107 protein-coding genes (1 of these 107 running past the window's edge) are annotated in these 115,343 nt (G+C 44.1%); 61 read left to right on the plus strand and 46 right to left on the minus strand.

Features of this window, described 5'->3' with window-relative positions:
- Nucleotides 1-150 precede the first annotated feature (150 nt).
- The gene (locus FFR00_RS13365) at nucleotides 151-903 is read right to left on the minus strand and encodes a serine protease (RefSeq protein WP_137673911.1); all 753 of its coding nucleotides are present in this window, start codon (nucleotides 901-903) and stop codon (nucleotides 151-153) included.
- A gap of 120 nt (nucleotides 904-1,023) precedes the next feature.
- Between FFR00_RS13365 and FFR00_RS13370 the strand changes: the two genes are divergently transcribed.
- The 4 genes from FFR00_RS13370 (at nucleotide 1,024) to FFR00_RS13385 (ending at nucleotide 5,439) form a co-directional block, all read left to right on the plus strand.
- Nucleotides 1,024-1,893, plus strand: a complete 870-nt coding sequence (locus FFR00_RS13370) for a ThiF family adenylyltransferase (protein ID WP_137674044.1) — start codon at nucleotides 1,024-1,026, stop codon at nucleotides 1,891-1,893.
- 154 nt (nucleotides 1,894-2,047) lie between these two features.
- A complete protein-coding gene (locus tag FFR00_RS13375) occupies nucleotides 2,048-2,950 on the plus strand; it encodes a THxN family PEP-CTERM protein (protein ID WP_137673912.1) in 903 nt (300 codons plus the stop codon).
- A gap of 453 nt (nucleotides 2,951-3,403) precedes the next feature.
- Nucleotides 3,404-4,324 (plus strand): THxN family PEP-CTERM protein, encoded by a 921-nt coding sequence (locus FFR00_RS13380; protein ID WP_137673913.1) that lies wholly within the window; start codon nucleotides 3,404-3,406, stop codon nucleotides 4,322-4,324.
- 155 nt (nucleotides 4,325-4,479) lie between these two features.
- On the plus strand, nucleotides 4,480-5,439 hold the full coding sequence (locus FFR00_RS13385) for a PEP-CTERM/exosortase system-associated acyltransferase (RefSeq protein ID WP_137673914.1): 960 nt from the start codon (nucleotides 4,480-4,482) through the stop codon (nucleotides 5,437-5,439).
- Between the two features lie 27 nt (nucleotides 5,440-5,466).
- Here the strand turns inward: FFR00_RS13385 and prsT are convergent, their stop codons facing one another.
- Nucleotides 5,467-8,226 carry an XrtA/PEP-CTERM system TPR-repeat protein PrsT gene (prsT, locus tag FFR00_RS13390; RefSeq protein ID WP_137673915.1) on the minus strand — a complete coding sequence of 920 codons (2,760 nt, stop codon included), beginning with the start codon at nucleotides 8,224-8,226 and terminating at the stop codon, nucleotides 5,467-5,469.
- 176 nt (nucleotides 8,227-8,402) lie between these two features.
- Here prsT and tviB point away from each other — a divergent pair, with 176 nt between their 5' ends.
- The 6 genes from tviB (at nucleotide 8,403) to FFR00_RS13420 (ending at nucleotide 15,164) form a co-directional block, all read left to right on the plus strand.
- On the plus strand, nucleotides 8,403-9,671 hold the full coding sequence (gene tviB / locus FFR00_RS13395) for a Vi polysaccharide biosynthesis UDP-N-acetylglucosamine C-6 dehydrogenase TviB (protein ID WP_174235955.1): 1,269 nt from the start codon (nucleotides 8,403-8,405) through the stop codon (nucleotides 9,669-9,671).
- A gap of 13 nt (nucleotides 9,672-9,684) precedes the next feature.
- Nucleotides 9,685-10,707 carry an SDR family oxidoreductase gene (locus tag FFR00_RS13400; protein WP_137673917.1) on the plus strand — a complete coding sequence of 341 codons (1,023 nt, stop codon included), beginning with the start codon at nucleotides 9,685-9,687 and terminating at the stop codon, nucleotides 10,705-10,707.
- A gap of 198 nt (nucleotides 10,708-10,905) precedes the next feature.
- Nucleotides 10,906-11,958: a GNAT family N-acetyltransferase gene (locus FFR00_RS13405; protein WP_137673918.1), complete on the plus strand. Its 1,053-nt coding sequence runs from the start codon at nucleotides 10,906-10,908 to the stop codon at nucleotides 11,956-11,958.
- Nucleotides 11,916-13,325, plus strand: a complete 1,410-nt coding sequence (locus FFR00_RS13410; protein ID WP_235836226.1) for an O-antigen ligase — start codon at nucleotides 11,916-11,918, stop codon at nucleotides 13,323-13,325. The genes FFR00_RS13405 and FFR00_RS13410 overlap by 43 nt, the downstream gene beginning before the upstream one ends.
- Nucleotides 13,326-13,359: 34 nt before the next feature.
- Nucleotides 13,360-14,238, plus strand: a complete 879-nt coding sequence (locus tag FFR00_RS13415; protein ID WP_137673919.1) for a polysaccharide pyruvyl transferase family protein — start codon at nucleotides 13,360-13,362, stop codon at nucleotides 14,236-14,238.
- A 20-nt stretch (nucleotides 14,239-14,258) separates the two neighbouring features.
- Nucleotides 14,259-15,164, plus strand: coding sequence for a glycosyltransferase (locus FFR00_RS13420; RefSeq protein ID WP_137673920.1), 906 nt, complete (start codon nucleotides 14,259-14,261; stop codon nucleotides 15,162-15,164).
- Between the two features lie 7 nt (nucleotides 15,165-15,171).
- Here the strand turns inward: FFR00_RS13420 and FFR00_RS13425 are convergent, their stop codons facing one another.
- Nucleotides 15,172-16,617 (minus strand): oligosaccharide flippase family protein, encoded by a 1,446-nt coding sequence (locus tag FFR00_RS13425; RefSeq protein ID WP_137673921.1) that lies wholly within the window; start codon nucleotides 16,615-16,617, stop codon nucleotides 15,172-15,174.
- A gap of 30 nt (nucleotides 16,618-16,647) precedes the next feature.
- The gene (locus FFR00_RS13430; RefSeq protein ID WP_137673922.1) at nucleotides 16,648-17,850 is read right to left on the minus strand and encodes a hypothetical protein; all 1,203 of its coding nucleotides are present in this window, start codon (nucleotides 17,848-17,850) and stop codon (nucleotides 16,648-16,650) included.
- A 293-nt stretch (nucleotides 17,851-18,143) separates the two neighbouring features.
- Here FFR00_RS13430 and FFR00_RS13435 point away from each other — a divergent pair, with 293 nt between their 5' ends.
- The 9 genes from FFR00_RS13435 to FFR00_RS13475 all read left to right on the plus strand — a co-directional run bounded on the left by FFR00_RS13435 (nucleotide 18,144) and on the right by FFR00_RS13475 (nucleotide 28,065).
- Nucleotides 18,144-19,490, plus strand: coding sequence for a phenylacetate--CoA ligase family protein (locus FFR00_RS13435; protein WP_137673923.1), 1,347 nt, complete (start codon nucleotides 18,144-18,146; stop codon nucleotides 19,488-19,490).
- Nucleotides 19,480-20,607, plus strand: coding sequence for a glycosyltransferase (locus tag FFR00_RS13440; RefSeq protein ID WP_137673924.1), 1,128 nt, complete (start codon nucleotides 19,480-19,482; stop codon nucleotides 20,605-20,607). Before FFR00_RS13435 ends, FFR00_RS13440 begins: the two co-directional genes overlap by 11 nt.
- 156 nt (nucleotides 20,608-20,763) lie before the next feature.
- Nucleotides 20,764-21,339, plus strand: coding sequence for a polysaccharide deacetylase family protein (locus tag FFR00_RS13445; protein WP_235836227.1), 576 nt, complete (start codon nucleotides 20,764-20,766; stop codon nucleotides 21,337-21,339).
- A gap of 6 nt (nucleotides 21,340-21,345) precedes the next feature.
- Nucleotides 21,346-22,551, plus strand: coding sequence for a glycosyltransferase family 4 protein (locus FFR00_RS13450; RefSeq protein ID WP_137673926.1), 1,206 nt, complete (start codon nucleotides 21,346-21,348; stop codon nucleotides 22,549-22,551).
- Entirely contained in the window at nucleotides 22,548-23,075 is a 528-nt protein-coding gene (locus FFR00_RS13455; RefSeq protein WP_235836228.1) for a serine O-acetyltransferase, read from the plus strand. Before FFR00_RS13450 ends, FFR00_RS13455 begins: the two co-directional genes overlap by 4 nt.
- A gap of 2 nt (nucleotides 23,076-23,077) precedes the next feature.
- On the plus strand, nucleotides 23,078-24,250 hold the full coding sequence (locus FFR00_RS13460; RefSeq protein WP_137673927.1) for a glycosyltransferase family 2 protein: 1,173 nt from the start codon (nucleotides 23,078-23,080) through the stop codon (nucleotides 24,248-24,250).
- The gene (locus FFR00_RS13465; protein ID WP_235836229.1) at nucleotides 24,229-25,437 is read left to right on the plus strand and encodes a hypothetical protein; all 1,209 of its coding nucleotides are present in this window, start codon (nucleotides 24,229-24,231) and stop codon (nucleotides 25,435-25,437) included. The genes FFR00_RS13460 and FFR00_RS13465 overlap by 22 nt, the downstream gene beginning before the upstream one ends.
- Complete coding sequence (locus FFR00_RS13470) at nucleotides 25,427-26,434, plus strand: polysaccharide deacetylase family protein (RefSeq protein ID WP_161985168.1); 1,008 nt, start codon at nucleotides 25,427-25,429, stop codon at nucleotides 26,432-26,434. Before FFR00_RS13465 ends, FFR00_RS13470 begins: the two co-directional genes overlap by 11 nt.
- A 92-nt stretch (nucleotides 26,435-26,526) precedes the next feature.
- Nucleotides 26,527-28,065, plus strand: coding sequence for a hypothetical protein (locus tag FFR00_RS13475; RefSeq protein WP_137673929.1), 1,539 nt, complete (start codon nucleotides 26,527-26,529; stop codon nucleotides 28,063-28,065).
- Here FFR00_RS13475 and xrt read toward each other — a convergent pair.
- The gene (gene xrt, locus FFR00_RS13480; protein WP_137673930.1) at nucleotides 28,042-29,478 is read right to left on the minus strand and encodes an exosortase; all 1,437 of its coding nucleotides are present in this window, start codon (nucleotides 29,476-29,478) and stop codon (nucleotides 28,042-28,044) included. The genes FFR00_RS13475 and xrt overlap by 24 nt on opposite strands.
- 3 nt (nucleotides 29,479-29,481) lie before the next feature.
- Nucleotides 29,482-30,885 (minus strand): TIGR03013 family XrtA/PEP-CTERM system glycosyltransferase, encoded by a 1,404-nt coding sequence (locus FFR00_RS13485; protein ID WP_137673931.1) that lies wholly within the window; start codon nucleotides 30,883-30,885, stop codon nucleotides 29,482-29,484.
- A 280-nt stretch (nucleotides 30,886-31,165) separates the two neighbouring features.
- Between FFR00_RS13485 and FFR00_RS13490 the strand changes: the two genes are divergently transcribed.
- From FFR00_RS13490 to FFR00_RS13525, 8 genes are all read left to right on the plus strand, one after another.
- Nucleotides 31,166-31,807 carry an XrtA/PEP-CTERM system exopolysaccharide export protein gene (locus tag FFR00_RS13490; protein ID WP_174235956.1) on the plus strand — a complete coding sequence of 214 codons (642 nt, stop codon included), beginning with the start codon at nucleotides 31,166-31,168 and terminating at the stop codon, nucleotides 31,805-31,807.
- A 17-nt stretch (nucleotides 31,808-31,824) separates the two neighbouring features.
- The gene (locus tag FFR00_RS13495; RefSeq protein ID WP_137673933.1) at nucleotides 31,825-33,387 is read left to right on the plus strand and encodes an XrtA system polysaccharide chain length determinant; all 1,563 of its coding nucleotides are present in this window, start codon (nucleotides 31,825-31,827) and stop codon (nucleotides 33,385-33,387) included.
- Nucleotides 33,384-34,280 (plus strand): XrtA-associated tyrosine autokinase, encoded by an 897-nt coding sequence (locus FFR00_RS13500; protein ID WP_137673934.1) that lies wholly within the window; start codon nucleotides 33,384-33,386, stop codon nucleotides 34,278-34,280. The genes FFR00_RS13495 and FFR00_RS13500 overlap by 4 nt, the downstream gene beginning before the upstream one ends.
- The gene (locus FFR00_RS13505) at nucleotides 34,252-35,721 is read left to right on the plus strand and encodes a TIGR03016 family PEP-CTERM system-associated outer membrane protein (RefSeq protein ID WP_161985169.1); all 1,470 of its coding nucleotides are present in this window, start codon (nucleotides 34,252-34,254) and stop codon (nucleotides 35,719-35,721) included. Before FFR00_RS13500 ends, FFR00_RS13505 begins: the two co-directional genes overlap by 29 nt.
- Before the next feature lie 2 nt (nucleotides 35,722-35,723).
- Nucleotides 35,724-36,794: an XrtA/PEP-CTERM system-associated ATPase gene (locus FFR00_RS13510; protein ID WP_137673936.1), complete on the plus strand. Its 1,071-nt coding sequence runs from the start codon at nucleotides 35,724-35,726 to the stop codon at nucleotides 36,792-36,794.
- 54 nt (nucleotides 36,795-36,848) lie between these two features.
- On the plus strand, nucleotides 36,849-38,888 hold the full coding sequence (gene prsK, locus FFR00_RS13515; RefSeq protein ID WP_161985170.1) for an XrtA/PEP-CTERM system histidine kinase PrsK: 2,040 nt from the start codon (nucleotides 36,849-36,851) through the stop codon (nucleotides 38,886-38,888).
- 41 nt (nucleotides 38,889-38,929) lie between these two features.
- Entirely contained in the window at nucleotides 38,930-40,276 is a 1,347-nt protein-coding gene (gene prsR, locus FFR00_RS13520) for a PEP-CTERM-box response regulator transcription factor (RefSeq protein WP_137673938.1), read from the plus strand.
- Between the two features lie 67 nt (nucleotides 40,277-40,343).
- The gene (locus FFR00_RS13525) at nucleotides 40,344-40,790 is read left to right on the plus strand and encodes an acyl-CoA thioesterase (protein ID WP_137673939.1); all 447 of its coding nucleotides are present in this window, start codon (nucleotides 40,344-40,346) and stop codon (nucleotides 40,788-40,790) included.
- 67 nt (nucleotides 40,791-40,857) lie between these two features.
- Here the strand turns inward: FFR00_RS13525 and FFR00_RS13530 are convergent, their stop codons facing one another.
- The 5 genes from FFR00_RS13530 to FFR00_RS13550 all read right to left on the minus strand — a co-directional run bounded on the left by FFR00_RS13530 (nucleotide 40,858) and on the right by FFR00_RS13550 (nucleotide 47,236).
- Nucleotides 40,858-42,255 carry a TRAP transporter large permease gene (locus FFR00_RS13530; RefSeq protein WP_137673940.1) on the minus strand — a complete coding sequence of 466 codons (1,398 nt, stop codon included), beginning with the start codon at nucleotides 42,253-42,255 and terminating at the stop codon, nucleotides 40,858-40,860.
- Between the two features lie 24 nt (nucleotides 42,256-42,279).
- Nucleotides 42,280-42,816 carry a TRAP transporter small permease gene (locus FFR00_RS13535; protein ID WP_137673941.1) on the minus strand — a complete coding sequence of 179 codons (537 nt, stop codon included), beginning with the start codon at nucleotides 42,814-42,816 and terminating at the stop codon, nucleotides 42,280-42,282.
- A gap of 82 nt (nucleotides 42,817-42,898) precedes the next feature.
- Nucleotides 42,899-43,879: a TRAP transporter substrate-binding protein gene (locus FFR00_RS13540; RefSeq protein WP_174235957.1), complete on the minus strand. Its 981-nt coding sequence runs from the start codon at nucleotides 43,877-43,879 to the stop codon at nucleotides 42,899-42,901.
- A 198-nt stretch (nucleotides 43,880-44,077) separates the two neighbouring features.
- A complete protein-coding gene (locus tag FFR00_RS13545) occupies nucleotides 44,078-45,418 on the minus strand; it encodes a sigma-54 dependent transcriptional regulator (protein ID WP_137673943.1) in 1,341 nt (446 codons plus the stop codon).
- A 9-nt stretch (nucleotides 45,419-45,427) separates the two neighbouring features.
- A complete protein-coding gene (locus FFR00_RS13550; RefSeq protein ID WP_137673944.1) occupies nucleotides 45,428-47,236 on the minus strand; it encodes an ATP-binding protein in 1,809 nt (602 codons plus the stop codon).
- 215 nt (nucleotides 47,237-47,451) lie between these two features.
- Between FFR00_RS13550 and FFR00_RS13555 the strand changes: the two genes are divergently transcribed.
- Genes FFR00_RS13555 through FFR00_RS13565 form a run of 3 tightly spaced genes read left to right on the plus strand, consistent with a single transcriptional unit; the run spans nucleotide 47,452 to nucleotide 51,690 of the window.
- Complete coding sequence (locus FFR00_RS13555; protein WP_137673945.1) at nucleotides 47,452-49,242, plus strand: assimilatory sulfite reductase (NADPH) flavoprotein subunit; 1,791 nt, start codon at nucleotides 47,452-47,454, stop codon at nucleotides 49,240-49,242.
- Nucleotides 49,242-50,945, plus strand: coding sequence for an assimilatory sulfite reductase (NADPH) hemoprotein subunit (cysI, locus tag FFR00_RS13560; RefSeq protein ID WP_137673946.1), 1,704 nt, complete (start codon nucleotides 49,242-49,244; stop codon nucleotides 50,943-50,945). Before FFR00_RS13555 ends, cysI begins: the two co-directional genes overlap by 1 nt.
- A complete protein-coding gene (locus tag FFR00_RS13565; protein WP_137673947.1) occupies nucleotides 50,938-51,690 on the plus strand; it encodes a phosphoadenylyl-sulfate reductase in 753 nt (250 codons plus the stop codon). Before cysI ends, FFR00_RS13565 begins: the two co-directional genes overlap by 8 nt.
- Nucleotides 51,691-51,762: 72 nt before the next feature.
- Here FFR00_RS13565 and FFR00_RS13570 read toward each other — a convergent pair whose 3' ends face one another.
- From FFR00_RS13570 to FFR00_RS13585, 4 genes are all read right to left on the minus strand, one after another.
- A complete protein-coding gene (locus FFR00_RS13570) occupies nucleotides 51,763-52,584 on the minus strand; it encodes a TIGR03899 family protein (RefSeq protein WP_137673948.1) in 822 nt (273 codons plus the stop codon).
- 246 nt (nucleotides 52,585-52,830) lie between these two features.
- Nucleotides 52,831-53,373 carry a YtfJ family protein gene (locus FFR00_RS13575; protein ID WP_137673949.1) on the minus strand — a complete coding sequence of 181 codons (543 nt, stop codon included), beginning with the start codon at nucleotides 53,371-53,373 and terminating at the stop codon, nucleotides 52,831-52,833.
- A 76-nt stretch (nucleotides 53,374-53,449) separates the two neighbouring features.
- Complete coding sequence (locus FFR00_RS13580) at nucleotides 53,450-54,370, minus strand: hypothetical protein (RefSeq protein WP_137673950.1); 921 nt, start codon at nucleotides 54,368-54,370, stop codon at nucleotides 53,450-53,452.
- A gap of 81 nt (nucleotides 54,371-54,451) precedes the next feature.
- A complete protein-coding gene (locus FFR00_RS13585; protein WP_137673951.1) occupies nucleotides 54,452-54,691 on the minus strand; it encodes a hypothetical protein in 240 nt (79 codons plus the stop codon).
- Between the two features lie 49 nt (nucleotides 54,692-54,740).
- Here FFR00_RS13585 and FFR00_RS13590 point away from each other — a divergent pair, with 49 nt between their 5' ends.
- On the plus strand, nucleotides 54,741-55,073 hold the full coding sequence (locus FFR00_RS13590) for a hypothetical protein (RefSeq protein WP_137673952.1): 333 nt from the start codon (nucleotides 54,741-54,743) through the stop codon (nucleotides 55,071-55,073).
- Nucleotides 55,074-55,141: 68 nt separating this feature from the next.
- Entirely contained in the window at nucleotides 55,142-56,491 is a 1,350-nt protein-coding gene (mpl, locus tag FFR00_RS13595) for a UDP-N-acetylmuramate:L-alanyl-gamma-D-glutamyl-meso-diaminopimelate ligase (RefSeq protein ID WP_137673953.1), read from the plus strand.
- A gap of 31 nt (nucleotides 56,492-56,522) precedes the next feature.
- Here the strand turns inward: mpl and FFR00_RS13600 are convergent, their stop codons facing one another.
- Complete coding sequence (locus FFR00_RS13600) at nucleotides 56,523-57,140, minus strand: TetR/AcrR family transcriptional regulator (RefSeq protein ID WP_137673954.1); 618 nt, start codon at nucleotides 57,138-57,140, stop codon at nucleotides 56,523-56,525.
- A gap of 288 nt (nucleotides 57,141-57,428) precedes the next feature.
- Here FFR00_RS13600 and hpt point away from each other — a divergent pair, with 288 nt between their 5' ends.
- From hpt to FFR00_RS13620, 4 genes are read left to right on the plus strand one after another with little or no spacing between them, the layout of a single operon-like run.
- Complete coding sequence (gene hpt, locus FFR00_RS13605; protein WP_137673955.1) at nucleotides 57,429-57,959, plus strand: hypoxanthine phosphoribosyltransferase; 531 nt, start codon at nucleotides 57,429-57,431, stop codon at nucleotides 57,957-57,959.
- A gap of 58 nt (nucleotides 57,960-58,017) precedes the next feature.
- Nucleotides 58,018-58,935, plus strand: a complete 918-nt coding sequence (locus tag FFR00_RS13610; RefSeq protein WP_174235958.1) for an ABC transporter ATP-binding protein — start codon at nucleotides 58,018-58,020, stop codon at nucleotides 58,933-58,935.
- Nucleotides 58,932-59,705 carry an ABC transporter permease gene (locus FFR00_RS13615; protein ID WP_137673956.1) on the plus strand — a complete coding sequence of 258 codons (774 nt, stop codon included), beginning with the start codon at nucleotides 58,932-58,934 and terminating at the stop codon, nucleotides 59,703-59,705. Before FFR00_RS13610 ends, FFR00_RS13615 begins: the two co-directional genes overlap by 4 nt.
- Entirely contained in the window at nucleotides 59,705-60,367 is a 663-nt protein-coding gene (locus FFR00_RS13620) for a tRNA (guanosine(46)-N(7))-methyltransferase TrmB (protein WP_137673957.1), read from the plus strand. The genes FFR00_RS13615 and FFR00_RS13620 overlap by 1 nt, the downstream gene beginning before the upstream one ends.
- A gap of 11 nt (nucleotides 60,368-60,378) precedes the next feature.
- On the opposite strand, the gene FFR00_RS13625 is transcribed toward FFR00_RS13620, so the two are convergent.
- From FFR00_RS13625 to sfsA, 11 genes are all read right to left on the minus strand, one after another.
- Entirely contained in the window at nucleotides 60,379-61,215 is an 837-nt protein-coding gene (locus FFR00_RS13625) for a nitrate- and nitrite sensing domain-containing protein (RefSeq protein WP_137673958.1), read from the minus strand.
- A 1-nt stretch (nucleotide 61,216) separates the two neighbouring features.
- Nucleotides 61,217-62,308 carry a methyl-accepting chemotaxis protein gene (locus tag FFR00_RS13630; RefSeq protein WP_137673959.1) on the minus strand — a complete coding sequence of 364 codons (1,092 nt, stop codon included), beginning with the start codon at nucleotides 62,306-62,308 and terminating at the stop codon, nucleotides 61,217-61,219.
- 89 nt (nucleotides 62,309-62,397) lie between these two features.
- Nucleotides 62,398-62,790: a hypothetical protein gene (locus tag FFR00_RS13635; protein ID WP_137673960.1), complete on the minus strand. Its 393-nt coding sequence runs from the start codon at nucleotides 62,788-62,790 to the stop codon at nucleotides 62,398-62,400.
- Nucleotides 62,791-63,030: 240 nt separating this feature from the next.
- A complete protein-coding gene (gene panD / locus FFR00_RS13640) occupies nucleotides 63,031-63,411 on the minus strand; it encodes an aspartate 1-decarboxylase (protein WP_137673961.1) in 381 nt (126 codons plus the stop codon).
- 25 nt (nucleotides 63,412-63,436) lie between these two features.
- Complete coding sequence (gene panC, locus FFR00_RS13645) at nucleotides 63,437-64,285, minus strand: pantoate--beta-alanine ligase (protein ID WP_137673962.1); 849 nt, start codon at nucleotides 64,283-64,285, stop codon at nucleotides 63,437-63,439.
- The gene (panB, locus tag FFR00_RS13650) at nucleotides 64,285-65,079 is read right to left on the minus strand and encodes a 3-methyl-2-oxobutanoate hydroxymethyltransferase (protein ID WP_137673963.1); all 795 of its coding nucleotides are present in this window, start codon (nucleotides 65,077-65,079) and stop codon (nucleotides 64,285-64,287) included. The genes panC and panB overlap by 1 nt, the downstream gene beginning before the upstream one ends.
- Nucleotides 65,080-65,134: 55 nt before the next feature.
- Nucleotides 65,135-65,635, minus strand: a complete 501-nt coding sequence (folK, locus tag FFR00_RS13655) for a 2-amino-4-hydroxy-6-hydroxymethyldihydropteridine diphosphokinase (protein ID WP_137673964.1) — start codon at nucleotides 65,633-65,635, stop codon at nucleotides 65,135-65,137.
- 2 nt (nucleotides 65,636-65,637) lie between these two features.
- Nucleotides 65,638-66,933 carry a polynucleotide adenylyltransferase PcnB gene (gene pcnB / locus FFR00_RS13660; RefSeq protein WP_235836233.1) on the minus strand — a complete coding sequence of 432 codons (1,296 nt, stop codon included), beginning with the start codon at nucleotides 66,931-66,933 and terminating at the stop codon, nucleotides 65,638-65,640.
- A gap of 163 nt (nucleotides 66,934-67,096) precedes the next feature.
- Nucleotides 67,097-67,972: a tRNA glutamyl-Q(34) synthetase GluQRS gene (gene gluQRS / locus FFR00_RS13665; RefSeq protein ID WP_137673966.1), complete on the minus strand. Its 876-nt coding sequence runs from the start codon at nucleotides 67,970-67,972 to the stop codon at nucleotides 67,097-67,099.
- A 70-nt stretch (nucleotides 67,973-68,042) separates the two neighbouring features.
- Nucleotides 68,043-68,486, minus strand: a complete 444-nt coding sequence (dksA, locus tag FFR00_RS13670) for an RNA polymerase-binding protein DksA (RefSeq protein WP_137673967.1) — start codon at nucleotides 68,484-68,486, stop codon at nucleotides 68,043-68,045.
- Between the two features lie 320 nt (nucleotides 68,487-68,806).
- Nucleotides 68,807-69,508, minus strand: coding sequence for a DNA/RNA nuclease SfsA (gene sfsA / locus FFR00_RS13675; protein WP_137673968.1), 702 nt, complete (start codon nucleotides 69,506-69,508; stop codon nucleotides 68,807-68,809).
- Nucleotides 69,509-69,673: 165 nt separating this feature from the next.
- Here sfsA and hrpB point away from each other — a divergent pair, with 165 nt between their 5' ends.
- The 7 genes from hrpB to FFR00_RS13710 all read left to right on the plus strand — a co-directional run bounded on the left by hrpB (nucleotide 69,674) and on the right by FFR00_RS13710 (nucleotide 78,555).
- Nucleotides 69,674-72,148: an ATP-dependent helicase HrpB gene (gene hrpB / locus FFR00_RS13680; protein WP_137673969.1), complete on the plus strand. Its 2,475-nt coding sequence runs from the start codon at nucleotides 69,674-69,676 to the stop codon at nucleotides 72,146-72,148.
- A 268-nt stretch (nucleotides 72,149-72,416) separates the two neighbouring features.
- Nucleotides 72,417-72,923 carry a porin family protein gene (locus FFR00_RS13685; RefSeq protein WP_137673970.1) on the plus strand — a complete coding sequence of 169 codons (507 nt, stop codon included), beginning with the start codon at nucleotides 72,417-72,419 and terminating at the stop codon, nucleotides 72,921-72,923.
- Nucleotides 72,924-73,050: 127 nt separating this feature from the next.
- A complete protein-coding gene (locus tag FFR00_RS13690; RefSeq protein WP_137673971.1) occupies nucleotides 73,051-74,238 on the plus strand; it encodes a patatin-like phospholipase family protein in 1,188 nt (395 codons plus the stop codon).
- A gap of 203 nt (nucleotides 74,239-74,441) precedes the next feature.
- Nucleotides 74,442-76,841 (plus strand): penicillin-binding protein 1B, encoded by a 2,400-nt coding sequence (gene mrcB, locus FFR00_RS13695; protein ID WP_235836230.1) that lies wholly within the window; start codon nucleotides 74,442-74,444, stop codon nucleotides 76,839-76,841.
- 27 nt (nucleotides 76,842-76,868) lie between these two features.
- Entirely contained in the window at nucleotides 76,869-77,522 is a 654-nt protein-coding gene (locus FFR00_RS13700) for a dUTP diphosphatase (protein ID WP_137673972.1), read from the plus strand.
- A gap of 623 nt (nucleotides 77,523-78,145) precedes the next feature.
- Complete coding sequence (locus FFR00_RS13705) at nucleotides 78,146-78,337, plus strand: hypothetical protein (RefSeq protein WP_137673973.1); 192 nt, start codon at nucleotides 78,146-78,148, stop codon at nucleotides 78,335-78,337.
- 20 nt (nucleotides 78,338-78,357) lie between these two features.
- Nucleotides 78,358-78,555: a hypothetical protein gene (locus FFR00_RS13710; protein WP_235836231.1), complete on the plus strand. Its 198-nt coding sequence runs from the start codon at nucleotides 78,358-78,360 to the stop codon at nucleotides 78,553-78,555.
- A gap of 66 nt (nucleotides 78,556-78,621) precedes the next feature.
- Here the strand turns inward: FFR00_RS13710 and FFR00_RS13715 are convergent, their stop codons facing one another.
- Nucleotides 78,622-78,807, minus strand: coding sequence for a hypothetical protein (locus tag FFR00_RS13715; RefSeq protein WP_137673974.1), 186 nt, complete (start codon nucleotides 78,805-78,807; stop codon nucleotides 78,622-78,624).
- A 212-nt stretch (nucleotides 78,808-79,019) separates the two neighbouring features.
- On the opposite strand from FFR00_RS13715, the gene FFR00_RS13720 reads away from it, so the two are divergent.
- Together FFR00_RS13720 and FFR00_RS13725 are read left to right on the plus strand one after the other, a co-directional pair.
- A complete protein-coding gene (locus tag FFR00_RS13720) occupies nucleotides 79,020-79,391 on the plus strand; it encodes a YbaN family protein (protein WP_137673975.1) in 372 nt (123 codons plus the stop codon).
- A gap of 60 nt (nucleotides 79,392-79,451) precedes the next feature.
- A complete protein-coding gene (locus tag FFR00_RS13725) occupies nucleotides 79,452-79,730 on the plus strand; it encodes a DUF2845 domain-containing protein (RefSeq protein WP_137673976.1) in 279 nt (92 codons plus the stop codon).
- A gap of 32 nt (nucleotides 79,731-79,762) precedes the next feature.
- On the opposite strand, the gene hemL is transcribed toward FFR00_RS13725, so the two are convergent.
- Nucleotides 79,763-81,046, minus strand: coding sequence for a glutamate-1-semialdehyde 2,1-aminomutase (hemL, locus tag FFR00_RS13730; protein ID WP_137673977.1), 1,284 nt, complete (start codon nucleotides 81,044-81,046; stop codon nucleotides 79,763-79,765).
- Between the two features lie 148 nt (nucleotides 81,047-81,194).
- Here hemL and FFR00_RS13735 point away from each other — a divergent pair, with 148 nt between their 5' ends.
- The 6 genes from FFR00_RS13735 (at nucleotide 81,195) to FFR00_RS13760 (ending at nucleotide 87,430) form a co-directional block, all read left to right on the plus strand.
- Nucleotides 81,195-81,854 (plus strand): DUF6776 family protein, encoded by a 660-nt coding sequence (locus FFR00_RS13735; protein WP_137673978.1) that lies wholly within the window; start codon nucleotides 81,195-81,197, stop codon nucleotides 81,852-81,854.
- A 69-nt stretch (nucleotides 81,855-81,923) separates the two neighbouring features.
- Nucleotides 81,924-82,283 (plus strand): iron-sulfur cluster insertion protein ErpA, encoded by a 360-nt coding sequence (gene erpA / locus FFR00_RS13740; protein ID WP_137673979.1) that lies wholly within the window; start codon nucleotides 81,924-81,926, stop codon nucleotides 82,281-82,283.
- Between the two features lie 186 nt (nucleotides 82,284-82,469).
- Nucleotides 82,470-83,573, plus strand: coding sequence for an efflux RND transporter periplasmic adaptor subunit (locus FFR00_RS13745; protein ID WP_137673980.1), 1,104 nt, complete (start codon nucleotides 82,470-82,472; stop codon nucleotides 83,571-83,573).
- A complete protein-coding gene (locus FFR00_RS13750; protein ID WP_137673981.1) occupies nucleotides 83,573-86,701 on the plus strand; it encodes an efflux RND transporter permease subunit in 3,129 nt (1,042 codons plus the stop codon). Before FFR00_RS13745 ends, FFR00_RS13750 begins: the two co-directional genes overlap by 1 nt.
- A gap of 124 nt (nucleotides 86,702-86,825) precedes the next feature.
- Entirely contained in the window at nucleotides 86,826-87,059 is a 234-nt protein-coding gene (locus tag FFR00_RS13755) for a hypothetical protein (RefSeq protein WP_137673982.1), read from the plus strand.
- A 65-nt stretch (nucleotides 87,060-87,124) separates the two neighbouring features.
- Nucleotides 87,125-87,430 carry a DUF1330 domain-containing protein gene (locus FFR00_RS13760; RefSeq protein ID WP_137673983.1) on the plus strand — a complete coding sequence of 102 codons (306 nt, stop codon included), beginning with the start codon at nucleotides 87,125-87,127 and terminating at the stop codon, nucleotides 87,428-87,430.
- Nucleotides 87,431-87,509: 79 nt separating this feature from the next.
- Here FFR00_RS13760 and FFR00_RS13765 read toward each other — a convergent pair whose 3' ends face one another.
- Nucleotides 87,510-87,935 carry a MarR family winged helix-turn-helix transcriptional regulator gene (locus FFR00_RS13765; RefSeq protein WP_137673984.1) on the minus strand — a complete coding sequence of 142 codons (426 nt, stop codon included), beginning with the start codon at nucleotides 87,933-87,935 and terminating at the stop codon, nucleotides 87,510-87,512.
- Between the two features lie 100 nt (nucleotides 87,936-88,035).
- On the opposite strand from FFR00_RS13765, the gene FFR00_RS13770 reads away from it, so the two are divergent.
- From FFR00_RS13770 to FFR00_RS13785, 4 genes are all read left to right on the plus strand, one after another.
- Nucleotides 88,036-88,767, plus strand: a complete 732-nt coding sequence (locus FFR00_RS13770; RefSeq protein WP_137673985.1) for a siderophore-interacting protein — start codon at nucleotides 88,036-88,038, stop codon at nucleotides 88,765-88,767.
- 48 nt (nucleotides 88,768-88,815) lie between these two features.
- The gene (locus tag FFR00_RS13775) at nucleotides 88,816-89,667 is read left to right on the plus strand and encodes an SDR family oxidoreductase (protein ID WP_137673986.1); all 852 of its coding nucleotides are present in this window, start codon (nucleotides 88,816-88,818) and stop codon (nucleotides 89,665-89,667) included.
- Between the two features lie 70 nt (nucleotides 89,668-89,737).
- Nucleotides 89,738-90,262, plus strand: coding sequence for a MarR family winged helix-turn-helix transcriptional regulator (locus FFR00_RS13780; RefSeq protein WP_201798751.1), 525 nt, complete (start codon nucleotides 89,738-89,740; stop codon nucleotides 90,260-90,262).
- A 91-nt stretch (nucleotides 90,263-90,353) separates the two neighbouring features.
- Nucleotides 90,354-91,568 carry a multidrug effflux MFS transporter gene (locus FFR00_RS13785; RefSeq protein WP_137673987.1) on the plus strand — a complete coding sequence of 405 codons (1,215 nt, stop codon included), beginning with the start codon at nucleotides 90,354-90,356 and terminating at the stop codon, nucleotides 91,566-91,568.
- On the opposite strand, the gene FFR00_RS13790 is transcribed toward FFR00_RS13785, so the two are convergent.
- The 10 genes from FFR00_RS13790 to FFR00_RS13835 form a co-directional block, all read right to left on the minus strand.
- Complete coding sequence (locus tag FFR00_RS13790; RefSeq protein ID WP_137673988.1) at nucleotides 91,565-92,671, minus strand: anhydro-N-acetylmuramic acid kinase; 1,107 nt, start codon at nucleotides 92,669-92,671, stop codon at nucleotides 91,565-91,567. The two genes, FFR00_RS13785 and FFR00_RS13790, sit on opposite strands and share 4 nt — an antisense overlap.
- An 8-nt stretch (nucleotides 92,672-92,679) precedes the next feature.
- On the minus strand, nucleotides 92,680-94,329 hold the full coding sequence (locus FFR00_RS13795; RefSeq protein ID WP_137673989.1) for a peptidoglycan DD-metalloendopeptidase family protein: 1,650 nt from the start codon (nucleotides 94,327-94,329) through the stop codon (nucleotides 92,680-92,682).
- 337 nt (nucleotides 94,330-94,666) lie between these two features.
- Nucleotides 94,667-95,506 (minus strand): cobalamin-binding protein, encoded by an 840-nt coding sequence (locus FFR00_RS13800; RefSeq protein ID WP_161985171.1) that lies wholly within the window; start codon nucleotides 95,504-95,506, stop codon nucleotides 94,667-94,669.
- 46 nt (nucleotides 95,507-95,552) lie between these two features.
- Nucleotides 95,553-96,500 carry a cobalamin biosynthesis protein gene (locus FFR00_RS13805; protein WP_137673991.1) on the minus strand — a complete coding sequence of 316 codons (948 nt, stop codon included), beginning with the start codon at nucleotides 96,498-96,500 and terminating at the stop codon, nucleotides 95,553-95,555.
- The gene (gene mtnN, locus FFR00_RS13810; protein ID WP_137673992.1) at nucleotides 96,500-97,198 is read right to left on the minus strand and encodes a 5'-methylthioadenosine/S-adenosylhomocysteine nucleosidase; all 699 of its coding nucleotides are present in this window, start codon (nucleotides 97,196-97,198) and stop codon (nucleotides 96,500-96,502) included. The genes FFR00_RS13805 and mtnN overlap by 1 nt, the downstream gene beginning before the upstream one ends.
- A gap of 63 nt (nucleotides 97,199-97,261) precedes the next feature.
- Nucleotides 97,262-97,690, minus strand: a complete 429-nt coding sequence (locus FFR00_RS13815) for a GNAT family N-acetyltransferase (RefSeq protein ID WP_137673993.1) — start codon at nucleotides 97,688-97,690, stop codon at nucleotides 97,262-97,264.
- A gap of 497 nt (nucleotides 97,691-98,187) precedes the next feature.
- Nucleotides 98,188-99,633, minus strand: a complete 1,446-nt coding sequence (gene aldA / locus FFR00_RS13820; protein WP_137673994.1) for an aldehyde dehydrogenase — start codon at nucleotides 99,631-99,633, stop codon at nucleotides 98,188-98,190.
- A gap of 60 nt (nucleotides 99,634-99,693) precedes the next feature.
- Nucleotides 99,694-101,022, minus strand: coding sequence for an RICIN domain-containing protein (locus tag FFR00_RS13825; protein ID WP_137673995.1), 1,329 nt, complete (start codon nucleotides 101,020-101,022; stop codon nucleotides 99,694-99,696).
- A 225-nt stretch (nucleotides 101,023-101,247) separates the two neighbouring features.
- A complete protein-coding gene (tyrS, locus tag FFR00_RS13830) occupies nucleotides 101,248-102,534 on the minus strand; it encodes a tyrosine--tRNA ligase (protein WP_137673996.1) in 1,287 nt (428 codons plus the stop codon).
- Between the two features lie 122 nt (nucleotides 102,535-102,656).
- Complete coding sequence (locus tag FFR00_RS13835; protein WP_137673997.1) at nucleotides 102,657-103,034, minus strand: DUF2750 domain-containing protein; 378 nt, start codon at nucleotides 103,032-103,034, stop codon at nucleotides 102,657-102,659.
- A gap of 173 nt (nucleotides 103,035-103,207) precedes the next feature.
- Here FFR00_RS13835 and FFR00_RS13840 point away from each other — a divergent pair, with 173 nt between their 5' ends.
- Together FFR00_RS13840 and FFR00_RS13845 are read left to right on the plus strand one after the other, a co-directional pair.
- On the plus strand, nucleotides 103,208-104,113 hold the full coding sequence (locus FFR00_RS13840) for a TIGR01212 family radical SAM protein (protein WP_137673998.1): 906 nt from the start codon (nucleotides 103,208-103,210) through the stop codon (nucleotides 104,111-104,113).
- 110 nt (nucleotides 104,114-104,223) lie between these two features.
- On the plus strand, nucleotides 104,224-106,038 hold the full coding sequence (locus FFR00_RS13845) for a diguanylate cyclase domain-containing protein (protein WP_137673999.1): 1,815 nt from the start codon (nucleotides 104,224-104,226) through the stop codon (nucleotides 106,036-106,038).
- A 58-nt stretch (nucleotides 106,039-106,096) separates the two neighbouring features.
- Here the strand turns inward: FFR00_RS13845 and folE2 are convergent, their stop codons facing one another.
- The gene (folE2, locus tag FFR00_RS13850; RefSeq protein WP_137674000.1) at nucleotides 106,097-107,023 is read right to left on the minus strand and encodes a GTP cyclohydrolase FolE2; all 927 of its coding nucleotides are present in this window, start codon (nucleotides 107,021-107,023) and stop codon (nucleotides 106,097-106,099) included.
- Between the two features lie 176 nt (nucleotides 107,024-107,199).
- Here folE2 and arcB point away from each other — a divergent pair, with 176 nt between their 5' ends.
- Complete coding sequence (arcB, locus tag FFR00_RS13855; protein ID WP_137674001.1) at nucleotides 107,200-109,545, plus strand: aerobic respiration two-component sensor histidine kinase ArcB; 2,346 nt, start codon at nucleotides 107,200-107,202, stop codon at nucleotides 109,543-109,545.
- Nucleotides 109,546-109,586: 41 nt separating this feature from the next.
- Here the strand turns inward: arcB and FFR00_RS13860 are convergent, their stop codons facing one another.
- A complete protein-coding gene (locus FFR00_RS13860; protein WP_137674002.1) occupies nucleotides 109,587-110,495 on the minus strand; it encodes a lysine exporter LysO family protein in 909 nt (302 codons plus the stop codon).
- A 99-nt stretch (nucleotides 110,496-110,594) separates the two neighbouring features.
- Nucleotides 110,595-111,395 carry a sterol desaturase family protein gene (locus FFR00_RS13865; protein ID WP_137674003.1) on the minus strand — a complete coding sequence of 267 codons (801 nt, stop codon included), beginning with the start codon at nucleotides 111,393-111,395 and terminating at the stop codon, nucleotides 110,595-110,597.
- 100 nt (nucleotides 111,396-111,495) lie between these two features.
- Here FFR00_RS13865 and FFR00_RS13870 point away from each other — a divergent pair, with 100 nt between their 5' ends.
- Both FFR00_RS13870 and FFR00_RS13875 read left to right on the plus strand, forming a co-directional pair.
- Nucleotides 111,496-111,918, plus strand: coding sequence for a GAF domain-containing protein (locus FFR00_RS13870; protein WP_137674004.1), 423 nt, complete (start codon nucleotides 111,496-111,498; stop codon nucleotides 111,916-111,918).
- A 161-nt stretch (nucleotides 111,919-112,079) separates the two neighbouring features.
- Entirely contained in the window at nucleotides 112,080-113,273 is a 1,194-nt protein-coding gene (locus FFR00_RS13875; RefSeq protein WP_137674005.1) for an HD-GYP domain-containing protein, read from the plus strand.
- A gap of 35 nt (nucleotides 113,274-113,308) precedes the next feature.
- Here the strand turns inward: FFR00_RS13875 and FFR00_RS13880 are convergent, their stop codons facing one another.
- Genes FFR00_RS13880 through FFR00_RS13890 form a run of 3 tightly spaced genes read right to left on the minus strand, consistent with a single transcriptional unit; the run spans nucleotide 113,309 to nucleotide 114,831 of the window.
- Nucleotides 113,309-113,755 carry a copper chaperone PCu(A)C gene (locus FFR00_RS13880; RefSeq protein ID WP_137674006.1) on the minus strand — a complete coding sequence of 149 codons (447 nt, stop codon included), beginning with the start codon at nucleotides 113,753-113,755 and terminating at the stop codon, nucleotides 113,309-113,311.
- Nucleotides 113,756-113,767: 12 nt separating this feature from the next.
- Nucleotides 113,768-114,379 (minus strand): SCO family protein, encoded by a 612-nt coding sequence (locus FFR00_RS13885; protein ID WP_137674007.1) that lies wholly within the window; start codon nucleotides 114,377-114,379, stop codon nucleotides 113,768-113,770.
- Nucleotides 114,376-114,831, minus strand: a complete 456-nt coding sequence (locus FFR00_RS13890) for a hypothetical protein (RefSeq protein WP_137674008.1) — start codon at nucleotides 114,829-114,831, stop codon at nucleotides 114,376-114,378. Before FFR00_RS13890 ends, FFR00_RS13885 begins: the two co-directional genes overlap by 4 nt.
- 153 nt (nucleotides 114,832-114,984) lie before the next feature.
- Here FFR00_RS13890 and FFR00_RS13895 point away from each other — a divergent pair, with 153 nt between their 5' ends.
- Nucleotides 114,985-115,343 carry the 5' end (the start) of a DUF6279 family lipoprotein gene (locus FFR00_RS13895; RefSeq protein ID WP_137674009.1) on the plus strand. It continues 595 nt past the right edge of the window, so only the first 359 of its 954 coding nucleotides appear in the window; the start codon lies at nucleotides 114,985-114,987; the stop codon falls past the right edge of the window.

A 115,343-nucleotide genomic window follows, 5' to 3' on the forward strand; every position in this document is an offset into this window, starting at 1 on the left:
TAGCGATATACAACACGATGAGACCGCACCTGAGTTTAAATATGGAAACGCCCAATCAGGTGCATAATAGAAAAGGCCAGCTACTGGAGCTGGCCTAAAAATCGTCAACCTATTTTAGGACGGGTCATATAGCTTATTTAGCTGTACTCGCTATTTAAGCGAATTGATTAACTGCTTTAGGTGAGTGACTGGAATGGCATAACTAATAGCACTAGGGTCAGCCAACACGGCCTCTTTAGTCGTTTTCACAAACACCTTGTTAATGATAGCGATTACTGCGCCCGTTTCAGGGTGATATAAAGGACTTCCGCTGTTACCCGGGTAGGCGGTAGCGTCTAATTGATAGATGTTATACGGTGACTTAAGTCTTTTAAGTTGTGCTAAGTTTAGCTCGCTGGCATTTCGGGCGGGTATCACCACTGGCGTTATACTCGAAATAATACCGCGGTGAGTAACGGGGTAAAGTCCCAATACCGCACCAATAGGAAACCCAGTGAAGGCATATAGTTCTCCTTCGCGTACCTTTTTATTAGACAGACTCATCGCTTTTAGGGCTTTACCTTCAATTTTTAGCAGCGCTAAATCATGTTTCTGATTGCTTGCCACCAAACTGGCTATTCGTATTTCGGGTGAACGACCTTGCCCAACAAACACTACGAGTTTTTCATTCTGCTGTTGATTTAGGCTTTTGGGAATGACGTGGGCATTAGTAGCAATTAAATGAGGTCCAACCACAAACCCTGTTCCTCTAAGGTTTGCACGCGGTGAGTTAAGCTTGTTGTAGGTGCCAACGCCAACTACAGAAGGTTTAATTCTTTCTATAGTGTCAGCAAGATCGCTTAACGCGCCAGCGCTAAACATCGATAAAAATGAAGCGATGGCAATAATGAAGGCGAGTTTCATACTATATTCTTCCTTGAGAGATTATTTCATCTTAATTTTTACTCGGTACTAGAGCAAGTTAGTATAAAAGCGACTAGGTTTGTGTAGTGCGTAATACTGTGAAGCGAAAAAGGCCAAATGATGATGAGTTTTAATTACGAAGATGCGTTCTCCAGAAATATTGGCTGGGTTACAGATGCAGAGCAACAGATACTGCGTGGTAAGCGTGTGGCTATGGCTGGGGCCGGGGGCGTGGGTAGTGAACACATAGTGACGTTAGCAAGGTTGGGGGTTGGCAAGTTTCATATCTCTGATTTTGATGAATATGAAGTGCATAACTTTAACCGCCAGGCTGGGGCGTTTATGTCTACGGTGGGCCAAGATAAAGTTAAAGTGATGGAACAAGTTTGCTTGGATATTAATCCAGAAGCGGAAGTGAAGTCTTTCCCTGAAGGGATTTTCGAACATAATGTTGATGAATTTTTAGATGGCGTTGATGTGTATGTAGATAGCTTGGATTTTTTTGCGCTATCGGCACGTAAGTTGGTTTTTCAAAAGTGTTTGGAAAAAAATATACCGCTAGTAACCGCAGCTCCTTTGGGTATGGGCTGCGCATTTCTTTGCTTTATGCCGGGAGGAATGACCTATGAAGAGTATTTTCGCTTTGAGGATGCAAGCAGTGAAAATGAGCAATACATTAAATTCTTGATTGGGCTTTCGCCCGCTATGTTACAGCGACCATACTTAGTTGACCCTAGTAAAGCGGACTTCCACGCTAAAAAAGGCCCGTCGATGCCTATGGCTGTGAAAATGTGTGGGGGAATTGCCGGCACTTATGTGCTCAAAATATTATTGAATAGAGGCGAGTTAATTACAGCACCTTACGGTTTGCACTTTGATGCCTACCGAAATCGCTTCAAAAAAACCTGGCGGCCAATGGGTAACCGCAATCCACTGCAGCGTATTGTATTTGGTGTGGCGAAAAAAATAGTATTGAGTGGCGGTGCTTAACTGTGACTTGGTGTCAGTAAGTTTTACAAAATGTTATTTATATTTGTATTAATATAGTTTAAGTTGTTGTAAGTATATAGTTTTTAATCTTGGCTTACTTATTGCTTTAAGCCCACCGTTATTTATAAACGATTTTACCAAACGGATGGGTTACATGAACAAACTGAAACATGCTTGCTTAGCAGTTAGCTTAGGATTAGCAAGTATTTCTGCAAGTGCGGAACTGATTACTGAATGGAACTACGCAAATGATGCGGGTTTTAAAGAGTGGAGTTCTCGTGCTGGCCAAGTTGGTATAGACACCGACGGTGCAACACTAGACGATTTTGATGTTCTTTTTGGTGGCGAGCTTCCTAAGAGCTTAGCGTGGGGTGACCCATATGGCGCAGTGAATCCTTTATTGCAAAAGAGTTCTCTTGTAATCGATGATGCTCAGTCTGGCCAAGTAAATACTAGCGCGCCAGGTGATGTAGCATCTTTGGATTTTGTAACAGGTACCGGCCTTACTCACGAAAACTGGGGTGTTACAGGTAATACTTTATCGTCAGCGGTTTTGTTTGATGGTTTGTTCTTGCAGCCTCTAGCACCTTTTGTAGGTCCTGCACTTCCTGCGCCAGTACTTGAATTTGATGTACTATTTGAAGAAACCTATAACACACCAACAAATAACGTGTGTAAATACGGTGATACTAAAGTAGGTGAGGCTGGTGTTAATGAAGCCGGTTGTTCAGACCTATTCACTTTAGTGTTGGATGATGGCGTTACTTTTTCTGAAGTTGGTGGAGATATCTACCTTCAAAACAGTTTCATATTACCAATCCCTGGTTTTGATGATTATGTTTATACCTTAACGACTCGCTTGCAGGGCTTAGAAGTATTAGATGGTTTAGATTGTGGGCCTGATGCTACTTGTATTGGTTTCTTGACTGAAGAAAACCAAACCAACCAACTAGAAGCTGCTTTTGCTATCTCTGCTGCAAAAGTAACAGAGCCAGGCACTTTAGCCATCTTTGGTTTGGGCTTATTAGGTTTGGCATCTGTTCGTCGCCGCGCTTAATCACTGCTAGTGTTTAAAGCAACTGCTGCTAAAAGCAGTAGTTGCTTGTTTTCCTTCCAATACCGCTCCTGCAATAAGAAACTGTACCAAGCTATTTGGTTCCCCTTTACTACAAGTCACCTTTTTATCCTCAAGGCTTATCGTACTTTGTTAACGGTTAACTAAACGTTAATGAATTGCTCATGGTTTAACTGACATGCCTGTAAGCAAGCACTTAAAAGCTTTTGGCGAAAACGACGTTAGCCCGTGAAAGTGGCAGTGGAATTAGGGATCCTATGAGTACTTTATTCAATAAATGCTTTAGTTTTTTATGTCAGTAATCTTTACATCAACGTTTTATCAATGGGTTTTGTTTTTGTTAAAAGGTTGTTTTAAAAGGGTTTTTAAAACTGGCACTTAGATTGCTATGTACAGGTTGTATCTTGAATCGTACTAACCAAATGGATGGGTGACATGAACAAATTAAAACTAACATGCTTGGCAGCTAGCTTAAGTTTTGCAAGCGTTGCTGCAAATTCTGCTCTTATTACTGATTGGGACTATTTAAATGATGCTGGTTTTGACCAGTGGACTTCAGATGCCGGTTCTATTGACCCTACCGGAATTGATGCTTCTGGTGCTACTCGTGACGAATTTGATCCAGTTGGTTTGTTTGGTGGTGAATTACCTAAAACGCTTGAATGGGGTGTACCTTACGGTGCTGAAAACCCAGATTTGAAGAAAAGCGCTTTAGCGATTGAAGAAGCTAAAGAAGGTACTGTTACTACTAGTGTTGTCGACGGTGTTGGTGCATTGGTATTCTCTGAAGGTACTGGTCTTGTACATGAAAACTGGGGCGTTACCGGTGATACTTTAGTTGCGGCTACTTTATTTGACGGTTTGTTCCTAGCGCCTACAGCGCCAGTTGCTTTCCCACTAGCGCCAGCACCAGTACTACAATTTGGTGTTATCTTTGAAGAAACCTATAACACTCCTACGAACAACATCTGTAAGTACGAACCTACCCAACTAGTTGGTGCAGTAGGTATTAACCAAGAAGGTTGTTCAGACTTATTCACTTTAGTGCTAGGCCCAGATGTTACCTACACTGAAGTTGGTGATGATATCTACCTTCAAAACAGCTTTGTATTGCCAATCCCTGGCTACGATGACTACGTATACACGCTTACTACTCGCCTTCAAGGTTTAGATGTATTGGGTGATATTGATTGTGGTCCAAATGCTACTTGTATCGGCTTCCTAACAGAAGAAGATAAAACCAATGAATTAAAAGCTGGTTTCGCTATCTCTGCTGCTCAAGTAACAGAGCCAGGCACTTTAGCTATCTTTGGTCTAGGCTTGTTAGGTTTGGCGTCAGTTCGTCGCCGTGCATAATGCTTATTTAAAAGTCGCTAACTATTAGCATTGAATACCCAAAGCGCAGCCTAGTTCTGCGCTTTGTTTTTTTCAAGCCTACTTTATTTCAATTCATTATTTTTCTAAGGCTTAAGTGTTGTAAATAGATAATTAAACAGCTTAGAGAGCCCGTTATGATCCGTAACAAATATGTGAAAAAACTATCCACTGTGCCGGTTTTGGGGGCAGCTGTAAGAGGTGGGATTTCGATGTTGGTGAAGCGTGAAGCTAAACTCATCGCCGAACATTTTGCTGAGTTCCTCCGCCCCGTTGTTGCCTTTAAACCAGATATAGTTAACGAAGCTTTTAAAATTCGTCACGACGTATATTGCGAAGAGCTCAATTTTGAGCCCGTTCGTGATGACGGTATGGAACAAGATGAGTTTGACGATTACTCCCGCTTTTGCCTCATTGAACACAAACCTAGTTCTAACTTCGCCGGTTGTGTGCGAATAGTTTCTCCAACGAGTAAAAGTGAATTGTTACCGATTGAAAAATTTTGTTCTGAAGCGATTAAAAACGCTAAGGTTCATCCCTCCCAGTTTGACCGAAGCGAGATTTGTGAAATTTCTCGTTTGGCTGTTCGCCCTCAATTTCGCCGTCGTAAGGCTGATAACTTTGAGGGTGCCGCTTCTGGTGCTATTAACGAGCAAACCTATTCTGAGGAAGAGTTACGTTGCTTTCCTTTTTTAGCTATTGGTTTGTATTTATCCATTGCAGCTCTAGCTGTGCGAGCAGGCACTCACCATGCCTTTGTTATGATGGAGCCTCGATTAGCTCGCAGTATGAGCTTCTTGGGTATTAAGTTTGAGCAATTAGGCCCAGCTGTTGATTATCATGGCCTACGTGCGCCTTACTATATTAGCACTGGCATGTTAACTCGCAGCTTACCTGTCGGTTTTCAGGTATTAATGAATAACATTGATAAAGAAGTAGAGAAGGGGTGTTTGGCTGCTCGAAACAATGATGACAATGACGAGTACATCAAGAGAATGTATTCATCGTCTTTTTTTGAACAAAAAAAATCTCCCAACATTTCCATGCGGGAGAATTTTAATTGGTCTGAGTCTAGCGGCCTTTATCTTCCGCGCTAGCCGCACTTAGCAGCTACTATTCCTACTTTATTTTAGCTGAGCTTCTAGTTCAGCTTTTTTATCTGTAAGTTCAGGTTCTAGGTTCCTGAGGTTATCCAGTACACCTTTCGCTTTCTTTGTCTGTTGGTCCGCAATGAGTGCTTCTACGTAGTGAAGCGCTATCTCGTTACTGGCTTGCTGTTGATAGCTTTGTTCAAGTGCAACAGTGGCTTGTTGAACTTTGCCCGCTTTTAGCAACATGTAACCGTAGGTATCGGTAACTTGTGGGATGTCGGGCTTTAGAATGTGGGCTTTTTCAGCATACAGTAAAGCTTCACCAGGTTTGCCCATTTCATGATAAACCCAAGCCAAGTTATTTAATGCAATAACGTTCTCTGGTTCTTTTTCAATAATGACGTGATATTGAGCTAACGCTTCGTTTGGCTCAGCTTGCATTTGTAGCTCCGCTAGCTGAAGTTGTAGCGGTTGAGCTGCTTCTTTATGTTGCTCCATAGCTGACTTTATAAAGCTAATTGCCTGACCGATGTTTCCTGCATTTTTATAGGATTTAATCAAAAGGTTAGCGGTTTGAGTGCTAGGGTATTTTTTATAAAGTGCATCAAATGTTTCGATTGCTGCTGGCCAGTTTTCTTGTACTAAGTAGATGTAACCTTGTTGTTGCAAAGCTGCTGGCGTTTCAAGCTGAAAAGGTTCAAGTTGATCGAGCGCATCTTGGCTGGCGACAGCGTCTCCAGCTTTTAGTTGCAGGACTGAATTTACAAAAATAATCTTTTGATTGGTTTTAAACAGCTTCATTGCTTGGGTACTAAGGCTTACCGCTTCTTTCAGTTTTCCCGCTGCTTCTAAAATATTAATATTTTTAACGTAGGCCACTAATGACAATGGTGAATTTTCTAACCATTCTTTAAAAGTCGCTACAGCTTGATCTTGTTGTTCAGCTTGAAGGTATAAATCACCAATTAATTGCCAAACTCTATCGTCTCTTAGCATTGGGTCGATTTTCTCAAAGGTGGTAATTGCCTGGGGAAAATCTTTTTTAAATAAGTAGTAGCGCCCTAGTTGCTCTGTCAGCAAGGTCGACTCGGGAGCAGTGGCTAGCTGTTCATCAATTAAGCTTTTGACTTCTTCAATCTTATCAATCTGCGAAGCGTGGCTCATTAAGAACTCAAAAGCTCTTAAGTTTTCAGGCTGCTCAATTTTTACCTCGTAAACTAATTGATAAGCTTTATCAATTTCACCTTTTTGTACATATACCGATGAACTAAATAGTTTAGCCGCTACATCGTTAGGCTGGTCTTTGAGGATTGCTTGATATGCGCTAAGTGCTTCGTCGTAACGCTCTTGTTGCTCTAAAATAGCGCCTTTGAATAACTTAACGCTTTGATCTGCGGGGTGCTCTACAATCCATTGGTTCAGGGCTTTAAGTACTTCTTCCGTATTGCCTTGTTGGTAGCTATAGGTTTGCAATCCTAAAAATGCTTGAGCGTGGTTAGGTTGCTCAGCGAGTACTTCATTGAGAATTTCTATACCATCGAGATCATTTTGCTTTAACTTAAGTAAACCAAGTTTAGCTTTTTCTGCTAAACCACCAGATTGAGCCGCTTTCTCAGCAATCTGAATGGCTTCCTCTGTTCTGCCTAAGCGGTTTAATTGCAAACTTACCGTGCTTAAAAAGTCGCTATCTTGTGCTGCGGCAATAGAGGGTTGGTTGAGTTGGTTAAACGCGCTATCTAGCTGGCCTATTCGAAACTGAGTTGTTACATATAGTCGTTGCGCTAACGCATTGTTGGGATCTTTGTTGATCACTCTTTCTAATTGAGTGAGGGCTTGTTCATACTTTTGTAATTTATAAGCTGAAATGCCGGCCACAATTTGAGTAGCGGTGTTGTGTGAACCATTTTGTAGCGCTTTGGTTGATAGCTCAAAAGCAGCATCGAAGTCTTCTGCCTGAAAACGAATGTAAGCTTTTAACTGGTTACTTAACATATGGTTAGGCGCAACCTTAAGAATATTATCTAAATAAGGTTCAGCTTCATCAAATTGTTTGTTTTTAACCATTGCTTGGGCTAAGTACAAAGTAAATTGAACCGCTTCTGGTGCCAGTTCGACGGCTTTTTGGTAAGCCAGTACTGCGGTTGCGTTATCATCGGCTAGAGAAGCTAAATGACCTTTAAGTAACCACACATCGGTATTATTGGGTGCTTCTTCACTTAACTGATTAATGGTTTCGTTAGCGCTCGCCAGTTGTTGGTCTGCTGCGGAAATACTGGCTTTCACCATTTTGGAGTAAGTGCCTTCAATGCCTAACTCTTGCGCTTGGCTTAAGGTGGTTCTCGCTTGATCAATTTGTCCGTTTCTAAATAGTGCTAAAGCATGAATAGCCAGTAATTCAGTTTCTGTTTCTAGTTTGAAAGGACGGTTATCTGACAGCAGGCTACCTATTTCATCGGGTTGACCTTGATTTAGGTAAGTTCTGGCCAAAAGCGGAATGACTTGCTCTTTCTCTGCATTGAGTTCTAAAGCGCGATTTAGTTCTTTTTCGGCAGCTAAATAGTTGCCGCGTTCTAAATATATTTCGCCAAGCGTTAAGCGAGCTTGAGACAAGGCAGCATCTTTTTTAATGGCATTTTTTAATTCGATGATAGCGGCGTTTTGATTGTTCTCAGCTAGATAGCCAGACGCCTTAGATAAATGCTGTTCTGCAGAATCCCCACCGCACGCAGTTAATGCCATGGTTAAGGCTGTGGCAGCCAGAATTTTCTTCATTCCAAACCTATGATTGCTCATATTATTCCCTGTTTGTTGGATTGATAAATTACGTTAAAATCATACAGCTTAATTAAGCTTATGTCCTACTTTGTGGGGTGATTTGTTGCTATCTGAAGGAAGGCTCTTACTTTCTGTTTCAATATGCGGTTTAATTAGCATTAGAAAACTGTTTTTCAAATTAAATGGATGTATACATGGACGTAAGTATTGCCGTAATTGGTCTAGGTTATGTTGGCTTGCCTTTAGCGATTGAGTTTGCCAAAAAACGCAGCGTAGTTGGCTTTGATATTAACCAAGGGCGGGTATCTGAGTTACAACAAGGTATTGACCTAACACAAGAAGTTAGCAATGACGAATTGCAAGAAGTTGCAGGTAATATGTCGTACAGCTGTCAAATTGAAGATTTGGCAGCATGTAATGTTTTCATCGTTACGGTACCGACGCCAATCACCGAACATAAACAGCCTGATCTAACGCCCTTAGTGCGTGCTAGCGAAACCGTGGCCAAAGTACTAAAACCTAACGATATTGTTATTTACGAATCTACTGTTTACCCAGGCGCAACTGAAGAGCAGTGTGTACCGGTACTTGAGAAAAATTCAGGCTTGGTATTTAACAAAGATTTCTATGTAGGCTACAGCCCTGAGCGAATTAACCCAGGCGATAAAACCCACCGTGTATCTACCATCAAAAAAATAACTTCAGGTTCTACTCCAGAAATAGCCACCATTGTAGATAACTTGTATGGCGAGATTGTTGTTGTGGGCACCCACAAAGCCAGTAGCATTAAAGTAGCCGAAGCCGCAAAAGTGATTGAAAACACCCAACGTGATGTAAACATTGCCTTAATCAATGAATTAGCACTTATCTTTAATCGTTTAGATATTGATACTGAAGCTGTACTGGAAGCCGCCGGCACTAAATGGAACTTTTTACCATTCCGCCCAGGTTTAGTTGGTGGTCACTGTATTGGCGTCGATCCGTATTACTTAACCCATAAAGCTGAATCAATTGGTTATCGCCCTGAAGTTATTTTAGCGGGACGTCGTATCAACGATAACATGGGCCGTTATGTGGTATCGCAATGTATAAAAGCGATGGTTAAACGCAATATTTCGGTAGTAAACAGCAAAATTCTTATTTTGGGCTTAACGTTCAAAGAAAACTGTCCTGATATTCGTAACACCAAAGTTATCGATATTGTGCATGAGTTTGCAGATTATGGTGTGCAGGTAGACACCTATGACCCATGGGCCGACAAACAAGAATGCCATGACGAATACGGTATTGATTTAGTTGAGTCTCCAGTAGCGGGAAGCTACGACTCGATTATTCTTGCGGTTGCTCATCAGCAGTTTAAAGATATGACAGTTGAAGACATTCGAGCCTTTGGTAAGCCTGAACACGTGCTTTACGATCTTAAATATCTATTACCAGCAGATGCTAGCGATTTACGTTTGTAATTGGAGCTAAACAGTGACACGTTTTCAACAAGTTTGTGAGCAATTAAAGGCGCAACCTAAAGTATGGGCCATTTCTGGTGTAGCGGGTTTTATAGGCTCTAACTTGCTAGAGGCCTTGCTCAAGCTAAACCAAAAAGTTATTGGCTTAGATAATTTTGCTACGGGACACCAACATAACCTTGATGAAGTGAAAGGTTTAGTTAGCGAGCAGCAATGGCAACAGTTTCAATTTATTGAAGGCGATATTCGAAGCCCTGAGACCTGCAAGCAATTTGTTGGTAGTGCCGATTACGTGTTGCATCAAGCTGCATTAGGGTCGGTACCTCGTTCAATCAACGATCCCATTACCACGAATGAAGTGAATATCTCTGGTTACTTAAACATGTTGGTGGCCGCCAAAGAGCAACAGGTGTCAGCCTTTGTTTATGCGGCGTCTAGCTCAACTTATGGCGACCACCCTGATTTGCCTAAAGTGGAAGATAAAATCGGTAATCCTTTATCACCTTACGCGGTGACCAAGTACGTGAATGAGCTATACAGCTCTGTGTTTGAGCGTACTTATGCTTTTCCATCTATTGGTTTGCGTTATTTTAATGTGTTTGGCCCTCGCCAAGATCCTAACGGCGCTTATGCCGCAGTTATTCCTAAGTGGACTGCGGCCTTGATCGATCAAGAACAAGTGTTTATCAATGGTGATGGCGAAACCAGCCGAGATTTTTGTTTCATCGACAACGTTGTGCAAATGAATATTTTGGCTGCAACGGCAGGTTTATCTAGCAGTGAAGTCTTTAATGTAGCTTTAAATGATCAAACTAGTTTGACCCAGTTATACGACTTGCTGAAAGAGAACCTCGCTCAGCACGGTGTACAGCGTGAAGCGAAACCTGAGTATCGTGATTTTAGAGCCGGAGATGTTAGGCATTCGAGGGCAGATATTAGTAAAGCTAATCAACTGCTTGGCTATGATCCTGCTTTTACTATTGGACAAGGTTTAGCACTTGCGATGCCTTGGTACATTAATCAGTCTACCCTCTAAAATTTGATTAGATTGGTGCTGTTGGCTTACAGCCTATGAAAGCGTAAAGAGTTGAAGCAGTACTATGACCCTTTCAAGGAATGAAAGAGCGACCCAAGCAATAAACCAGCGGCAAAATAATCGCTGGTTTTTGTCTTTATTATTTAACGCGTTATGCGTTATTAAAAGTTCAGAAATTGCTCTGCGAGTTAGCCAATAATGAGCGCAGCTAAGCTACGTTGGCAAACCGTGGAAACCTTGGATGAGTTGTTTTCTTTAGAGCAACAATGGAACCAATTAGCATTAACGTGCAGCGCGAGTTTGTTTAGCCAATGCAGTTGGGTGAAACAATGGGCTGAGCAGTTCTGGCATTCAGGATGTTGTTTGAGCTGTTTAGCTGGATTTGATGGTGAGACCTTAGTTGCTCTGGCCCCATTTTACTCTCAAGTTGAAGGGCGCGGGCTAAAATTGCAACGGCTATCAGTAATGGCTCAAGGGGAAGAAGAGCGTGCTGAACTGGCCTCTGAGTATCCAGATATTTTGGTTAACCCTGTATTTAAGGGCATAGCTCAGCCGGCAATATTAGAATGGTTCACACAGCTTAAGGTGGATGTGTTTTATTGCCGAGCCTTGAAACAAAGTAGTGTGTTGTATGAGCTTTTAGCGAGTCAGCCAAAGCTGATTGTGAATAGCGCTAGAGGCTATTCGTTGAGCTCTGAGGGTTGGTCAATCAATCAACTTAGCCGCAACGGGCGTTCGCAATGGCGACGAGCGGATAAGGCCTTAAAGCAACAGAAAGCCGAGTTTACATGGCTTAACAGCGATGAGGTTAACCTGCAGTGGCCAGCATTAATTGCCTTTCACCAAGCTAGATGGAAGCTGAAAGGTAAAGCAGGTGCCTTCGCAGACTCTCGTTTTATTGCTTTCCATGAACAGTTTGCTAAGGGTTGCCCGGAAAATGTAGCAATGAGCGGGGTCTTCATTGCGGGTAAAGCAATAGCCTTAAATTACTACTTACTCGACCAAAATAATTTGTACTTTTATCAATCTGGTTGGGATGAGCAAACTTACTCTCGTTATTCGCCTGGCTTTGCTTTGCATGTTTGGAGCATTATTAACAACCCGGTTACGCGCTATGATTTTATGATGGGTGCACAAAGCGAGAGCTATAAAGCCAAATTTTCATCTGAAGAAACTAGTATGGCTAATCTTTATTTTATCAACTCTCCTTGGAGGATAAGACTATTCAAGCTCGTCAACAAAATCCTTTAGAAGTTAAAAGCTCTCGGCTAGGGAGGAGAGAACTCCCTATTAGGGAAAAAAATGCGCCCTTGGCATTTTTCTTTTTATTCTTATACACCATTGCGGTTTTAGTTAGGCCTCATGAGTTTTCGCTAACGACGGCTGATTTTATAATCATTAAAGTTTTTGCGATTTTGTCGTTTGGGTTGACATTACTCACCCTACGGCCACTGAAACTGTATCCCCAGCACTATTTATTATTGGGCTTAGTGCCATTTATTATGGCTTCAGCGTTTTTGAATGGTTGGGGTACCGGGGGGATTTTCCAGGCTCAACGTTTGTTCGTTAGTTCCATTATTCCATTTTTTCTATACAGTGCTCTAGTTTGTACAGCTGGCAGACAACGAATACTTATGTTTATTTGTATACTCGCCGCATTAACCATGGTTTATAACGGTCACATTCAGCAAGCATCATTTAATGGGAAGTTTGGTATCGGTATTGGTGACAGTATTACCGTTGGTCGTGAAGAGATGCGCATCAGTTACTTAGGCTTTTTTAGTGACCCAAATGACTTAGGTATGTTTTTGGTGATGAATATACCATTTGTGGCTTATTTCTATGGTCGTGGCGGAGGATTAACAAAAATACTGATGCTGGCGATATTTATGGCTTTGGGTTACGGCGTATTTATGACTGGCTCTAGAGGAACGTTGTTGGGTTCTGTCGCAGTAATTGGGATCTATTTCCTTATTAGTAATGCTGGGGCTCGTTTAGTTTTATTCATTTGTTTGAGTGCACCTATTGCAGCAACTTTGCTAGCCTCTTTCGGAGGGATCTCTTCCACTGAGTCTTCGGCAGCGGGGAGGCTAGATGCTTGGTACGATGGAATCCAAATGCTTATTCATAACCCAGTATTCGGGGTAGGGATGGGTAACTTTATGGAGGAGCATGGTAAAGTGGCCCACAATTCCTATGTGCATGTGGCTGGTGAGCTTGGGATACCTGGCTATAGCCTTTGGGGAGGAGCTTTAGTACTTAACATGCTAGTGGGTTATATGATCTTAAAACGTTTTAATCACTACTTAAGCGAAGAAGAGCTTGCAAAAAAAGAAATAGATGAAGAAACCTCTAAATTATACCAAGAAGAAGTTAACTTGAATAAAACCCTTTTTTATTCAATGGTGGGCTTTATGGTCACAGCATTTTTCTTGAGTCGTCAATTTACACTATTAATGTTTATTTTTATGGGAATGCAAACAGCCAGTCATCTAAGGTTAATGAAAATGCGGCCAGATTTGAGCGAAATGTTTGCACCTAAGATGGTATGGCGTTGCATGGGTTATAGTTGGGCAGTAATTTTTGCTGTATATATGACTTTGAAAGTAGGCTTATGACGGTCTACAAAAGCGAATTAATAATTAGGTAAAAATGCAACTATTTTACTACAAGGATGAAGTGGGCAATTTTGGGGATGACTTAAATCCTTGGTTATGGCCACAGTTACTGCCTGATTTTTTTAATGACGATGAATCAGAATTATTGGTTGGAATAGGCACTTTGCTTAACCATCGTTTACCTAACGATAAAACTTTGCACATAGTGGGGTCTGGCGTGGGGTATGGTCAATTACCTGAAGTGACAGATAATTGGAAAGTGCACGCGGTAAGAGGGCCTTACAGCGCCAAAACGCTGAACTTAGATCCAAGTACAGTGGTAACAGATTCAGCTTTATTACTTCGAAATGTAATGGAACCTACTCATAAAGAAAATGGTGATATTGGCTTTATGCCGCATTACCTTAGCTGCCGCAGCGCTAATTGGGAAAGCATTGCCGAAGCCTGTGGGTTTAGGTTTATTTCACCTGAGTGGTCAGTAGATAAAGTATTCGCCGAAATTGCGCAGTGTAAGCTAATGCTTACTGAAGCAATGCACGGGGCGATTGTTGCTGATGCACTACGTTTACCCTGGAAAGCGGTGATATTAGGTGACCATGTAAACCAAGTGAAATGGCAGGACTGGCTATCTACCGTAGAAATGCAGTATCAGCCGGAGTCTGTTCCCAATTATTTTTATAGCCCTGTTAGCGCTATTAAAGATGAACTTAAGCGGCAATTGCAAGGGTTTGGTTTGGGTAAAAACTGGTATAAACCTAAACCGCGCAATTCTAGCGATAAAACGCGTTCTGAGGTATGCAAGGGGTTAACGGCAATTGCCAATAATGCTCAGGGTGAGCTAAGTGGTGAGCTTGTTCAAAACCAACTCATTACTCGCCTTAATCAGTGCTTAGAAGCGCTGCAGTCTCAGTAATAATTGACAAGGCATAACTCATGACAGCAGCTGTTAGCATAATTATTCCCGCTTATAACTCCGCCGCATTTATCGGTAAAGCCATCGACTCGATCCTTGGCCAAAGCTTTAGCGACTACCAAATTATCGTGGTAGATGATGGCTCTAATGATAATACCGTTGAGGTCTTACAAGCTTATGGGGAGACGATTACCATCATCTCACAAGCCAATGGTGGGGCTTCTAAGGCTAGAAATACCGGTATACAAGCTGCCACGGGTGAGTTTGTTGCTTTCCTCGATTCTGACGATTTATGGCGAAGCCAAAAGTTGGAACTGCAAGTGAAAGCGATGCGAGAAAACAACGATTGGGTAGCGTGTTACAGCGAAACCTCATATAAAGCCGATGAAGAACAAGGTCTAACTAAAGATAAGCAAAATGCTACGTTAGTGGCTAAAAATCTTGAGCAAGTTTTCTTACATCCGTATTTAGTGACGTCGTCGTTTATGGTTAAACGAGAAACATTAAGCCAAGTGGGTTTGTTTGATGAACGCTTAGAGACGGCTGAAGACATCGACTTATATTTGCGAGTTGCAGAGCATGGCATCATTGGCCAAGTGCAAAAAAGCTTAGTGTGGAAGGCTGATATAGAAGGAAGCTTGGGAAGTTTGTTATCGTCTTATCAAGATAACCTAACGGTGGTTGATGCGTTTCTTGCTCGACAAAAGGCTAAGCCAGAACGGTGGCGAAGTTTAGCTAAGAAAGTGAAAGCTAAAATTTATTTAGATTGGGGAAAGGATTTGTTGTGGAATAAGCAAATTCTTTCTGCCCTAAATAAGTTATTTAAATCATTGTTATTGAAAGGTGGCTCAACAGTTATTTGGCTGATGGTCAAAGCTTTGTTAAAAGGGGGGATAGAGTTTTTAAAACCTAGAAACAAAAACTAAAGCTGCCTTATTTTTTTTTCTTTAGCATCGTTGCGATTTCTTCTATTGAAGCTCTGTCTAGCAGTAACATTAACCCTAAGTAAGTTATTCCTCCCAACCCTATTTGTATTGTAAGTTTTAGCAATACAGAAGTGTCTAGCATTGACTTGGACACAAACACCACAGCAAACATGCAAGCACCAGATATCATTGGTGCTACTAACAGTTTTAAGAATCGAGATAGGGGAGTAGCAAAAATACGGCTATTACGCCACGCAACAATCAGGTAAGCGAGAGGGAAGCCACCTAGCCATGCCAAAGCTAACCCTATTGCACCATGATTAGCAGCAACTATTATACTAATAAACATGATAACTAGCATAAATGATATGTTTATAAGCGTGTGGTTAACCTTTTTTAAGCTTTTTAGTGCGGGAGTAAATAGCTCTTCACTGAACCTTAACGGCATAATCATTAAGATTATTGTAGTAGGGATAATTGCACCGATCCATTTTTCACCCAATAGTAGCGGTATTACCAAATCAGTCACTGATGCCAGCCCCCAGAAAATAGGTAGCGTAAGACTAATGCATAGGCGCTGGGCTTTTAATACATAACTAGAAATCAATTGCGGCTGATCTTGTATTTGTGAAAATGCTGGAAATGCTACTTGGCGTAGCAACGGCATTATCTTTTTTTGAGGCATTAAGGCTACTTGTAAACCAATAGCATATAGCCCTACCTCTGTTGGCGTCATTATACGTCCAGCAATAGCGACATCCATGTGCATAAATACGTAATAACATACAGCCTGAATCGAAAGCATTCCTCCAAATTTTAGCATAGGAGTGATATCGCTAATTTTAAAACTGGGTAAGAAGTTAATTGGTTTAGCAGCGAAGGTTAAACTGGCTCGCAGGCCTATAAATATAATCTCTCCTATTACTAAAGCCCAAAAACCATATCCCATAAAAGCCATCGCTAGGGTGGATACGGCCGCCACGATGTTCGCAACGGCAGCGATAATTGATACCCGTTTAAACTCCATGTTTTTCGCAAGTAAAGCGGCAGGTATCACCTCTAAAGCTAGAATGATAAAACACCAAGCATTAACCTTGAGGATTTTGCTAACCACTTCAGATTGATAATAGCTACCTGCTACATCAGCTAAAGAATACTGCAGCGCAAAGAATCCGATATGACTAAGTATGATAGCGCCAAACAGCTGCTTAAGACTTTGTTTAGTTAGATTTTTCTCTTGAATGATTGAGGAGGTAAACAAAGACGCCAATAACAGGTTCAAGAAACCGAATAATACGTCTGACATTGCTACTAGGCCATAGTCATCAGGGCTTAGCAGGCGGATTACCCAAAAAGTCATCGCCCAGCGTAATAGTTGGGTGACTATTTTACCCATAGCGACCCATTTTAAGGACGATAAAACCTGACTTTTTAGATTAGTATTATGTGTCATTGAATAAATGCTTTATGTATTCTAGATAGTTTAGCTGTATTGCTTTGGATGATATAAACCCAGTTTGGCGAGAATATATTTAACTGGTTTTTTGAATGTTTTTAGGCTCCACTTTATTGAACGCTTTATTACGATAGTAGCGGAAAAGAAATAGTGTCTAATTGAAAAAGAATGGTTGCGTTGTTTTGCCCAAACGACTATTTCCTTTAGCAAGGGATCATCGCTCACTAACATAGCGCTAATAAATGCGTCTTTGTGCTTAAGATATACCTTTATATTAAAACAGTCTTCATATAAAGAAAGCTTGTTGGCTATCTCAAGGGTTAGGATTGTGCGTAAGCATTTATCACAGTAGGAGCAGTTTTCAGCTTGGTCTCCCTTCACACAAACATCTAACACTTTGTATGACTCTGGATTTTTAGCCACCACTGCAGTTTTTTCAACTCTGGTGTATTCGCTACCTACAGAGTGGCTTTGCAAAGACTCTGTAGATAAAAGCGGTAGACTAAACACATCACTGTAGGCCATGTCGTAACTTGAGCCGACGAACAGATCTTTATAACTATAAGCGGATGAATAGAGAAAATGACCGATGTGTTCCTGTAACAACATTGGAATAGCTGCGTTACGAATGGTATGGGTAAGTTGAAAGTCTAGTGCCCTACCATAAAAATCATTCATGTTTGAATTCACCATGATAAAAGGCAGTTGCCAATTATCAGCCGATTGCTTTAGTTGCGCGTAACGCTCTTTAAACAAACGCTCCTTACCTTTCCCGTGAGAACCAACATTGTTATACAACAAATGTGTCACTTTACGAGCGGCGGGTGTTGATTCAGTAAAGTAGTCGGTAAGAGTGCAAAATGAATCTACGCCCGCAGAAAACCCTGTAATCACACCCTTGGCTCGGCTTGATTGACTAGAGGTTTTCTCGGCGCTAATTTTAATTCTATTTAATTGGGGGATTTGTTGGATCACTAGAGTTTGATAAGCGCCGTTTAGATTAAACAGCAACTGTTCTGAAATAGCGCCTGCAATATGAATATTCTCGTTAGCTAACATTGCAGGTAGCAATAATGAGACTAAGGCAGTATCGGCGCTAGTTGAGAGGCTAAGATTGCCAAAATGACTAACTTCGAACCATAGTTGCTGAGCCTGACCGCGTAGGTCAAAATTAACCTGATAAACAATCGCACCCTCTTTTGAGGCAATTGAAACTGGACTAATGTCCATACAGCGTTTTCCTTAACACGAGAGAATCCCTTATTTGAGACTTAGGCTAACGTATCTATGTTTAAATTAGTAGTAAGCGAAGCGTTTAAATTTTTGCGCTTTAGCGCCAAAATGTCGCCGATGTACAGAGTTGGAGCAACAGAGTTGCACTGTATATAGGGTGCTTGTACGTCGCTTAAATGTTAGGCTAGTGGCCAAACAGCAAGCGATTGATTATGGACATAATAAGCGCCTTTTTGTTTTCGCGTGCTAAATCTTAGCGATTGTTCAACATACGGATATGGAAGTCACTGATGGCCATTTACCCATCTTTTTTACGTAAAATTTTAATGCCCAGCTATGAGGCAATTAAAGGTAAACAATTACTCAATCACCTAAACGGCTATGAACAACGGCTAACATGGTCTAAAGAACAGTTGTTAGCGCATCAATGGCAAGAGTTACAAAAGCTGTTGGCTCATGCTTATCAGCATACTCAATATTACCCAAAAGTGTGGGCTGAAGCGGGCATTAACGATCTTAGAGATATTGCCAGCCTAAGCGATTTTCAGCAGCTGCCGATAGTGACCAAAAACGATATAAAACAGCACTATGCTGAATTTGTATCTGATCTGCATCCTAACAACATCCGCAAATCTACCGGGGGCTCTACCGGTCAGCCGTTTCATTTTGAATTAGACCTGAATAGCAATACACGCCGAGAAGCGGTGATGTGGCGTGGTTATGGTTGGTTAGGCGCAGGTTTGGGACAAAAAACGCTCTATCTTTGGGGAGCTGATTTAGGTCAACCCTCACGCTTTAAGTTAATCAAAAATGCGCTATACCACGGATTTTATAACCGTAAAATGCTTAATTCATTTGCTATGAATAACAATAACAAGCAGCAATATGTAGATGACATTAACGTCTACAAACCTACTGCGATGGTGTCTTATGTAAATCCCTTGTTTGAGTTGGCGCGTTACATTAACGACAACAATATTAAAGTGTGGAAGCCGAGTACTATTTTAACCGGCGCAGAACCATTGCATGATTTTCAGCGCGAAGAAATAGAACGGGCATTTAATACGCGGGTTTATAACACCTTTGGTTGTCGCGAGTTCATGCTAATGGCGGCAGATTGCCAAGAACAGCGTAACTTGCATATTAATGTGGACCACTTGGTAGTGGAAACCATTGATAGCCAAGGGCAGGCGATTACCGGTAGTAGCGGTGATTTACTGGTGACCGATTTATACAATTATGGCATGCCTTTGATTCGCTATGTCAACGGTGACAGAGCTACGCTTGTGGAGGACGCATGTAGTTGTGGCAATCCTTTACCTATTATGGCGAGTATTGATGGCCGCAAGCTCGATATTATTAAGACCCCATCGGGTGGAAGTATTCCCGGGGAATTGTTTCCGCATTTGTTTAAAGAGTTTGCGGGTATTTCGCGCTTCCAAATCATTCAACAGCAGATTGATCAAGTGACCATGAAGATTGTGGCTAACGAACAATTTGGTGATAGCGACAAAGCAATGATTACTGAAGAAATCAATAAATACAGCCACGGTGAGCTGACTTTACACTTCGAGCTAGTGGATGATATTCCGCTTACTGCCAGCGGCAAGCATAGGGTTACTATCTGTGAAGTCTAATCCTGCAATGGTGATCATTACCAACTTGTACCCACTGCCGTGGGAACCCAATCGAGCTAAGTTTAATCATCAACAGTTTGAACTGCTTAAATCCGAATACGCATTAAGCATTTTGGTGCCAGTGGCGTTTCCAGAATGGTTTAAACACCGCAAGCAGATTACTCAAAGTGACGCAGTACGTTACCTACCGTACTTTTATACACCTAAAATAGGCCGCCGCTTTTATAGCGTTATGATGTTTTTGTCGCTGTTAATTCACAGTGGTTTTTGGTTAAAGCGCAAGCAAGCTAAGATTATAATGGCTAGCTGGGCATTTCCTGAGGCGGTGGCAAGCAGTTGGTTGGCTAAGCTGTTTGGCGCGCGTTTTTTCTTTAAGGTTCATGGTAGTGATATAAACCAACTGGCCAAAGACCCTGCTCGAGCCAAACAGATTAAACATGCTAGTCAAAATGCCTTAGGTATATTGTCTGTCTCTCAAGCGCTAGCCAAAGAAATGGCAAGCTTGGGTATTAACCAAGAAAAGGTATCGGTGATTTACAACGGTGTTGACCATCAAAAATTTGGGGTGGATACCAAAAGACCTTTTGCTCAAAATTACTTACTTTATGTGGGTAACTTAAAAGTAGATAAAGGGGTGACCGAGCTTTATCAGGGTTTTACTGAAGTGGCTGAGCAACATCCTGAGTTACAATTAGTCTATGCAGGCACGGGTGCAATGAAAGCCACTATTGAGCAACAGGCCAAGGCCGATGGTTTAGCAGAACGTGTTCACTTTTTGGGTTCCGTGCAACATGCTCTGTTACCTGCCTGGATTAGCCATGCCCAATTGTTAGCGCTGCCTAGTTATGCTGAGGGAGTGCCTAACGTAGTATTAGAAGCAATGGCTTGCGGTACCCCAGTTTTAGCAACGACTGTAGGTGGGATCCCTGAGGTGATGGATGCATCTCAATGCGGGGTGTTGATTCCTCCTAAAGATGCTGCAGCGGTAGCGGCAGGATTAACCAAAATACTTACTAGTGACTGGGACAAACAAGCCATAAAACAGCATGCAAGTCGTTTTTCTTGGCAGGTTAATCAGCAGCTGTTTTTAAGCATGTTGAAAAATGGCGAAGCTTAAAAAGATAAGTTAATGAATTGCTGGGGCTAAGCTGGTATTTTGTTACACTGAACAGCTTGTTTTAACGTGATGTGATTGGCTCAAACGGATTTGTAGTTGATGTTAAGTAAGATCAAATATCTTATACGAGATAAAGTTTTACCAGACCGATGGTTTTTGATAAAAAAAAGCGCGCAACAGCCGGCTTTATATCTCACCTTCGACGATGGTCCTCACCCCGAGTTTACTGGTGAGCTTCTGGAACTGTTAAACGCACATAAAGCAAAAGCAACCTTTTTTTCTATGGGAATCAGGCTCGAGCGTTGTCCTAGTTTGGGATTACGTATTGTTCAAGAGGGTCACGCCCTCGCGAATCACTCCTACAATCATCCACGTTTTGACCATATCTCTATTACTGAACGTAATCAGCAAATTGAAAAAACTAACAGCGCGATTAAGCAGCTAACTAATACTGATTGTCGCTTATTTCGTTCGCCGCAAGGCCGTTGGGATTCTTCTTTACTCGGTTATTTGATTCGCCGTGGTATTACCGCTGTGCATTGGAGCCGTGATTCTCTTGATTATAAAAAAGAACCTACCGAGCAATTGATAAAACGTTTTAACGACCAGCCTGTTACTGCTGGCGATATAATTTTATTTCATGATGACAATAACTTGTGTATAGACGCATTAGCGGTGCTTATTCCGCAATGGCAAGCACAAGGTTTTGAACTTAAAGCACTGGAGAGCTAAGTTAAAATGAATATTTTATTCCACCATCGTACACGTGGCAGAGGTGCCGAAGGCGTACATATTCGTGGGGTGGTAAAAGGGCTGAGAGAGTTAGGCCATAAAGTGAGTATTCTGTCGTTACCCGGTGCTGACCCAGAAGAAGAGCTACCTACCACTCCAGGGCCAAAAGAAGCTTCGGCGCAGTCCAGCAGCGCGGCGAAACCTCCTGTAAAGAAAGGGTTATTTTCTCGTTTAACAGAGTTAACCAAGTATACCCCCGAGTTTGTGTTCGAATTATTTGAGTTGGCTTTTAATCTGCTTGCATGGTGGCGTTTACGTAAAACGGTTAAGCAGCAAAATATCGAACTTATTTACGAGCGTTACTCGTTGTTTATGTTTGCTAGTGTGTGGTGGGCTAAAAGGCACAATATTCCGATCGTGTTGGAGATTAATGACTCTTGTTTGGTACATCGTGTGCGAGAGCTGTTTTTTCAACGCTTTGCCCGCTCGGTAGAACGTTGGATCTTTAGTAATGCGACTGGATTAGTATTTATTTCTAGCCGTTTCCAGCAAGTCGCGCAAGATGCCTACCCTGATATCGCTCCCTCGGTTATTTCGCCGAATGCCGCTGACTTAGACCAGTTTGTAATAGATAAACCCGCTGCCCAACAACTACGCGAAAAGCTTAAGGTAGAAGACAAGGTAGTTGTGGGGTATGTGGGGGCATTTGTGCATTGGCACGGCATTGATTGGTTTGTTGACCTAATAGCAGAGCGCCTTAAAGATTATCCCAATATAGTGCTGTTGCTGGTGGGTGACGGAGCCTGTTACGACAGTATCAAGCAACGCATTGCCAGTGCTGGGGCTGAATCGCAAATTATTATGCCAGGGCGAGTCGCTCATGACCAAGTACCCACGTATTTGTCGGCGATGGATTTTGGTATTTTACCCGACTCAAATGATTATGGCTCGCCCATGAAGTTGTTTGAATTTATGGCTATGGGTAAAGGTATGGTAGCACCAGACTTTACCCCTATTGATGAAGTAGTAGCAGACGGCGAAACCAGTTGGTTATTTAAAGCCAATGACCGTGAAGCTTGTGTTGAGAAAGTATTAGCCTTATCTGCGCAGCCAGATCAACAACAGTTAGTGGGCGAACAAGCGCGCGCCTATATAGAGCGCGAAAGGCAATGGCGCCACAACGCTGAACAACTATTAACATTGGTGAAATGATGGAACGATTGAAAGCTGATTTCCGCCGAAAACAAGAAATTTTTAAGGAAGACGGTGCTGATGTGAGCATGTTGCGAGTAGTGATGGCTGACGGTTCAAGTGCCAATATCCTTTACCGCTGTATGCGCTGGTTTGCCACTCATCGTTTAGGTTTAGTAGCGTACTTTTTTCAATGCTTGAATAAGTTTATCAATGGCTGCGTTATTGGCAGTGGAGCTGAGTTTGGCCCGGGTTTTGTGATTATGCATCCGGTAGGCATTGTGATTAATTCCAAAGTGCAAGGTGAAGTGAACATCACCTTAGAAAGTGGGGTGGTCATTGGTGATGAAAAAGGCAAATCTCCGCGCTTAGGCTCGAACATTTTTGTCGGCGCTGGCGCTAAAATAATTGGTGATTTACGCGTTGCTGATAAGGTGAAAATTGGTGCCAATGCAGTACTCACTAAATCGGCAGAAGAGGGCGCGACCATGCTAGGGATTCCTGCGCGTCGGTATCAGCGAACAACCGAACAAGCGGAGCAATAGTCATGGAGCTAATTTTTTGGATTGCGGTTGCTCTCATCGCTTATAGTTATGTAATTTACCCCTTAGTATTGCTGGTTGTGAGTGGTATTAAACAAGCTATTCGGGATACTCGCTATTTGTGGCGTCGTCATGAACGTCGTTCTGATGAGCCCGAAAACTGGCCTTCAGTATCAATTATTATTGCCGCCTACAACGAAGAGCAATGCCTGCAACAGCGCATCGATAACCTACTGCAGCTTAATTACCCTAAAGATAAACTAACCATTCATATTGGTTCTGATGGTAGTACTGATTCTAGCGCCGACATTTTAACGGCAGTAGACGCTAGCCACTTTAAGGCCCATATTTTTGAGCAAAACCGCGGCAAAATAAATGTGCTTAATGATCTCGTTGAACTGGCCGAAGATTCGATTTTGGTGATGTCTGATGCAAACACACATTTTGAAGCCGATGCGATTGAGAATTTGGTCCGTCATTTCGATAGCGACGATATTGGAGCTGTATGTGGTGAGTTGCATTTAGTCGACTCTGAATCAAAAGATAACAAAGACGGTATATACTGGCGTTATGAGCAAATGCTTAAGTTTCATGAGTCCCGTCTTGGTGCGTTACTTGGAGCGAATGGCGCTATTTATGCGATTGCTAAACCGCTCTATCAAGCCCTGCCAGCCAACACGATTGTTGATGACTTTATGATTGTTATGAACGTATCTAAAGTAGGCAAAAAGGTCTTATATGAGCCAAACGCAGTGGCTTACGAAGAAGTGGCTCCTTCACTTCATGACGAAGAAAAGCGTCGTATTCGAATTGGTACTGGTAACTATCAAGCTTTCACACGTTGTTTATGGGCGCTAAACCCTTTACAAGGTGCACGTTTCTTTTCTTACCTTAGCCATAAGGTGTTGCGCTGGTTTACTCCGCATTTAATGCTAGTGGCGCTTGTCTCTAATGTACTTTTAGTCAAAGAAGCATGGTACGCCGGCCTATTGGCCATTCAAATCGCCGGCTACTTAGTCGCTGCGTGGGGAAATAGCCGGAGTAAGCAGGGAAAAAGCCTACCCGGTAGTATCGCTTTTTTAACTTTTTTTGTATCAATGAACATGGCTTTATTAAAAGGCTTTTACTCATTCTTGTTTAAAAATGTGCAAGGCACATGGCAAAGGACTTCACGGTGATCATCTTTTCTATTTTCTTATTGCTGGCGCTGCTTGGGGCTGCGTTGGTAACCCTTATTATTCGCAAAAAACACATGCATTTGTGGTTGTCTCACTATTTAAAGCAAAAGTTTAGGCCGAAAGCTCATTTTGAAGGGCCAACGCATGTTTTGTTCTGTTTTGTTGACCACTACGAGCCGCAGTGGGGCAAGAATATTAGCTTGGAACAAGAACGAGCTAGGGTTGACCGGTGGTTTAACGAGTACCCAGAAGTTGCGGGCAAACACCAAGATGCAGACGGCTGCTTCCCTAAGCATTCCTTTTTCTACCCAGAAGAAGAATACCGATTTGAACATTTAGCCAAAGTAGCCGATTTATGTGCACGAGGCTTTGGTGAGATTGAAATTCACTTACATCATGACGATGATACCAGTGATAATCTGCGTAAAACCCTAGAAGGTTTCACTGAGTTATTACACGAGAAACATGGGGCTTTTGTCCGTTGTGAAACCACTGGAAAGTTGCAGTATGCCTTTATTCACGGAAATTGGACCTTGGATAACTCTCACCCCGACGGAAAGCTTTGTGGGGTAAATGATGAGCTAATTGTACTAAGAGAAACCGGTTGTTTTGTCGACTACACTTTCCCATCAGCACCGAGTGTTACGCAACCAGCAACGGTTAATGCTATTTATTACGCTAAAGATGACCCACATGCGCCTAAATCTCACAATACCGGCAAAATGGTGAAAGTAGGTGGTGAAACTTGGGGTGATTTGATGTTGATTAATGGCCCCTTAGATTTGAACTGGAAAGCCCGCAAAAAGGGGATCTTCCCACAAATTGAGAATTCCGATATCCGTACCAGCATGATGCCGACCAAAGACCGCGTAGATTTATGGGTCAATGCCAATATCCATGTTGAGGGCCGTCCTGAATGGCGTTTCATCAAGATCCATACTCATGGTACTCAAGAAGCAGACATGCCAACCTTATTAGGTAAACCTTTCGATGATATGTGTAGCTACCTAGAGAGCAAGTATAATGACGGTAGCAACTACGTATTGCATTATGTGTCGGCGAGAGAAATGTACAACATGGCCAAAGCGGCAGAAGCTGGTGAAACAGGTAATCCGCACCTTTATAGGGATTATGTGGTTAAAGCGCCACACTATAAAACCTTAGAAGAGCATGCCGATGCTGAGTAGAGCCAAAATAAGGCAGTTCTTATTTGGTGCTCGTACCGTTTCTGATAAGCGCTGGCAGCAGCGTTCACCAGGGGTGTATGTATTTAATTATCACCGGATTGGCGATGCTCGCTTTAGCGAGTTTGATCCCAATGTTTTTAGCTGCACATCAGAACAGTTTGAGCAGCATTTACGTTTCTACAAACAAGAGTTCACGGTAGTAAATGAATCTGAGTTACTCAGCCTATTAGATTCGAATAAACCGATTACCAAGCCTTATGCATTGATTACTTTTGATGATGGCTATATCGATAGTTACCAGCATGCTTTTCCTTTGCTTAAAAAGCATGATTTAAGCGCTGTGTTTTTTGTGGTGACCGAATATACCGATGGCGGAAGTTTTGCCTGGTGGGATGAAGTTGCCTGGCTGGTTAAGCATTGCCAGCTTAGCCAGTTAAAACTAGAACATTGGCCTGATGCGGTTGATTTAACTGGCAAAAATGAAACTCAAAATATTCGTAAAGTGCTGTATGCCTTTAAAGCTGATCAGCAGTTTTCGATGGATGAAAAGTTAGCTCAACTTAGAGTGATATGCAAAGCGCCCGTTTTGCCCGGCTCCAACAGTTTGTTTGCTAATTGGCAACAGCTTAAGGAGATGGCTGATGCTGGGATGACGATAGGATCGCATACTCAAAGTCATCCAATTTTGGCTCACTTAACGCCGCAGCAACAACGTATAGAGTTGCATGAGTCGCGTATCTTTATTCAAGACCAGTTGAGCAACTCAGTGAGTATGTTAGCGTATCCCGTTGGCAGAACGGATAGCTTTACTGAGCAGACCCAAGAGATGGCTAAGCAATGCGGCTATCGTCTCGCATTTTCTTTTATGAACGGGATTAACACTAAGCTGACAGAGCAAAGTGCGTACTCACTAAAGCGTATTTCAGTTGATGGCAATAAATCCGTAGACTCGCTTAAAGTTCAAGTGATGGCGTTGCATGACAAGTTAGCGCGTTAGCGGGCTAATTTGCCGACTTTCTTGATTTGCACTTTACTTGATGAGCGACCGTTTTTCTTGGCCTCGTTTAGTCATAATCAGGAATGGTAGAAATGTGCAAATCCCTTAATAAATCGATAAGCTACTTTCCAGCCTTGATGCTGTTTTTATTGTTAACGCTAAAAGTCTCGGCAGCAGAAGAGGGTTTAGTTCAAGCAAGCATCTCATCGATACCAAGCAGCAAACCTTACCATTACTTTGTGTTACCGATTCCCAACTTCACTATTTCAAATCAGCTGGGCTTTGAACTCAGCCAATCAGGGAAAACACTCGACTTTAGCGCTTCGGCTCATCTTAGTTGGCCGCAAGTAGGAGGCGCTAAGTTTTATAGAGGCGTACTATTTAAGGTCGAAGGTTTGGATACTGGTGAACTTGAAATTCGCTGGGCAAAAAATCTCACAAAACCAAATGATGGAGTAAAACTAGAAGAAGCCCTATTGGTTGAGGCTAATTTTACTGAAAAATGGTTAAACTCAGCGCTTTACTCACCACTTATCTACAACGCAAACAATATCGATTGGGGTTGGTTTGATAACGCGTATTGGCGTTATGCTGCTTATAGCGGTGATGAGGCTCTTATCGCTGAGCTTAGTAAACCCAAAGACCCAGCGAAGAAAACGACGCTCCCCAGTAATAGCGCAGCGCCATGGCTATATGATAGGCCGTATACTTTCTATCAACTGTATTTTAAAACCGCCGACTCTCGTTGGAAAAAAACGGCTCACCAAAAAGCACAGTTTTTTATCAGTCAGTTAGATTCTAATGGAGACTTTTCCTTGAAGGGCTCAGCAGATCTTAAGTACATGCTAAGTGCTGGGCTGCTAATTGATTATTTGTTTTACCCTAAGCTGTCTACCAAGCTAGCGATTGAGAATATGACGCCGAAAGGGCTTAAGTGGCCAGCAACTTACAGCACCAAACTAGGGTTTTGGACCGAGCGGCACTTGTCGGTAGCGCTCGGTTTGGCACTAAATCAATGGGAGCTCGATAGCACTGCGCAATCGTTAAGCCGGATTGAGCAACTACTGAGTGGAATTAAACAAAATCTATGGGTGCCCGCTCCCGGACAGGGCGGCTGTTTAAAGCATAGCTTGAAGGCACACTCTAATAAAAACAGTCAAGAGATGGTGTGTTCCCCATGGATGAGTGCTTTGGTAGTAGAACAGTTGTGGCGTTATTTTTGGTTAACTAACGATCAGCAAGCGGCTCAATTGATTGTAGATTTTGCAGAAATGCTGCTTCAACAAGGGCTATATACTGTGGAATACAAAGGTAAGACTCTTTATATCCCAGATTATTTAGTGTTCTTTAAAAAATCTATTTTTCAAGACCGTAATTCTTGGACCGAGCGGCAACATGCTTGTGACGTAGTGGGCATGGTTTATAAGGCTGTATATTTGAAGCGTGAACGTGGCGAAGACGAGTTTTTATTAGACTTACTTGGGCAGGAACTGCTAAAAACGTGCGATGGAACGATGAATAAAAAAGGTAAAACCGCTGCTGGCCAACCGGCTTGGGCCTTAAAACCACTAAGAAAATTTAATTGGTGGTTTGCCAGTAACGGTTCGTTAACTTGGATCTTGAAACAATAACTTGGTGTTTTCAAACAAACCTAATTGCTGTTCTAGCGCCGCTCTTTCGCGAGTACAGCTAGCGTCAGCACACAAGACTGAAGCGGCTACAATAGCACTCTTACGCTTGCCTGCTAGTACCTCTGAAAAGCGCTGAGATCTAAGTGCGCCTCTATTGGCCACCAAGCCGTTAGCGCCCGCATAACTATAGGCTAACAGGGCTGGTTGATTAGCTCTTGAGCGAAAGTATACAAAGTTAGTGCGAAGGGTATTCTCAGTTTTTTTCACTCGCATATTCTCAGGCACCACTTCATTTAAATAAAATGATGCTTTGTTGTCTAAGCCAAGGCCACTAAATAAATACACCCATTGCTGTAGCTCTATATCATCTACAGAAAGCGTTTGATGCTCTACCGATTGGTATTGGCTCACTTGGAGAGAGCGATGGTAGAGGACTTCTGATGGTGTCTGCTGGCTGTTTAGCTGATTCGCATCAACCACTGGCCAATCCAATAGGCTTGGAGAGAAAACCAATAGAGCAAGAATGAAGTACGCAAATACTTTTGGTGAAGGCTGGCTTACTTCAACAGGTTTCGCTCGTGGTAAAGGATCTTGAGCGAGTTTACCGCCGACATAAAAAGCAAACAGCAAGTAAGGAATGTATAAATACCAGCCTAGATTATTATGGTCGTGAATTAAGTCACTTTGCATTTGGGTTTCGTGACCAACCAGAATAATAATGATGATACGTACCCAGTTAACCAATAACGCGCCGACCATACACACAACAAAAAAGGTAGCAGCTTTACGTGCGCCTCGAATATTAAAATAGATATACAACAAACATAAAAACAACGAAGTAATAAAGTAGCGCAAGCCACTACAGCCATTCGCTATCTCAAAACGACCTGAAGGAATAGACACCACATTGCCTTCAAAAAAGCTCGGTACGTGGGTATAGGCCATCACCATTTCTACAACATTGGTAGACAGTGTCTGCAGTGGTGGGGATAGAATCCCCCAAATTGGTGTAGCAAATAACATGACTAGAGCGTACACATATAAACTTTTGTGATGTTTAAATACGCTCAATAAGCTAAACAGTAATACGAAAGGGAGTAGGGCGCGCACCGGTAGACTAATTTGGCTCAAATACAGCAGCAGCTCTAAAGCTAGGCAAAGAATCAGAGGGATTAGCCAAAGACTAGGAGCTTGGCGAAACTGTAGTTCTTGTCGACAATCATAAAGCACATAAAGTGCTACTAAAGGAATGAGAAAGGCATGTGAGTAGGTGCCGTCATCAAAACTGTAGCGCCAAACATCCAATAGCACTGGCCAAAATAGCAAAGCAACTGATGCGGTAACCACTAAGACCATTATAGCTTGAAGATTACCGCTATTAGCGTGCCCTTGCTCTACATTATCTGGCTCCAAAAATTAGCGCCCTTTACCAAACAAGATGATCTCTGCGGTTCTTACTAGAATCAATAAATCCAGTAAGAAGCTGCGGTGCTTAATGTAATACAGGTCAAACTTTAACTTTTCTAAGGCATCGGCTTCAGTGCTTCCATATGGATACTTAAGCTGTGCCCAACCGGTTAAGCCAGGTTTTACATTGTGACGTTGATTGTAATAAGGAATCGATAACACTAATTCTTTTACAAACGCTGGGCGTTCCGGACGAGGACCTACAAAGCCCATATCTCCGATCAATACATTGTAAATTTGTGGTAATTCATCAATGCGGTATTTGCGAATGAAGTTACCTACTTTTGTTACGCGAGGGTCTTCTTTCTGAGCCCATTTTGCGCCGTCTTTTTCTGCGTCGGTACGCATACTGCGGAACTTAAAAATATTAAATGGCTGACCATTTAGACCAATTCGCTCTTGCGAATACAGGACCGGGGCTTTAATGCCTTCTTCTAGCTTGATCATAATGACAGTAATTAGCATCAGCGGCCAAGTTAGAGACAATACGATTAAGCCTAAGAAGGTATTACATACCCAGTCTAAAGAACTACGTAAGTAGTTGGTAGAGTGGAAACCGTTACTATAAATAACCCAAGATGGGTAAATAAGGTTTACCGCAATTTGCCCTGACTCGCGCTCGATAAAGTCAATGATATCGGTAATTTCTACACCGCGAAGTTTACATAGAAACAAGCTGTCCACTGGCAAGTTAGCGCGTCGCTCATCTGCAGCAATCACTATCTCTTCAATGCCATTTGCGAGAACATAAGATTCAAGCGGTTGGTCGAGTTCAAGGATGGTTTCACGTTTAATGCCGTCTTCAGAGTCACCAGGCATACTGATGAAACCTGCCATCTCAAAGCTAACTCGGTCAGACTTGCGGCGCATTCTCTTTTCAATAATGCTCGCGCGCTCACCTGCACCTAAAACTAAAATGCGTTTTCTGCCCATATGCTCGTATTGCATTTTCAAGGCGAAATAACGAATTGTAGTCAGGCCCATCATTACGGCTGCGTAAAGTAATTCACGGAAATTACCCGGCAATACATCAAGCGGCGTTAATACATATACAACCGAAGAGATAAAGTAACCTAAAGCAATACTCACTAACAGTCGACGAATGACTCCTCGAAAGGTTTCACGTATTTTTTGGTTGTATAAGCCAACAGAAAGGATGGAGAGTTGAATAGGAAAGGTAAATGCTAGGCAGTGCATCAATAAGATACCCTCACCGTAGGCAGGAATACCTTCAAAACCGCTGAAGCGAAGAAGCTCAACGCCGATGACAAAAACCCCAATGAGCAATAAAAATTCGGCGAGAATAATTGCTCTACTACCAGGATCTAGATTGTGAAATTTCGAACCAGCCACGCTTCTTCCTTGAAACAATTTAAATTTAAATTTTAAGATTGACCAGTATACCGAGATTTAAACACAGAGCCACAAAAAATCGGTTCTACTTGTGCGCCTTCAGTTAACAGCAGAATTGTTACCTTAGCTTTACATTTACAACGGCCTGAAGATAAATATCGATATATTAAAACTATTTAGCTCAAGAGATTTACAACATGCGTCCCCGCACACTATCATGGGAAAAAGGACTTTCTCAATCAATGTTATTTGATGGACACTCAGCGTAATGGATAGTGCTATGAAAAAACTAAATCAAGCGGTAGTTAAACTACTCTCGGTAATGGCGTTAGGGCTTTTCCTTAGCGCATGTTCAAACAATTTACCCACCTTACCTAGTGCGTCGGTTAACCCTTCGCTCACCGAAAATCCCGCCGATTATAAATACTTGATTGGTCCGGGTGATGATCTAAACATCTTTGTTTGGCGAAACCCTGAAATTTCAGGCACTTTTATTGTTCGCCCAGACGGTATGGTTTCAACCTCTTTAGTTGAAGACCTAGAAGTGTCGGGTAAAACGCCGACTGAACTAGCCCGTCTTATCGAATCTGAATTGGCCGAATTTATTCGTGACCCGATTGTAACGGTAACGGTAGAAGGTTTTATTGGGCCGTTTAGCGAGCAAGTTCGCGTTATTGGTGAAGCCTTTGAACCGCAAGCCATTAACTACCGCGAAGACATGACACTGCTTGATGTAATGATTCAGGTGGGCGGTTTAACCGAGTACGCCGATGGTGATAATGCACGTTTGGTTCGAGTAGTAAGTGGAGAGCAGCGCTCTTATAACGTACGTGTAGGCAAACTAATACAAGATGGTGAGATTGAAGCCAATGTAGATGTTCTTCCTGGCGATATTATTATTATCCCAGAAGCTTGGTTTTAGTCGGAGTAGTCGTTTAAATGCAAGAGTTAATTGAGGATTTTTTGCAATACCTGCGAGGGGTATGGTTAAAACGCCGTTATATTTTAATCGCTTTGTGGGTCATCTGCCCAATTGGTTGGATAGCGGTAACATTGATGCCAAATCAATATACTGCTGAGGCTAGGGTCTACGCAGACACTCGTTCGTTGTTGCAACCTCTGTTGAAAGGTTTAGCCATTCAGACCGATCCTAGTCAGGAACTGGCGATGATTGTTAAAACCTTACTGAGCCGCAACAACCTAGAGAAGATTGCTCGGGCGAGTGATGCTGACGTTCGAGTTAACAATAGCGCTGAGTACGATGAGCTATTAGATAATTTAAAAGAAAAGATCGACATCGATAAAACCCGCCGAGAGAATCTTTATACTATTACTTTCGTGGCCGATTCTCCGCAATATGTACGCGATGTTGTACAAGCAGCGCTTGATGTCTTTGTTGAAAATACTCTTGGAGAAAAGCGACAAGATACTGATACCGCTAATTCGTTTATTAATCAGCAAATTGAAGAATATGAAACACGCCTAATTGAAGCTGAAAAGCGCTTGGCGTCATTCAAACAAGAATACACTGCATTTTTACCCGGTAAAGAGTCAACTTATTATAGTAACTTGGAAGGGGTTAAAAAGCTGCTTGAAGAAACTCGTTTGGAGCTAAGTGAAGCTGAAACCAAATTGGTGTCAGCACGTTCTCAATTGGCTAGCGAAGAGTTGTTAGCGTCACAGCAAACAGCCAGAGTTCGCACTGAGTTTGATGACCGTATTATCTCAATGCAAACGCGCTTAGATGATTTGCTGCTGCGCTATACAGAGCGCCACCCCGATGTGGTAGAGGTCCAGCGCCAGATTGAATCTTTGCAGAAGCAAAAAGACAATGCGATTACTACAGCTAAAACACCTGCTGCTATCGCTTCCGAGTCGGTCATTTATCAAGACTTAAAGATTACGGTGAGTCAGCTAGAGAATGAAGTGGCTTCGCTAAAAGTGCGTGAAGAGCGTCATGCCGAGAAAGTAGATACTTTGCAAGAACAGCTGCGTCAGGTGCCTGATGTTGAAGCGAAATTAACCGGCCTAAACCGTAATTACGAAATCACTAAATCGAAATATGAAGATCTCTTGTCTCGTAGAGAGAGCGCGCAAATTTCACAAAGCGCCGGTAAAACAACCGATGACATTAAGTTTAGAGTGATTGATGCGCCGCGTGTACCTCTTGTTCCTTCTGGGCCAAAGCGACCCTTATTAATTGCTGGAGTATTGATTTTTGCTCTCGCGGTTGGCGGCGGTATGTCGTTTGCGTTTAGCCAAATAAATCCTGTGGTATCAAGCCTACAACAGTTATATCAGCAAACTGGCTATCCTGTGCTGGGTGTGGTTTCGGCGACTGAAAGTTCTGGATTGATGAAAATAGAAAAGCGCAAAATGCGGCTATTTGTTTTATCAAATACCGTTTTGTTATGTGGCTTTGTAGGGTTTATGGTGATTAATTTGCTACCCGGATTACACAATAAGATTATTGCAGGGTTAGGTGGAGTAGGTTTGCTATGAGCACGATAGAAAAAGCAATGGGTAAGCTTGCAAAGCAAGCCCAAGCCAATCAAGCACCAATTGATGTCCCTGCAGCAGAGCAAGCTGCAGTTCCTGGAACTGAGGCCGCGACAACTCCAAGCAAAAGAGTTGATAAACCGGTTCTACAAATTGATTCAGCAGTACTGAAACGTTTGGGGATGTTATCTGACATTCGCTCTCGCGAAACCAGAATGCTTAGCGACGAGTATCGCGGGATTAAGCGTAAGCTGCTTAAAAATGCTTTTGAGCCGGGGTTAATCCCACAAAACAAAAGTAACCTGATAATGGTGACTAGCGCTAACCCAGGTGAAGGTAAAACTTTCACCTCAATTAACCTAGCGCTTAGCTTAGCCTTAGAAAAAGATAAAACGGTGTTGTTAATTGACTCCGATGTGCTTAAACCGACGGTGAGTAAAACCTTAGGTATTGGCCAGCACATGGGCTTAATGGAGTATTTGCTAGGGCAAACCAATGATGTTGCTGATGTGATTTATCACACCAATATTCCTAATTTAAGAATTATGCCTGCCGGCATGCCGCATCACTTGAGCAACGAATTGTTAGCGAGTGAAAAAATGCGCTCTCTGACTCAAGAGCTGAATAGCCGTTATTCAGATCGCGTTGTATTGTTTGATAGCCCACCAGTATTAGGCGTGAATGAAACCGTTGTGTTGTCTAACTTTATTGGTCAGGCAGTGGTAGTGGTAGAGCAAGATAGTACCAAAATGGCGGCAATTAAATCAGCGGTATCGCAGTTTAGTGAAGAGCTGGCGATTGGTTACGTATTGAATAAAGCAGTGCACGGAAAAACAGGGACTTACGGTTATGGCTACGGATACGGCTATGGATATGAGGAAGAACGCAGCGCCTAGTGTTGTTCTTGCGCTTGCTATCGCTTTAGGACTGCCTACTTCAGCTTATGCTGCTGAAGTGCAGTTTCGCCCTGAAATTGGTGCCGAGTTAGTTTATACCGATAATGCGGGTTTAAGTGAAGAGTCTCCTGAAGCTGGCGAAATCGGTATTTTGTCTGCAGGCATCGTATCTGAAGTTATCGGTAAAGACGGAGAAATGTCCTTAGACTATCAAGCTCGTCAAACCTACCATTCCTATGACTCAAACAAAAACCAGCTCTACCATGAGTTGGATTTTGCTGCCGACAAAAAATTGGGTAAATCAGGTTTTAGCGTTGATGCGATTGCATCGATTGATATTTTGCCAGCAGAAGTAAGCAGTAATGCTATTACAGATATTATCTCTGGTGATTTAATTCAAGGTAGTGAGCTAGGTTTAGGCCTGAGTTACCAGTCCAATCGCCGTAAATGGATAGATCTAAGCGCTCGAGCGGGTGCAAGTTTATATCGTTACGAAGATGACCGTGGTAACAATAATGATTTTGACGGCTCTTTGCTGTTTAAGAATGGCCAAAAGGTTAATACTGTTTTCTGGTTAGTGGATTCGAGTTATATCAAACGCGAAGCTCGCGGTAACTCTAAAGAAACGGAAAACGTAAAGTATAAAGGTGAGTTTGGTCTGCAACAGCGTTCTGGCTTCAGCCCATTTATCCGTTATTACGCAGAAAGCTACCTAGAAGGCGTGAGTTCTTCTGAAAAAGTCGGTGAATCTGAAAGCTGGGGCCCGGCTATTCGCTATTTTCGCTCACGCTTAAGTTACTTAGAACTCAGCTATAACTTTTCCTTAGATAAAGATAAAAACGATGATTACGTAGGCACTGCGCTAAACTTGGAGCCTAACCGTCGAACTAAGCTGTTTTTCGAGTACAGCAAACGCTTTTACGGCAACGCTTATGAGTTCACTTTTAATCACAAAAAGCGCCGCGTAACAACAGACATTAGCTACATTGAAGAGCCAACCAGTTTTGATCGTCGTTTCTTTGTAGAAGGTGATAGCGTAGAAGAGCAAAAGTTAGATAAAACGTTTCGCTGGAACAGTGATTTAAATTTACGTCGGTCAGGCATCGATGTCGAATTGCGTCATCAAACTCGCGAAGGCTTGCGCAGTGATAGCGACTTTATTAAAGACATTACCTACGGTGGTGGTATTGGACTTGACCACAAGCTTAGTCGTAATTTAACCATAGCCTTTGGGTTTGATTATGACCACTATACGTTTGACCGCCTTAACGGCACCGACCAAATTGATAAATATAGCCGCTATGATTTATCTTTAAATCAAGATCTTATCGAGGGTTTCTTTCTCACGTACCGCTACCAATATACCCATCGTAGCTCAAATACTGCAGGTAGAAACTATGACGAAAACCGAGTATCGATTAACGCGACTAAGCAGTTTTAAGCATGTATGAATCTTTTTTTGGCTTAAGTGATAAACCATTTAAGCTTAGCCCAGACCCTAAATTTTTCTTCGCTAGCCCGCACCATGACCGTGCAGTGTCTTATCTACGTTATGGCCTTTCACAAGGAGAGGGCTTTATTGTTGTGACTGGACCAATTGGTACCGGTAAAACCACCATCGCCCGTAGTTTACTGGCCTCAATTGATGACTCGATTGTTGCCGCGCAAATTGCCACGACCAAGCTTAACCCAGACGAGTTAGTACGCTTAGTTGCCGCACAGTTTAATATTGACGTAGAAGGGCTCAATAAGGCCGATATTCTTAAACGTTTTGAGCAATATTTATTAACCCTAAACAAACAAGGCAAACGTGCTCTATTGGTGGTGGATGAAGCTCAAAATCTGCCTGCTGAAACAGTAGAAGAGCTGCGAATGCTGTCTAATTTTCAGCTCAATGATAAGCCCTTGTTCCAAAGCTTTCTATTAGGGCAAGAAGAGCTTAAGCCGATTATTGAATTACCTGAAATGGAGCAGTTTAGGCAGCGAATTATTGCTTCTTGCCACCTTCAGCCATTAGATGCGGATCAAACTCAAGGTTATATCCTGCATCGCTTAAAACAAGTCGGCTGGAACGAAAACCCAAAATTGGATGACGATATTTTTCAGCAAATTGCTGACTTTACCAAAGGGATTCCGCGGAAAATTAACATTTTTGCTGATCGCTTGTTTTTGTATGCTTTTCTTGAAGATCTCCATACTATTTCGCATGCTGATGTTGCTTCAGTGATTGAAGAAATGGGGGGCGAGCTTTCTGGATCGCTACAGGGTACGCCAGAACAACAGGGTGTTTCAGATATTGACGAAGTGCTCGGGCGCCAATATGAAAGCGCCATGGATGGGCAAAATCTGACTCGCGGTGCAGTGCTTAGTGACAATCAAATTAAAGCCAACCTATTGGACGTGTCTAGTTACCTTGAAGAAGTGGTGCTGCGAAAGATAAAAATCATTCGCTACTTAGATAAAATGATCGAAAAGAAGCGCAAAGAAATCGTTGAGTTAAGCGAAAACAATTAGACAAAGCCGCACGCTTTTATAAATACTCCCTAGTTAATACATGGAAGATCTCATTTGAGTATTATTGTTGGATTATTGGGATACAGCATAGCTGCAGTGGTGTATTTGCTGTTTAGTTTGCTGCTGTTAACGACCGTACAAAGCGGTTTTCAACGTAAAGCTCTCAGCTGGGTGGTATTTTTTACTCTGCTTTGGGCCGCCGTTGGGGCCAGTCAAATTCGGTTCGCCTTTCCCTTAGGCTATTTTTATGCGGTTGAAACTATCCGTAATGGTTTATGGTTTCTACTGCTTTACGCCACCATAGCTCCTCGCTTTGAGCTAACTAATTTGCTTAACGGCCCATGGCGCAGAAAAGGTGTTCTTCTCGGGCTACTTATTACCGCTTGCTTGCAACTCTTCGTGGCGGTTAGCAACCTGCCGTTAAATCAGCTTTGGTTGGTAACTCAGTTAGCGCAAACCGTTATTGGTTTATGGTTAATAGAGCAGCTTTACCGTAGAATTGAAGTCAACGCGCGCCCAACCATTAAACCAATGTGTTTAGGCCTTGGTGGCATGTTTGCTTTTGATTTTGCCTTATATGCGAATGCACTGATCACATCGGGGATTTCTTTTGATTTTTGGAGTTTGCGCGGTTTCGTTGCCGTTCTCGCAGCCCCATTAGTGCTATTAAGCGCGCGTAGAATTAAGCGTTGGTCTACCAAGATTTACGTTTCTCGTGATGTTATCTACCACAGTACCTTACTGCTAGTGGCTGGTGGTTACTTACTCATGATGGCGCTTGTGGGCTATTACATTCGCTATGCGGGTGGTGATTGGGGAAGCATGGCACAAAATGGTTTCTTTGCTTTAAGTGCCCTGATACTAGTGAGTTTGTTTCTATCTGAGCGTTTGCGTAAGCAGCTTAAGGTGCAAATTACTAAACATTTCTTTGCTAATAAATATGAGTACCGCGAAGAGTGGATGAAGTTTGCCGCCGTTCTGGAAGAAGACGGTGTATCACCTTATAACATTGCACTAAAAGCAATTAACCAACCATTTGACTGCCAATTTGCTAGCTTGGCAATTATTGAGAACGGTCGTTTCACGGTGAAATCTTGCTATAACGTCGCAGATGATGACCCACAAGTTTTACTGTGTTTAGAACACTTGGCCTTCCAAGCGATTGAACATCAATGGATCATTGATATAGACGAATTGAAAGAAGACTCTAGCGTTGTACCGTTTACGGTTTCCTCTGAGATGCTGCAACAAGTCAGTAAGTTTAGTTACTTGGTTCCCACTAGCACTGGTGAGGGGTTTAAAGGTGTCATTCTATTGTCATCACCTACCGCTATCCACAGCGTTAACTGGGAAGATCGAGACTTAATGCGCGCGATTAGCCGCCAGTTAGCAGTATTCCTAAATTTGCATCGCTCTAACTTAGCGCTAGCCGAAAGCCAGCAGTTTGATACCTTTAATCGCATGTCGGCTTATTTGGTTCACGATCTAAAGAACGTGTTGGCGCAGTTGCAGTTAATGTCTAAAAACGCTATTAAACATAAACACAATCCAGAGTTTATTGATGACGCATTCGAAACCGTAGATTCGGCAGCAAATCGTTTAGCTAAAGTGGTGGCGCATTTAAGTAAAAAGCAACGGGTAGATACTGTGGTCGCTCCCTTTTTATTAAAAAAGGCACTGCAGCAGGTCGTAGAATCGCGTTCAATGGGCCAACCTAAGCCGCAGTTACGTTTTTCTTTAGAAGACGACTTTGAGTTAGTTGGCGACCAAGAGCGTTTTATTAATGTGCTTTCTCATTTAGTACAAAATGCTCAAGACGCTACTCAAGCCTCTGGCGAGATCTTGATTAAGGCGAGCTCTCAGGACAAAGATTGCATCGTAGAGGTTGAAGATAACGGCGAAGGGATGAGCGTAGAGTTTATTGATACGCGCTTATTCAAGCCATTTGATACCACCAAGGGTAATGCAGGCATGGGTGTAGGCGCCTATGATGCAAAACGCTTTGTTGAAGAACTTGGTGGGCATATACAGGTTAAGAGTCATGTAGGCGAGGGAAGTTTATTCCGCTTGTTTCTACCAATTCATAAGATTTAGCTGGCAGTTGCTGCGAGCTTGCGTAAACGGATGAAATAAACATGGAAACGTTACTGGTTGTTGAAGACGACCCTGGTATTCAAAAACAGTTGAAATGGAGCTTTAGCGACTACCAAGTGATTATTGCTGGTGATCGTAAAGAAGCGATCACCGCATTAAGACGTTACGAACCTAAAGTGGTAACCTTAGATCTTGGTTTACCACCAGATGAAGCCAACGCCAGTGAGGGTTTAGCAACTCTCAAAGAAATGCTTGAGCTAAACCCTAAGCTTAAAGTTATAGTGATCACCGGCAACGAAGAGAAAGACAACGCGCTTAGCGCTATTGCTATGGGCGCGCATGATTTTTATCAAAAGCCGATTGATGACGATACCCTCTCGGTTATTATCGCTCGCGCCTTTTGGGTTGCCAATATTGAGCTAGAGAATGAAGCGCTAAAAGGTGCTTCTTTAGATAACAATGGCTTTTTAGGGAACTCGCCAGAGGTTCAAAAAGTGTGCCGTATGGTAGAGCGTATTGCCCCTACTGAGGTCACTACGTTGTTGCTAGGTGAAAGTGGTACCGGTAAAGAAGTTCTTGCGCGAGCTATTCATCAGCAAAGCCCTCGTAAAGACCAACCATTTATTGCCATTAATTGTGCATCTATTCCAGAAAATTTGCTAGAAAGTGAATTGTTTGGATTTGAAAAAGGAGCCTTTACTGGGGCGCATAAAACCACTGAAGGAAAGATTGAGTGTGCCAACGGCGGCACCTTATTTCTCGATGAAATTGGTGATATGCCATATCCCTTACAAGCTAAAATTTTACGTTTCCTACAGGAAAAAATTGTAGAGCGAGTTGGTGGGCGTAAAGAGATCCCGGTGGATGTGAAAATAGTTTGCGCAACCCACCAAAACTTGCAGAACATGGTTGAGCAAAAAGAGTTCCGCGAAGATTTGTTTTATCGAATCAGTGAAATCACCATCAATATTCCACCATTGCGTGAGCGTGGAGAAGATGTGGTGTTGTTAGCGCGGGCTTTTTTGCAGAGCTACAATAAGCAAATGCAGCGTAACATTAATAACTTTAGTGATGATGCCATTACAGCTTTAACCAGTCACCGCTGGCCTGGCAATATTCGAGAGCTACAAAACAAAATTAAGTCTGCAGTTATTATGGCAGACAACAAGCAAATCACTGCGGAAGATTTAGCCTTGCCAATCGGCGATGAAGAGCAAATCAAGCTCGCCTTAAACTTACGTCACGTGCGTGAGGCCGCCGAGAAACAAGCCATTAATAAAGCATTAGCCTTAAGTAATGGGAACATTTCTAACACCTCCGGCTTGTTAGGCGTAACTCGACCTACCTTGTATTCTTTATTAGAAAAGTACGGATTAAAAACCGACTAGTTAATAAAACAACATCAACACTAAAAGCTGCTAAGCAGCCTTATCGCAACAAAAAATTGGGCTCCTGATGGACAATTCGCAAACAGAAATGAATATATTAGTGACTCCAGAAATGGCCAATTTCTCGGGTAAAATGCATGGTGGTGCCATGTTGAAAAAGCTTGATGAAGTGGCCTATACCACTGCCATTCAGTATTGCGGTAATTACGCTGTAACGCTGTCGGTAGACCAAGTGCTATTTAAGAACCCGGTTGAAATTGGCGAGTTTGTAACGTTTCTTGCATCGGTGAATTATACCGGTCGAACCTCAATGGAAATTGGCATTAAGGTAATAGCTAAAAACCTAAAAGAACAAACCGTTCGCCATACGCATTCGTGTTTCTTTACCATGGTTGCTGTAGACGACCAAGGCAACTCTGCGGAAGTTCCACCATTAAAGCCGGCAACCGAAGTCGCAAAACGCCGCTTTAGTGATGCCTTGCGCAGGCGTCAGCGCCGAATGGAAAAGGTGTAATTAATTTCACTATTGAGAAAGAAAAGGCCTGCATTAGCAGGCCTTTTTGTTTGCTTTGTAACAATCACTAATATCCATTTATTCGGTCGAAATATTCAGGCAAGAACAAGGAGATTTGCGGAATATAGGTAATCAATATCAGGAAGAACAGCAGTAAACTAAGCCAAGGTAAACAAGCCTTAATCACCCAACCCATACTCTTGCCAGTAATGCCCGCGGTCACAAACAAATTGAGCCCAACAGGGGGGGTCAACATTCCAATCTCCATATTCACCACCATAATAATGCCTAAGTGAATGGGGTCGATGCCCAACTGAGTAGCAATGGGGAACAGTATTGGCGCCATAATCAGCAATATTGCCGACGGCTCCATAAAGTTACCGGCAATCAGCAGTAAAATATTTACAACTATCAAAAACGCCCAAGGTTGTAGGCCATGAGCCACAATCGATTCGGCAATCATGTGTGGGATGCGCTCGGTAGTAAGCACGTGAGCAAACAACATCGCATTGGCAATAATGAATAGCAGCATAATGCTGACTTTTGCCGCATCTTTGATCACTTGGCGCACTTCTGGGTCGGTCACAGACTTGACTATGCTGATTGGAAATAACATCAAGTTACGGCTTGTGGCTGCCATCATGCTTTCGCCTTGATTTCGCCAAGCTTGTTCTTTGATTGGCCCAATATCTCTATAACCAAATACCGATACTAAAAAAGCATAAATAGCCGCCACCGAGGCTGCTTCGGTGGGGCTAGCAACACCGCCATAAATTGAGCCAAGTACAATAACAATCAGCATTAAGCCGCCGGTCGCTTTAAGCGCAGAAATGCCCCATTGGCGAATACCAGGGTAAGCCTGAGCAGGTAGGTTTTTAATTCTGGCCACAATGTATATGGCTATCATTAAAATGCTGCCCATCATTAGGCCCGGTATAAAACCCGCCATAAACATGCGCGAGGCCGATACTTCGGTAGCCGCTGCGTAAACCAGCATTACAATAGAGGGCGGAATTAGAATGCCCAAAGTGCCGGCGTTGGCTATAACACCTGCTGCTAGTGATTCAGGGTAGCCTGAGCGCACCATGCCAGCGATAACAATAGAGCCAATCGCTGCCACTGTTGCTGGGCTTGAGCCAGATACCGCAGCAAACAACATACAGGCCAGCACTGAAGCCATGGCTAAGCCGCCGCGAATGTGGCCAACACTGTCCATGGCGAAATTAATCAGTCTACGAGCTACCCCACCTGTAGATAAAAACGCCGAAGATAAAATGAAGAAGGGGATAGCAAGTAAGGTGTAGTGCTCTGAAGTGGCTTCAAATAATTTTAACGCCACCGAGGCTAACGAATCGTTAGAAAATAATAGTATGGTGGTCATACTGGCAAAACCAAGCGCAATAGCGATGGGCATACCAATAATCATGCATACAAACAGTAAGATAAATAAGGTGAAGGTAGTCATGGTCAGTTCCTTTGCCGCAAGCGCTTATAGTTTTTTTAGTTCGTCGGCCAATTGCATACTTTCTTTGGCCTCATCGGCGAGGTGGAAACCATCTTGCTGATTCGTCGCAACTTTCCATCCCACTTCTAAAAAGCGGATTAGTAGCAACACAAAGCCGATAAACAACACACTCATGGTCTTCCATTTCTCTATGGGCAAATCTTCCATTTCAATGGCTATGCGCTGCAACTTGCTGAGGTAAACCCAAGAGCCATACATAAATAAGCAGCAGTAAAATAAACATAGGGTTAGGGCGACTAAGGTGAGCCATTTTCGTTGGGTAGGTGGTAATACCTTTACAAAGGCGTCTACGCCAATGTGGGCGCCTTCACGCACACCCCAGCTAGCGCCAAGCAGCACTAACCAAGCCGAGCAATAGAGAGTGACCTCTTGTACCCAGTGAATGCCAGCGTTGAAAACAAAGCGCATAATCACTTCAACAAATACCAGCAGGGTCATAGTCACTAACAAAAAAGCAATGAAGTTTTCTTCAAAGCGTCGAAACCAAATCACAAACTTCATGGGATATCCTTATCAGTACACCGAATACTTTTTGGGTATACGGTGAAAGGGCGCAGAGCGAGGGGTCTCTGCGCAAGCCGTTTTATTGGTTAGCCGCTGCTGCAGCGTCGATAATGTTTTTGCCAATTTCACCTTCAAACTGCTGCCAAACGGGTTTCATAGCTTCTACCCATTGCATGCGTTGTTCAGGGCTTAAAGAAATAACTTCAGAGCGTTTAGAGGCCATAATGTTAGCCTTATCTTTATCCGCTTTTTGCGCCGCAATTTGGTTACCGTGAGCAACCGCTTCGTCTAGCGCCGCTTTTAGCTCTGTGCGAATATCGTCAGGTAACTCAAGCCAAAATTCGGCAGATGTAACGATCAGATAATCCAATACCCCGTGGTTAGATTCAGTAATGCTGGCTTGCACTTCAAAGAATTTTTTTGAATAGATATTCGACCAAGTGTTCTCCTGACCATCAATGGCACGGGTTTGTAATAGGGTAAATACTTCCGAGAAAGGCTTTTTCAGTGGTACAGCATCTACTGCTTCAAATTGGGCAGCTAATACATCTGAGGACATAATTCTAAATTTTTTGCCTTTAGCATCTGCCGGTGTGTAAAGCGGTTCATTAGCCGATAACTGTTTCATGCCATTGTGCAAGTAACCTAAACCTACAAGGCCTTTGCTTTCCAAAGATGACAATAACTCTTGGCCTTCTGCGCTGGCTTGAAAGCGTTCAACGGCAGCCATGTCTTGGAACAAGAACGGAAGGTCAAATACTTGTAGCTTCTTGGTGTATTTTTTAAATTTTGATAAGGAAGGTGAGATGAGTTCAACATCGCCCAGTAACAAGGCTTCTAGCTCTTTACCATCACCGTAGAGTTGCGAGTTAGGGTAAACCTTCACGTCCACTTTACCGGGTAAACGTTGGTCGACTAATTCTTTAAACTTTAAGGCCATTTGGCCTTTGGGGGTGTTTTCTGCCACTACGTGTGAAAATTTAAGCTCAATGGGCGCTGCATTTACTACGCTAGCCAAAGCTAAACTTAATGCTGTGAGCGTGCTTGCCAATAATTTCATTTTTATCATCCTTGTGTAGGGTAAATTGCTTACAACGCTACAGCTCATAGCAAAGCTCAAGCCAAGAGTGATGACTATAGTTAAGTGATTGATATATAGTGGATAATTCGCAGGCTGCGGATGGCTGAGTATTTAGGACTAAAAATGTGGGGGGATATCCCCCCAAGGCATTTTAGCTAATGGGGGGAAAGTGACCCATTAATCTTCTTTATAATCGCCTTTCTCTAGTTGGTATTTTTTCATCTTTTCATAAAGGGTTTTACGGCCTATTTGTAGCTCTTCTTGAACCACTTTTAATTGGCCTTTATGGCGCTGCAAAGCGTCTTGTAATAAGGTGCGCTCAAAGCGGAATAGCTGCTCTGCAAGATTTAAACTTTGTTGATCATTATTAGCTTCGTTAAATGCTGCATCTTCGCCCATAAGCACCCACCTCTCGGCGAGGTTTCTTAATTCTCGCACATTGCCTGGCCAATCATGGTGAATTAGCTCAGACAGTCGTTGTGGGCTTATTTCAGGGCTATTCAGTTGATAGCGCGCGGCGGCAACCCGGAGAAAATTCTCTAGCAATAAGGGAATATCTTCACCACGCTCCCTAAGCGGTGGGATCTGCACTTCTACTACATTGAGTCGGTAGTAAAGATCGCTGCGAAATTCACCTTGCTCACCTAAGGTTTTTAAATCACTTTTGGTGGCGGCAAGGACTCGCAAGTTAAGCTGCGTGGCTTGATTACTGCCCAGTGGCTCTACACTACGTTCTTCTAGCACCCGCAATAGCTTTATCTGCAAAGCCATTGGCATGCTTTCTATTTCGTCTAGAAATAGTGTGCCGTTATTGGCAAAGGCAATCTTACCTATCCGTTTCTTTTGAGCACCAGTAAATGCCCCCGCTTCGTGGCCAAACAACTCACTTTCGATCATGGTTTCGGGAATCGCCCCACAGTTAATGGCCACAAAAGGGTGTTTGGCTCTAACGCTGTGGTCATGTAAGAAACGCGCAATTAACTCTTTGCCGGTACCTGTTTCGCCATTAATTAATACGTCTGCGGGCGTATCTTTAATGTGACTGAGTATTTTACGCAGCCGAACTATCGAGGGGGTAGAGCCCAAAATGCGCGGGCCTGGGCCACTTTGCGCATCTAGCTCAGCTTTTAGTTCGCGGTTCTCTAGGGTCAGCCGGCGTTTTTCTAAGGCCCGTTGCAGCACTTCTAATAGGTGGCTAGTGGAGAAAGGTTTTTCTAAAAAGTCGTAAGCACCATCACGAATGGCTTTGATAGCCATTGATATATCGCCATGACCGGTGAGCAAGATGATGGGTAAATCGGCATCAATTTGATGAGCCCGTTGCATCATTTCTAGTCCACTCAAACCAGGCATATTGATGTCAGAGATAATAACCCCTGGCCAAGTACGCTTTATTTGCCTTAGTGCTTGTTCTGCATTTTCAAAGCTTAAGCATTCGTAGTCTTCTAGCTCTAAGGTTTGCTTTAACGAGCGTAAAATATCTGGGTCATCATCGATAATTATGACTGGGGTATACACTCTCACCTCTTATAGTTGATTAGTGGCTGGCGGCGTTTGAGCGCGCAAACGGACGACAAACTCGGGGCCTATACCTGGTAAGTTACGTACGCTAAGTTCACCATCAAAAGATTCGATTAATCGTTTCGATATGGCCATGCCTAAACCCAGGCCTTGTTTTTTGGTGGTGAAAAAAGGCTCAAAAATACGTTTGAGCTGCTCATGGTTCAGCATTGGACCATTGTCCCAAATAGCAATGCATTGCCAGTCATCTTCTTGATATTGGCGGATCCCCAAACGCGCCTGCTGAATGTTTTCTAAGGCATCGATGGCATTGTTGATGAGGTTGATAAGCACCTGTTCTAGTTGAATGGCATCGGCTTTAACCCACTGTTGGTTTTGGCCGCTAAATTCAATTTTTATTTGATTGGAAACAATTCGATTGGCCAAAATGGATAAGGCCGCATTAATGGATACCGCACTAGACACCGCACTGGTTTGGCCTTGGGATTTACGGGAGAAGATCTTAAACTTAGCAATCATTTTGCTCATCATTAAGGTGAGCTTAAGAATATCTTGTAGATTGTTGGTGACTTGCTGATGCTGCTGCTTTTCTTGAAAGCGCAAGGCATTCTCGGCATAACTTTGCATAGCTGTAAGTGGCTGGTTTAATTCATGATTAATACCCGCCGAAAGCTCTCCCAAGGTAGCTAACTTAGCCGTTTGCACCAGTTCATCTTCGGTTTTCTTTAGCGTGCTAGCGGTACGTTGATAATCGTCAATGGCCTGCTGTAATTGGCGGTTACTGCTGGTGAGCTCTGCAGTACGCAGCTGAACACGGGTTTCTAATTCTTGATTTATTTCAGTTTGTAATTGGCGCCTAGCTTGCAGCTGACGCCAGTATAAATAAAGCAATACCAAACCCAAATAGAATAGCGAACTTAAGAACAGCGCTTCGCCAATGTCGCTGCTATAGCCTCTATCTTCCGACAAGGCATATAAGCGCCAGCCGGCCGTGGGTAATACTCGAGTAATACTGTTGTAGTCTATCTGTTGGCCGCTGTAGTCCGGCAAGTTAATACTGCTTTCATGTAAGTTTTCAGCCATGTTTGGCAGCTTATTATCACCGTACTGGCGTGAGTTAATAAGCTGTTGGCGCAGTGATTCCGGCAACGGTTTTATGCTGTTGTATAGCCAATGAGTTTGGGAGGCATAAAACACCACGCCGTGTTTGTCGGTAAGCAGGTATTCGAAATTAGGGTCTCGCCAACTCTTGTCAATGATATTGAGGGCGACCTTCACAACCAATACACCAATGACCCGCTGCTTAAGCATGACCGGTGCAGAGAAGTAGTAACCGCGAACGCCAGAGCGAGAGCCAAGCGCAAAATACTGACCGTACTTGCCTAAAATAGCAGTTTGAAAATAGGGGCGGTAGCTATAACTACTGCCGACAAATGAGCGGGCACTTTGCCAATTGCTAGAAGCTAACGTAGTGCCGGAAGGGTCTAATAAGTAGGTGACATCGCTGCCCTGAAGCTGATTAACTTGCTGTAAATATAGGTTAAGAGCTTGGCGGCGTTGGCTACTCAAATTAAGGCTCAGCGGCTCAATAAGCTGCTGTTGTATGGCAAGTACTTTAGGAAAGTTTCTAAAGCGGTCCAGCTCGTGTTGAATACTGCGTTGTAAGCGCTGGCTTTCTTCGAGTAATTGGCGTTGTTGTTGCTGTTTCGCTTGATATTGAGCGGTAACACCAGCAAGCAGCATAAGCGTTAACCAGCCTAGTAACAATACTAGCTTTTGTCCTAAGGAGAGTTCGTTTTTCAGACGCTGTTCCATAGCAAGCCAATCCACTCATTCAATAACATTAGCTTATAAAAGATTTCAGCATAATGCTGATTGTTCAGTCACATAGTGTAAATTGTGAGCGAAAATGGCAGCTGAATAAGGCCGTATATTACCTACGGTTATAAAAAATCCCGTTTTATTCTTTATTGTGTTGACTCAAGCTTGGGTAGACTAGCTGCAATTGTGATTCTAGGGTGCGATAAAAAATGTTGTTAAAGGAACTTTCGTCATTGGCTAGCCCACTGTCTGAGCAACAGGTTAGCCTGCTGCAACAGGCTACGGCAGAGCTATCGGTAACTCAGCTGGCATGGGTAAGTGGTTACCTTGCCGGTGTCGGACAAACAGCCGGGCAAATTGCTCCGTTGGCCTCAGCACAACCTGCTGGCAAACTCACTATTTTGTATGCTTCGCAAACGGGTAATGCCAAAGGTGTCGCTGAAGAGTTGAAGGCTGCAGCGCTAGCAAAAGACATTAATGCTGAGCTCGTTAACGTGGCTGACTACAAAGCGAAAAGCTTGAAAAATGAAACTCACTTATTGATTGTTGCTAGCACCAATGGCGAAGGCGAACCACCTGATGACGCGATTGAGTTTCATGAGTTCTTAGCTTCTAAAAAAGCGCCAAAACTAGATAACCTAAAATACAGCGTTTTAGCGTTAGGTGACTCTAGTTACGAGTTTTTCTGTCAAACCGGTAAAGATTTTGACGAACGTTTAGCCGCCTTAGGTGCCGAGCGTGTCGCTGAGCGTGTTGATTGTGACGTTGATTACGACAAAGATGCCGACGCTTGGACCTTAAAAGCATTAGATGAAATTAAGCAAACCTTAAGTGCAGAGCCAAGTGGTTCGGTAGTTAGCTTGCCAGTGAATGCACCTGCAGCCAGCCAGTTCAATAAAAAGAACCCTTATGCAGCAGAGTTAAGCTTAAGCCAAAAAATTACTGGCAGAGATTCAGCTAAAGATGTTCGCCATGTAGAAATTGATTTGGGCGAGTCAGGAATCCAATATCAAGCGGGTGATGCACTTGGTGTATGGTTTGAAAATGATAAGTTGTTAGTTGAACAAATTATTGCTCGCCTTGGCTTAGCGGCCGATGAAACGGTTAGCCTTGATGACCAGCAACTCACACTGGTTGAGGCCTTGGCCGAGAAACTAGAAATTACCCAAACTAGCGGTGCTTTTGTAGAAGCATGGGCTAATTGGTCTGCTAGCAAGAAATTGCAAACATTGATTGCTGATAAAGATAAGCTACGTGAGTATGCGGCTAATCATCAGGTAATTGATGTATTGCTAGAGAAAAAAGCCAAGGTAAGTGCTCAAGATTTTGTAGACGCGCTACGCAAGTTAACGCCACGTTTGTATTCTATTGCATCTGCCCAAGCCGAAGTGGAAGAAGAAGTACATTTAACAGTGGGTGTAGTGAGCTACCAAAAAGGTGATGAACAGCGCTTAGGCGGAGCATCAGGCTTTTTAGGCGCCCGTGCTGAAGAAGGTGCACAGGTAAAAGTGTTTGTTGAACACAATGACAACTTCCGCCTGCCGAGCAACTCAGATACCCCAGTGATTATGGTGGGGCCTGGTACCGGTATTGCCCCGTTCCGCGCATTTTTACAACAGCGTGACGCCAGCGATGCTGAAGGCAAAAACTGGTTGTTGTTTGGTGACCAAACCTTTACTCAAGACTTCTTGTACCAAACAGAATGGCAGGGTTACTTAAAGTCTGGCTTGTTAACCAAGTTAGATGTGGCGTTCTCGCGTGACCAAGCTGAAAAAATCTACGTTCAAGACCGCTTGAAAGAAAACGCCGCTGAGGTTTATCAATGGCTAGAAGAAGGGGCGCACCTCTACATTTGTGGTGATGCAAGTCGCATGGCGAAAGATGTTCACCAAGCCCTCTTAGAGATTATTGCAGAGCAGGGCGCTAAAAGCCCAGAGCAAGCAGAAGAGTATTTAAAACAGTTACGCAGTGCTAAGCGTTACCAAAAGGATGTTTACTAATGAGTTCGGATCTAATTGTTGAAGGCAAGTTGTCGGATAATGAGCGCCTAAAACGAGAAAGTAATCTTTTGCGTGGCACTATTGAAGCTGACCTAGGTGACCGTATCACCGGTGGATTTACAGCAGATAACTTCCAGTTAATTCGTTTTCACGGTATGTATCAACAAGATGACCGCGACATTCGAGCAGAGCGTACTAAACAAAAATTAGAGCCACTGCATAATGTCATGTTACGGGCTCGTATGCCGGGTGGCATTATTCAGCCAAAACAATGGTTAGCCATTGATAAGTTCGCCGCAGACCACACCATGTATGGCAGTATTCGCTTAACTACCCGTCAAACTTTTCAGTTTCATGGTGTATTAAAACCGAATATTAAATTAATGCACCAAACGCTGAACAGCATCGGTATTGATTCTATCGCTACTGCCGGTGATGTTAACCGAAACGTACTATGTACCAGCAACCCAGTTGAGTCTGAGCTGCACCAAGAAGCTTACGAATGGGCCACTAAAATTAGTGAGCACTTACTGCCTAAAACTCGCGCCTATGCTGAGATTTGGTTAGACGGCGAAAAAGTCGAAGGTGGCGAAGAAGAGCCCATTTTAGGTTCAAATTACTTACCGCGTAAATTTAAAACCACGGTAGTGATTCCGCCGAGTAATGATATTGATGTGCACGCAAACGATCTTAACTTTGTGGCCATTGCCGACAATGGTAAATTGGTTGGCTTTAACGTGCTGGTGGGCGGTGGCTTAGCCATGACTCATGGCGATAAGTCTACTTACCCGCGCCGTGCTGATGATTTTGGTTTTGTACCTTTAGACAAAACTTTAGACGTAGCTGCTGCAGTAGTGACGACTCAGCGCGATTGGGGTAACCGAGTTAACCGTAAAAATGCTAAAACCAAGTACACCCTTGATAGAGTCGGTATTGATACCTTCAAGCAAGAAGTGGAAAAGCGCGCCGGGATAGCATTTGAAGAGAGCCGTGCTTATGAGTTTACTTCTCGTGGTGATCGTATCGGTTGGGTAGAAGGCATTGATGGTAAACACCATTTAACCCTATTTATTGAAAATGGTCGCTTGTTAGATTACCCAGAAAAAGCCTTAAAAACAGGCGTAGCGAAAATTGCTGAGATCCATAAAGGGGATTTCCGCATGACAGCGAACCAAAATTTGGTCGTGGCCGGCGTTGCTGCTAAAGATAAAGCCAAAGTTGAAAAACTGGCTCGCCAACATGGTTTAATTGACGATGGTCATAGCCCACAGCGTTTCAACTCAATGGCTTGTGTGGCATTTCCTACCTGTCCCTTAGCAATGGCAGAAGCTGAGCGTTACCTACCAGGTTTGGTTGATGACGTAGAGCAGTTGCTGGCTAAGCATGATATGAGTGAAGAACACATCATTTTGCGGGTTACTGGCTGTCCTAACGGTTGTGGTCGTTCTATGTTGGCCGAAGCAGGCTTAGTGGGCAAAGGCCCTGGTAAGTACAATTTATATTTAGGTGGTAACCAAAGCGGAACACGTATTCCAAAACTCTATTTAGAGGGTATTGGTGAGCAAGAAATCTTGTCTGAATTTGACGGATTGATAGCGCGCTGGTCTAAGGAACGTGAGCAAGATGAAGCTTTTGGTGACTTTGTTATTCGTGTAGGTATTGTCGCTGAAGTAAAAGTAAGCGTTAGGGATTTTCATGACTAACTTCGATTTAGAGCAATTGGCTGCGCTTCCTGTAGAAGCGCGTATTGCTGAGTTATCTGATGTAAACAAAGAGCTTGAGGGCATGACGGCTCAACAGCGCGCTGCTTGGGCCTTAGATAATCTGCCACAACAGGTGGTGTTAACCTCTAGTTTTGGTATTCAAGCTGCAGTGAGTTTGCATATGCTGACTCAGATTAAACCTGATATTCCGGTTGTTTTAACTGATACAGGCTATTTGTTTCCTGAGACCTATCGTTTTATTGATGAGCTGGCTAGCCGCTTAAACCTTAATTTGAAGGTGTATAAGTCGCAGCAATCAAATGCTTGGCAAGAGGCGCGCTTTGGCAAGCTTTGGGAGCAAGGCGTAGAAGGTTTAAAGCAATACAATACCTTAAACAAGGTTGAACCTATGCAACGTGCTTTTAAAGAGCTAGAAGTGAAGAGCTGGTTCTCTGGCTTGCGTCGAAGTCAGTCTTCAACCCGTACTGATTTGCCAGTATTGCAGATTCAAAATGGTGCCTTCAAAGTACTGCCGATTATTGATTGGACCAATAAAGACGTGCACTACTACTTAAAAGAGCACAACTTGCCTTACCACCCTTTATGGGAAGAAGGTTATGTATCGGTGGGTGATGTGCAAACTTCGCAGCCGTTGCAAGCGGGCATGACAGAAGAAGATACTCGCTTCTTTGGCTTGAAACGTGAGTGTGGCATTCACGAAGAGGTGGCTGGAAGCGGTATTTAAACGGCTACCAATACAAAAAAAACGCGGCTTAAGCCGCGTTTTTTATAAGTGCTGATTTTATTTCTACAGAGCTTAGTTGCGCTCAAAGTAATTGTGTAGCAATTGTTCCAATTGCTCTTGATAAGACGACAGGGCTTGCTTGTTAATTAATTGAGCTAGCTCATCACCAATTGGTGTAAAACGGTGGTAAATTAGCTTACAGCCTTTAAATCGCGGTCTTAGGCTATAGTGGGCTTCACCATGAATTAATGGCGTATCGTGATGAGCGGAAGGGCGTATTTCCAGCTCCCTATCAAACAACAACCCTAGTTCGGTGAGTTGCAGGATGTGGTGATAAGGCATACGGTGCTGGCCTAAGCTGATTTTATCTAGCTTTGCTCTTACTAAACCTAAATTACTGGCAGGACGGACGATACCGGTAATAATCTTGTTGTTTGCTTCCCCACCTATCGTTGAACTTAACTCACACGCTGACTGAAACCACTTGGCTTCGCGCTGTGTCATCAGTTTTAAAGTACGTAAGGCTTTTACCGAGAAGCTTCCAGGAGTGGAGAGTTCTTGACTCAGTATGTCTGCCCATAACATTTGCATCGATTTCACTTGAGTATTACTGGCCAAGTGCAAAAATTCAGTCATCCAATCAGCATCGGGTTCGCTACCCGCATCTTGCTCGCTGGTTTTCTGGGCAGAGAAATAAATGATTTTTTCTAAGTTTTGTTGTTGAGTTGCTTTTTCAACGATAGCTCGAGCCTGAGCTCGCTGTGACCAAGTAGACGGCACTTTGTCTTTTTGTAGTAATGCATCTAAACCTCGTTGTTTAGCTAATTTAGCTAACTGCAACGCAGTGTTCTCTACTTGGCTGTTTTTGTTCTCAATGATTGGCTTGTCAGACATGAAATACTCCCTCGATTGCTCATTTTTACTGGGGATTCATTGATAAAGCAAGTTTGCATTCATTGTTAAAAGTGTTAAATTTAGGTTAACTGGCTGATTGGGAGGTAGCTGTGTTAAAAAACCTTACCGTATGGACAAAGCAACATAAGCTATTAACAGTGTTAATGAGCGTGTATGTGGTCAGTCTACTGGTACTTATGACAATGTTTGAATAGGCGTAAATAACTTACGCCTATTTTTTTGAGTTTAGATATTGGCTTTAATTAAGCCTATCACTTGGTCAATTTCCTGCTGGTTTAGCTCGCCATCTTTAGCAAACAATACTTCGCCTTCTGCATTTAACAATATAATGGCTGAAGACTTCGCTTTAATTTTCCACAGATCAAATAAATCGCCTTTTTTGTCTATAACAAAGCTGGCTTTAGGAAAACTCTTTTTATTGGTTTTCATTTTGCCTGTTACAAATCCAGAGGTACCAAAAATGGCATCATCTAAGTTAACAATGGTAACCGTTTGGTAGGTATCGTTACCGAATTTAGCTTGTTTTACTGCTTCAATCATTGGCGCGTTAAGTTCTTTGGCGCTGGTGCGCCCGGCCATTGCCTGGATAAGGCGTACTTTGCCATTTAGCTGTTGGGTGCTCCAAGGGCTATAGCTGATATCACCTCCAGTCAGCTGTAACTCTCCCGCATTGTCGATGTTGATATTGGGCACAGAATTACCAGGATTGATATTGAGCGCCATCGCCCAGGCAGGTAGCAAACTTAATAGTAATAAAAAATGTTTCACGTCGAATTCCTTGTGGTTAGCAGCACTAATCAGGTCAGACCTGTGCGAAACATTTATAACAAAAAACTAACATTGGTTAATAGAGTGCATCGCTTATCAATTGCACATCTGCGAGCAACATCTCTTTTATGAGTTCTGAAGAGCCTGAAACTAGCGTGTGGGGATGTTCATCAATCATTATTGTTGGTCCTTCAATACCACTACTGGCATCAATCGTCAGCCAAGCCGGAGAGGCGCTACCTACGCTATCAGCGGGGTAGACCATATATATAGGGTGATTGGGGGCTAACTCGCTAAGAACCAGAGCTAACAATAACGCGCGTTCGTCACTGTCTGCGCGATTATCTTTAAGTACATCCACCGGAGAAGTGAAGCTGTAGTTGTTTTCTTGTTTGGTTGGAATAGTGAGCAGCCAAGCTTGCACTTCAGCCAAGGAACGATTGAGATCTTGTTGTTGCTGAAAATGCTCGATTAGCGGATTGACTCGCGATCTATTTTGATAAAAAAGCTGTGAGTAGTTAGGGCGTACGCAGGGGTATTGCGCGCCTTGAGGATGTAAACAAGGAAGTAGACTTAAGTGGCGAAAAGCGTCTTGAGTGTATTGCTCATATGCGTCCCAAAGCATTTTAGATGAAGGGCTGCCATTATCACTGCGTAGCGCTTCTAAAATGTCATCTAGGCGTGTTTCAGGGTCATCGACGTATTGGTTAATCATCGATACTGCATGCTCTAAGCGAGGGCTTAAGTAGGCGCTAATCGCTTGTGAGGGGTAAGTTAAGCTATAGCTGATGCGAAAGGTTTCCACTTCAGACTGGTTAATTAATTCTTCTGAAAATTGCAGTTGCAGCTGCTGAGAGTCGCCATGAGTATCAGCCCACTGCCATTCACCATAAAAAGTATTATCGTTAATCTCGCCGGGTGTTGTGATACTAAGAGATTGATTGCTAAATAGTAAATTGCTTAAACATATTACGAATAAGCCTGCAGAACGAATCATAAACGCCTCTCAGTACCATTTAGCTATACCTTAAGTAAATAGCACTGATTGGCGATATTGCTAATAATTGTTAATAGAATGTTACTCTGGGCAGGTGCCTTCTTGATAAGACATTAGCTCAGGATCGCCACAGGCGGAACAGGCATTGCCGTATTCCTTCAATTCACCATTCACCTCGCCACACACTGGATCATATTGCATGGTACAAATCTCAGGACGCGGCTCTTCACATACCCCATCAGCTTTGAGCAGAGGCTCTGACGCTTGGCTACAAGCCATTAATAGAAGGGTAAAAAATGCGATAACAACGTGCTTAATCATGAGCAATCACCTAAAATTTAAAAGGATTAAGATTGTAGATGAAAAACTTATGAAACGTCGACTGATTTACCTGCTTATCAGCCTATTTTTCGCCAGCTTTGGTGCTAGTGCTGGCCCTATTATTGTGCAAAAAAGCTCTGACCCTAACAAAGTAAATGCCTTTGAGTTGAAAAAAGAACTGCTTGAGCAGCACCTTTGGCAAGAGCAATTGCGAACCGAGGCTCAGTTGCAATGGCTACGTGAACTACCTTTAGGTTGCGTATTCAGCGCTAATGGTGATTATCAATGTGGGTTAAATTGGTATCGACCTTACCGTTATCAGCAACAGCAACTATACATTGAAGTGCCGTCTCCCCAATCAAGTGCTGAAAATGCGCAATAGCTGGCAAAATTGGCTACATTAAATGCTATCCTAGACGTAGGTTTTTAGTCTCGAACACACTGTATTTTATGCATATTCATATTCTAGGTATTTGTGGCACTTTCATGGGCGGTCTAGCCATGTTGGCGCGCGAGTCAGGCATGCGAGTGACTGGCAGTGATTTAAACGTTTATCCTCCTATGAGCACTCAGCTAGAGTCGCTTGGTATCGAACTCATTCAAGGTTATGACCCTTCTCAGCTGGATCCCGCACCTGACTTGGTGGTGGTAGGTAATGCCATGAGTCGCGGTAATCCTTGTGTTGAATATGTGTTAGATAAAGGCCTTAAATATTGCTCTGGTCCTGAATGGCTTAAGCAATATATCTTGCCGCAGCGCTGGGTACTCGCGGTGGCGGGAACCCATGGAAAAACCACTACTGCCAGTATGCTAGCCTGGATACTAGAAGATAATGGGATGTCACCTGGCTACTTAATTGGTGGTGTTCCGCGCAATTTTCAGGGCTCGGCCCGTTTAGGCGATACTCCTTTTTTTGTGGTGGAAGCCGATGAGTACGACAGTGCTTTCTTTGATAAGCGGTCTAAGTTTGTTCATTACCAACCAAGAACTCTCATTTTAAATAACCTCGAGTTTGATCATGCCGACATCTTCGACGATCTTGCAGCTATTCAGAAACAATTCCATCATTTATTGCGTATTGTCCCGTCAACCGGAAGAGTGATTTCACCAAAGAACAATCAAGCTATTCAGCAAGTATTACGTCAAGGTTGCTGGTCTGAATTGGAACAAAGCGGAGAAGGTGAAGCGTGGCAATGGCAAGCTATTAAAAGCGATTGCAGTGAAATATCGATAGTTTTAAATGATGAACATCAGGGTCAGTTAGGGTGGGACTTAATTGGCCAGCATAATGCTGAAAACGCACTAATGGCAATTGCTGCCGCTAGACATGTAGGCGTATTGCCAAGCTTGGCAATTGAGAGCTTGCAGAAATTTCTTCCGCCAAAGCGTCGTTTAGAATTGTTAGCAGAGGTGAATGGAATACGCTTGTTTGATGATTTTGCTCATCATCCTAGTGCAATCGCCAGTACCTTAGAGGGCTTAAGGGCGCAAGTATCAAAACAGCGTATTATTGCGGTCTTAGAAGCGCGTTCAAACACCATGAAGATGGGAATACATCAAGAAAAGCTCGCGATGAGTTTGCAAGAAGCCGATTTAGTCTTTTTGTATCAGCCTGATGAACATAATCAATACATTGCAGATACAGCGGCGCAGCTTAAGCAAGCAAAAGTATGTAGCTCTGTTGATCAAATTGTCGCTGAGATTAAAAACTTGTTAGTGAGTGGCGATCAAATATTAGTGATGAGTAATGGTGGTTTTGAAGGGATACACGCTAAGTTAGTCCAGGTACTAAGCCAATAAAAAAAGGGCCCTTAGGCCCCTTTAGCTGTGCTTATTTGCCCGGCGGGCGCAATAATGACAATACAAAGTCGTTCAAGAAATCTACCACTTCTTGACGCTCTGGGCTGTCTGGGCGATTAATCATTTGTACTGCAAGGTACAATCCTGCGTTAATCGCTTGAGCAGCTTGTAGTGCATTTAGCGCGCTACTGATTTCTTTGCTGTCAAAGCCAGCTTGAATGCTTTCACCAATTTGTTGGTTAATTTTAGCCATTACCGCGCTAAAACGTGGCCATACGTCTTCACGAACTGAAGAGCTCCACTCTAACCAAATGTGAATAACATCTGAGTTGCTGTAGGCTAACTCAACCAAGGCTGATAAGTGGTGCTGAACCGCAGTAATTGCGTTCTCATCAGTTGGGTAGGTTTGCTCAACCAAGTTTAACATTGTCTGTTCAACTTCAGAAAGGACAGCGTCTACTAGGTCTTCACGGGTATTGAAGTAGTTGAAAACGGTCGCTACCGATACGTTTGCTAGTTCAGCGATTTCGGCGTGACCTGCACGACCAATACCACGACGGGCAAAGATTTCTACAGCGCATTGCATGAGCTGCTTACGGCGAACTTCCGGCGACAACCGGGTACGGCGTCTTAATGTGCTAGTTTGCATAGTTTGTTCTCGCGTTTGTTATTTCATTTATTATTTTAATAGGCATTTCTTGCTTACCATTTTTGACGAAAATCATCTAAAATGTGCCGTTCAGTGTAAAAGAACCATGAACGATTGAATGCCTTTCAATTAAATAATAGTGTATTTACAAGCTAAATAATAGTTATTGACATAAGTAACTAATGACTTGTTTGTTATTTTATTGATAATTCCTATGTTTTTTATTTTTTTACATCCGTGCTAAACAGGTTTTTGCTGACATAAACAGCTAATGAATAGGTTCAAATTATGAAACATCGCGTAGAAGAAATGATCAGCGAGCAGGAAATTGCTCAGCGAGTGGCAGAGATTGGCAAAGAAATTACTGCTACTTATACCTCTGATCGAAAATTAGTGCTGGTGGGGTTGTTACGCGGCTCGTGCATTTTTCTTTCGGATCTTTCGCGCAAAATTGACCGTAGTCTAATATTAGATTTTATGACTGTATCTAGTTACGGTAGCAGCATGGTAAGTACTCGTGATGTGCGGGTACTTAAAGATTTAGATGACGATATTAAAGATTGTGATGTAATTATTGTTGAAGACATTATCGATACCGGTAATACCTTGAGCAAAGTACGCGAAATGTTGTCGTTGCGTGAGCCAAACAGTGTGGCTATTTGCACCTTGCTAGACAAACCTTCTCGCCGTGAAGTAGAAGTTCCGGTTGATTGGGCTGGCTTCAGTATCCCCGATGAATTTGTTATTGGTTATGGGCTTGATTTTGACCAGTACTACCGCAATCTACCCTATGTGGGCAAAGTGATACCGCTAGACTAAGGCGAGTTATCATCGGGCCCTAAGGGCCCATTTTTTTATCCTTAATTAAGTAGTGATTATGCAGGCGTTAGCAATTCAAGGTTTGAAGAAAACCTACCCCGGTGGTGTGCAAGCGGTAAAAGGCTTTGATTTAGTGGTAGAGCAGGGTGACTTTTTTGCACTGCTTGGGCCAAATGGTGCGGGTAAATCTACTTCGATTGGGGTGATTACCTCTTTGGTAAATAAATCTGAAGGTAGCGTGACGATTTTTGGTCACGATATTGATACAGACCTAGAAGCCGCCAAATCTTATGTGGGTTTAGTGCCTCAAGAATTTAACTTCAACCAGTTTGAAACAGTGCTGCAAATTGTGGTGAATCAAGCAGGTTACTACGGTGTGCCACGGCCCTTGGCGATGGAGCGTGCTGAGAAGTACTTATCGCAGTTAGATTTGTGGGAAAAGCGCAATGCTCGAGCCCGTGAGTTGTCGGGTGGTATGAAACGCCGTTTAATGATTGCGCGAGCATTAATGCATGAGCCTCAGCTGCTTATTTTAGATGAGCCTACCGCAGGCGTAGATATTGAGTTGCGCCGTTCTATGTGGGATTTCTTGAAACAGCTAAACAAGCAAGGAATTACCATTATTCTAACTACTCACTACCTCGAAGAGGCGGAGATGTTGTGCCGTAACATCGGTATCATAGATAAAGGTGAGCTGGTAGAAAATACCTCAATGAAACAACTGCTTTCTAAGCTAAATGTTGAAACCTTTATTTTTGATATCCAAGGCGACCACCAAGCCATTGCTTTGAACGGTTTCACTACTCGTTTAATAGACAAACATACTTTAGAAGTGGATGTAGAAAAGAGCCAAGGGCTTAACTCAGTGTTTCGTTTATTAGATGAGAATGGGGTAGTAGTGCAGAGTATGCGCAATAAGGCTAACCGTTTGGAAGAGCTGTTTGTGACCCTAGTGGCGCAAGGGAGGCAAGCATGAAACTGGCATTATATGGCACCGCTTTAAAAAGTATTTTAACCAAAGAGATTATTCGCTTTGGCCGCATTTGGGTGCAAACCTTAGTGCCACCGGCGATTACCATGAGCTTGTACTTTGTGATCTTTGGTAATTTGATTGGATCTCGTATTGGTCAAATGGGTGGCTATAGCTACATGGAGTTTATTGTACCTGGCTTGATTATGATGTCGGTGATTACCAATTCATACTCTAACGTTGCCTCGTCTTTCTTTAGCTGCAAATTCCAACGCAATATCGAAGAGCTGCTAGTTGCTCCAGTACCTAACTATATTATTATCTTGGGTTTTGTGGGCGGCGGTGTAACACGTGGTTTGATCGTGGGCTTTATTGTTACTTTGGTGTCGCTGTTTTTTGTGCCACTGCAGTTGCATAGCATTGCGGCTATTGGGCTCACCGTGCTACTAACCTCGGTATTGTTTTCTTTAGGTGGTTTAATCAACGCCATCTACGCCAATACTTTTGATGACATTAGCATTATCCCCACCTTCATATTGACCCCATTGACTTACTTAGGTGGTGTATTCTATTCCATCAGTTTGTTGCCTGATTTTTGGCAGAGCGTGTCGCAAATCAACCCCATTGTATACATGGTAAATGCGTTCCGTTTTGGCTTTTTAGGGATCAGTGACGTATCGCTATGGTTATCATTTAGCATGATTATTGGCTCTATCATTATTCTATACACGTGGGCGCTTATCTTGATTAAACGTGGTTACGGGTTACGTGCCTAATGGAAGGTAACTCTCGAAGCGTTAGCTCTAATCAGCAGGGCATTCACGAAAACTTACGCAAGGTGGTTCAACGCCATCTTGATGAGCCTTTTCAAAAGCCTTATCAGCAACATACCCTAGATGCATTTCATCAATTGGAAAAGCAAGTTGAAGCCGCGGGTCGCCCCTTGGTGTTTGATTCTTGTTGTGGCACCGGTGTAAGTACCGCTGCTTTGGCTGAGTTGCACCCAGAAGCCTTGGTGATAGGGATGGACAAATCTGCTCACCGGCTCACTAAACATCAGGCGCATTTTGACCAAGCAGGGCAAAACTATTTGCTATTGCAGGTGGACTTGAATGATTTTTGGCGGCTAGCACTAGAAGCTGGCTGGCAGCCAAGCCATCATTACGTTTTATACCCAAACCCTTGGCCTAAATCGCGCCACTTGCAGCGCCGTTGGCACGGCAGTGCGGTATTCCCTTATATGCTTAAGCTGGGCGGAACGCTGGAGTTACGTAGCAATTGGGTGACCTACTTAGAAGAGTTCCAAATTGCCTTAACAATGGCGGGTTACAACAGCGAGCTCAACTCTTATCAGAGCGATAAGCCGATTACGGCATTTGAGCGTAAATATCAAAATAGTGGCCAACAGCTTTGGCAGCTGCAAAGCCACTTATCTTAAGCTAAATCTTACTAATGCTTAGCGTGTTGCTGAGCTTCTAAATGGGCGATACCGGCATCAAACAGTTGGTAAAGCCCGTCTAGAACCTTACTGGCCTGCTGAAAATACTCATTCACAGAAATAGACGGATTAGGCTTTTTAATCAGCTCTTCATCTATGGTGGTGAGTAAATGCTCAAGCAGCGGTTGATAGGCAGGATCGTCTGGCACAAAGCTATTGGCAAAGTGATTTAGCGACTGCGCGTCTATTTGCGAAATTTTGTTATGCAAAAAGGCTAAGCGAATTCGCTCCACGCTACTGCTTTTCTTGGCTGCAGCTAAGCCGGTGCCTAGAGCTCTTACTTGGCCAATCGATTCCGCTGTTTCTAGCAATTCGTGCCACAAAAAATCAATGTTTTTGTGTTGTTTACTTAGCGTAGTTAAGCAATAAAACCCCGCCAAGTCTTGTGATAAAAACAGCAAGTTCTTAATCATTAAACTGTGTTGGGCAATGTTGTTTTCTAAATTGTTCTCTTTCCAGCTCTGTTGTAAACGCGGCCAATGCTGCAGAAAACTATCCCAACGAGATTGGCTAGCGACAAAACTGTTGTCGGCGAGCAGTTGTCGGCTTTTGCCTACTTCCCGTTGTTGTTGCTCTAAGGCATGGATCTGTTGCTGGTCTCCATTGAGAAAGGCACAGCTTAACCCGCGATGTTTCTGAATTGCTACCACCAGGTTTTTTAGTTGTTTAAGGGCCGCAAGACCGGCGTATTGTTGTTGCGTTCGGCGTTTGGCTAAAAGCCAAGACACAATGGCCGCAAGACTCAATAAGCTTAGTATGCTGGTGGCAATAATGGCGCTAGTGTTCATATTAAGCTCCTTGCTGACTTAACACACTAAGGTGTTTGGCAATGCTGGCACTTTGCTCTGCACTGGCTGTGTTATTGCGCGCAGAGTCGGCGACTTGGTTAATATGAGCCGATAGCTCAATAGTGGCTGCATGTTGTTGCTCGCTATTGCTAGCAATGATTTCGGTTTGTGCTTGTAGCTCTTGGTTTTTGATATAAATGCGTTTGAGCTGTTGACGTGAATTGTCCACGGTATGTTGAATGTCCTGAGCTTGAGTGGTGAGCTGGGTGATATGCTCCAATACTTCGTTAATGTTGCCTTGCACATCTTGCATGCTCTGGCTAATTTCGTTGGCCGATTGATGGCTTCGGTTGGCTAGGTTTCTTACTTCGTTAGCCACAATCGCAAACCCACGTCCGTGCTCGCCCGCTCGCGCCGCTTCAATTGAAGCATTGAGAGCCAGCAAGTTGGTTTGCTCGGCTATTTCTTCAATGGTTTTTGAAATACTACTTACTGTGTGTGACTTTTGATGTAATTGGGTCACTTTATCGAGGCTGACTTCACCTTTGGCGACCATTTTTTCGGTGCCTTGCTGAGCCGCTAATGCGGCCTCTTGGCCTAGTTCAGAAAAACTTTTGGCTTCGTAACTGGCTTGAGCTACTTGCTTCACCTGTTCGGCTACGTCTTTAATGCTCTCGCTCATTTCTACTACGGCACTGGCAGAGGCTTGGCTAGCGTCGGCTTGCTGTATCGCTCCACTTGCTACTGATTGGGCTTGTAAAGATAGCTCCGCCGAACAGTGGTTAATTTCGTCTAAGGCATCTTGCTGTTCTATCACGCGGCGTTGCTGCTGCCTGAGTAACTCCATTTGTTGATGACGTGAATCTTGGAAAAAATAGCTAGCTAAACCTTTACTTTGTTCTTGATCCGGTTGCTGAATTTGGCTGATTAACAGCTTTAGAATGAATAAGCTAGAAATGGCTAAGCATACACATAAACAAGTTAAGGTTAAGGCTAATAAGCTTGGCTGGTGCTGCAGGTTAACAACACTCACTATGGTGAGTAGTAAGTAAGCTAACAAGAAACTATTAAATGTGGTGGTGGCTTTATGCATCAAAACTCCTCATACATATCAGCGTATTTTGTAAATCTTAGTTACCACAAAGCAAAGACCATTCCTTTTTGAGTTTTTTGTCTAAAAGCCTATTCAGTTACTTGTTGGCTTAGCTGCAATATTTGTTGATGATGATGTCGCAACATGGCTAACTGCTCACAGTGCGAGAGTGCTTGCCAATGAGCAATAATATTCTCTAAGTGTTGGCAATGCCGATAGTTTATGCGGGCTTGTAGTAGCACCATAATTTCATCAATTTGTTCTTTGGTACTATCTAATTCAGCGGGCGAATAGAGCGGGTCGCATAGCTTTTGGGCGTGCAATCGCCAATGTCGCCGAGTGATATGAGAGAGCGATTGTAGAAGTTGGCTATGTTCAATCTGTTGCTGTTTATCGGCGCGTTTATGGGTTTTGATTAGGCTGGGGATCGGCACCATGGCTAAAGCAAACAACACCATCAATATTAGGTAAATACTTAGCACTACTGCTCCCGGTGCAAGTAAGCGTAAATTCGCTTTGAATAAAGCAAAAAGCAAACCAAGAGCTAGGTTTTTTCTAAATTGGTAAAATTATGCGCTACATAAGGGAACGATGTTGGCGGGTTGTTTTGTAAGTGCTAATTAGATGTTATTAAAGCAGGATTTGTTAATGCTTATTGAACATTGAATCAAAAAGGCGCACTGCAATGGTGCGCCTTTTGTCACTGTGCACAGCCATAGTGCTTAGGCTAGTTGTACAGGAATGTCTTTGCTGGTGCGAACGATGTCGTTATTTTCGTTTAAATACACTAAAGAAGGTTTGTGGTTTTTAGCGTCTTCGTTACTCATGCTTACATAAGCACATATAATGACGCGATCGCCTACTGCTGCGCGACGAGCAGCTGCACCGTTTACCGAAATAATCTTAGAACCGCGCTCGCCAGAAATAGCGTAAGTAGAAAAGCGCTCACCGTTCTCAATGTTGTAGATATCAATTTTTTCGTATTCGAGGATACCAGCTTGATCCAACACATCTTGGTCGATAGCGCATGAACCTTCATAGTTTAGTTCCGCGTGGGTAACGCGCGCTTGGTGTAGTTTGCCTTTTAGCATGGTAGTTTGCATGACGTTCTCTCTATTGATCGACAAATTAGCTTAATTCAACCACATAGTTGTCTATTAGTCTCACTTCCCCTAGGAAAGCGGCCATAAGAACAACTGCAGTGGTTGATTGTGAAGTAATGGGCTCAAGTGTGTTGGCATCAACTATATCGATGCCGTCACAGCGAAAGCCTTGTAGCTCTAGCTGTTGAATAGCTTGAGCTTGTAATTGGAGGGCATTGTTGTGATTTAGTTGCCGAGCAATGAGTTGCATTTGCTGGGCTAACTGCGGCGCTTGCAGGCGCTGCTGGGAGCTTAAACGCGTATTTCGCGAACTCATGGCTAGGCCGTCTGGCTCTCGTACCGTCGCAAGGCCAATAATCTCAATTGGCAGCAATAAATCAGTGGTCATTTTTCGAATTAAAGCGAGCTGCTGAAAGTCTTTCTCACCAAATACCGCGACGTTAGGCTGAACCAGATTAAATAGTTTACAGACTACCGTGGAAACGCCTTCAAAGTGGCCAGGGCGCAGCGCACCTTCCAACATTGTAGAAATGCCTGGTACATTGACTTTGGTCTCAAGCGACAAACCATTGGGGTACAGTACTTCTGCGCTAGGAATAAAGACTAAGTCTGCTCCTGTTTGACTTAACGCGGCTAAATCTTCTTCTAGGGTGCGAGGGTAGCTGTTTAAATCACTACTGTTATTAAACTGCAATGGATTGACAAAGATAGACACCACCACCACGTCGCAGTGGCGCTGTGCTTCTTTCACCAAGGCTATATGCCCTGCGTGCAGGTTACCCATGGTGGGCACAAAACCAATACGCTGGTTTTGCTGGCGAGCACCTTGTAGTGCCGAACGTAATTGCTTCGGCAGATTTACGGTTGTTATCATTAGCTGAAGCTCTGCGCCTCGCCAGGGAATTCTCCCGAAGCTACTTGCTCTAGATACAAGCTGATAGCGCCACGAATGTCGCCAGTGTCGGTTAAAAAGTTTTTCGAAAACTTAGGAATATGCCCTTTGCTAATGCCAAAGGCATCGTGCATCACTAGGATCTGGCCGTCAGTCACATTGCCTGCACCTATGCCTATTACCGGAATAGTGAGAGTTTCGGTAATCAGTTTTGCTAGCTCAGTAGGAATACATTCAAGTACTAATAATTGAATGCCTGCCGTTTCTAATTGCTTAGCGTGCTCTAGCATTTCTTGCGCTTGCTGTTCGCCGCGGCCTTGAACTTTGTAGCCGCCAAACAAGTGCACGGATTGTGGAGTTAAACCTAGGTGACCACACACAGGCACTCCACGCTCAACCAAGCCTTTAATGGTTGGGCTTAGCCATTCGCCGCCTTCAACTTTTACCATTTGCGCGCCAGCCTGCATGAGTTTGGCAGCGTTTTGGTAGGTTTGTTCCGGCGTGGCATACGACATAAATGGCATGTCGGCAACAATCATGGTTTTTTCAGTGCCACGGGCTACACAACGGGTATGGTAAGCAATGTCATCTACGCTTACGGCTAGGGTGTCTTTATGGCCTTGCAATACCATGCCTAAGGAATCGCCAATGAGTAGCAAGTGCATGCCTAGCTCGTCAAACAACGAAGCAAAGCTAGCGTCGTAAGCGGTGATACAGGAAAATTTCTCGTTATTTTGCTTAAACTTTTGTAAGTGAGAAACTGTAATTCTGCTCATAGTTAGTTACCGTTTGCCTTTAACAACAAGACAAATTAATTAGTGAATATAGTATTTAAGCCCAGTCAGCAGGGCGTTTAAAAATCTGTAAGCCGTTGCTATCAATAGATGCTGCTAATTGTTGCACCAAACTTTGGTCTGGTAAGTGCAAATCGGCGGCAATTTCGGCGAGCGGTAATAATACAAACTCTCGCTGCTTCATTCCATAGTGAGGGACGGTTAGTCGTGGAGTATCGATGATTTGATTGCCGTAGAGCAATATATCGAGGTCGAGAGTGCGTGGGCCCCAGCGTTCATCTTTGCGTTGCCGGCCTTGCTCTAGTTCAATTTTTTGAGTGAGGTTGAGTAATTCTAGAGGCGCGAGCTCAGTGTCTAACTCAAATACTGCATTTAAGTAGTCAGGTTGATCTTGCGGGCCCATTGGGCGGCTCTGATACAAAGAAGAACTTTTAACGAGGGTGAGCTGTTGGCTAGCTGCCAAGGTTTGCCTGGCAGCTATTGCTTGCTTGAGCGGATCAACTAAATTGCTGCCTAGGGCAAGGAAACAACGGGCCATTATTAGCCTTCGGTCTTCTTCGGCTTACGCGGGCGACGGCGACTCTTACTGCGGCCAGACGCTTTATTAAGCTCTCGTACCATGGTGTTACGACCTTGCTCGTTACTGCGTTGCCATTGTTGCCACCAACTCGCTAGCTCTACCAAGTTGTTATCTTGAGTGGCTTTGGCACGTAATTCTAAAAAGTCGAACGCAGCCCTAAAGCGCGGATGACCAAAGGTTTGGAAAGCACGCTTACCAAAGCGGCGATCTAGGCGCGATTGCAATTGCCAAATCTCGCGGACACCGGTGGTAAAGCGCTTTGGAATGGCCACGCTTTTACATTGCTGATCCAGCAACCAAGTCATTGCCATAGCTGAGGCGTCATGCTCGCCAAGCGAAAGCTCAATCAATAACTCGTCTTTCTTAATTTCTAATAGCGGCCACAATAGGGCAGCAAATACAAATGCTGGTGTTACTTTTTGGTCGCCACGGACTCGTTTATCAGTGCTGGCTAAAGCCATCAACATAAAACGCAGTTCTGGTGAGTCTTCATCCCATGGCTGTAACAAGGGTTTTAACAACGGGAATAGTGGATACAGCAATTGTGTATCGGCCAGCATTTTAAAGGTAGATTTACCTTCACCGCTTAAAAATAGCTTTAAGCATTCTTCAAATAATCGCGCAGCTGGAATGTCTTTTAACAAATGACCGTATTGGGCAATTGGATCACGACTTTCTTTGGCTATATCAAAATCAAGTTTTACCGCAAAACGTACTGCTCGGAGCATCCGCACCGGGTCTTCGCGATAACGGGTTTCTGGGTCGCCAATCAGTTGCAAACGACGGTCTGCAATATCGCTAATACCACCAGCAAAATCCACCACTGAGAAATCGGCAATGTTGTAGTACAAGGCATTTACGGTGAAGTCGCGACGTTCAGCGTCTTCATCAATGCTGCCGTATACGTTATCACGCAGCAACATACCTTCTTCACTGCGCTTCGATTCAGTATTGGCGGCTTCACTGTCGTGGTGGCCACGGAAGGTAGCTACTTCGATGATTTCGCGACCAAATAGTATATGCGCCAAACGGAAGCGACGGCCCACTAAACGACAATTGCGAAATAGCGCCTTAATTTGCTCAGGGGTAGCATTAGTTGCTATATCAAAGTCTTTTGGCTGTTTGCCAAGTAATAAATCTCGTACTCCGCCGCCTACCAAGTAAGCGTTGTAGCCAGATTTATGTAGACGATACAACACTTTAAGCGCGTTCTCGCTAATGTCTTGGCGAGAGATATTGTGTTCAGCACGGGGGATCACTTGCTGTTCCAGCTTAGCTGGCTCAGCACTGTTTGGATTTATGATCCGCTTATATACTTTGGCGAGTTTGCGTAAAATGGGTGCCCCCTTGAGCGCGCATTATCTACATGGTGAAAAATAAGGCGCTAATATAGCTTTTTTACAAAGAAATACAACCAATTCACTGGCTGTGTAGCGAGATTTTTGGTATCGCTGAAAGCTGCCAGTTAGCTAAGGCTTTGTTTAATATTTGTTCACAGCTTAGTTCAAGCCAGCCTGCTTCGCTTGCTTGACCTAAATAACGTAAGGCTTGCAGCAGCAATTGCTGATTTTGTTTACCGGAAATAGACGGTGCATGGTTTTGCTTACTGAGCTTATTTCCATGTTCATCTAGCACTAACGGCAGGTGCAAATAATTAGGTGCAGCTTTGGCTAATAATTCAAAAATAGCCAGTTGCCTGCCTGTGGTAAGAATAATATCAGCGCCGCGTACTACCTCGGTAACCCCTTGCTCGGCGTCATCTAAGCTCACCGCTAAGTTGTAGGCATATAAACCATCTCGGCGTTTAATAATGAAATCTTCTTCAGCTAGGGCCTTTGGAATAGTAACCTCTCCAGCCAGTTGATCATTAAAACTGTATATTGGCCGACTTGCGGATAAACGTGTCGCGCAGTTATCGCCATTTAAGGCTAAGTCGCGACAGGTGCTGAGATAATAACCGCCAGCTGCTTTAATTTGCTTGCGAGTACATTGGCAATAATACGCAGCTTGTTGGTGTAACCATTGGTCAATTTGTTGTTGATAGGCTGTTAAACGTTGGCTTTGGTAAAGTACCGAATCATCCCAATGTAAGCCAAATTGCTCCAATTGTTTGAGGATTACCTTACTTGCACCGGCTTGTTCACGCGGGGGATCAATATCTTCAATTCGCACTAACCACTGGCCTTGCTGGCTACGCGCCTGCAGATAACTGCCAACAGCAGCAACTAAAGAACCTAAGTGTAAGGGGCCTGAAGGGGAGGGGGCAAAACGGCCTACGTAGGGCTTAACGCTCATAGTTAAAGTCTTACAATATAAAACTTGGCAGAAATGCAGTGATAGCAAATCTGCCCAAGTTTTAACAAAACTAGCCGACCAATTGTTTCTCTTTGATCTCTGCTAAGGTTTTGCAATCGATACACAAATCGGCCGTTGGCCTTGCTTCTAAACGGCGAATACCGATTTCCACTCCACAGGCATCACAAAAACCAAAGTCTTCTTCAATTTTGAGCAAAGTCTTTTCGATTTTTTTGATCAGCTTGCGTTCGCGGTCACGAGTACGAAGTTCAAGGCTGAATTCTTCCTCTTGGGCCGCGCGATCTACTGGATCAGGGAAATTAGCCGCTTCGTCTTTCATGTGCGTTACAGTGCGATCAACTTCTTCACGAAGTTGGTTACGCCACGCTTCAAGAATAGTGCGGAAGTGGTCAATCTGAGCATCGTTCATGTACTCTTCGCCAGGCTGAGCTTGATATGGTTCAACCCCTGCGATAGAGAGCACACCTAGTGTTTTCTTTTTGCCGTCTGGCATACTTCTCTCCCAAATTCCGTACGACTTTTTTCGTTAAACAGTCGAGGATGTAAATTAGGCGGGTATCTATATCAGAAAGGCTAACGCTCCGCAAATGAATTGCCATGAATTTGCCAATTCCACCTAAGCTACGCCACATATTGAAGACTGTTTGCTTGTTTTTTAATCACTCCTCTAAAGTAGTAAATCGCTAAGTGCTATTGTCACAAATATGTCACTTACTGTTTCAGGGGCTCACTGTTCATTTCTGTTTTAATTTATCTAGGCTCTGCTAATACTCCCTAAATTATAATATACAAAGCTACTCTTTGCGCAGAGGCCTAGCCAGTAGGAATGGCTGAGCGAAGTTGGCAAGCTTGGGGGCTTAGCTCGGCTTTATAGGCTAATACTTCTACACCCTGTTGTTTTGCCTGTTGCAGAAGTTCGGCATATTTAGGGTCGATGTGCGCAGCGGCTTGTACTGACGTGATGCCGCTGTGTAACACTGCAAACAACAATACTGCGCGGTGTCCTTGCTGTTTCATTTCCATCAATTCACGTAAGTGTTTTTGGCCACGGGTGCTGACGGCATCGGGAAAGTAGCCTTTACCGTCTTGCAATAAGGTGCAAGATTTTACTTCTATGTAGCAGTTTTCACGCTGTGGGTCTTCTAACAAAAAGTCTATACGACTATTTTCGCTGCCATATTTCACTTCGCGGCGTAGGCTTTGATAATCCTGTAACTCAGTAATCACCTGCTGGTTAATGGCCTGTTCTACCCACTCATTGGCTTTAGCGGTATTTACGCAAATCATATCGCCCGCTTTAGTTTGGCTTAGCTCCCAACTAAGTGAGTACTTACGTTTTGGGTTGCTGGATTGGCTATACCAAACGGTATTGCCAGGCTCTGCACAGCCTGTCATCGCGCCTGTGTTAGCGCAATATATGGTGGTTTCGCTACCATCAGCCAAGGTGACATCGGCTAAAAAGCGCTTATAACGTTTGATTAATGTGGCTGGCTTTAATGGAGATTCAAATGACATTGGCTGGAGTAATCTTACAAATAGTGAGCCCATGCTAACACTGATTGAATACCAGCGAGTAGCCTGGCTGTTTGAGCGCTAGGGGTTAGAAAAGGCGAACTTGGGTCATGGTGCTTGATTGGGTACACTAAACGGGTTTTACGATTTTAGGTTTGAGGAGCAGCTTTGAGCGCGCTACCAGTAGCACAAATATTCCCCGCATTACTCGAGCACTTAGCGGCTCAACAACACTTTATTGTTTGTGCTCCTCCAGGGGCGGGTAAATCTACCGCACTGCCATTGATGTTACTTAAACAAGCCAAGCTTGATGGAAAAATCATCATGTTGGAGCCACGGCGATTAGCGGCTCGAAACATTGCTCAGTACCTTGCGAGCCAGTTAGGGGAGAAAGTGGGTGAGCGTGTCGGTTATCAAATGCGTGGTGAGAATCGGCAATCGGCTAATACTCAGTTGTTGGTGGTAACAGAGGGGATACTCACTCGCTTGATTCAAGCCGACCCTGAGTTAGCGGGTGTTGCGTTAATTATCTTTGATGAATTTCACGAGCGTAGTATTCATGCAGATTTAGGCTTAGCACTTAGTTTAGAAGTACAGCAGGCGTTTAACTCTGAACTTAAATTGATGTTAATGTCTGCAACCTTGGAAAGCGATGCTCTGCAGCAACTATTGCCAGAGGCTTTATTACTTGAAAGCGAGGGGCGCAGTTTTCCGATTTCTTATAGTTATCATCCCGTAGACCGAGATTGGCAATGGAGTGAGCGCGTTGCTAAGGTCACCCAACAAGCACTGGCCGAACAAACCGGAAATGTATTGGTATTTTTGCCTGGTAATGCCGAAATCCGTTACGTTGCCCAGCAGCTCGATGCCCAACTCAATGCTGAAGTAGAGCTACATAGCCTGTATGGCAAGTTAAGTTTGGCTGAGCAACAAGCGGCGATTCAGCCTCCGGCGGCAGGTAAACGTAAAGTGGTACTAGCCACCAATATTGCTGAAACCAGTTTGACCATTGACGGCATTAGTTGTGTGGTAGATAGCGGCCTAGAACGCCAAGCCAGCTACCATGCCACCAGTGGTACCACTCGGTTACAAACCAAAATGATTTGTAAGGCCTCGGCAATTCAACGCGCTGGTCGTGCTGGCCGACTGCAAGCGGGCCACTGTTATCGCTTATTTAGTGAAGAGCAACTTAACCATCGACCGTTTGCTAATAGCCCGGAGATTTGTCGCAGTGAGTTAAGCCGTTTAGTGGTTGAATTACAGCAATGGGGCGCTAGCGCCAATGAATTGCAGTGGCTAGAACAGCCGCCAGCAGCGCACTTGGCGCAAGCTGAGCAGCTGTTAAGCCAACTTGCGCTGCTAGAAGGTGGCCGCTTAACCGCTAGAGCAGAAGGTTTAGCTAGTAGTGGCCTAGGGCCCCGCAGCGTGGCGATGTTAGATCAAGCTCAGCAATGGCAGAACAATTTGTCTCAGAAAGGCTTGTTATGGCGAGCCTGTGAATTAGCTGCATTATTAGATATTAATGCCCCGCTAAATGGTGTGGAGCCAAATCAAGCCATTTTGCAGCTACAAGGTGCGGCTAAACAGCAATACAAACAACAGCTAACAAGCTTAAGTCAGCGACTTAAGATTCATTCACAAGCAGTTGTTGACCCTTATTGGGATGGATTATTACTCGCACAAGCATTCCCCGATAGGATTGCCTTAAAACGCCAGGCTAACAGCTACACTGCCAGTGCTGGATTTGGTTTGGAGTTACAGCAAGACCAGCAAGCGTTAGCGAAGTATTCAGCCATGGTGGTGGTCGATTTATATTGGCCAGAAGGGCGAAATCAAGGTCGTGTGGCTTTAGCTTGCGAGCTAGACATTGAGCGTTTACGCCAATTTCAGCCTGAGCGTTTTAGCCAACAACTGCATTGTTTGTGGTCTGAGTCTGCCAAGCGGGTAGTGGCCGAGCAACAGCAAAGGTTGGGCAGCTTAGTGCTGTCTTCTCAACCCGCCAATCAGCTAGAGCCAGAGCTAGTGATAGAAGCTTGGCTTGAGCAAATTAATCGTAAAGGCTTTAGTTGGTTACCCCTTGGCGACAGGGCCCAAGCGTGGTTAGAAAAGGTGCGTTGCGCAGAGCAGTGGTTTAGCGATCTAAAACTCCTAGACTTTAGTGACCAAGCCTTAGTGGATAGTGCTGAGCAATGGCTAAATATGCATTTACAATCGTGCCGCAGTTGGCAGCAGTTAAAAAGCATAGACTGGTTAGCGGCTTTAAAATCTCGCTTAGATTGGCAGCAACAACAACAAATTGAACAGCTGGTACCGAGTCATTATTTGGCACCCTCGGGTAATCGAGCGGCTATTCGTTATCAGTTAGGTCAAGCTCCGGTAGTGGCAATTAAGCTGCAAGAGATGTTTGGGCAGCCACAGTCCCCGCAATTGGGGAACAAAATAGCGATTACTCTAGAGCTGTTATCACCGGGTGGAAAACCGCTGCAGCTGACGCAAGATTTAGCCAGCTTTTGGCAATCCGCTTATGTTGAGGTAAAAAAAGAAATGAAAGGGCGTTATCCCAAGCACCCTTGGCCTGATGATCCGGTGAATGCCCAAGCAACCCATAAAACAAAGCGACAGCTTAACTACTCTAAAACATAAGCTGCCTCTAAATAGGCATTTATAGCGTACTCTTCATTAATTTCAACTCATTTCAAATATTTATACTGTCATGGTATACGTGACAGTATGTGATGCTGCGGATGGTATATCCGAACAATTTATCTGGATATCATGCTCGGGCTGTAACGAGTTAAGCCTTGTTACTGGGCGCATTATCTCAACTTAATTATTGAGAGAGATGCTGACGAGTGACTCCTTCTATAGAGTGACTGGTCATGATTTATTATAAATTGTGAGAGCTAGCATTATGAATAAAAAAACTTTATTAGGCGCACTGATTGTTTCTTCACTGTCTACCGGCGTTATCGCAGCTGATCTAGATTGGTTCGCTGGCGCGGGTGTGGGTTATCAGGCTGATAATGTAAAGGGTATGTATAACGGCGAAGATGACGGCGCAACCTATCAGTTACGTGGTGGTGCTATTATTAATGACAATCATCGAGTAATGGGCACTTACGCCTATATGGATGAACTTAGCCAAAATACTTTCCTCGCTTCTTACGACTATTTGTACCCATTAAACGAGCAATTCAGTTTATTTGCTGGTGCTTCAATGGGCGCAGCTGATAGCGAAATTAACGATCAAAGCTCTACTGAGTTTGTTTGGGGTGGCCAAGTGGGCGCAATCTACAACATTAATAGCAATTGGAGTGCTGAACTAAGCTATCGCTATTTAGAGCAAGACTACGAAGAAGCGAACTTTAGTTTAAATGATACCCAGCAAGTTATGCTGTCAGTTGATTACCATTTCTAAACGGTTTTCTACTATTGGCTGAGCACGGATGCCAGCCTAGTGTTTTAATCAACGTCGTCTTTACAATGTCTGTTCCCCCTCTTTATTACCATTTATTCTTACATCAATTGAATTGGAGTACGCCCTCATGGCTAGCCAGCTGTGTAAATTTGTGACCCTCAAACCCCTGTGCTTGTTTAGTTTGCTGTTATTGGTTGCTTGCAGCGCGCCGCCAAGAAATGCCTCTCAGCATTCAGAATTAATGTCACCTTTAGCAACCTCAGGCATTCGTTATTGGGACGGCGAAAGTAAAGAAATCACAGGCCACGATTTAGAGACCGAGTACCAGCATATCTTACGCAGTCGAAAAAAAAGCAGAGCGCAAGATCAAGATCAGGTGTATCACCTAGCGTTATCGGGTGGTGGGATTAATGGTGCATTTTCTGCTGGTGTATTGAATGCGTGGACAGCGAAAGGAAACCGCCCTGAGTTTGATTTAGTGACCGGTGTGTCTACTGGCGCGATTGTATCTATATTCGCTTACCTCGGCAGCGACTACGACCATATACTAAAAAAATATTATACCCAAACGAGCTTAAGCAGCCTGTTTGAAGTGAACAGTTACTGGAGCTTGTTGGGCGGAGAAGCGGTTTTAGACACTAACGGGTTTGAACGGCAGGTTCGTAGCTACATTGATGCTGATATTGTTAGCCAATTAGCCAAACAACGTAGCGAGGGCCGGCTGCTGATTATTGGTACTACGAACCTTGATAATGAAAAGTTATCGATGTGGGATGTAGGAAAAATTGCCCAAGAGGGTAGCGATCAAGCCGTAGAGCTGATTCAAAACATTATTATTGCTAGCAGTTCTGTGCCCGGTGCATTCCCCGCTAAAAGCATAGTGATTGATGATGGCCATCAGCGTTTTGAAGAACTACATGTAGATGGTGGTGTTTCTCGCCAAGTATTTTTAGCGCCACAATGGGCCTACCATAGCGACTATGTTAATGGGTTACCGCAACATGTTTATGTGATTCGTAATGGCGTATTAAAGCCTTTTTATCAGGTAGTAGAGAACAATCTTACCGACATTAGCTTGCGTTCATTATCAACCATGATTCGTAATCAAGGCATTGGAGATGTAGAGCATATTTATCACTTTTCTCAGCGTCATAATATGCGTTTTAAATTGGCATATATTGATGATGATTTTGAGTTAATTAAAGACGAGGCTTTTACTAAAGAATATATGAACGCCGTGTACGACTACGCTTACCAAAAAACCATGAATGAAGGCCTTTGGCAAACCCTACCGCCTAGCTTACAGGCAAATTAAGTTGGTCTGTAACGGGGGTGTTCGAGTAAACCGTATAGCATTTACCCGTTTTATTTACTGTTAGAGGGGCGAGTAGGGCTAATACTAATTTATGCTTATAAAACGTAGCAAGGGAGAGTATCCTTATGGCTCTCTTCGCTGGCCCTTTCTCGCTACATTTTTGGCTGGCTAATAACTAACGTTTGATTAAGCAGTAAGGCAGTATGAGTCCAAAACAGCCCAATTCTTCGGCTAAAAAGCCAAGTCCTAAAAAAACGACTGCTAAAAAGCCCGCCAGTAAAGCCAAGCGATCTCCAGCCAAGAAAACCACCAAGCCACGCAGTGCTAAAAAAACCACCAAAAAAGTCTCTCTCGGTAAACGTTTATGGCGAATCGGCTGGAAACTGGCTGTAGTTGGTATTGTGGTGTTAGTGGCATGGGGAATTGTATTAGATAGACAGATTCAACAGCGTTTTGCCGGAGACAAGTGGCAGTTACCTGCTGCGGTTTATGGCCGTGAGCTTCAACTCTATCCAGGGCTTCGCTTAAGCCGAAAAGAGCTACAAGATGAATTAGCCTTACTTAATTACCGCAAAGTAAAACGGGCCAAACGTGGTGGTGAATATGCGGTATCTGAAACCAAAATTGAAGTGGTACGCAGGCAGTTTGAATTTGCCGATGGCGTCGAACCAGAATTGCCGATGTTACTCACCTTTAGCCCATCACGTTTAGCTAAAATTCAGCATCGCGATAGCGGAGAAGAGATAGCCCAAACCCGACTCGATCCAGTATTGCTAGAACGCTTAAATGTAACCGAGCAAGAAGACCGACTATTTGTGCCGCTTAATGAGATTCCAGAATCGCTAAAGCTCGCACTTATTCTCACCGAAGACCGTCAGTTTTATCAGCATGATGGTGTGTCACCTATGGCAATTGCTCGAGCCTTAGTGGTTAATTTACGGGCTGGGCGAACGGTGCAGGGGGGAAGTACCATTACCCAGCAATTAGCGAAAAACTTCTTTTTAACCCGTGACCGTACTCTGTGGCGAAAACTTCAAGAGGCATACATGGCTCTGCTGATTGATTTTCGTTACAGCAAAGATGAGATATTGGAGAGTTACTTTAACGAAGTGTATCTGGGCCAAAATGGCAGCAATGCGGTACACGGTATCGGCTTGGCCAGTTACTTTTATTTCGGACGCCCCGTCACTGATTTATCGGTCGAGCAAGTGGCGTTGTTGGTGGCAATTATCAAGGGGCCGTCTTATTACGACCCGTGGCGCCGTGAAGAGCGTGCATTAAATCGTCGTGATATTGTATTACGTATCTTGGCTGAAGAAGGCGAGATATCGGCAGAGCGCTACAAGCTGGCGGTTAAACAGCCTTTAGGCTTGAGCAAACGTGGCAGCATGGGTTATCAAAAAACGCCGGGCTTTGTCTCTTTAGTGCGCCGCGAATTAAAGCAATATGCTAACGACTGGAGCAGCCACAACGGGGTGAAAGTATTCACCACGCTGGATCCTTTGTCACAGCGCCACGCTCAAACTGCAGCGCAGTCGGTATTAGAGCAACTCGACAAAGGCAATAAAAAGCAGCTACAAACAGCGATGGTGATTAGTGAGCGCCATAGTGGAGCTATTCGTGCCTTAATTGGTGGCCGCGAAAAAAATAATCATGGATTTAACCGCGCGCTAGACGCGCGTCGTCAAATTGGTTCGCTGGTTAAACCGTTTGTGTATCTTACTGCCCTAGAGCAAGGCCATCAGTTAGGCGAGTTACTGGATAATAGCCCGCTCTCTGTTCCTTTAGATGACGGTACCCATTGGCAGCCCAACAACTACGATAAAACCTTTAGTGAGCCAGTAATGTTAGTGCGTGCTCTAGCCGAGTCGTTAAACGTGCCTACGGTTCGTTTAGGTCTAGAAGTTGGGGTCGATTCAGTCGTTGATACGCTTAAATTAGCGGGCTTGCAGGAAAATACTCGCGCTTACCCTTCGTTATTGTTGGGTAGTTTGAGTTTGTCGCCCTTTCAAATGGCGCAGTTATACCAAACTCTAGGAGGCGATGGTGAATATCGCCCATTGTACGCGGTGCATCAAGTAAATGATGGCCACGGCAATGTATTGTATCGCGCCGATAGCAATGTTGAACGCCGATGGTCGGAAATGAGTAATTTCCTCACTTTATATGGGATGAGCCAAGTCACGCGCAGTGGTACTGCTCGTTCACTGAAATGGCGTATTCCTAAAGTTGATTTAGCCGGTAAAACGGGCACGACCAACGATTTAAGAGACAGTTGGTATGTAGGCATCGATCAGCGAGAAATTGTCACTGTATGGGTGGGCCGAGATGATAATAAACCTGCTGCTGTCACCGGTTCGTCAGCTGCGTTGCCAGTGTATGCTGCCTACTTAAAAACTTCTTACCCGCAATCGCTAAGAGCGATGCAACCGGATCAACTATCTTGGGTTCACTTTGCTAAAAGTAATGGCCATCCTACATCGGCTGGCTGTGGTGAAACCCAATTATTGCCTGCTCCAAGTAGCCAAGCAGAGCTGGCCGAAGGCTGTGTACAACACACTGCGACCAAGGCTAAAACCTGGCTACAAAGTATATTTAACTAAGCCGAATTAATCGATTAAGGACTCGTAATGTTACAAGCAAACCAAGCGAAAATAATGCTGCAACTGCAAGACAACATGAACGCTAAAGTGAATCCAGATTGGCTGGCTACGCGTTCACCGTTTTTACGTGCGGTTGTTATTGAAGGCGCGGAAGCCATTGAGCATCACGGCTGGAAATGGTGGAAAAAACAAGACTGCGACTTAGAGCAGCTGCAAATGGAGCTAGTAGATATTTGGCATTTTGTATTGTCAGAGCTTTTACTACAAGCAAATGGGGAGCATGCACCCGCTCAGGCCCATGTTTTTGCCCATATCGACGAAACATCGCTAGAGTTTGATGGTAATACTTGGCAGTTCTCTGAACTTAATTTGTTAGAAAAACTAGAGTTACTCATTGGCTTAGCGGCGGCCAAACGTACCAGTATTGGTCTGTTCTCAGCCTTGTTAGCGGATTGCCAAATGACTTGGGTGGATCTTTACCAGCAATATGTGAGCAAAAATGTGCTTAACTTTTTCCGCCAAGACAACGGCTATAAACAAGGCACTTATCGAAAAGTGTGGGGCGGTCGAGAAGATAACGAACACCTAGTGGAGTTGATGCTGGATTTGGATGCTACTAGCTTGAGCTTCCAAGATGATTTGTATCAGGCGCTACATCAACGCTACAGCCAATCTAAGTAATGTAGGCTTTGTTGCAAATTGGCGCATTGATGCGCCTTTTTTGTGAGCATTTGCAATACGCTAAACCACCTCTCCTCGCGCTTGTTTTAGATTATTTGTGAAATGCCCAGCAAAGCTAGTCAATTATTCTATTGGTATGCTTTTCAACTACTTGCTTGTGGAATTTTTACTCTAAATTGGTTTTTAAGAAAAGCTGGCCTTGTTATTGCTCCTTATACTTTGTGTGGTTAAGTAGGTAATCACGCTTTCATAATCCAAGTAGTAGAGGTAAATATTATGGCTGTTTCAAGTTTTAGAGGTGCTTCAGGTGCGAGTTTTTGTCCAAGTAAGTCTAGTGATAAGCAAACCCGTAACAATGCTAAGTAGTCGAGTAGTTGGTATTCATCCACTATTCTAATAAAGCGCTTATTTCCGATGAGCGCTTTAACCCCCCCCTATTGCTAGTTTATTGTTAACTAAATCACACTTTTTTAGCGAAGTTAAGTTTCAGATAAATCTAGTATTTTTCCTATTTACGTCACTTTCTCCTCATTTTTTTCTCATTTTTGTGAAATAAGCCAGTAGACCACTGGGTCTTCTTGAACATGGCTGCGCAGTCTTGGATCATTACCAGGAGAATTATTATGAAAGCCGTTATTTCAACAGTGTTAAGTGTAGTGTTTGGATCTTTTTTAATGTTTAGCGCTGCTAGTCAGGCGGCGGTTGGCCCTTTAAGTGGGGCGCAAGGAAGCATGCAAATAGGAACCAGTGGAGTCGACCGTCATACCTGTCAGCGCGAAGCAATTCGTGGCGAAGTACAGTCGCCGTTTTGTTAAGCAGATAAAGTATTAGGAGAATGATGATGAAAGCCTTAACCACCAGTTTACTCAGTGTTGTGTTTGGTTCAGCCTTAATGTTTAGCGCTGCTAGCCAAGCCTCTTTTACTCCAGCCAATAGTGCTCAGGGTAGTCTGCAAATAGGTACTAGCGGTGTTGACCGTCATACTTGTCAGCGTGAAGCATTACGTGGTGAAGTACAGTCGCCGTTTTGTTAGGTGAACAGATTTCAAAAAAGGCGATGTGAATTCACATCGCCTTTTTTGATCTGCTGGTTGGCTAGGCTAAGCTGTTGGTCGGCAACGATCACTAAAGCTAGGTTGCTCAAAGTAGTCGTTGAGCAAAGCTAATAACTCTGAGTCTTGAGTGTGTAATTGAGTATTGCTTAAGGCAATGGTTGGCAAACCTTTGCTAGTTGCTTGAGTCTTTGTGGGGTGAATAGTGGTTTCTTTTTGAAATGCTTCAAACATAACGAACTCCTAAATATTAGTTCGCGCCTAGAGGCGCTTTAGCGGTATTTGTTAGCCGCCCGCAAGTTGTTGATTAAATCGGCGGCAGAGGTAGAATGACATTTGGCCATCTAGATGTCTAATTGTGTTTTGCCACAAGTCATAACTATTAGTTATTTATCGAGTTCTGAAAGAGTAAGATAGCCATTCTGCTTTTGTTTGGGCTGCATTACATGCTAAAACTGTTTTATATGCTGGTCGCTTGGCTATCAGTATTATTAGGAACACTAGGTATTTTTCTACCTTTGTTACCCACTACGCCATTTATTTTGTTGGCGGTAGCCTTGTTTTCGAAAAGCTCACCGCGTTTCGAAGCCTGGTTACAACAGCACCCTACCTTTGGCCCCTTAATTAATGATTGGCACCAACATGGTGTGGTGAGCCTCAAAGCTAAATTAAGCGCTACGCTAATGGTCACCATCTCTGCTGGATTAATGCTGTGGATGAATGTGCCTTGGATTGGAAGAATTGTTGCTGGTGTCTGCCTGCTAGCAGTAATGGTGTTTTTGTGGACTCGCCCTTCCACTAAAAAGTTGCTTCGCTAAGCGTCTCTTTTTCTGTCTATAATTCTTATTAAGTAATAAATTTAATATTAAGGGTTATTGATGCGCATACTGTTTATCGTTTGTAGCTTATTGTTGGCGAATATTGTTCATGCGGGTAATGGAACAGAAGTGTCTAATGTGAATTGCAATGGCACGTGGATCCGATCAGGTACCGATAAGCTTGAATTGATAAGCGCTTGTGGCAAACCAGAATATGAAGAAGTAGTGAGCGGCGATAACTTCAATAAACTTGAAGGCGTATTGTATAAGATTAACGGCAAGAAATATGTTGTGTATTTAAAAACTGGTCAAGTGGTGAAAATAGAGTGGTTACGTTAAACCGCGCCCTTAGCGAGCGCGGTTTAATAAGCTTATTTTAGTTGAGCAAAACAGCGCTCTGCTGCCGCAATGGTGGCGTCAATATCCGCTTCGGTATGCGCATACGAAGTAAATGACGCCTCAAAAGCTGAAGGCGCTAAGTAAATACCTTCTTCTAACATCAAGTGGAAAAACGTCTTAAAGCGTTCTGCATCACAAGCACAAGCTTGGGCGAAGTTAGTCACACTTGTTTCTTCAGTGAAGAAGAAACCTAACATTGCGCCTACCTGATTTACGGCCAGTGGAATCGCTTGGCGATCAGCGGCTTCTTTCAGGCCTTTGGCTAAGCGTTCTGTGATTGCATTTAAGTGCTGGTGAACCGTTGGATCTTTAAGTGCAGTTAGCGCTGCTAAGCCAGCAGCCATCGCGATAGGGTTACCCGATAGCGTGCCTGCTTGGTAAACTGGGCCAATAGGCGCCAGTTTATCCATAATTTCTTTGCTACCACCAAATGCGCCTACCGGCATGCCGCCGCCAATGACTTTACCTAAGCAGGTTAGATCAGGTTTAACGCCGTAATGTGCTTGAGCTCCACCTAGCGATACGCGAAAACCTGTCATCACTTCATCAATAATGAATACCGCTTGGTATTTATCACAAATCGCACGCAAGCCTTCTAAAAAGCCCTTCACTGGGGGAATACAGTTCATGTTGCCGGCCACTGGCTCAACAATAATACAGGCGATGTCTTCAGGATATTCGGCAAACAGTGCTTCTACAGAGGCTAAATCGTTGTATGTCGCAGTAAGAGTGTGTTGGGCAAAGTCTGCAGGAATGCCCGGCGAACTTGGCTGGCCAAGGGTTAATGCGCCAGAGCCTGCTTTTACTAATAACGAGTCGGCATGGCCGTGGTAGCAACCTTCAAACTTTAATATTTTGTCACGGTTAGTATAACCGCGAGCCAAGCGAATCGCGCTCATGGTCGCTTCAGTACCAGAACTCACCATGCGTACTTGATCCATAGACGGCACTAATTCACATACTAGGTTTGCCATGTCTATTTCAGTGGCAGTAGGCGCACCAAAACTTAAACCTTTGGCGGCTGCGTCAATCACTGCTTGGCGAATAGCGGGGTGGTTGTGGCCTAAAATCATTGGCCCCCACGATCCAACATAATCAATGTAGCTATTGCCGTCAGCATCATAAATGCGGGCGCCGTCGGCTCGTTCAATAAACACTGGCGTACCGCCCACGCCATTAAAGGCACGCACTGGAGAGTTAACACCACCAGGTATGGTTTGCTGGGCTTGGCTAAAGAGTTGTTCTGAGCGAGACATAAAGCATCCTTTAATATCAAAAATACTGGCCGCTTGGGCGCTAAATTGGGCTCACTATAGCAAACTATCTACGGGGGCTACATCTCTGGTTTGTTGCCGGAGATAAATCTGGGTAAACTGTCGTTTTTTCAGGGTAAGTGGGTAGAAAGTGGCAAAGCCGAAGTTGTTAGTGGTGAGTTTAATTGGCGCGTTAGCTTTAACAAGTGTTTATGGTTTATCGGTGGTGGTTGAAGAAAAAGACCAAATGATTAGCCAATTGCAACTGCGTTTAAGTAATGCCCTTGATAGCCAATCGGTTTTACAACAGCGTTTATCCATGGTGCAGCTAGAGCAAGATACTGGCTTAGCCGAAGTGGCTCAGCTTAAACGCAATATTGATGAGCTAACCCAGCAAAATGTAAGCATCACCGAAGAGTTACTGGTATACCGAACCATTATGGCGCCCGAGCAACAAGCTGGCGGCATGAAGATAGAGCAGTTACATATCGAGCCAATGCTCAGCCCTGGTTATTATCGTATGCAAGTATTGCTGATGCAGGTTGCGCGCAATAAACGTTGGCTAAAAGGCGATTTAGAATTACTGGTTATCGGAAGCCAAGACCTGCAGCCTGCTCAATACTCACTAAGCGAACTGCAGCAAGAATCCGCTGCACTTAGCTTTAAGTTTCATTATTTTCAAGAAGTAAATGCCGACTTAAAGTTGCCGGATGGGTTTAAGCCGGAGCGCATAGAGCTTACGGCAAAAGTGAAAGGCAATAAGTGGAACAAGAAGGCCGAAATCGTTCATCAGCAAAACTGGCCGAACTAGGATAATACTTGAACAAATTACTCAGGTATTAGATAATCTGCGCCAGTTAACATATTTAAGGAATTGATAGTGTCAGAGCAAGCTGTAACTGAACAAGCCGCATTTCCGATTCAATTTACCGATGCCGCTGCATCACGTGTAAAAGAGTTGGTTGCTGAAGAAGAAAATCCAGCACTAATGTTGCGTGTCTATGTCACCGGCGGTGGTTGCTCTGGGTTCTCTTACGGATTTACTTTCGATGAAAAAGTGAATGAAGGCGACACCTTAGTAGAGAAGCAGGGCGTATCAATGGTTGTTGACTCAATGAGCCTACAATACTTGGTTGGCGGCATTGTTGATTTTACCTCAGGCTTAGAGGGTTCACGTTTCTTAGTGAACAACCCTAATGCGAATACAACCTGTGGCTGTGGGTCTTCTTTTAGTATTTAGATTTTAATAATAGCTAATGTTTGTATTGTTTTGTAAGCCACCGCAAGGTGGCTTTGTTGTTTCTTAGTCTTAGCACAGGCTTTGTAGCAAATTTGTCAGTAGTATTCTTGAAAGCATATAGATCAAAGGCTCTACCTAGTATACTGATTCTCTTACCATTGAATCGTCAACAGGGAGTGTTTGATTGTGTCTGCCGTAAAACAATTTTTTGCTGCTCGCCCATATATTTTTTCTATCATTATTGTTATCGCAGTTGTCTTATGGATGCTCTCTGGACAACTTAGCTCTGCAGAAAAAGCACCGCTAGATTCGACTAAAACCGAGCATCAACTTACTCGAGTACAAGTTAAAACTTTTACTGCTGAGCCCATCGAACGTAGCTTGCATTTATACGGTCAAACCGAAGCGCGTCGTCAAAGTGTTATTTCTGCTGAAGTTTCTGGCCGACTAGTGGAATTTTTGGTTGCCGAAGGGCGCCCTATCAAAAAAGGCCAAGCCTTAGCCCGTTTAGATATTCAAGACCGTCGCTCGCAGCTATTACGCGCCGAAGCATTACTTGAGCAGCGCACCATTGAATATGCTGGTGTAAAAGCTTTAAGCAAGCAAGGATTCCAAGGTAAAGCGCGTTTGGCCGAAGCCAAAGCATCCTTAGTTGAAGCTGAATCAATGGTAAAAACCCTTAATTTGGCGATTGATAACACCTTAGTGCTATCGCCTTACACAGGTATTTTTGAAGAGAACATTGTAGAAGCGGGTGCTTACCTAGGCATTGGTGACCCGATTCTTCGGTTAGCCGATACCCAACAGTTATTGGTACGCACCGACGTATCTGAGCGCGATATCTCCCAGTTAAAGTTAGATAAAAAAGCCTACGTGACCTTGGTTACTGGCCAAGAAGTAGAAGGCACTATCGATTTCATCGCCACCTTGTCTGATGCCAATACCCGCACTTTTAAAGTAGAAGTACTGCTAGAAAACCAAGACCAAAAACTGATGGCCGGCGTTAGTGCCAGTGTGCGCATTCCCTTAGAAGAAGTGGCTGCCATTAAAGTTAGCCCTGCGGTATTGGCCTTAGATGAGCAAGGTAACCTAGGCGTTAAAACGGTAGTGGACGACGTGGTGCAGTTTATCCCGGCGGATTTAGTACGCTCAGATCCAGATGGTGCTTGGTTATCAGGCTTTACTGGCGATAATGATGTAATTGTACTGGGCCAAGGCTTTGTACGTGAAGGTGACAAGGTTGAACCGGTTACCAAAGCGGAGCTACTCGCCCAAGAGAGGCTTGAATAATGCACGCCTTTATTGAAGCGGTTTTGTCGCGCACCCGCACGGTGCTGTCGCTGTTGGTGTTCTTGTTTATCGCCGGCATCATTACCTATAACAATATCCCTAAAGAATCGGATCCCGATGTAGAGATCCCGGTTATTTATGTGTCTATTCCGCACGACGGTATTTCGCCGCAAGACGCCGAACGCTTGCTGCTTCGCCCTATGGAGCAAGAGCTGCAAGGTTTAGAGGGCATTAAGGAAATGACCGCCACCGCGAGCGAGGGCCATGGCTCGGTGGTATTAGAGTTTATAGTTGGAGTAGACATCGACCAAGCCTTGTCCGATGTACGCGCTAAAGTAGACCAAGCTAAACCTAAATTACCAGCTGGCGGCGACGAACCTGAGGTGCATCAAGTGACCTTGGCCACCGAGCAACCAGCTATTACTGTATTGCTGTCTGGTGACTTGCCACAACGTGCGTTGCTAACCATTGCACGTGACCTGCAAGACCAAATGGAAACCATGAAGCAGGTATTAGAAGTAAACATTGGTGGTGACCGTGAAGACTTCTTAGAGATTATTGTTAACCCGCTGCTGATGGAATCTTATGGGCTCGACCAAGCCGACATTTACAACTTAGTTAGCCGTAATAACCGCTTAGTTACCGCAGGCACCTTAGATACTGGTAACGGCCGCTTTGCAGTAAAAGTACCAGCAGTATTTGAAAACGTTAAAGACGTTATTGAGTTACCGATTAAAGTGGACGGTGACCGCATTGTTACCTTTGGAGATGTAGCATCTGCACGCCGCACCTTTAAAGACGCTAGCACCTACGCTCGAGTAAACGGCAAACCCACTATTTCTTTAGAAGTGAGTAAACGCCCCGGCGAAAACCTGATTGAAACCATTGAGCAGGTTAAACAGCTGATAGCCGACGAACGTAAGTTTTGGCCAGACTCGGTGATTGTGGATTACGCTGGCGACAAATCAAAAGACATTCGCACCATGTTGTCGGAGCTGCAAAACAACATTTTGTCTGCGGTGTTACTGGTAGTGGTGGTGATTATCGCGGTAATGGGCGTGCGCTCATCCTTGTTGGTCGGCATTGCTATTCCGGGCTCATTCTTAGCCGGTATTTTGGTGTTATCGCTGGGCGGCCTTACCATTAATATGATCGTTTTGTTCTCGCTGATTATGGCGGTGGGCATGCTGGTGGATGGTGCCATTGTGGTCACCGAGTTTGCCGATAGGCAAATGAGTGAAGGCGTACCACGGCACCAAGCTTACTCGCTGGCATCACAACGTATGGCATGGCCAATCATTGCTTCTACCGCAACTACCTTAGCGGCGTTTGCACCGTTGCTGGCGTGGCCGGGCATGGTCGGGCAGTTTATGGGGTACTTGCCGTTAACCTTGATTGCCACCTTAAGTGCTTCGCTGGTGATGGCGTTGATCTTTGTACCTTCGCTAGGCAATATTTTTGGTCGCCCGCGTAAGCTAAGTGCTAAGCAGCAACAAGCGCTGATTAAAGCTGACCAAGGACAATGGAAAGACCTACAAGGTTTAACTGGTGTCTATTTACGGGTATTGCATAAGGCAGTAAATGCACCGTTGCGCGTATTAGCTTTGGGCATTGTTATCGCCGTTGTAGTGATTATGGCCTACGGCAGTGCTGGTAAAGGGGTAGAGTTTTTCCCAGATGTAGAGCCCGTAGGTTACAACATAATTGTGCGCTCTCATGGCGATTATTCTACCGATGAAAAGCTACAAGTGATGTTAGAAGTAGAGCGTAGAATCGTTGAGCTTGATGATTACGACACCCTCTACACCAAAGTGGGTGGCGACCAATTAGGCGATATTCGAGTAAATCTTAAAGACTGGAATGAGCGTCGTCCAGCTAACGAAATCATTGAAGATATGCGTTCGCGCCTAGCGCCCATCGCTGGTTTAGAAATTGAGTTTCGCAAAGATAAAGCAGGCCCGCCAGCGGGTAAAGATGTGCAGCTAGAACTTAGCTCTCGCTTTCCTGAGCGCTTAGAACCTATGGCGAAAAAGATCCGTACAATGGTGGACGATAATCCGCACTTTGTTAACGCCGAAGACTCTACCACTAAGCCAGGCATTGAATGGCAGCTTAAAGTTGACCGCGCTAAAGCCGCCCGTTTTGGCGCCGACGTAACGCTGCTGGGTAATACCGTACAGTTTGTGACTAATGGTTTAAATATCGGTGATTATCGTCCCGATGATGTGGATGATGAGCTAGAAATCCGAGTTCGTTTTCCAGAAGAAAATCGTAGCATTAGCCGTTTAAGTGAACTACGGGTTAAAACGGGATACGGTTTAGTGCCTATCACTAACTTTGTTTCTTTAGAAGCTAAGCCTAAGCAAGACGTGATTAACAAAGTAGACGGCCGCCAAGTGATTACGGTTAGTGCCGATATGGCACCAGGGCAAAACCTAAGTTTAGAATTGCCGCTATTACAAGAGCAGCTTAAACAACTAGAGCTAGACCCCTTGGTTGAGGTGAAACTTCGCGGCCAAAACGAAGACGAACAAGAAACCATGGACTTTTTAGGCAAGGCCTTTATGGTGGCGCTGTTTGTTATGGGGCTTATTTTGGTTACCCAGTTTAATAGCTTCTACCAAGCTTTGCTTATCTTGTCGGCGGTAGTGTTTTCTACCATAGGGGTATTACTGGGGCTGTTAGTGGCAGGGCAAGCCTTCGGCATTATTATGAGTGGCCTAGGGGTCATTACTTTGGCAGGGATTGTGGTGAACAACAATATTGTATTGATTGATACCTACAACGTATTACGCAGGCAAGGCATACCGGCGCAAGAAGCAATTATGCGCACTGGCGCCCAGCGTTTACGCCCAGTAATGCTAACTACCATCACCACTATTTTGGGTTTAATGCCCATGGTGTTGCAGCTGAATATTGATGTATTCGAACGCACGATTGAAGTGGGCGCACCCTCTTCACAATGGTGGTCTCAATTGGCTACTGCAGTAGCGGGTGGTTTAAGTTTTGCTACTTTGCTGACTTTAATCCTGACCCCATGTTTATTGATGTTAGGCGCTAAGTTTAGCCGAAAAGATAAATACGCAGAGCTTGAAGAAGCCAAAGAACAAGAGATGTTAGGGGCGTAGTTAATGGCCTAGCCTTTGTCGCTTAGTTTTAATGTCAACTCTCTTAGGTTTTACTATGCTAAGACTTAAGGGGGAACCCTTCTATTTTGTTGTGGTTTACAGGTGATTTAGCCAGGTAAAAGTAATGAAAGTTTATGGTTATTCAAAGAGCATTGAAGGTAATTCTCCTTTGATATTGTCCGAGATTACTTTATCAACTAATGCTAAAGAGTTACGAGAAATAGCTAAGTTCTTAGAGCAAGCGGCTAACAAAATGGACAGAAATGGCAGTGGCTTTGAGCATCTGCATTTATCTGATTTTTCTACTTCAATTGAAGGACCTGACTTAATTATATTTGATGAGCCGACCTTGAAGTAAAACACCTTAATACCTTTAGATTAGGTATTCATCGTTACCGACAGTAACCAAAAAGAGTAGTTCAAATGTCATATGAAATGTTAGTGGGTTTACATGTATTAGATGACGATATGTACCTGCAGTACCGTGATGCGATGAAGCCGATTCTCTCAAGTTACGGCGGCGGTTTTGGTTACGACTTTAAGGTGTCTGAAGTATTACGCCCTGAGGAGAATAGGGATATTAACCGTGTTTTTACTATTTATTTTTCCGAACGTTCAGCGAAGGAAGCCTTCTTTGCTAATCCTGAATACTTGAAAGTAAGAGAGCGCTACTTTGAAGGCTCTGTGGCTAGTACTACTATCATTTCCAGCTATGAGAAAAACAGCTAGCTAGGCTCTTATTATTGACGTGGGCTGGGGTGGAAGTTGGCCAGTTAAAACCTGTGCTCAGCCCTTATATTACTTGCCATTAGCTTTTTAGATTATTCGATATTATCCCAGCTATTCGGCTGAACTCTTTTAACTCTTCATCACTTAAATTCTGCTTCATCTTTATACTTACTTTGCTCTGTGTATCGGCGATAAGCGCGGCTAGCGCTTGGCCTTCCTCAGTTAGTGATAAAAACTGGCTTCTTTTATCTTCTGGGTTGGCGGTTTTTGTTAGCCAGTTATTGCTAATCATTTCTTTAACTAGGCGAGCAATCTGCGCTTTGTCTCTTCCCAAAAATTGAACAATGTCATTGGCCGTGCAGGCTTCTGAGTTGTGAATATAGCTTAAACATTTTACATGCATGCTGTTTAAACCTAACTCGCTAGCCTTAAGTGCCGAACGCATGGTTAAGCGGTATGAATGTGCAATGCTGAAAATGGTATTGGAAATTGAATGGTTATCCATAGATCCTACTTTGATATTTTGTTGACAATGTCAACTTAATTAAACTATAGTAGACCTTATCAACTTAATTGATGTTATTCAAGCTAATGAAGGAAACACTTTGAAGCCAAAGATGCGATTAACCCATGTTTCTAATATTGTTGAGCTTTCGCCACACCTGCGCCGAATAGTGGTAACAGGCGATAGCTTAGGTGACTTTCCTATCGGTAAAGAAGGCGCTCATGTAAAAGTAGTTTTGCAACAAAGTACCCAAAAAGATCCCATACTGCGTTCATATACTATTCGCTCGTTTAGTGCTGAAACCAAAGAGCTCGCCTTGGATTTTGTGGTTAATCGCCATAGTGGGCCAGCGACTGACTGGGCCAAAAATGCAAAGGTGGGCGACAGCCTGGGTATCGCTGGGCCAGGGCCAATGAAATTGACTCAATATCAGCATGATAGCTACTTGTTAGTGGGCGACATCACGTCGCTAAATGCGATTAACGGCTATGTGCCACGCTTTAATAAAAGTGCCGAAGTAAACGTGGTGATTAGCGTACCGACTCGTGCAGACATTATCGAAATGGATTACCGCGACTCGGTGCATACCGAATGGTTTGTTGAAGATGAAGCAACTGGCACTTTAGAGCAAGCAGTCTTTGAGCGAGCCAAAAACATGCCTCTAGATACCCAGGTATTCTTGGGGCTTGAAGCGAGAAGTATTCGCACATTACGCCCGGTTCTGCAGCAAGATATTGGCTTTAATAGATTGAATGTTTCGGCAGTAGGGTATTGGAAACAAGGCGTAAATGCCGACCGCTTTGGCGCTCAGAAGAAGGCTCAGCCACTGTAAGATTGCTAAATGACTTAAGACCACAATATTGAGATGAGGACGAACACCGTGAAAATTGCAATAACCGCCGCTAACGGCCAGCTAGGCTCTGCAATCGCTAAAGCGACTATCGCTTTATTGTCGAAAGAAAACGTAGTGGCACTGGCGCGTACCCCAGAAAAAGCCGCCGCTTTGGGCGTAGAAGTTCGCCCTGGTGATTACAATAACCAAGGCCAATTAGAGCAGTCTTTACAGGGTATTGATGCACTATTGCTGGTATCTGGTATGGACGCGCCAGACAAGCGCATTGCGCAACACCGAAATGTTATTCGTGCAGCCAAGAGCGCAGGTGTTAAAAAAATAGTGTATACCAGCGTACAAGGCGCAGAACAGGGAACGGCTTTTTCACCGGTGATTCAAAGCAATCGCCAAACCGAGCAAGATGTTCGAGAAAGTGGCCTAGACTGGGTGATTGGTAGAAATGGCATCTACATTGAACCTGATATTGAATATCTAGAAAACTACAAGAAGTTAGGGGTTATTGCTAACTGCGCCGGTGACGGAAAATGCGGCTATACCACGCGTTCCGAATTAGCCCATGCTTACGCATGTATGCTCAGTGATGATAAACACAATGGCAATACCTATAACTTACATGGCGAGGCGCTTAGCCAATACGACTTAGCGGAGTATTTTAATCGCGCTTTCAACACCACGCTGCGTTACACCCCGATGTCGGTTGAAGAGTATAAACAAGAGCGAATTGCTGAACTGGGTGAGTTTATCGGAACAGTAATTTCAGGTATTTATGACGGTATTCGCCAAGGCGAAGCGGATAATCCAAGCCATTTCTTAGCGGCAACGGGGCGGCAGCATCAAGCTTGGGATGATTATTTTTCCAGTTTAAACAAATCTTTATGATTGAGTGACTAAGGTGCGGTTAAAAGCTGGATTGACTTACTCTTAATATTTAGTTGATTAGAACAACTAAATGTGCCAGCATAGTTGTCGCAGTCAACTATGTTGGCAGCGCAGCCTGTCTCACACGCTTATTCGCTATTTTACTCAGTTCATCTCGTTTGGAGAAATCGTGCCGATTCATCGTTCTATTAATCACGCATTGCGAGATATTCGCCTGAAAACGCGAACCAAAATGATGGCTGAGGTAAAGCGCCAACAGGTGGACTTTTCTCCCCTAGAACACAAGGCAATGAGCGATATTGCAGCCTGCGAAGGCGCCTCTCAGCAAACGCTAGTTGTGTCGATGAGTAAAGACAAAGCGCAAATAGCGCGGGTAGTAGCCCGTTTACTGCGACAAGATCTCATCACTAAGCACGGCAATCCAGACGATAAGCGAGCAGTATTGCTGGCCTTAACTGAACGTGGGCAGCAGTTGCTAGCATGTTTGGACAAAGTGGAAATGGAGATCGTTAATGACATGCTGGAGGACTTTAGTGAAGAAGAGTCTCAGCTGTTTTGCTCGTTGCTGCATCGGATTAATCACAACTTAAAGTAAGCACTGCCTTAATCAATGAACTAAGTCTTCTTCGCGTTAACGCTTGTGCATTGTTTCCTCCCCTGTACTAAATGTAGTTTGGAGTAGTACCTTGAAAAAAGAACAACCCTTTTTAGGGCAAACGGGCACCTTGCTATTTTTAGTGGTGATCAGTGCGTTTCCGCCCTTAACCACCGATCTCTATTTGCCCGCTTTGCCACAAATGGTCGATATTTTTAATACCAATCAAACCATGGTGAACTTAACGCTCAGTGTTTATTTTGTTACTTATGCCGTTGGTCTTCTATTTTGGGGGCCGTTAAGCGAAAAGTTTGGCCGCAAACCTATCTTGCTTGTGGGCATGGGGATCTATATTTCCGCCAGTGTTTTATGTGCCCTTGTGCCTAATATTGAAATGCTGATTGGTGCTCGCTTAATACAGGCATTTGGTGGCAGCGCGGTTACCGTGGTGGCTACCGCCATTGTTAAAGATCTTTACGATGGCAGAGAGCGTGAAAGAATAATGGCAACCATTATGTCCTTAGTGATCATTGCCCCTATGGTAGCGCCGGTACTCGGGTCGTTTTTACTTAAGATTGGTTCTTGGCGCATGATGTTTGTGGCTTTAGCCATTTTTGGTGGTTTGTCTGCGCTACTTGCCATTGGCTACCGAGAAACTCTAGACACGCGCTATACCGGTTCTATTGTTCGTTCTTGGGGGCGCTTAGCGGTAGTAATGAAAAACCCTCGATTCACTTCATTACTGGGGATATTTTCTATTCCGGCCATGGCAATGATGGCGTTTTTAGCTGCGGGGTCGTATATCTATGTCAATGGCTTTGGTCTTACTGAGCAAGAGTTTAGTTACGCTTTTGCATTCAATGCTTTGTTAGCCTCATTTGGGCCACGCATATACATGAAGTTATCTAAGCACATCTCTGTTCAAACGATAGTGATGATGTGCTTTGGCTTATTGGCACTATGCGGCGTGCTAATGCTTACCGCGGGGCATTTATCACCTTGGCTGTTTGCTATGCTTGCTGGCCCTGCCACTGTTGGGGTAATTGGTATGCGTGTACCTGGCACCAATCTAATGCTTGAACAACAAGAGAGTGATACCGGTTCGGCGGTGGCAATTATTCAATTTTTTGCGATGATGTGCGGTTCGCTGGGTATGGTATTGGTGTCGTTACGGCCTGAGTCTTTGATTGAAAACTTAGGCACTATTCAGTGTGTAATCGGCTTTACGGGCGGGGCTTTATGGCTATTGGTAAGAAACCGATCTTACGTGACTGAAAAAGTCTCTGAGCTAAGCCAAGAAGCTTAATTAGCGGGATAAAACCCACCCAAAATAGCCGGTTTACTAGCGCCAGTTACTGAGCTGGCGTTGCCTGTTTGTCGCTGCACAAAGCAGCGGGCAAGCCAAGCAAATGCCATGGCCTCTAAGGCTTGTTCTGGTATGCCCAGCGCTGAGGTTCTACTCAGCGTGAGTTTGGGTAAAGCCTTGGCTAACAACGCCAATAAAAAGCCATTGTTATCACCTCCACCACACAAGTAAACCGTACCTTCTTCATAGCTTAACAACTGCTGAGCAATACTTTGGCTGGTTAAATGGTGCAGGGTGCATTGAATGTCTTCTGGCGAGGCCATAGAAAACTCAGGCTGCGTTAAAAAGCTATCTAACCACGCTAGGTGAAAATATTCACGACCAGTGCTTTTGGGGGCGCTTAAACTAAAATAATCATCGCTTAGCATCTGCTCTAGTAAACGAGGTATCAGCGTGCCGCTGCGGCCCCAGTCACCGTTGTCGTCGTAATCTAAACCGCTAGGGTGATAGCGCTTAAAGTGTTGGTCCAACAAGGTATTGCCGGGCCCGGTGTCATAACCCAGTAACTCTTGTTTGGGAACAAGAGCAGTAATGTTAGCAATGCCACCAATATTTAGGATGAAACGTGGCTCACTTGGATGACTAAACATTGCTTGGTGAAAGGCTGGTACCAAGGGCGCACCTTGGCCGCCTAAGGCCATGTCTTTGTTTCTAAAATCGGCCACTACATCTATTTTGCTTTGCACCGCAATGTGGCTTGGGCTGCCTATCTGCAAACTAAAACTTAGCTCAGGGAAGTGGCGAATGGTTTGGCCGTGGCTACCTATGGCGGTGATGTGATCGGCACTTAAGCCAGCAAGCTGAATGGCTTGATTCGCAGTATCAGCAAATAAGCCAGCAACTGCCACGCTAGCTGATGCCATGTTGGCTAATTCGTTCTCTGCTGGGCTACATAAGCCGTGTAATTGGCTGAGTAATTGAGCCGGAATAGCTTGCTGGTGGTGGGCCAGTAGCTTGGGGGGGGATTGGGCAAAATCCACTACCACCGCATCTACGCCATCCATACTGGTACCAGACATTAAACCTAGATAAATATCACTCATCGCCTTGCCTAGTTCATGGCCAGTAATACCCGTTTGGTATTATCTAGCTGTTCAATACGGGCTTTAGCAATAGGCATAAAGCGTTGCTTTTGCTCTCCTTTAAGTGGGGTCGAGGTAGGAAGCTTAACCGTACGCGGGTTTTTATGTACCCCATGTACCAAGAACTCATAGTGTAAGTGCGGGCCAGTAACTCGGCCTGTTGCTCCTACAGTACCAATTTTCTTGCCCTGTTTTACTCGCTGGCCGGTTTTTACGTAACGTTTATGCAAGTGCAAGTACTTGGTGACATAAGCGCTGCTGTGCTGAATAAACACATAATTACCGTTGTATTTGCTGTACCCCGACTTGGTGACTCGGCCATCGCCAGCGGCTTGTACCGGCGTGCCCACTTTAGCGGCGTAATCGATGCCGTTATGAGCGCGTACTCGGCCGGTTACTGGGTGTAAGCGGCGAGGGTTAAAGCTAGAGCTTATGTATTTAAAGTTAACTGGAGCGCGTAAAAAGGCCTTACGCATTGGCCGGCCTTCAGGGGTGTAGTAATTGCCATCGTCGTGACGAACAGCTCGAAATACATCGCCTTGATTGATAAATTCAGCGGCAATGATATCGCCATTGCCGGCGTATTGGCCGTCTACGTATAGCTCTTCAAACAACACCATAAAGCTGTCATTTTTGCGAATGTCTAAGGCAAAATCGATGTCCCAGCCAAATACTGCGGCCAAGTCCATTATTTGGCCTTGGCTTAGCTCGGCGCTAATACCGGCATTCCAAAAACTTGAGTTAATGGTGCCACGGGCAAAGTTAGTTCTAGTTTCTAACTCTTGTGTATCAATGCGAGCGCTAAATTGGTCTTGTGAGTCACGTTCAATGATCAGAGTTTGATATTTTGATTGAGGGTAATGCAATTCGATAAGCTGATCGTTGTCATCGAGGTAAAAATCTAGGGTATCACCGGGGTGAACGGTACGTAATTTACGCGCTTCGCCGCCTAGTTGATCAATGTTGTGCAAGGTGCGGGCGCTTAACCCCACGCGGGAAAAGATTAACGCCATGCTATCGCCAGATTTAACCGTTTGGCGTTTAAGCGTATAAAAGTGCTCTTGTTCTAGTGGCGTTTGATCAGACTCAATGGCCAATTCTAAAGGGTAACGTACGCCTAAATGCAATTCGTTGCCTTGCTGAATTTGCTCAAGCACTGCAGCTGCATCATTTAAATCGACCTCACCGCCGCTTGAATCTGGCTCGATAACGGCCTTAGCTGTTAAAGGCGTACCTTGTTCTGATGCAAAGGTATGTGTTTCAGGATTTGCCTCAGGGGCAGGTTCGTTTTTGACAAGCTCCGTGGCTGCAGCTTGGCTAGGTTGCGGAGTCTTTGCTACTGACTCCACTTCAGGCGATTTAGCACTAGGCTGTTGCTCCGCTTCTTTAAGTTGCTCAGCTACCTTGATTTGCTCAATAGACGGCTCAGCTTTGGTTTTAATTTGCGGCGTTAAGGGTTCAACGCTTTGCGTACTGCTTGCTGCTGCAGATAAGTCTATGCTTTGGCGCTGGCTGGCACTGGGAGAACTTTGCTCGCTAGGGAAAAGAAGAGCAGCCACTACTACAAGAAAGAGAATGATTAAGATTCGGCGGTGGCGTTTGGGTAATAAGCTTTGCAATCTACTTCCAACATACAAACAAGTGATTACGGCGATTGTAGCCAGATGCTGAGGAGAATGCCAGATTCTACATCGCAAGCCGTGAGCTATAAGGGATACAGCGCAGCGGGTGGCCAATTTGGCGCAGCTTGATAAGTACTGGTGCAATATCGATTTTAGTTGCTTAACCCGCAGTTTTATTAAGGAAAAGTCACCAAAGAATAAATGTTGGTGAATGATTAAACAGTGGCTTGTTTAACAAGATAAATAACCAAATACCTCTTTAGGGGTGGTGGTGTCTATCGAATGACCATGTGAATGCTAAATTAGCTCAAAGCTGGCACAAGAATTCCATTACTTATAACGAAGATTTTTCTTCACTCGTATATGCTCTCGTCCCACTCGGTTTATCTGAGTGGGTTTTTTTTCGGGTTTTATCTAGCATGCTACACAGTGTGTTTACGCTTTCTAAGGTGCGAAGAGTGAGGCGATGCGCCTTATCGGGATCTAGTTGGTAAATATTGTTATGTTTTACCGCCTGCAATTGTGGCCATTTATCCCACGAATGAGTAAATTCCCACTGGGCAACAATAATGGCTTCAGGATCTGCACTTAATACCCACTCTTCAGATAGCAGCGGGTAAGGGGCAACGGCTTCGGCCATAATGTTTTCCCCGCCGCATAAGCGAATACCATCGTCTATCCAGCTTTTGGCTGAAATACTCCGTAATGGCTGGTACCACATTTGATAAAACACACTCACAGGGCGTTGCGATTGGTACTGTTGGGCTAGTTGTTCCAGTTGCTGCTCGGCATAGTGGCTAAGCCTTTGGCCTGTTTCTGGTTCGCCCAATATTTCGCCTAACGTGGCGAGTTGCTTGGGTAGCGTAGCCAGTTGCTTGGGCTGAGAGACAAACACGTCAATGTTCAAGGCTCTTAGCTTTTGCGCCAAACTTTCTTGGTTGCCTTGTTTCCACACCAACACTAAATCTGGTTTCAATGAAATAATGCTTTCTAAGCTGATGTATTGATAATTGCCAATGCGTGGCAGGGCTTTAGCGGCTTCCGGGTAGTCTGCGTAATCTACCGTGGCAATCAGCCTATCGCCAGCGCCAAGGGCGTAAACTTGCTCGGTTAAATGTGGCGCTAAGGCAATAATACGTTGTGGTTTGGCCTGCAAGGTGGAACTAAAAAGCAAGCATACAGCCGCCAGGAATAGGGCTAAGTTTGCGACAATAAAACGCTTATAAGTAGATAACACGAACAAGGTAAATTGGGCTTAAGATCAATAAGAACAGCAGCGCACTCATATTGAGTTTTAAGGCTAAGCGATCAAGCTCTGCTGCTTCTGGGTATTGTTTGGCGGGGCCAAAGCGCGCTTGTTCTACTTTTTGCTGCTGATAGTGGCGCGGGCCGCCTAATTCACTTTGTAAGCTGCTAGCACTCACGCTAATTAACTTACCACTGGCGCTGTAAGGCCAGCGAAAACCTTGGCTTAAGGCTGCTTTGTTACGCGAAAGCTTGCCGTAAAAACAAATAATTAGCGCCAATAACTGGAAAGGCAGCCAGCTCAGTGCCTGATAAAAGCGGCTGGCACTGTTGCCAAATTGGCGATACTGGGAGAGTTTTGGATTCCAGGCTAGGTGTAACTCACTAATTATTCTGTAGATTAAGGCTGGCACAATGCCACCCAACATAAACCAAAAAATCACGCCAAACCAATTGGCTGCCAACCTCAGTAGCAACATTTCTGCCGAGGCCTTAGCCACACCTACTGCCGATAAGCCATCACAATCGCGTAATACCCAAGGCCTTAAAATGCCACGGGCTTGCTGATGTAGTTGCTTATTCAGTAGCAAGGTAATTCGATGAAAGCTATGCATAGGGGCTTGCCACTGTAATAAACACAGTAGCAATAGTGCGTCTAACAAGGCACTCAGAGGGTTAAGTTGATTGAATAAGGCAATGCCTAAGGCAAGAGGAGTTAACACTGTGAGCAAGGCAATAGCACCTGCTAAGCGTTGTTGTTTGGGGCCGTTGGTACTGCGATTGACTTTATTTGCTAGTTGTTCGCCAAACCAGCGAATCAATAACATTACCTGGCCAAATCCTCGACCAGGTAATAAACGTTCTAGGGCAATACCCAACAACGGTAAACTTAGGCTTAACCACAGCCAGGAGTGTTCATCCATTATTTAGTGAGTTTCTCTAACATGGCTAATACCAATGCGGTTGAGTGTTTAGCGGCAGTTTCTAAAAACTCATCGAATGATGATGGTGATTCTTTACCTGCAATATCAGACAGCGAACGAATCACCACAAAGGGAACATCGGCCAAATGACAAACTTGGGCAATTGCAGCGCCTTCCATTTCAACTGCTGCCATTTTTGGGAAGTCTGCACGAGCTTTGGCTACACGCTCTGGGTCGGCCATAAAGATATCGCCAGTACAAATTTGTCCGCGAACAATTTGGTGACCAGAAAGCTGAGTGGCGGCTTGTTCTGCTACCTCAATTAATTTCGCGTCGGCTTTATAGGCTGCTGGGTTAGCAGGGAGTTGACCCATTTCATAGCTAAATGCAGTTAAGTCTACATCGTGGTAACGCAGTTCATCTGAAATAACCACGTCACCTACTTTTAATGAGGGGTCAAAGCCGCCAGCAGAACCAGTGTTAATCACTTGGGTTGGCTGGTAGCGTTGCAGTAATACAGTGGTGGCAATGGCGGCAGCTACTTTGCCAATACCTGAACGAGTTACAACCACTGGGTGCTGGTTTATTTCACCGCTGTAGAACTCACAACCAGCAAAACTATAGGTATCACAATTGTCGATCAATTCACGAAGTGCAACCACTTCTTGTTCCATAGCACCAATAATTGCTGTAGTCATAACCGTCTCTTTATCAAAAGGAAAAATCAGCGGAATATTACCACAAGCAGGGGTAAGGAACAGCTAGAGATCGCGCACAAATACCCGTTGTGATTTGCGCTGTTTAAAGCCAATGTGCTGATAAAATTGATTAGCTTGCTCGCGAGTGGTGTCACAGCGTACTCGAATATCTCCAACGCCATGACTGGCAGCCCAATGGCGACACTGTTTAACCAGTCTGCGGCCAATGCCTTGCTGCTGAGAGTCTTGATCAACCACCATACCGCCAATTTCGGCAAAGGGTAAAGAGCCTAAACGTAGAGCAATAAATACATGTATCCAGCCAACAATTTGCTCTTCTTCGTTTAAGTAAACAAAAGCTTGATGAGTGGAGTTTTCCAAAATACCGTGAATATTGGGTAATACAGTTTGCGCGGATGGATTGTAGCCTAGCTGTTTTGCTAGTCTCGCAATATCTGCCGCGTCCTCGATATGTACCGGACGAATCTGCATAGCATTCCTTAAAATGTGTTAAAACCAACCAATGGTTTTATACAACCATAGTTACCGACATAGGCAGTGAACTGCAAGCAGCTTAGGTAAGATTTATGACTTTTTTAAGACAAAAGGCAGGATTATATTGAGTGTTTAGTCAAAATTGGCCTTGCTTCATCATTGGAACAGGCACTTAAATCTCTACGTTAATAAACTAACGCATTCGAATATTATAAAATTAGGGCGAATGGGTGCTAAAGCAGTTTGAGGAAAATGACCCAGTATGAGGGCTAATGCTTGGCTCTGCATCGGGCAAGTAACTCTAGATAGGCTAGATACAACATAACCAAGCCAAGAAAAAATCCAATATAGAGCATTATTGATCCTCTTTATTTGGGGGGCGTTATTGGTGACCCGTTATGGCCTTTAGCTAAAGTGTTCCCTATTTCGTGGTAACAGAGCAGCTCTAAGTTATATTCACGCAGAGCTGCTCTACTTCCTAAGGAAAGCTATTTCTATTTAGAGAAGTCTACGTAGAAGGTCTTCTTCTCTAGATATTGCTCGAAGCCATATTTGCCGTCTTCGCCACCAGAACCACTTAGTTTGTAACCATTGTGGAAGCCTTGATGTTGTTCTCCGTGGCCACGGTTTACGTAAATTTCACCACATTCCAAATCGTTGACTAAGTCCATCACCATTTTGATTTTGTTGGTGAAGATCATTGCCGAAAGGCCATATTCAGAATCATTGGCGTAAGCAACAACTTGATCAAAATCGTCAAATTTGACCACCGGAAGAATAGGGCCGAAGATTTCCTCGTGTACCAAACTCATATCTTGCGTTACGTTGGTAAATACGGTGGGTTCAAACCAATAGCCTTTTTCAAACCCTGGGCCAGTTAAGCGCTTACCACCGCAGGCTAAAGTTGCACCTTCTTCTAAAGCTTTAGCGGTCATGGCTTCCATATTGGCCAACTCTTTAGCGCTGACTTTAGGACCCATGTCGCTATCTTCATGCATCGGGTCGCCAACTTTTATGGCTTTCACTTTGGCAACAAATTTTTCCATGAACTGATCGTAAATGGCTTGGTGTACATATAAACGCTCATTACAGGTACACACTTGGCCACAGTTATCAAATTTTGAGCCTAGTGCTGCATCTACTGCGGCATCAATATTGGCATCTTCCAATACAATAAATGGTGCTTTACCGCCCAGCTCTAACTGTACGTGAGCGAGGTTGTCAGACGCTGCACGCACAATGGCTTGGCCAGCAGGGGTGCTACCAGTCATTGAAATCATGCTGGTATTAGGGTGGCGAACTAAGGCATCCCCTAAGGTACGGCCGGGGCCTGTAACCACGTTTAATAAACCCTTTGGTAATCCGGCTTTGTCTGCCAGCTTAGCCAGCTCAAGTGTGGCCAGTGGCGTCTCTGTGGTTGGTTTTACAATAATCGCGTTACCGGCTACCAAGGCAGGGCCAATTTTCCGCCCGGCCAAGGCTAGCGGGAAATTCCAAGCGGTAATGGCTACCACCACTCCACGCGGAACCTTGTGGATCCAAATATGCTCGTCGGGATTATCTGATTCAACAATGTCGCCTTCAATGTGGCGCGCCCATTCGCAGGCATATTCGATGAACGAGCAGGTTACATCTACTTCCATACGGGCGACTTTAAGTAGCTTGCCTTGCTCGGTTACGAGCAACTTGGCTAGCTCGTCGCGATGGGCTTTTATTTCAGCCACTAGATCTAACAGCTTTTCAGCACGTTTACGTGCCGGCAGTTTTCGCCATTGCTTTTGCGCTGCCACCGCTGCATTCATAGCGAGTTCTGCATCGGATTCATCGCCATTGGCGACCGTTGCAATCACTTCTTCAGTTGAAGGATTGATCACCTCAACACGCGCGCCAGAATTGGCATCAAGCCAAGTCCCGTTAATGTACATCTGATAATTCTTCATGAACGACCTATCTATAAAAGGGATCTTTGGTTGAGCAGGTTTATCTGCCCAACCGCTAAGTTACTGAATAAATTTAAAGCTTTGATGTTCTGAACCGTCGCAGCTGCCTAATGACAGTTGCTTACCGTTTTTCTTCGATGCTTTTGCCATCTCTAAACATTCACCGGTGGCGAGGTTTTTAATGCTGAACCATTGTTGCCCTTGGTTAGTGACTATCCAAGACTGAGCTGTAGACTGCGAATCACACGTTTGCTGACGCAGGTCTTGTTTTCCTTCGCGGGCTGCAACACAGTAGTTATTGGCTGCATTTTTGATGCTTATTTGCTGGCCTTCTGCTGCTTGCTCAACAAAGTTGAATTTTTGTTGTTGGCTGCGATGATCGCAATAATTCTGACGATAGCGTCCCCCTTTTTCTGAACGCGGATTTCTAATCTCAAAACATTTGGTGCTATGTCGAAGACTTAAACCGGCCGCTTCGCTAGGTAAGGTGACTGGCGTTAATGCTTGATCGCCTTGTTTTGCCTTTACGGGACTGTACACACGAACCCAATCCACTAACATTTTGTTTTTGGTCTCATCGGCTAAATCTGCGTCGCTAGCAATGTGGCCAACACTAGAGCGCCAATCATGATCTTCCATATCAATGATCATAAACATTTCGCGGTCTAGACCGAGGCTTTCGGGATCTTTTAACGAGCTTTTGGTAAGGCGGCGCACTAAGCGACCATCGATATAAAACTCAACATTCCAAGGATCTATCCAATAGGCGCCAAAACGATGAAAGTTGTCGCGGTAAGGCGCTTCTGTAGGCAGAAAGTGATGCTGCTGAGAGCCTACGTCTTTAATGATCAAGTTGCTTTCTTCATCGCGAATAAAGACATGATAGTTGGTATTTGCATGCCGAGAATGCTTGTGATGATTGGCACGATCGCTACCGTATATCTCCAGAATATCCAGCTCCCGTTTGTCATCAGGGCTAAGTAACCAAAAGTTAGAAGATAATACTTGGTTGGCTACTTTTACTTTTGCTTCCATATAAACAGGATAGATAATAGGCGTTTTTGAGGTTACTACGCCCAAGTGTACTTTATCGGAATTGGGTTTTCTGGCGGCTTTGATAACCAGTTTTCCATCTACAATATCAGAATGGGCTGAGCTCCATTCGGTTAAACCAGGGCCGGTCCAGGCATTGTGATAGTGGTCATTCCATTTATCGCTAAATTGTTGGCTTTTACCCTGGTAGTTAAAATCATCAGAGAAGGCTTCAACTAGCTCCCAAGTATTACCAAAGCCGGGATCGGCTGGCACTGGGTAGTCAGCCCAGTCTTTGGCTTGAACAGTAAACAATAAGCTGGTGGCGACAATTAAGGCGGTGTTTCTAAAAAGCATGTTGGCTCATACAGTTAAAATGTGTAAACCAATTCTGCCAGTTATTTGGCAATTAATCTGCAAACTGGTTAACATTTGTTTCAATTGGTTGATCTATTTTGTAGTGAAACAGAAGAAGGTTTGTGAAAAGATTGAAAGGTTATGCTTTTTGATAAACGCGAGATGTAAAAAAGGCCAGCTATTGCACCTAGCTGGCCTTTTAGTTAGCAGTTAGCGATTAACGGCTTAGTTAGCCCAAATCACCAAACCGAATAGTTTCTTACCGCGCTTAACTACTGAGTATTTACCGTAAAGAGCATCGCTGGCTTGCAAAGTAAGTTGCGGGTCGGTGAGTTTTTCACCATTAACCGATACCGCGCCGTTGCCAATAAACTCACGCGCCATTTTGTTTGATTTAGCTAAGTCAGCCATTGTAAGTAGCTCTACTAAACCAGCTTCGCTTTGTTCAAGCTTAGTACTTGGCAGGCCATCTTGAGCCAGTTGCTCTAGATCTGATTCGCTAAGAGAGGCTAAGTCACCAGAGAACAGAGCTTGAGTAATGCGCTCTGCAGAGGCTAAACCTTCTTCGCCGTGAACAATGCGGGTCACTTCTTTCGCCAATATGCCTTGTGCTTCTGGACGACCTTGAGCGGCTTTATCTCGCGCTTCAATTTCAGCAATCTCAGCAACATCAATAAAGGTGAAGTAGCGTAAGAATGAATACACGTCGGCATCAGCAGAGTTAATCCAGAATTGGTAAAACGCGTAAGGCGAGGTGCGTGCTGGGTCTAACCAAATAGTACCAGTTTCGGTTTTACCAAATTTAGTGCCGTCAGCTTTAGTGACTAGCGGCATGGTTAAACCATATACCTTGTTGCCGTACATGCGGCGCGCTAGGTCGATACCGCCGGTAATGTTACCCCATTGGTCAGAACCGCCAATTTGTAAGGTAGTGGCTTCTTTATCGCTCAGCTCGGCAAAGTCGTAAGACTGAAGCAACATGTAGCTAAATTCGGTGAACGAGATACCCGATTCATCACGGTCGATACGCTGTTTCACCGATTCTTTTTTGATCATGGTATTTACACTGAAGTGCTTGCCCACGTTACGCATGAAGTCGATAACGTTAACTTTACCAATCCAATCTAGATTGTTGATCACTTTCGCTGAGTTAGCTTGCTCGCTAAATTCAATAAACTGGCTAACTTGCTTTTGTAACTTGCTTACCCAGTTAGTCACAATGTCGTCACTATTAAGCTTACGTTCGGCTGCTTTAAAACTTGGGTCGCCAATTAAGCCTGTGGCACCGCCTACTAAGGCAAGCGGTTTGTGACCAGCAAGTTGGAAGCGCTTAAGCATAAGCAACGGGACTAGGCTACCAATGTGCAGGCTGTCGGCTGTAGGGTCAAAACCACAATACAGGGTGCGGGCTCCACTAGAAAGGTGTTCGGCCAGTTCTTCATCGGCTGTGCATTGAGCAACTAAACCGCGCGCCTTAAGATCTTCTATTAATGGATTAACCGTTGTTGTCATAATTTAACCTGTTTGTATTTCTGTACCCTAATGGGCGTAAACAATTTTGAGGCGAAGATTCTACACCTAAGTACTAGCTAAAAAAACTGCTTAGTAGACTTAAGCGCTTTTAAATGCTCGGCTTATTTGATTTTTCCACTGCTAAGCTCATCGGCTAAATCTAGCGGCGCAACAATGGTGCCTTCGCCAGCAAAGCTAGGCGCTATTGCTAAATCAAAACCGTCGTTGGCCATACCTGGTAGCCATTTTTCAGTTAAGTCACTCAAAGATATCGCTAAGGCGTTAAAGCTTGAATGATCTTTGCTAGCCCAGTGCTCGGCTAGTGCTTGTTCGCTCCATAGCAACAATACTTTCTCGTCACCGGTTTCAATGATTAGGCAGCCTTGTTCGTCGCTTAAGGTCCAAACTTGCTGGGTTTTACGGGCCTGCTCAATAAACTGCTGGTAACGCTGTTTAGTGGTGAGGCGGCTGTTTTCTTCAACTGATGATGGGGTGCTCATGGGCAATCCTAAGTGCTAAATTGGCGGCGCGTAGTATAACAGCTTAGCGGCAGCAAAATAGTGCTTAAATCTTACCCTCTCTTGATCTAAAGCGGCGCAGCTTAGCGGCCCACACAGTAGACTGGCGGCGGTTTTTTAAGGCTGGTTTCAGCGATTTAGAGTAAGTGGTTGTTGTGCAATTAGATTTATATGTAAACACTTTAGGGCGTCATCTTAAGCAACGCTTTGGTGGCAAGGTGCGTAAGTTAAGTGTGGATGGTGATTTTACCTGCCCTAATCGTGACGGCAGCATTGGCAAGGGCGGCTGTACGTTTTGCAACGTAGATGCTTTTGTTAAACCCGAACAGCAAATGATGCCAATTGGCGAACAACTGGATGCGCGCAAAGCTGAGCTAAAGCATAAAGACATTCGTTATCTGGCTTATTTTCAAGCTTATACCAGCACTTATGCAGAAGTGGAATATTTGCGAAGCATGTATCAACAGGCTTTGGCTGACGACTCAGTGGTGGGCTTGTGCATTGGTACTCGACCCGACTGTGTGCCAGAAGCTGTACTGGAAATGCTGGCTGAATACCAAGCCCAAGGTAAAGAAGTGTGGCTAGAGTTGGGTGTGCAAACCGCACATGATGAGACCTTAAAGCGAATTAATCGAGGCCACGATTTTGCCGCGTTTCAACAAGCCGTAGCGCGCGCTCATCATCATGGTTTAAAAGTGTGTGCACACCTTATTTTAGGGTTGCCGGGCGAAGGGCCAGAGCACTATATACAGACCTTGAATGCAGTGCTGGGTGAGCAAATCGCTGGTATTAAGTTACACCCGCTACATGTTGTAGAGGGCAGCACTATGGCGAAAGCGTGGCGTGCTGGGCGTTTAACGACCTTGGGTCATCAAGAGTACATTGAGCAAGCCGTTCGTTTGATTCGCCATACACCTACCGATGTGGTTTACCATCGGGTCAGTGCGCATGCTCGTCCACCCATGTTACTCGCGCCAAGTTGGTGTGAAAACAAATGGTTAGCGCTAACCGACATTGCTAAAAAACTGGCGGCAGAAGGTTCGCAAGGCAGTTCTCTTTAAGTAAATTTTTGTTCGTGAATGTGAGCTAATTACCTGTTTAGTAAATGATTATTTTCTTAAGTAATATAATCGGGTAAAGTAGCTGCGGTTGCAAAATATACGGACAATCAATGCAAGGAAGTTTTTATCCAGAAATCTGGATGCAAGCCACTATCGCCTTACTTAGCGTATTGCTGGCGGTGGTTATTGTTATGTGGGCACTGTCTCGCAGGAAGGTGTCTGCCCAGCGCGCCGCCATGGAAAAGTCACCCGCGGCTCAGTTAATTCTCGATCTTCATGCCAAACAAGTGAAGTTTGCCAATCCGCGTTTTTGCGAATTGTTGTTACTCTCAAATAACGGCAACAACTGGCAGTTTTCCGATCCGGAACATCTAGAGCAGCTACTTGCCGTGATGCGGCCCTTTAAGGCTAAAGGCGATGTTGAAGGGGTAAACTGGTTAGTTACCTTAAACGACCAGCCTAAAGTATTGCTGCTTTATGCTGTGCTGCAACAGCATCAAGGTCGCGAAGTATGGTTTATTAATGCATACGAAAATGCTCAAGGATATTCCTACTTAAACCGAATTGAGCAAGAGCAAAAGCTGTTTGCTAACGTGCTTAACTCTATCCCCGAGTTCATTTATTTTAAAGACGCAAACGAGCGCTTACTCGGTTGTAACCAAGCTTGGGCGGGCTTTCATGGCTTAAAACCCGGAGAGCTGGCTGGAAAGCGCTTGAGTGATTTTTTAACCCGTAACGAGTTAGAGCGTACTCAGCATTACGATCGACAAGTACTCGCCGGAGAACAATGCCAACACACCGAGTGGTTTAGTGCCCCCGATAGCCGACAAATTTTATTACAAAACCATGTTTATCCGCTGCGTAATCAACAAGACGAAGTGACCGGTGTGCTGAACGTTTCTTACGACGTGACTAAGTGGCATGAGTTAAACCGTAAGTTAGAACAAGAAAACCAAAACCGGGTGAGTTCAGAGCGGGAATTAGGGCGACAAAACAACCTGATTCGCACGGTATTTAATTCCACTCCCGATCCACTCGGCTTTATTGATGACAAAGGCCACTTTATTGGTGGTAATGAACCGTTCGCTAAAATGTTTAACTACACCAGTGACGATTTACTGGGTAAACACATTACCGAAGTGCTGAGCGAAGAACAGCTAGAGCAACATCAACACCAAAATAGCCAGATTTTGACTGATGGCAAACCAATCCGTTACGAAGAGTTGGTGTATCTAGATGATGGCCATCAAATTTGGTACGAGGTGATTAAAGGCCCTTACTTTGATGATGTGAGTGGCGAACGCGGGATTATCTTCATCACTCGTGATGTTACCGAGCGTAAAGCCACAGAGCAGCAACTGGCTGATGCGATTATGCAGTTGCAAGAATTAAGCTTTATCGACAGCCTAACTCAGGTGGCTAACCGCCGAAGTTTTGATGAAAAACTCAGCCAACTTTGGCTGACTCATCGCCGCGAGAACCTTGAGTTAAGTTTGCTATTACTTGATATCGATTGCTTTAAACAATACAACGATAACTATGGTCACCAGCAAGGTGATGAAGCGCTGCGCCAAGTAGCTAAATTGATTAGTCGCTCGGTAAAACGTGGCTCCGACTTAGTGGCGCGCTACGGCGGCGAAGAGTTTGCTATTTTATTGCCACACACCGGTGCCGAGGGAGCGAGAAACATCGCCGAAAATGTGCTTAAGTATATGGCTGAAGCAAAAATTCCACATGAGTATTCGGAAGCAAAAGAGATTGTTACCGTGAGCATAGGGGTGGCCACGGCATTACCTGAACAAGGTATGGATTATGGCGAGCTAGTAAGAGTGGCAGATTTGCAATTGTATCGGGCTAAACACCAAGGTAAGGCAAGGTATTGTAGCGTTGGAGATAGTTGTAGTGAGAGCTTACCGAACACTTAATCGTTCACTTAGTCGGTGAAGTAACAAAGGCATTTCAAATAGAAATGCCTTTGTTGTTTTAGTAAGCCAGATAACCTTGGGAAATGCCTTTAGTGACTACACTCACTGCGTCATGTGCATGTAAGCTTTCTAAGTGATTCACTCGTACCCAAAAATCGGCGATGTCTTGAGTTTGATTTAGCGTATGTTGTAAGCGGCGAGCCGCATCTTCACAAAACATTAAGTTTTGCCCATTTAGTCGAGCAAACTCTTGTTCGTCTTCACGTTTAACAGCCGCTTGTACCGGTGTTTTTAGGCTGTTTTCTACCGCATCAATTAAGCTAATGAGCGGCAAGTCACTGGCTTGTTCACTTAGCTTTACTTTGATTTGAGCAATACTGCGTTGGCTGTGAGGCGTGGCTACTATGCCTTCGTTACTGCCAAGCCATTGATGTACTGCTTCGCCAGATACCTGTTGCTTACCAAATTTGTCGGCAAAGGCTTCTTGAATGAGTTGTCTAGACAAGGCTGCCGAGCACGGGCAGGTGGATGAATAAGGAACTTCTACTGATAACTCAATATCAGTGAGGCCTTGGCGGCGAGTGGCTTTTATTTGGGTGGGGTAGGCTTTCCAACCCGTTTTGCCCGACAGTAAAGATTGTCGACGCAGGTGGTAGTCAAATTTGAAGCTAACTTGCGCCTGGTCACTTAATTCTTGATGACTCTCAATAAACTGATCCAAAACGTGGCCCAATCCCGCATAATCCAATACGTCTTGGTTAGACAGTTGGTCCAGTATCAAATAAAGGCGCGACATATGGATGCCTTTCGCCTGTGGGTCATCCAAGCTAACAAAGGCTTCAATGTGAGCACTAACGCGACTAGGCGCTTGGTCTTCAAATGCCAACATAATCGGCATTTCAATTTGACTCATGCCTACCCAATCCAATTTACCTTCGGTTTGGGCGCGGCTTGAATTCGCTATGTCAGGCATTACAGTAGACATGCACTTAGTACTCCACAGGCTTAATGCGCAAGGCAACTCACTTAGCGCATTGGGTTTACTCGAAAAAAAGATGGGCTGTTATACCATAAAACCTAGTTTAATATTAACCATCTTTATCCTATGGATTTGATGTCAGTAGCCTTGGTTACTGCCTGTAAGAAAAGGAATCGGCTGGAATGACGCCTCTTAAGAACTTAGCCACTTATTATGTTCATCTATTATCTCGACTCGGCATTGTTAAATTTAGTATCAGCTTAGCCAGCGCGGTTATTTTGGTCGCCTTAGCGATACAAATGAGTGTGACCTTTGCGCTTACCGGACAAGTTTCGGCGGTGGATCTTATTCGCTCGGTGTTTTTTGGTTTGATTATTACTCCTTGGGCGGTGTTTTTTATGTCGGTGGTGGTGGAGCAAATTGAGGACTCTCGTCAGCGCTTAAGTAAGATGATCCGCAAATTGGAAAAAATGCGGGCGCGTGATTTACAGCTAACCAACAAGCTTAAAGCCAACATTAGCCAGCTTAATAATGAAATTGATGAGCGAGAAAAAGCCGAAGCGGCACGTGGCCAAGCGATTCGCAACCTTGAGCAAGAGGTTAAGCAACGCCAACAAGCTCAGCAAGAGCTAGAAGAGCATTCTGCTTTGCTGCGCAGCTTCATTGATAGCTCGCCAGACTTAGTCTATTACCGAAATGAACAAGGTCAGTTTTCTGGCTGTAACCTAGCGCTAGAGCAGCTAGTAGGACGCTCGGAGAAAAAGCTCATCGGCTTAACCCCTTATGACGTTTATCCAGAAGATATCGCGGACAAAATTGTCGAAACCGACCATCAAGTGTTTGATAACGATGAGCAGCTTACTTACGAACAATGGCTGGAATATCCCGATGGCCGCAAAGCCTTTTTTGAGCTGCGTAAAGTACCGTTTTATGGGCGCAACGGTAATCGCTTAGGCTTACTGGGTTTTGGTCGCGATATTACCGAGCGAATGGCCCATCAGGCTAATATTGAAAAAGCCAACCGCGACAAAACCCAGTTTATCTCAACACTGAGTCATGAACTGCGCACACCATTAAATGGTGTTGTGGGTTTAAGCCAAATGTTGCTCGACACCCCGCTCGATGATGCGCAACGCAAACATGTAAATACTATTTTGCTTAGTGCCACTACCTTAGGGAATATTTTCAACGATATTATTGATTTAGATAAGCTTGACCGTCGCCGTTTTGCCGTTTCGCTAGAGCCTATGGACTTTAAAGCTCTGGTCACTGACATCGAAACCTTGACCGAGATGCAGTTGCAAAGCAAAGGCCTCGATTTTGTGTTTGAACAAATCGGCCCTATCCCCTCAAGCATCGTGGGGGACCCAACCCGCTTGCGCCAAGTATTGTGGAACCTTACGCATAATGCTGTGAAGTTTACTGAAAAAGGTGAGGTTGAGCTTACCGTTAAAGCACAGGCAGTGGATGAGCAACAGGTACAGCTAGATATTAGTATTCGAGATACAGGACCGGGTATTCCTGATGATCAATTAGAACAAATTTTTGCCATGTACTATCAGGTTGAAGGCAGCAAATCGGCCACTGGTACAGGGATTGGTTTGTCGGTGTCGCGCCAACTGGTTCGGGCTATGGGCGGAGATATCTCTGTGACGAGCCACGAGGGTGAAGGCTCTTGTTTTACCGTGAGTTTAGTAGTGAAGCTTGACGCGATTCCCGATGAAGCGGAACAAATTGATCATCCACCATTAGAAATTTTGCTGGTGGAAGACGTAGAGCTAAACGTCACTATTGCTAAAGCGCTGCTAGAGAAACTTGGCCATTATGTCGTGGTTGCCATGACCGGTAAAGAAGCGCTAGCGGCCTTTGAACCAGACATGTTTGACTTGGTTTTACTCGATATTCAATTGCCTGATATGACCGGTTTTGATATTGCTAAGCAATGGCAGCAGCAATATCAGGCAGCAGATTTACCGCCATTAGTAGCACTAACGGCTAACGTGGTAAACAGCAAAAATGAGTTTGCTAAAGCCGGCATGGTAGATGTGATTCACAAGCCCATTAACCAAAATGCAGTGGTGCATTGTTTTAATCAGGTATTTGCGGTTGGTGAAGAAGCAGTCGTCGAAGAAATTATTAGCCCCAAGCAAGCCTTGAGCCGCAGCTCATTACCGATTCTTGATTTAGATTTGGTGGAGCAGTTTTGCGATACCATTGGGGTGAAAGTGCTGAACGATAGTATTAACCTGTTTAAGCAGGTGATGCCTGATTACATGAAAATCTTAGAAAGTAACTTATTTGCCAAAGACAAAGATGGTATTGCCTCGGAAGCGCACAAAATTAAAGGTGCGGCAGGGTCTATTGGCTTAGCGAGGATCCAACGTTTAGCCAATAAAATTCAATCGCCAGAGTTACCAGCTTGGTGGGATAACGTAGAAGATTGGATACTTCAATTAAGCCATGATTACCCAGAAGATCTAAAGCTACTAGATAAAGCCATTGGTGACTATTCCACATCTGTCGATTAACTCACTATGCCCAAGTTAACAGCGCTAATAGGTATTAGGCGCTAGGCTAGGTTCACTAGCAGTAAAATCATTACTGGGCAGAGTAGGCTTAAGATAAAACCGCTAGCGATGGCGGCAGGCACCAATTGGTTGCCTCCCGCGCGTTGTAGCATAGGCAATGAAAAGTCCATGGCGGTTGCGCCGGCGTAACCGATAGTCGCCGCTGGCGAGCGCTGCATTAAACTGGGAATAAGCAGCAAGGTTATTAACTCTCTACTCAAATCAGCAAAGAAAGCGGTGCTGCCAATCAGTGGTGTTGTGGCTTTGCTCAGCAATGCACCCGATAAAGAGTACCAGCCAAATCCGCTACTCATGGCTAAACCTATATTGATCGGCAGTTCGAATAGGTAAGCGGTTATTGCTCCCGCGGGTAATGAACTCGCCACTACCACTAGCGCAATGATTAAACCACGCCGATTGAGTACTAATTGACGCAAGCTAATACCTGCACTGCGCAGCTCAATACCGATGCAAAAGATTAAGATGATTAACGCGTATTCCGCCAATACTGATTGAGCAGGTAAGGTTTGTTGGTAGCTTATGCCTGCTAATAAACCAACCACTAATAATGCAATCAGCACTAGCGGTTCTTTAAACATGGCCAACTTGCTATTGCTTTTTCGATGCTGAGGCTCAGCCTTAGGCATGGCTAAGTAGCGGCCCACAAAAAACAAAGCAGAAAGGTTGAACACCAATAGCAAGCCTACTAGGGTGGCTGCTTGGCTAAATAACTGAACAATGTTTTGCCCAAGATTCTCGATAAAGGCTAAGCCGTAGCCCATTAAAAATAAGATCAGGTACAACATCCAGCTACTTAGTCGGCGAACAGAGGCCAAAATGGCGGGATGTTTTACAGGAATGACATACCCCACAATTAATGCACCTAAAATCATTAATAAGCTGCTATACATCTCTGTGTCCTTACTCAAGCGGAGCTGAAATATAGCAGCAAAATGAAACTCTCACCAGTGAACAACTAGCGCATAGTGTCGACAGTATTTTGTAGAGGGTTATTTTTTATTAGCAGAACGAAAAGGCAGGCTAAGTAAACCGCTAAGTTGTTGGTTATCCTCAGCCTTTGGCCAATGGCTTAAACCAAAACGAAGACCAGAATGGCCTTGCTGAGGCTGTGCCACATAGCTATTAAACAGGCGGTCCCAAATGGAAAGGTTAAAGCCGTAGTTTGCATTGTGTTCATGGCGAAACCGCGAATGGTGTACTCGGTGCATATCAGGAGTGACCAGTAGTTTTCTGACAACGGCATCTAACTTAAGTGGCAGTTTTAAGTTGCTGTGATTAAACATCGCCATGCCGTTAAGGATGACCTCAAACAAAAATACCGCCATTACTGGTACACCCAGCAACACAATAAAGCCAAGTTTAATCAGCATTGATAGCACTATTTCAATGGGATGAAAGCGCAGGCCTAAGCTAACATCGTAATCGGGGTCGACATGGTGCATGCGATGTACCCGCCATAGTAGCGGTATAGCGTGAAATAAACGGTGTTGCCAATAAATGGCGCAATCTAGCAATACAATGGCTATGGGAATGCTTAAGTAAGGAGATAAGGTGAGTTGATTGAGTAAACCAAGCTGGTGTTGAGCGGCCCCATGGGCGAGGGCTAGCGTTCCGATGGGAAAAATAAGTTTAATCACTAAGCCATTAATCATTATTAAGCTTAAATTGGCTGGCCAACGTTGTTTGCGAGAAATAACTCGAGTATGCCTAGGCCAGAAGACTTCTAGCAGCATAAAAAGAACTAATAAACCGGCGAATATAATGAGTCGCCACAGATCGAGAGATTGCATAAGCCGAAGTATACTAAGCGTCATTGAAACAACAAGTAAAGCTACGCTAAAATGACAATAATCAAAATAAGGGAATTGACTCTTATTTGAGGAGAGCAACATGGATTTACAAAATTGGTTAAAAACCGCAGCTCAATCCTTCGATATGCAACTTGGCATTATTAGCCGTATTCAAGACAACCGTTATGAAGTGTTAGCCGCATACTCCAGCCTAGATTTAGTTAAAGCGGGTGACGAGTTTCCAGTGGATATGACCTATTGTGCTGATGTAGTTAGCAAAGCCCAAATAATGGCCTATCATCAAGTAGGGGCAATGACCGAGATGTGTTTGCACCCTTGTTACCAAGCTATGCACTTAGAAAGCTATATAGGCACGCCACTTTTGGTTGATGATTGTATCGTCGGTACCCTTAACTTTTCATCCCTAGAGCCCAGAAAACAAGGATTCTCAGAGCAAGATAGGGAAAAAATTCAACAACTAGCGGCTGAATATCTAAATTTTTCTAATTCTCAAGTTGATTAAACTTGTTAAAGAATTTACATTTTGTTCCCCTTTTTTGATAGCGATAACAATCTACACTTTTAGAGCAGGCTATTTTCTTTGTTTGCTTTAGTATTATTAAGTAATCGTAAATCCTGCTTCAGGGAAGAACATAGTATTTATATGAGTGATGACTGAGCCGTATGACGAGCCCAAAAACCGATATTCGAACTATCGAGATTGATGCCTTAAAAAAAGGCATGTATGTGGTCTCTATTACCAGTCAATCTGGAAAAACCAGCGTAGCCCAATCAGGCCGAATTACCCAAGCCGAACAAGTAAAGTTACTTAAACGCAAAGGGGTAAAAGTGGTGTCGGTAGATTGGTCTCGTAGCGTTTTTGAAGACGATAGTTCCCAAGCAAAAACCACCGAAATTAACTCCGCGAGTAGTAAGGTTAAAAAACTTAGCGGCGAAAGCGAAAAGCTTGCCGCCAAAAAGTTGTTTAACGAAGCCAAAAGTTTACAAACTAAATTTTTTAGGCAGCTACAACAAGGCGAACCCATCGACATTGAGCCGATGGAGCGTGCCGCAGAAGGCTTAATTGACTCTTTAGAAAACCAAAGTGGTGCGATGTTGTGTTTGGCTAAAATTAGGGCCAAAGACAAATACCTGATGGAGCACTCCTTAAATGTAGGCATGTTACTGGCGTATTTTGGTCGCTCCTTAGGGATGAGTAAGTCGGTACAAAAGCAATTGCTTATGGGTGGAATGCTGCACGATATAGGTAAAATTAATACGCCTGACGAAATCCTGCATAAACCTGGCAAACTTACCGACGACGAATTTGTCATCATGCGTGAGCATGTTGTACACAGCCATAATATTCTTAAGGTGCAGGAAGGCATTAGCAAAATCATGCTGGAGATCGCCAGCAACCACCACGAGCGTTTAGACGGCTTAGGTTACCCTAACAAGCTGAAAGGTGAGCAGTTGTCTAGCTACACCCGTATGGCTAATATTGTGGATTGTTACGACGCTCTCACCGCTGACCGTGTTTATAAAAGTGGTATGCCGCCTACAGCGGCGTTCCGTATCTTACTGAGTGGAGTAGGAACGCAGTTTGATAAAGTGTTAATTGAGAAATTTATTCGCTGTATGGGGGTTTACCCAGTAGGCACTTTAGTGAAACTCAAATCCAAGAAATTGGGTGTGGTGGTTGAGCGTAATGAGCTGAAACCCTTACAGCCTATTATTAAACTGGTTTTTAATGCCGCGACCAATACTCATACTGAGGTTAAACTTATAGATTTAAGTAAGTACAGCCATGAAGAAATTGAGGGCGCAGTATCGCCCAGGGATTATGGTATTTCTTTAGACCGGTTTCTTGCAGAATAGAAAAAGGGTTAGCTGCTAGGCTAACCCTTTTAGTATTAGTGGTGATGCTTCATCTTATGCATCACTTTGTTTATCGGTACTTGCAGTTGTTGTTGGCTACCATCAGAAAAATCGAGAGTTAGCTGCAACTCTTCACCTTCTTTAAACGGTATCTGCAAATCAAACAACATTAGGTGTAAGCCGCCGGGCTTAAGCTCCACCATTGTGTTGGCTGCTACTTTTATTTCCTTTACTTGGCGCATTTTCATCACATCGCCGTCCATTAACATTGTATGCAGTTCAACCCGCCCTGCGGCAGGCGTCGCTGCAGCTACCAAGCTAATATCTTGGTCTCCGCGGTTATGCAAGCTAAGAAAAATAGCGCTTGTGGGAGCATTTGGCGGGGTAGCGCGGGCATAAACCTCTTTAACTGCTATTGAGCTTTCAGCAGCAACACTATAAGCACTGAATAAGAGGCTGATAACTAGCAAAAACGGTCGCATAAATAGTCCTTGTTATTGAGGGAGTAGCTGCTGAATTTTGGCGACAACAGGAGCTGGGTCTAAGGTATGAGGAACTTTGGCTAACAGTTCTCCATCCGCATTGATAAAATAAAAGAAAGAGCTGTGGTCTACGCTGTATTCAAGTTGTGAATCAGGAGTTTCTACGTATTTGTAATAAACCCCTAAGGCTTGAGTTAACCCTAAAAGTTGCCCTTCTTGTGGGCTTAAACCAACAATGTCTGGGTGAAAGTAACCTGCGTAAGTGCTTACCGTAGCAGGGTCATCTCGTTTAGGGTCAACACTAACAAACAAGCTTTGTAGTTGCTGGCGTTGCTCTTCAGACACTTCTTGTAAAGCTGCACTCAATATTGCCAGTGAAGTAGGGCATACGTCAGGGCAATGGGTAAAACCAAAATAAGCGATATAGAGCTTTTTGTCGGCACTAAGCTGGCTAAAACGGCCATCACTGCTTTCAATCTTAAATAGACTGGTTGGTACGGTTGCAATCACTCTGGCTGAAGCAGTTTGTGTAAAGGGTTCAGGCGGGGCTGAGAACCATTGAAAGCTCATTACACCAGCTAAACCACTGACTATTATCACTGCTATCCATGCTAGGTATTTCATTGACTATCCACCTCAAAACTTAGGGCCACAGGACGTTTAGGATCAAGTGACACAATTTCAGCGCGCCAGCGCATTTTTCCAGTATTACAAATGGGCAGCAGCAAGTCGGCTTGGTACAGTCCATTGTCATTGGGCTCTAAACTGACACTGACTTCACCCATGTACATCTCAACGCCTTGCAAACTAAGCGTTAATGGTGGCGGGTTTGACTGACTAGTACTGAGCTGTATTTGTTGCACTAACATTGCTGGCAAGCTATTCGTTGGTAGTTGTAGTTGCCATTGTTGATCGGCGACTTGCCATTCACAGCTTGCGTTTTGCAATTGTTCACAGTGACTAAACTCAACACTTGCTAATTGCTGTTGTTGCCAGTAACTAATACCTAATCCAAGGCCAAATGCGCCAGTAATTACTGCTAATACCAGTAACAATTTTTGAATTAAACCAGTCATTTATGCTTCCATTGCGCCGCTAAGTTTACGCCACTACTACAGGTAGAGCTAATCTACTCTGCTTGAATTAATCTCTCAAGCCTTAATAATTAAATAGCCTTAGAGTGAGAACTATTTATGATTTACTGGGTCTGCTAATAAAAGGGAGTGTTTATGCAAAACAAGTTTTTCCGTTGGTCTAGCGTGCTGTTACTGAGCTTTCTGCTAGCGGGTTGCGGTATGCGTTTTGTGTACAACAACCTTAGTTGGTTAGCCTATTGCTATATCGACGATTATGTGGATATGAATAGCGAGCAACGCGCAGTATTCAAACCCATGCTTAGCCAGTGGTTAGATTGGCACCGTGGAGAACAACTACCGATTTACTTAGCCCAATTGAAGCTGTTTAGGGCGCAAGTAAACAACGGCATTAGTCAGCCGCAATTGCTTGAGCAAGTTGATGCGTGGCGTGAACACTATCGCGTTTTGGCCTCTTACGTATATCTTGATGTTGCTCAACTGGCGCAAACGGC

Source organism: Agarivorans sp. Toyoura001, assembly GCF_005405585.1.
GTDB lineage: Bacteria > Pseudomonadota > Gammaproteobacteria > Enterobacterales > Celerinatantimonadaceae > Agarivorans.

Coding starts and splice junctions, on each gene's coding strand:
- FFR00_RS13570 (WP_137673948.1), bottom strand. CDS start 52,584: ATGTCTGACAAGCCAATCATTGAGAACAAAAACAGCCAAGTAGAGAAC.
- FFR00_RS13450 (WP_137673926.1), top strand. CDS start 21,346: ATGAATATTTTATTCCACCATCGTACACGTGGCAGAGGTGCCGAAGGC.
- FFR00_RS13405 (WP_137673918.1), top strand. CDS start 10,906: ATGAGCGCAGCTAAGCTACGTTGGCAAACCGTGGAAACCTTGGATGAG.
- FFR00_RS13710 (WP_235836231.1), top strand. CDS start 78,358: ATGATGATGAAAGCCTTAACCACCAGTTTACTCAGTGTTGTGTTTGGT.
- FFR00_RS13685 (WP_137673970.1), top strand. CDS start 72,417: ATGAATAAAAAAACTTTATTAGGCGCACTGATTGTTTCTTCACTGTCT.
- FFR00_RS13495 (WP_137673933.1), top strand. CDS start 31,825: ATGCAAGAGTTAATTGAGGATTTTTTGCAATACCTGCGAGGGGTATGG.
- prsR (WP_137673938.1), top strand. CDS start 38,930: ATGGAAACGTTACTGGTTGTTGAAGACGACCCTGGTATTCAAAAACAG.
- FFR00_RS13530 (WP_137673940.1), bottom strand. CDS start 42,255: ATGACTACCTTCACCTTATTTATCTTACTGTTTGTATGCATGATTATT.
- mrcB (WP_235836230.1), top strand. CDS start 74,442: ATGAGTCCAAAACAGCCCAATTCTTCGGCTAAAAAGCCAAGTCCTAAA.
- FFR00_RS13825 (WP_137673995.1), bottom strand. CDS start 101,022: ATGCTTTTTAGAAACACCGCCTTAATTGTCGCCACCAGCTTATTGTTT.
- FFR00_RS13505 (WP_161985169.1), top strand. CDS start 34,252: ATGGATATGAGGAAGAACGCAGCGCCTAGTGTTGTTCTTGCGCTTGCT.
- mpl (WP_137673953.1), top strand. CDS start 55,142: ATGCATATTCATATTCTAGGTATTTGTGGCACTTTCATGGGCGGTCTA.
- cysI (WP_137673946.1), top strand. CDS start 49,242: ATGAGTTCGGATCTAATTGTTGAAGGCAAGTTGTCGGATAATGAGCGC.
- FFR00_RS13510 (WP_137673936.1), top strand. CDS start 35,724: ATGTATGAATCTTTTTTTGGCTTAAGTGATAAACCATTTAAGCTTAGC.
- FFR00_RS13415 (WP_137673919.1), top strand. CDS start 13,360: ATGCAACTATTTTACTACAAGGATGAAGTGGGCAATTTTGGGGATGAC.
- FFR00_RS13565 (WP_137673947.1), top strand. CDS start 50,938: ATGACTAACTTCGATTTAGAGCAATTGGCTGCGCTTCCTGTAGAAGCG.
- FFR00_RS13860 (WP_137674002.1), bottom strand. CDS start 110,495: ATGTATAGCAGCTTATTAATGATTTTAGGTGCATTAATTGTGGGGTAT.
- FFR00_RS13725 (WP_137673976.1), top strand. CDS start 79,452: ATGCGCATACTGTTTATCGTTTGTAGCTTATTGTTGGCGAATATTGTT.
- FFR00_RS13430 (WP_137673922.1), bottom strand. CDS start 17,850: ATGGACATTAGTCCAGTTTCAATTGCCTCAAAAGAGGGTGCGATTGTT.
- FFR00_RS13760 (WP_137673983.1), top strand. CDS start 87,125: ATGTCATATGAAATGTTAGTGGGTTTACATGTATTAGATGACGATATG.
- FFR00_RS13375 (WP_137673912.1), top strand. CDS start 2,048: ATGAACAAACTGAAACATGCTTGCTTAGCAGTTAGCTTAGGATTAGCA.
- FFR00_RS13590 (WP_137673952.1), top strand. CDS start 54,741: ATGAAACGTCGACTGATTTACCTGCTTATCAGCCTATTTTTCGCCAGC.
- FFR00_RS13470 (WP_161985168.1), top strand. CDS start 25,427: ATGCTGAGTAGAGCCAAAATAAGGCAGTTCTTATTTGGTGCTCGTACC.
- FFR00_RS13805 (WP_137673991.1), bottom strand. CDS start 96,500: ATGGATGAACACTCCTGGCTGTGGTTAAGCCTAAGTTTACCGTTGTTG.
- panD (WP_137673961.1), bottom strand. CDS start 63,411: ATGCAAACTACCATGCTAAAAGGCAAACTACACCAAGCGCGCGTTACC.
- panB (WP_137673963.1), bottom strand. CDS start 65,079: ATGAGCAGAATTACAGTTTCTCACTTACAAAAGTTTAAGCAAAATAAC.
- mtnN (WP_137673992.1), bottom strand. CDS start 97,198: ATGACTACAGCAATTATTGGTGCTATGGAACAAGAAGTGGTTGCACTT.
- FFR00_RS13845 (WP_137673999.1), top strand. CDS start 104,224: ATGCAAGGAAGTTTTTATCCAGAAATCTGGATGCAAGCCACTATCGCC.
- FFR00_RS13425 (WP_137673921.1), bottom strand. CDS start 16,617: ATGACACATAATACTAATCTAAAAAGTCAGGTTTTATCGTCCTTAAAA.
- aldA (WP_137673994.1), bottom strand. CDS start 99,633: ATGAAGAATTATCAGATGTACATTAACGGGACTTGGCTTGATGCCAAT.
- FFR00_RS13790 (WP_137673988.1), bottom strand. CDS start 92,671: ATGAGTGATATTTATCTAGGTTTAATGTCTGGTACCAGTATGGATGGC.
- FFR00_RS13555 (WP_137673945.1), top strand. CDS start 47,452: ATGTTGTTAAAGGAACTTTCGTCATTGGCTAGCCCACTGTCTGAGCAA.
- FFR00_RS13540 (WP_174235957.1), bottom strand. CDS start 43,879: ATGAAATTATTGGCAAGCACGCTCACAGCATTAAGTTTAGCTTTGGCT.
- FFR00_RS13885 (WP_137674007.1), bottom strand. CDS start 114,379: ATGAAATACCTAGCATGGATAGCAGTGATAATAGTCAGTGGTTTAGCT.
- FFR00_RS13690 (WP_137673971.1), top strand. CDS start 73,051: ATGGCTAGCCAGCTGTGTAAATTTGTGACCCTCAAACCCCTGTGCTTG.
- FFR00_RS13610 (WP_174235958.1), top strand. CDS start 58,018: ATGCAGGCGTTAGCAATTCAAGGTTTGAAGAAAACCTACCCCGGTGGT.
- FFR00_RS13625 (WP_137673958.1), bottom strand. CDS start 61,215: ATGAACACTAGCGCCATTATTGCCACCAGCATACTAAGCTTATTGAGT.
- arcB (WP_137674001.1), top strand. CDS start 107,200: ATGACGCCTCTTAAGAACTTAGCCACTTATTATGTTCATCTATTATCT.
- FFR00_RS13550 (WP_137673944.1), bottom strand. CDS start 47,236: ATGGAACAGCGTCTGAAAAACGAACTCTCCTTAGGACAAAAGCTAGTA.
- tyrS (WP_137673996.1), bottom strand. CDS start 102,534: ATGACAACAACGGTTAATCCATTAATAGAAGATCTTAAGGCGCGCGGT.
- FFR00_RS13490 (WP_174235956.1), top strand. CDS start 31,166: ATGAAAAAACTAAATCAAGCGGTAGTTAAACTACTCTCGGTAATGGCG.
- FFR00_RS13755 (WP_137673982.1), top strand. CDS start 86,826: ATGAAAGTTTATGGTTATTCAAAGAGCATTGAAGGTAATTCTCCTTTG.
- FFR00_RS13370 (WP_137674044.1), top strand. CDS start 1,024: ATGATGAGTTTTAATTACGAAGATGCGTTCTCCAGAAATATTGGCTGG.
- FFR00_RS13890 (WP_137674008.1), bottom strand. CDS start 114,831: ATGACTGGTTTAATTCAAAAATTGTTACTGGTATTAGCAGTAATTACT.
- FFR00_RS13880 (WP_137674006.1), bottom strand. CDS start 113,755: ATGCGACCGTTTTTGCTAGTTATCAGCCTCTTATTCAGTGCTTATAGT.
- FFR00_RS13525 (WP_137673939.1), top strand. CDS start 40,344: ATGGACAATTCGCAAACAGAAATGAATATATTAGTGACTCCAGAAATG.
- FFR00_RS13460 (WP_137673927.1), top strand. CDS start 23,078: ATGGAGCTAATTTTTTGGATTGCGGTTGCTCTCATCGCTTATAGTTAT.
- FFR00_RS13865 (WP_137674003.1), bottom strand. CDS start 111,395: ATGCAATCTCTCGATCTGTGGCGACTCATTATATTCGCCGGTTTATTA.
- FFR00_RS13465 (WP_235836229.1), top strand. CDS start 24,229: ATGGCAAAGGACTTCACGGTGATCATCTTTTCTATTTTCTTATTGCTG.
- prsT (WP_137673915.1), bottom strand. CDS start 8,226: ATGAGCAATCATAGGTTTGGAATGAAGAAAATTCTGGCTGCCACAGCC.
- FFR00_RS13420 (WP_137673920.1), top strand. CDS start 14,259: ATGACAGCAGCTGTTAGCATAATTATTCCCGCTTATAACTCCGCCGCA.
- FFR00_RS13700 (WP_137673972.1), top strand. CDS start 76,869: ATGTTACAAGCAAACCAAGCGAAAATAATGCTGCAACTGCAAGACAAC.
- hpt (WP_137673955.1), top strand. CDS start 57,429: ATGAAACATCGCGTAGAAGAAATGATCAGCGAGCAGGAAATTGCTCAG.
- gluQRS (WP_137673966.1), bottom strand. CDS start 67,972: ATGAGCGTTAAGCCCTACGTAGGCCGTTTTGCCCCCTCCCCTTCAGGC.
- FFR00_RS13435 (WP_137673923.1), top strand. CDS start 18,144: ATGGCCATTTACCCATCTTTTTTACGTAAAATTTTAATGCCCAGCTAT.
- FFR00_RS13615 (WP_137673956.1), top strand. CDS start 58,932: ATGAAACTGGCATTATATGGCACCGCTTTAAAAAGTATTTTAACCAAA.
- FFR00_RS13780 (WP_201798751.1), top strand. CDS start 89,738: ATGTGCCAGCATAGTTGTCGCAGTCAACTATGTTGGCAGCGCAGCCTG.
- FFR00_RS13870 (WP_137674004.1), top strand. CDS start 111,496: ATGGATTTACAAAATTGGTTAAAAACCGCAGCTCAATCCTTCGATATG.
- FFR00_RS13580 (WP_137673950.1), bottom strand. CDS start 54,370: ATGATTCGTTCTGCAGGCTTATTCGTAATATGTTTAAGCAATTTACTA.
- hemL (WP_137673977.1), bottom strand. CDS start 81,046: ATGTCTCGCTCAGAACAACTCTTTAGCCAAGCCCAGCAAACCATACCT.
- folK (WP_137673964.1), bottom strand. CDS start 65,635: ATGGCCCGTTGTTTCCTTGCCCTAGGCAGCAATTTAGTTGATCCGCTC.
- FFR00_RS13385 (WP_137673914.1), top strand. CDS start 4,480: ATGATCCGTAACAAATATGTGAAAAAACTATCCACTGTGCCGGTTTTG.
- tviB (WP_174235955.1), top strand. CDS start 8,403: ATGGACGTAAGTATTGCCGTAATTGGTCTAGGTTATGTTGGCTTGCCT.
- folE2 (WP_137674000.1), bottom strand. CDS start 107,023: ATGTCTACTGTAATGCCTGACATAGCGAATTCAAGCCGCGCCCAAACC.
- FFR00_RS13585 (WP_137673951.1), bottom strand. CDS start 54,691: ATGATTAAGCACGTTGTTATCGCATTTTTTACCCTTCTATTAATGGCT.
- FFR00_RS13765 (WP_137673984.1), bottom strand. CDS start 87,935: ATGGATAACCATTCAATTTCCAATACCATTTTCAGCATTGCACATTCA.
- FFR00_RS13535 (WP_137673941.1), bottom strand. CDS start 42,816: ATGAAGTTTGTGATTTGGTTTCGACGCTTTGAAGAAAACTTCATTGCT.
- FFR00_RS13835 (WP_137673997.1), bottom strand. CDS start 103,034: ATGAGCACCCCATCATCAGTTGAAGAAAACAGCCGCCTCACCACTAAA.
- FFR00_RS13500 (WP_137673934.1), top strand. CDS start 33,384: ATGAGCACGATAGAAAAAGCAATGGGTAAGCTTGCAAAGCAAGCCCAA.
- FFR00_RS13380 (WP_137673913.1), top strand. CDS start 3,404: ATGAACAAATTAAAACTAACATGCTTGGCAGCTAGCTTAAGTTTTGCA.
- FFR00_RS13620 (WP_137673957.1), top strand. CDS start 59,705: ATGGAAGGTAACTCTCGAAGCGTTAGCTCTAATCAGCAGGGCATTCAC.
- FFR00_RS13365 (WP_137673911.1), bottom strand. CDS start 903: ATGAAACTCGCCTTCATTATTGCCATCGCTTCATTTTTATCGATGTTT.
- FFR00_RS13715 (WP_137673974.1), bottom strand. CDS start 78,807: ATGTTTGAAGCATTTCAAAAAGAAACCACTATTCACCCCACAAAGACT.
- FFR00_RS13705 (WP_137673973.1), top strand. CDS start 78,146: ATGAAAGCCGTTATTTCAACAGTGTTAAGTGTAGTGTTTGGATCTTTT.
- FFR00_RS13630 (WP_137673959.1), bottom strand. CDS start 62,308: ATGCATAAAGCCACCACCACATTTAATAGTTTCTTGTTAGCTTACTTA.
- FFR00_RS13750 (WP_137673981.1), top strand. CDS start 83,573: ATGCACGCCTTTATTGAAGCGGTTTTGTCGCGCACCCGCACGGTGCTG.
- FFR00_RS13600 (WP_137673954.1), bottom strand. CDS start 57,140: ATGCAAACTAGCACATTAAGACGCCGTACCCGGTTGTCGCCGGAAGTT.
- FFR00_RS13875 (WP_137674005.1), top strand. CDS start 112,080: ATGACGAGCCCAAAAACCGATATTCGAACTATCGAGATTGATGCCTTA.
- FFR00_RS13475 (WP_137673929.1), top strand. CDS start 26,527: ATGTGCAAATCCCTTAATAAATCGATAAGCTACTTTCCAGCCTTGATG.
- dksA (WP_137673967.1), bottom strand. CDS start 68,486: ATGCCAGACGGCAAAAAGAAAACACTAGGTGTGCTCTCTATCGCAGGG.
- FFR00_RS13720 (WP_137673975.1), top strand. CDS start 79,020: ATGCTAAAACTGTTTTATATGCTGGTCGCTTGGCTATCAGTATTATTA.
- FFR00_RS13455 (WP_235836228.1), top strand. CDS start 22,548: ATGATGGAACGATTGAAAGCTGATTTCCGCCGAAAACAAGAAATTTTT.
- FFR00_RS13815 (WP_137673993.1), bottom strand. CDS start 97,690: ATGCAGATTCGTCCGGTACATATCGAGGACGCGGCAGATATTGCGAGA.
- panC (WP_137673962.1), bottom strand. CDS start 64,285: ATGATAACAACCGTAAATCTGCCGAAGCAATTACGTTCGGCACTACAA.
- sfsA (WP_137673968.1), bottom strand. CDS start 69,508: ATGTCATTTGAATCTCCATTAAAGCCAGCCACATTAATCAAACGTTAT.